Below are 115343 nucleotides of genomic sequence, written 5' to 3' on the forward strand. Positions count from 1 at the left end.
TACAGAAGGGGAGTCTCGGGTACGGATAATTGGAGTAGAATTGATTGCGGATGGTAAGCCTATTTATAGTAATTCAGAAGTTCGTTTTATTGAAAGGGAGGGTAGTTCGGCGGTATACCCCTTGGTATTAGCAAATGACGTTAGGGCAAATAACGGTGCCTCATTAAAAGTGACTTTAGATAATAACAATGGTGAAATACCAACGAATGGAAAAGTAGTTTTAATGCTACAGGATTAATAGAAATATGAAGGAGGTGCGCATAGAAATGCAGCACAAGGTTTTTAATGTTCACTAGGGTGTAGCATAAGCCTTCCTTAAGAAGAAGATTCTAGTTTAAATGGTAAAGCAACAGGAAACCCATAACGACAGTTGTGGGTTTCCTGTTGCTGAGAAAGAGAGATTTGCTTCCTTTCGTGATTTCAGATCAAAATCCTGAGCAAGCATAAAAACCATTCCAAATGGAGGAACACTGTATTGTGAAACGGAAACTAATAAAGCGTAACGCATTGCGCTCCTCCAATGTGGTGTACATTTTATAATGGATGTACCTCCGGGGAATTGCATTGAAACTCAGTACAGGGCATTGATCTTTAATTTTAGACCCAAAGCGATGATAGCTTATGAAAGAGAGCAAGGTATAGATTAAACAAGGGAAAGAAAACAAAGGAATTAATAGGTCAAGTCCCTTAAAATTATAAAATACATCTTAGCGTACATTTAAGCAACAAATTTTATTTAGTTATATCAAGCTTATTGCTTTTCCTTAAAACTGTAATGCTTTATAGCCCAAAACAATTTGGGTTAATGAAATGATTATAACAGTTAATATAAGGTGAATCATCATTGTATTTTACATAAATTAAAAACTCACTTAATGGTGTAACTTATAATATACTATATATGAATTCAGAATACACTACATTTTTATTCAAAATAGGAATAGCAGCTCTGGCCGGACTTTTTATAGGACTAGAACGAGAGTTTAAAGGGAAAGAAGCCGGTCTTAAAACAAACGCTTTGGTCGCTATAGGGTCTGCTGTTTTTGTCATTATTTCGCTTCAATTTAGAGGGGAAGACAATACTGATTTAACGCGTGTATTAAGCCAAGTTGTTACTGGGATTGGATTTTTAGGAGCTGGCGTAATAATTAAAAAAGAGGGTGGTGTTAGTGGATTAACTACGGCGGCAACAGTTTGGTGTAGTGCCTCTGTTGGATGTTTATCAGCTGTTGGTATGTATGTTGAACTCGGTTTTTTAACAGTTTTAATTGTTCTTATTAATTTGATTTTTGGCTATATCGATTCAAAATTTAAAATTTCAACAAAGAAATAGATTATTTTAAAGGGTTTATACCTTGTAATTTCGATAATTAGTCGTTCTCATTACCCTTTAATTCTATAGAGGGTTGTATCCCAAAACCATATTTTTCTGCATACACTTTTGTAAATGTGGCTCCAAAAAATAAAATTAAACAAGAGTAAGATACCCAGAGCAAAATTAAAACCATAGTGCCAGCAGCACCATAGGTGGAATCAAAATCTGCTCTTCCAAAATATAATCCTAATAAGAATTTCCCCAATACAAATAACATAGCTGTTATGAACGCACCAATCCAAACCGATTTCCATTTTATTTTCGCGTTTGGTAAATACCTATACATCAGGGCAAAGAGCACGGTAATCATACCTATTGAAAGTAGGATGTCTAAAGAATAGGTAAAATACACAATAACCTCTGGAAAACTACTACTTAAATACTTCGAGAAGGCAGAGATTCCGGCGGTTACGATAAAACTAATTAGTAATAAAAATCCAAGGATTAATATAAACGTAAAGCTTCTTGCTCTGTTTATTAGCATACGCCAAAATGTTTGTTGTGGTACTAAATCTATCTTCCAAATTTGATTTATGGAGATTTGCAGATGGTAAAACACACCCGTAGCACCAAACAATAAGGTGCCGATACCAATAATTGTCGAGATTACATTTTTTTCTCCATCTCGAGTTTCAGAAATCATAGTCTCAATAGCAGTTGCGGCATCTCTCCCCAATGCGCTCGATATCTCGTTTGTTAATTCTCCTTGAACAATTTCTTCTCCCCAAATGGAGCCAATTAGATTCACTATGATTACTAGTAAACCAGGCATAGACAATATCGCGTAATACGCAACCACAGCACTTAGTCTAAAAGGGTTTTCTGCATCCCAAGCTTTATAGGTTTTCACTAATAAAGAAGGCAAGTCTCTTATTTTAAATTTTTGTGATGTTGTTGTTTCTGTCAATTTAAAACGGTTTAAATTATACTAGCAATTTAAGATTATTCAATTTAATTGTTCAATATTTAGGTTTTTTTTAGCAGAATACATGTTGTGGTGAAAAAGAGATTACCTGGGTATCACAGATCAAAATCCTGAAAAAACATAAAAACCTCCAATGCGCAAGGCGCATTTAGTTTTTTTGTTTCCTTTCAGAAACCCAAGCAAACTTGGCTTGTTCTAGAAAACAAAAAACCCATAACTTCCGTTATGGGTTTTCTTTTGCGGAGAAAGAGGGATTCGAACCCCCGGAGGTGTGACCCTCAACAGTTTTCAAGACTGCCGCATTCGACCACTCTGCCATTTCTCCAAGTGTCTCATCAGGTATTCCCTGAATGCGGCTGCAAATATAAGAAGCTTTTTTATTTGGTAAAAGCTTTTTATTGTTTTTATTTTTTTTGATCCAAAAAACAGCATTCTTTCTTCCTTAAACTGCCCATATGGCCCAAAAATAGGAGGGTAGTAGCCTTCCTAAAAAGAGTGGTTAAAAAGAATCACGTTTAAAAAGGATATCCAATTGCAAAATTAAGTAGAGGTTCGTCAAATTTAAAGTCGTAACGTTCTCCTTTTGGTAAGGACGGATCGTGAAATGGTGCTGCCAAATCGAACCGAATAACAAATCCTTGAACGTCAATGCGGAGTCCAAACCCTGTACCCATACCCAATTCATTTATAAAATTGGAAGTAAATTCATCCTTTCCCGAAAAAGTAGGATTGGGTTTTGTATTCCAGACATTGCCTGCATCAACAAACAAGGCCCCTTTAAAAAAAGAATAAATAGGAAAACGGTACTCCAAATTTGCTTCGATACTTACGTTTCCGGTTTGGTCAAAATAGGTGCCTGTTGAAGTACCATCTACGGCCTCGTTATACGTACCTGGCCCTATTGAACGAGTTCTAAAGGCTCGAATACTATACGGACCGCCAGAGGAATATTGTTTAACAAAGGGAACTACTACAGAATTTCCATAGGCCAATCCATAACCTCCAAAAATGCGGGTGGCTAGTGTTTGTTCTCTATTTTTCCCAAAATTATAATGATATCGGAAGTCGGCACTAGCTCTTCCATATTGTGCATATTCTAAGCCTAGGAATTCCTTGGACGCCCCAACCGTTTTCTCGCTATCAAAAAGACTTATAAGGTTTCCTGAAGTATCAAAGGATGTATTGAAATAAAACTGACTTTCCTTAGCTGTATCTACCATTTCATTATAGGTAAATGAAAACGTTAAGCCCGAAATAAACTCTTGATCAAAGGTTCGTTGTAAAAATGGATTGTCATTTAATATGGTCTGGAATTCATCGGTAACATTTGTTAATTTATTATAACTAACCGCAATGGGGTTAAGTTCATACGTAATAAACTCATTGGCTTCCCAGGTATATCCATAGGTTGCATTTCCAGAAAGTAAGGTAAAAAGCTGACTTCGTTTTAAGAAGTTAATTCCCAGACCTGTTTTTGTTTTTGGAATGGCGTACTTAAAAAATTGCTGACCCATACCAAATGGAGCTATAACCCGAGGGAAAATCAACTCGGTTTTTAAGCCTACTTCTAAACTACTTAAACCCGCTTGGTCCCCACTTGAAAACTGCGATTCATAACCAAAATTTATACTCGTATTTAAAGTTTCTCCACCTCTAAATAAATTTCTATTACTGTAGGTTAGCGCTAGATTAGGACCTATAAAATTATTAGATTTAGAGACGGCTTGCAACTCTGTTCTTACAGCTCTTTTGGTTAATGGTGATAAATAAATATTGGCCTCTAAAACCCCTAAACTATCGGTTAACGCACTATCGATCTCCTTGTACTGTATGTTCACAAACTTATAAGCACCAATGGTAGAAAGTCTTCTTGCCGTATTTTTTGATGTATTTGAATTGTAGAAATCACCTTCTTGTAAGGTGATGTATTTGTCCAACCGACTCGATTTAAAAAACTCCTCTTCCTGAATGTAATTCTTGGCCTGGTATCGTTCTATTTTTGTCGCTGAGGAATCTTGCAAATTATAATTAGAATAAACATTTATTGTTTTAATTTTATAGGGGACAATTGCAGGTGTTGGGGTTCCTGGTTTTAATTTTAGATACAGATCAAATCGCTTCTTTTTATACCTGTTGGTGTCCGCTTCAAAAACCAAAAAGTCCGAATTAAAATTATAATATCCTTTTGTTTTTAATTCTTTATCTATTCGCTGTCTTTCTAATTTTAAATGAGAAAGATTAAAACGCATCCCTTTTTCTAAAGGGGTGGTCGCTATGCTTTTTTTAATAGCGCTATAAATTGGTACTCCTAAACTATCCAAATGAAAACCTTCCACAACATAAGGTTCCTTTACTTTAAGCTTGTAATTTACGGATGCCTTACGCTTTGTTTCTTTAAAAGTAGATACTATAGCACTGTAAAAGAAACCATTGTTTTCTAATCTATTTCTTAAAAGATCTTCTATTTCATAGATTTTTACGTTCGATTGATATACCGGTTTTTCACCAATTTTTTTGTAGAACCAACGGTTTAGGAACCCGGGTTTTTCCTGTTGATTTTTATAGAAAAAGTAAAGACCGGGACGCATTCCTAAAAATTTAGAATTTGGTTCTGGTCGTATAACCGCTGCTAATTCTGTTTTTAATTGATCTAGGTTTGTAATCATACTATCCGTTTCAATATCCAGTTGAGCTCCCGTATACAAGCGGTCGTCTTCAGGGATATATTTGTTGATACTACAGGAGTAAAAACAAAATAAGAAGAAGCAGAAGTACATATAATATGGAACTGTTTTATTCACTCTTAGTTGTTGTTTTTGGTTTCTTTGATTTCTTTAGTTTCTTTTTGTTTGCGAAAAATAGCATCCCAGAGTTCGCTAAATTGGTTGAATTCTTGTGTAAATATTAAGGCAATTCCACTTACAATGGTTTGCCCATCGATCACATTTTCAAATTCATTTTTCCGAAAGCCCTTAAGTCGGTACCTACCGTCCTTTGTTAAAATATACTCTAGGGCTACGTTACCAATAATGGGCGCAGTTTCACTTGTAGTATTGCTTTCACCTTGGATATCTACTTCACTTCCTACGCGAACGATAAGTCTATCATCAAATAACTTTTTTTGAGCTGCAATTTCCAATTGGGTCCTATCGGTTGGTGTATCGCCTTGATAATCGGTATAGCTATCAATTCCAAGATCGAGTTGAATCCCGGTTTTACCTAAAGCCTTGTTAGAAATAGAATTAAGTTGGTCAGAAATAGCATCGTTTAAATTGTTTCTTGCCAGTGTTTCAAAACCTCCAGAGCTGCCATCACTACTGGTGTTAGAATAAAATCGATTTAATACTAATAAAGAAAAAACTTGTTGGTTTAGTTCTCCTTCTTGTTGATTCACTTCCTGCATTCTACTGTACACTTGTCCGCCAATAGCCCCTTGTTTATCTTCTGGCATATCTAAGCTAAAAGAAATATTGGGTTGTAATAATTCGCCATTTACATTGAGATACACCAAAAAGGGTAAAACCTCTTCATATTTATTTTGTACGGACGTATCCGTTCCCGAAATTTGCGATGCCATTAAGGAGGAAGCTGAAGTTTCCACATTATAAATGGCACGCACTTCTAGCTTTGCATCAAAGGGATCGCCTGCCCAGCTAATGTTACTTCCTTTGGCTAAACTAAATTTTCTATTCACTAAATTGTAAAGATTTAGTTCATAATGTCCGCTTGCAATTTCGTAGTTTCCTACAAGGTTTATAATGCCGTTTGGCGCCATAGTAAAAATTAAATCTCCCTGGCCTGAGGCTGAAAAATTATCACCCGTAGCTTCGTCAATAATAACGGTAACTATTGCATCCTTAGGGATCTTAATTGCGGTAGAAATATCGAAGCCTTTTATAAGAGCCGATTTTTCTTCTGTTTGGGTAAGAATAGCATCCGGATTTTCTCTATTTACAAAATAGACAACGCCATCTCTATTTTCTATGTTTGCTACATCTGTAGGTAGTACATAGGTAATATTAGTTTTAGAGCCTAGCGCTAATTTAGCATCTAACTTGGGTAGGTTTAAGTCGCCCGTAAGTTTTCCATTGGCATCAAAAGTGGCTTTGCCATACATTAAATTATTCTCTTCCTTAGAGGCATTAAGAACTTGAAAATTATTCGCTTTTAGGGTTAGGTTAAAGGAGGGGTTTGAAAAACTTTCTGTACCTATATTTCCCGAAAATACCAATGGATTTTTAGCCTCATCATGAATGGTAAAATCAGACATTGTTAAACCAGAATTGTCTATCTCTAGTGTTTCTTGAACCAAAGTAAAACCAGTATTTAATTTTGCAATATTAAAACTAGCTTCATTAAAGTTTAATTGCCCTTTGTATTGTGGGTTTGCAGTACTTCCCTTCACATTAAATTGCCCGGACAAAGTTCCTTTTCCTTCCTTGAGTTCACCAAAGGAAAAATTGTTTAAAGCTTCCATTTTAAAGGCATGTAAAGCGACATCAAGATTAAGGTTGGATTCGGTGCCTGATGCCCTATAATCTCCACTTACATCCAGATTAATGGCACCACCTTTTAAGCTTGCATTTAAATCATAGGTGTTATTGGCACCTAATTTGGTTGTAAAATCTAAGGTACCTAGTTTCGTTTTTAAAACCTCGAATTGTTCAATTTTTAAATTGGCAGTAATCCTAGGATCTTCAAAAGGTTCTTCAAGGACAAATGCTGTATTTAGGATACCGGAAGCTAGCTTTATTTTAGGATTTAAATAATAAAAAAGCTCATTAATATTGTAGTTTTTAAATACTAAGGCAGCATGTTCTTTAGTGTTATTTGCTAGTTTATTTGTCAGTTCAACCGATTGATTTTGTTTTGAAAATACAAAGTTGTTAAATTCAATATTGCCTTCCGTAATAACAACTTCATTGGTTGGTGGTACATGCCAGCTGCTCTTATTAAAAATTATATCGTCCGGAAGTACTTTAAATACAAGTCGCTCGCGATTGCCCGTAATGTCGGCCTTAACATTAAGTATTTTGTCTCCATCCAAATTGCCTACAAAACTGAGTGAAAGCTCGTTATTGGTTTGGATTCCTATGATTTTAGTGCTTGGGATGTTGATAGGGCCTGCGGTAAAGTTTTTAAAACCAAAATTAAAATTAAAGTTGGTCGTATCTGTATCCATTTTAAATGTTAAACTATCCAATTCATTCCCTGCATAATTTATATGAGGTGCTGTAATATAGGCGTTTAGTTTTCTCGCTCTTTCATGAAAATCGATAGCAATATTTATAGTGTCTAGATCGTTTACATTGGCTAAAAACACATCATTTAGAAGGGGAGACTGAGAAATTTTCCCTTTTAATACGAGGTTCACGGGATTGGTTAGGGTATCCGGAACGGTTTTATCTCTATAAAAATAACTCACTATATGTCGCTGTAAAGAAGTGCTAAAGGATTGTGGGTTGGCGTTAGAATTTAATTGAAGCTCAATCATTTTATTCTTTAGAGAAAAGGCTGTAGTGTCTTTTGTAACATGTGCCAAGGCATTAAAATCCCCCAATAAATAAGTTCTATTTTCATAAACTAAAACACCATCATCAATTGTGGCATCCGCATCAAAAGCTTCGGTATTTCCCTTAAAATTAGCAGAAATTTTCATCCCAGTTTTTACTGCTTTAGTAAGGAGCCCAAGCCCTTGCAGGTTAGCACCTACAATATCCAGTTCCGTATTTATTTCAGTAGCAATAGAGTCTAAAAGTACAGATCCATTTAAGTTTAGGTTTATATTTTCGTCTTTGTATTTTGAAAATAGCTTCCCTTTACCATTTGTTATGGCTCCAGAAACGTTAAGGTTCCTTAGGTCGTAATTATTTAATTTAAATTGAGAAACAGTGGCTTCCAAAGTTGCGTTTAAGGCATTCAAATTTTTCCCGCTGCCCTTTGATTCTAACTCCATACTTAAAGCTCCTAATTGTGGATTGTTTAGAAGTTCGTTTAGCTTGTAGTTTTCTATGGCTAGATTGGCCTCATAAATTACTTTTTTTCCATTTCTTATATGGGCATCGAGTGTTGCAAGGCCCTGGGTTGTTGTTAGTTTTACTTGGGTAGTTACCGCTGCAGTACCCCCTTTTCCGTTTCCTGCAAGCAAAACCTGTTCTGGCAATTGAATTCCTAAATCTTTTTCATTTACAAACTGAACTAAATCTGTTCTAGTGGTTTTTACAGAAAATGCGGGCAAATCAACATACAACTCATTTGGTTTTATGGGGTTTGTTAGAATTCCGTTGGCTGAAATTTGGGTAGATTTCCCCCAGTTTATTTCGGCTTGTGATACCGAAATGGAGTCTAAAGTCCCTAAAGCTTGTATACGTCCAGTTAGGTTGTTTTTACTTAATGTTTTTAGATATTTATTGTTTTTTAAGGCTGATTGAAACTTAAAAGCATCTGAAGTACTAATGTTAAACGAAGGTATGTTTAAAGTGAATTTAGTGGATTCAGGAGTTTTTAAGAATTGCGAAATACCGGAATAATTTAGCCTAGCATTACCGGTAATGGTATTGTCATTTAATTGCAAGTCTAAGACTGAAAGGGCTAATTCTTTGTTTGTAATCTTAAAGTTAAAAGATAATTTTTTTAAATCTATTCCTGAGATTTCCTGAAAACTAAACTGATTTAATGTAAAACCTGCACTCTCTTGTTCAAGGTATAGGTCAGATACTTTTAAAATGCTATTTTCAATAGAAATAGCTTTGGGATTAAAAATATTTTTTTGTGAGTGGGCATTTCCAACCTTGTATTGTATAGTATTATTTTCTAAATTTAAACTTGCGATCCTAGCATGTATCTCAGGCCATTGAAAATTTGAAGCAACGCTATCAGCTGTATTTATTTTTGTTTCAGATGGTTTACTCAAATTGTTTCCATCAGCCTCGGTATGTATAAGAATTTCGGAATTCTTAAGATGTAAAACATCCAGGTCTAGATTGTTTTTTTCAAGGTCAATTTGCGGAATTTCAGAATAAAAATCCTTGATATTGACCTTGGCTATGGTATGAGTAGCTTCTATTTTAATATAGGCTGTAACATTTTTAAGTGCAAATTCTTCAATAGAAAATTTTGGTAGCGGCGAATCTGAATTGGTAGTGTCAATTACTTTTGTAGGTTTTTGAATCAATTTGATATCTGTGTCAGAAATTTCAATTTCTGAGGCATTAAAAATAAGGTTTTCAATATTTATGGTGTCTAAATTCGCTTTTAACTGTCCAATTTTAAACTTAGAATCAATGCCAGCTACTTCATCATTAAAATCGATCGTAAAATCGTTTAGTTTTAGGTTCTTTAAAAAAATATGTAAAGGTTTAGTTATACTGTCTTTTGGAAGAGTTTCAGTTGAATCTGTGCTGGCAAAAGCATCTATTAAAAACTGAAAATTATAACCTGAAATACTATCTTTTCTAATAATATTTGCTCGTAAACCGCTCCAATCTAAATCATCAATCCCAAGTGCATCTCCTTTGATTATTTTTAGCAGTGGAATATTAGCTTCTAAGGATTTGGAATACAATAAAGTATCTTTGTTTTTATCTGCTAAAAAGAGTCCGTTTAGTTTTAAATTTCCATCAAAAGTTATAAATAACTTATCAATATTAACTTTGGTATTTGTTTTGTTAGAAACATAAGAAACCGCTTTGTTAACGATGATTCTTTGTCCCCAAGGACTTCGTAAAAAAGCGATGAGCAATATCAGAAAAAATAAAAAACCAAAAAGCACACGCACTAGTCGACGCATAAAGCGAAACTTTCGTTTTTTTATTGTTTTATCTTGTATGTTTCTGTTTGTATTCAAATCTAAATATGAAGTAGTAAATTTATTACAATTGGATATATTTATATCAGTATACTACTTTAAATTTTAAAGCTATGACATTGGAGAAATAATTTTTAACTCGTTTGCTTTTTTAACTTAATTTTTCAATTTTCAGTAGTAATGGAGTAGCCGTTTAAATACCTTTCTTTATATTTTATTGAGTATTTTTGCAACCACTAGCCGTATTGCAGGTTTAAATAAGCAGTTGAGCGCTTCGAAAAGAATACTTATTTTAATAAAGCTGATGAATTAGATGGATATTGTAAAAAAATTAGAATGGCGGTATGCGGTAAAAAAGTTTAATCCAGAGCGTACGCTATCAAAACAAAAAATAGAAGTTTTAAAACAGGCTTTTAATTTAACGGCGACCTCATACGGTTTACAACCTATTAAGTTAATTGTATTGAAAAATAAATCGCTACAAGAAAAATTAACCGCCCATTCATACCAGCAGCAACAAGTGACACAGGCATCGCATCTATTAATTTTGTGCAGAGAAAAAGAAATTAATGCCACCTATATCTTTAATTATTTTAAAAGAATACAAGAGGTAAGAGGTACAAGTTCAGAAATACTGGATCCGTTTAAAGCGGAAATGGTCCGTAATTTTGAAATGAAAACTACAGAGGAAATCGCGCAATGGGCCATTAATCAAGCGTATTTGATTCTCGGTAATTTACTGACGGTTTGTGCAATTGAAGAAATAGATGCTTGCCCAATGGAAGGTTTTGATCCCTTTGGATACGACAAACTTTTGGATTTGGATTCGAAAGGATTGGCGTCTGTTTTAGTCTTGCCCATAGGGTATAGGGCAGTAGACGACTTATTTTCTGGTTTTAAAAAAGTGCGAAAAGACACCGAAGATTGCATTGTAGAAATAGAGTAAAAGTTACTAACTTTACAAGCTGAAAATTGTTAGCTAGGAATACCTTGCGTATTGCCAAACAGATTTAAGAACAAGTAAACTAAAATATATGCCAGGATTTGAATTTTTTGGAGAAAAGGAAAGAGCAGAGGTACAAGATGTACTAGACTCAGGTGTTTTAATGCGTTACGGATTTGATGGCGTACGGAACAACAACTGGAAAGCGTTAGAATTAGAAGAGGCCTTGACCAAGAGAATGGGGGTAAACCACGCCCAATTGGTAAGTAGTGGTACGGCTGCATTAACTGTGGCTTTGGCCAGCGCCGGAATTGGTGCAGGGGATGAAGTTATCATGCCAACTTTTACTTTTGTAGCCAGCTTTGAAGCTATTTTATCTGTGGGAGCAGTTCCCGTTTTAGTCGATGTAGATGATACCCTTACCTTGGACCCGGTTGCAGTTGCAAATGCGGTTAACGCAAAAACAAAGGCGGTAATGCCCGTTCATATGTGTGGTTCTATGGCTAATTTAAGAGCTTTAAAGACTATTTGCGATAAGAATAACCTTATTCTATTAGAAGATGCTTGTCAGGCTATAGGAGGCACTTATGAAGGGAAACCACTAGGGAGCTATGGTGATTTGGGTTGTTTTTCCTTTGATTATGTAAAAACAATTACTTGTGGTGAAGGTGGTGCTGTAATTACCAATAATGAGACCTTTTATAAAAATGCAGATCATTATTCTGACCACGGTCACGATCATATAGGAAAAGATAGGGGAGCGGAAGATCATCCATTTTTAGGGTATAATTATAGAATATCTGAATTACATGCGGCGGTTGGTCTAGCGCAAATAGGGCGTTTGGATGAATTTATTGCCATTCAGAAAAAAACGTATACCGTATTGCGTACGGCTTTAGAGGCTATTCCAGAGGTTACTTATAGAACCGTTCCAGAGGGAGGGGAAGAGAATTATTCATTCCTTACTATTTTCTTACCTACGGAAGAGTTAACTAGAAAAGCCCATAAAGCATTAGGAGAAGCAGGTGTTGATGCTTGTTTTTACTGGTATGATAACAATTGGCATTATTACAGAAAATGGTCACACCTAACAAATTTGACGTCTTTGGGTAAAGTGCCTAATGAAGTAAAAGAACAAATGCCAGATTATAGCAAAGCTGATTTTTCTAAATCCGATCAATGGGTAGGACGTACCATCTCTTGTTTGATCAAGTTAGGATGGACGGACGAGGAAGTAAAGAATAGAGCTGTAAAAATGGCGGAAGCAATTAAGTCTATTTTATAGTTGCATAGGTTAAATAAAAAAAGCCCTTAAAACTTAGTTTTAAGGGCTTTTTTTTAGGTCTTAATCGCTGTTTTAGTACTTAATATACTCAACAATTTCTAAACCATACCCAACAATACCAACGCGTCTTGCCTGGGTTGTATTGGTTAATAATTTTATCTTACTAATATTTAGATCGTGCAATATTTGTGCTCCTACACCAAAATCTTTGGTGTCCATATCTATTTTTGGGGCTTTAAAAATACCTTCTCTTTGCAACTCTTTAAGCTGAGATAACCTGTTAAGTAAGTTTAAAGATTGTGATTCCTGATTGATAAATACAAAGGCACCTTTGCCTTCGTCGTTTATCGCGGCGAACATATCTTCTAATTTTTTATCTGGATTATTGGTTAATGTACCTAGAATATCATTGTTGATTAAAGTGGAGTTAATCCGAGTAAGGATTTTTTCGTCAGAATTCCAGTTCCCTTTGGTCAGTGCAATATGTACTTGGTTATTGGTAGTTTGTTGGTAGGCGTGTAACCTAAACTCTCCAAAACGGGTTTTAATAGGGAAGTCCTCTTTTTTTACAATAAGACTGTCGTGATCCATTCTATAGGCAATGAGCGATTCTATAGAAACTATTTTAAGGTCAAATTTCTCAGCAACCTTCATCAGTTGTGGTAAACGTGCCATAGAACCGTCATCATTCATGATTTCTACAATCACTCCTGCAGGTTGGAACCCCGCCAAGCGTGCAAAATCTATGGCAGCTTCTGTATGGCCAGTTCGTCTTAAAACACCACCTTCTTTAGCTACTAAAGGGAAAATATGTCCGGGACGAGCCAAATCTTGGGGTTTAATATCAGTTTGTGTAAAGGCACGTACCGTTTTTGCACGGTCTGATGCCGAAATACCAGTGGTTACACCATTTCCTCGTAAATCTACAGAAACAGTAAAAGCCGTCTCTAAGGGATCTGTATTGTTGGATACCATCATGTGCAATCCTAGCTCTTTACATCGCCCTTCTGTGAGGGGTGCGCAAATAAGCCCTTTGCCATAGGTTGCCATAAAATTGATCATTTCTGGTGTAACGGCTTCTGCGGCAGCTAAAAAGTCACCTTCATTTTCCCTATCTTCATCATCAACTACAATAATAACTTTTCCTTTGCGGATGTCTTCTATTGCTTCTTCTATTGAATTAAGGTGTATTTTACTTTCCATTAATCAGTCTTCTTGGGTTTCTTTTTAAACTTATTTACATAAACATCTATGATACTGCCAAAAGTAACCAATCCTTTATCATTTGTTGCCCGTAAGGTTAAAAATATACCTAGCGGAAGCATAACTAAGGTTGGGAGCCAAGCGCCAATTACGGGTGATATTTTACCCACTTTAGCTGAATTGTTTACAAAAACACCTAAAAAGTAATAGGTTAAGAATAAAAGTATGGCAATGACCATTGGTAAACCCAACCCACCCTTTCTAATTATAGCACCAAGTGGTGCACCTACAAAAAAGAGAACAATACAGGAGAAAGCTAAGGCATATTTGTTATGTAAAGATAAAATATGAATGTTGTAGCGTTGGTACTTGATTTCTATTTCTTTTTTTCGAGCACCTATAGAGTTTAGCACATTGGTAGTGGCACTGTGCGCATTATTTAAGATTTGTTCTTGTGATTGCTCATCATAGTATGCTAAGATGTTGTTGGCGAGCGTAGTGGAGTCCTTTGTTTTTTCTGGAGTAACCAACTCTTCAGTCTGGTGCACGTTGGTTGTTCTCTTTACCTTTTCAATAACCTTTAATACTGCTTTTGATGCGTTAATTTCTGGTTTAAAAGCACCGGCACGCAATGATATATTTTTTGAAAAAGCCTTTATGTTTTTTAAATTGTCTTTTCTTATAGAATCAATATCCTTTACAAGCCGAGATACATTTTTCATTTTATCTGTATCTATTTTTCGGTCTTCTTCCAAATCCTGATCCTCCAAAGTAGATAGGGCTATATTTATAATATATTCATCAAAATTAGCCTTAGCAAAGGGGTGTAACTTTTTTTTAAGGGCACTTTTGGGTTGTACATCTTTATAATAATTGCCATCCTTTAAAACCAGTTGTACAATAGGGGATTCCTTGCTGCTAATTAACTCCCCGGTTTTTGCCTTAATAACAACATTGCTAATGGCGCCAGTTTCTTTTTGGTGTATGATAACTTTTTCCAGAAAACGATCATTTTCACCAAACTTTTTGTCCACCTTAATATTCATTCCTTCAAAATCACTAAACACACCTTCCGTAATTACAGCTGCCGGCTTTACTCTTCCTATATTCTGTTTTAGATTGTAAACCTTAAAGGCAGCGGCAGGTGCCACGTTATTCGCAAAAAAGAAGGCAACCAAACCCAAGAACAATACAAAAACGATAAGGGTACGCATAGCCCGTTGTAAGGAGATTCCAGAGGCTTTCATGGCTGCAAATTCATAATTCTCTGCAAGCGTACCAAAAGTTAAAATAGAGGAGAGTACAACGGTAAGTGGCAATACTTTATCGATTAGGCTTGGCATAAAGTAAAAAATAAACTTGCCAATAATCACAAGGTCTAAACCTTTGCCTGCTAAATCACCAATATAAAGCCAAATGGTTTGGAATATAAATATTACCATCAAGATGGCAAACGAACTTAAAAAGTTAGAGAGAAATTTGCCTAAAATGTAGCGATCTAGTAGTTTCAATGGCTTAGTTTCTTATGATGTAGTACCCACTATCTTCGTACTTTTTAACGTCAAAAGTAAATAAGCTTTTTGATAAAGTTTGATTTGTTTTAAAAGAATTAACAGTAATAGTGGTTTTCGTCCCATTTTTACCGGTTTCTATAAGGTTGTAAATGTGCTTTGTTTCAATATCAATTCCTAAAAGTCTGGATTTTATTTCAGAATTAGAGTCAATTGGTGTTAAACGTACATACTGGATTTTTCTACCATTCATATTTTGAAGAATATCCCAATCATAAGAATGTCCATGTTTGTAAAAGGTCAACATTTTAGACGGTGTTATAGCATTGTCATCGTCCGACTTTTCTTCTATGGTTACTTCTTCATTGTCTGGTACAATAGTATATACTTTTTTACCGTCAAACAATTGCTTGGAGCCTAAATAATTAAAAAGATACTTTTCTCCTTGTAAGGTTACATCACCTCTTGTTTCTCTATTGATATTAGCATCGCTGTTGTTCAAAGAGTGTTTAAAGTCAACAAAAATATTATCGTAGCTATTTACTTTTTGATACACCTCATCTAATAAGGCCTTAGCCTTAGCGGAATTTTGTCCTAACGTCACGTTTGCCATCAAAATAAATAATAAAACCCCTAATTTTTTCATTGGTATGGTATTAATTGTTGTTTTTTTCATTTTCAAAAAATTGGTCTAATGCAATCATATCTGGGAGAAGTACTTGTCTTGCTTTACTTCCCTCAAACTGTCCTACAATTCCGGCGGCTTCTAATTGGTCTATGATTCTACCAGCCCTATTATAGCCTAATTTTAATTTTCGTTGTATTAGGGAGGCAGATCCTTGCTGTGCAATGACAATCACTTCGGCAGCATCTCTAAACAAAGCATCCCTATCCGAAATATTATAATCAATACTTGTGCCAGACTCGTCTCCACCTACATATTCCGGTAGTAAATAGGCATCTGCATAGGCGCGTTGTCCTCCTATATAGCCTGTGATGCGTTCTACTTCTGGTGTGTCTACAAAGGCACATTGTACGCGGGTAACATCATTGCCCTGGGTATAGAGCATATCTCCACGTCCAATGAGCTGATCTGCACCTTGTGCATCAAGAATTGTTCTTGAATCTATCTTGGAGGTTACTCTAAAAGCAATTCTTGCAGGGAAGTTCGCCTTTATGATACCCGTAATTACGTTTACAGACGGTCTTTGTGTTGCAATAATTAAATGGATGCCAATAGCTCTAGCCAACTGTGCTAAACGTGCTATCGGTGTTTCTACCTCTTTCCCAGCCGTCATAATAAGATCTGCAAACTCATCGATAACCAAAACAATATAGGGTAAAAACATATGCCCATCGTTAGGGTTTAATTTACGAGTTTTAAATTTAACATTGTACTCTTTAATATTGCGTACCATTGCTAATTTGAGCAATTCATACCGATTATCCATTTCAATACAAAGCGAATTCAACGTATTTATAACCTTAGCATTATCGGTTATAATGGCATCTTCTGAATCTGGCAATTTGGCTAAAAAGTGACGTTCTATCTTATTAAATAAAGTAAGTTCTACTTTTTTAGGATCTACCAAAACGAACTTAACTTCAGCTGGATGCTTTTTATACAGTAAAGAGGTTAATACGGCATTGAGCCCCACAGACTTACCTTGTCCTGTAGCACCGGCCATTAGTAAATGAGGCATTTTGGCTAAATCTACCACCAAGGTTTCATTGCTTATGGTTTTTCCAAAGGCTATGGGGAGCTCCATTTCTGCTTTCTGAAATCTAGTACTAGCAATTACCGAACGCATGGAAACTATAGATGGGTTTTTATTAGGCACTTCTATACCGATGGTTCCTTTACCGGGAATTGGAGCAATGATTCGGATGCCCAAGGCAGCTAATGACAAAGCAATATCATCTTCTAAGTTTTTAATTTTAGAAATTCGGACCCCTGCCTCTGGTACAATTTCATACAAAGTTACAGTAGGACCAATCGTTGCTTTTATTTGTGCAATACCAATTTTGTAGTTTTTTAAAGTCTCAACAATCTTATTCTTGTTTTCCTCTAATTCTTCTTGATTTATAGTAATACCACCACCAGAACCGTGTTGGTCAAGAAGGTCAATATGGGGAAATTTGTAATTAGACAGTTCTAAGGTGGGATCAAACTCACCAAAATCATCAACTAACTTATCTGCTAGATTGTCTTTTTCTTCTTTTTCTTCAACAACCTTTTCTACCTCCATAGCAAGTTTGTCTTCGGCGTCCTCATCTTCTTCCTGAGCAACGGTAACCTCAAAATTATCTGTAGGTGTTTCTTTTTCTTTTTGAATGGGAGGGATATGCTCTTTATGGGTGTAGGTATCAATAATAACGGGGGCTTCCTCTTTTTCAGGAGCAAGCGAATCATTTACCGAATTTGCAGTAGCCGTTGATTTAAATTCTTCCGATAGTGCCGCTTTTTTTTGTTTAAAGTAATGTAAGGTTTTATCTGGTGTAAATTTAAACAAGCGCACAAGGATAAAGATTAATCCAAACAATAACAACAGAAATACGCCAATTTTCCCAGCAAAATCCTGAAGAAAATCGTTCATTTCATATCCGACTAGTCCACCTAACAAAGGCCACTTTCCAGCAAAAAATCCTAGCGCAATAGAGAGCCAAAGAACAAATATAAGGCCCCATATCCATTTTCGAACTAAACCTTGCCTGCCCAAACTAAAAAATAAAGACAGCCCTGTTAAAAACAATAATACAGGGAAAATAAAGGAGGCTAAACCAAATCCTTTATATAAAAACCAGTGCCCAATAGTGGCCCCAAATTTATTCAATAGATTTTTGGCTTGTTCATTTCTATTGGCAAACTCAGACAAAAGGCTTTGGTCATCTTGCCATGTAAAATAAAAGGAAATAAATGAAAAAAATAAAGCAACAGAAAAGAGCATTATAAGACTACCAAACAAGATTTTATTCTGCTTGGATGGAACTAATGTGCGTTTCTTTTTAGAGGGTGCTGTTTTTGGTTTCTTTGTTCGTTTAGCCATTAAAAATTGTATTCCTTGAGAATAATTAGTCCACCTGGAAATAATTATAAATTAAATATTTTAGGGATGTAAATAATAAATCCAATAATAGTCGCTGCAATAGATACGATCATAACTGCTCCAGCGGATATGTCTTTAATGAATCCAATTTTTAGATCAAACTCCGGTTGTATGTAATCTGCAATTTTTTCAACCGCAGTATTTAAGCCTTCAATGCCCATAACCAAACCAATGGCAATGATTTGCAAAATCCATTCTATGGATGAAATCTCATAATAAAAACCTAGAGCCGTCATTAAAATACCAATAAAAAATTGAACTTTAATGCTTGCTTCTGTTTTTAAAAGTAGCAATGCACCCTTTAGGGCAAAACCAATACTGCGCATTCTGTTTTTTGCAAAACTTTCTTTGGCCATTTTATAATACTTCTAATGCAGCCTTGTAATTTGGTTCATCAACAGTTTCTGCAACTTGCTCCGCATGTAAAACGGTTCCGTTTTCATCTAATACAACAATAGATCTAGACAAAAGCGCTTCTAATGGTCCGTCTGTAAAAGATACTTCATAGGTTTTTCCAAAATTACCATCTTTATAATCAGATAGCATTTCAACGTTTTCTATCCCTTCTGCGCCACAAAAACGAGCTTGTGCAAATGGTAAATCCTTAGAGATGCATAAAACTACAGTATTGTCTAAAGTAGCAGCGTCTTTGTTAAACTGTCTAACAGATTGTGCGCAAGTACCCGTATCTATACTTGGGAATATGTTTAAAACTACTTTTTTTCCTTTGTAGTTTGCCAAGGTAGCGGTTGATAAATCGTTCTTGGTTAAATTAAATTCAGGCGCAGAACTCCCTATTTTAGGTAGTGTACCTATTGTATTTAATGTATTTCCTTTTAATGTTACTATTGCCATAACTGTGTCGTTTTAAATTTGGTGTGAAATTAAAAAATATATGAGTGATATGTAACTATTTTGGTTAAAAAAGTATTTCAGCTGTTTTTAAAGGTAATAAGAATTAATTATTAGTATCGACAAAGATATTGTTAAACCTTATACTTTGGAATAGCTGCCCTTTTTTTTAACAGTTCTTGAGTGTTAGAAGCCAACCGATGCTGGGGTGGTATGCATGACAAATAAAAAGCCGCAATTCTACATGTAGAATTGCGGCTTTATTTTACTTCGTTAAGTTTTCTATTTATCTATGGAGCCTAAAACCCGTTGCATAAATTGGTTTAAAGCTTCTTTTTCAGGAACACCTTCTTTTATAGATTTCTGCACCTCTAAAGCACCATACATATTAGAAATTAACTCTCCAATCACATCCAATTCTTCATCTTTTAAGGAAGAAACTTCTGTAAGCGCCTCTAAGGTTTCAATAGTTTCAAGAACATAATCTTCATCGTTCTCTTTTATAAAACCTGTAAGGTGTTTAATTATTGGTAATTTCATGTACTAGATCTTTTAAAACGTCATATTTATTAGTCTGAACCTGATTTTTTATGGTTCCATTTTCAAAAGAAGCAAAAGTTGGTAAATTATCCACGTTTGCTAATTTTCTAGATTCTGGAAACTTTTCAGCATCAGCCAAAACAAATGTAACTGATTCATTTTCAGAAGCCTCTTTTTTAAATTTAGGCTTCATTATTCTACAATTACCACACCAAGTGGCAGAAAATTGAACAACAACTTTATTATTTTTAGCTATGATTTCAGCTAAATTATCTTTTTCTAATTCTAATAACATAATCGTTTCAGTTTTTAGTTTACGTGTGCAGATAGGTATTCTGCTGTACCCTTAGAATTTGCTTGCATAGCATCTTTACCTTCTTCCCAGTTCGCCGGACAAACCTCTCCTTTTTCTTGAACGTGTGTATAGGCGTCTACCAAACGAATAAACTCATTTACATTTCTACCCAATGGCATGTGGTTTATTCCTTCATGGAAAACGGTTCCTTCTTCATCAATTAAATACGTTGCTCTGTACGTTACATTATCTCCTTCAACAGTAATTACTCCTGTTTCGTCGTTATAGGTTTCGTCAGTAATGTCTAAGATGCCTAAAGTTGAAGCCAGGTTTCTATTGCTATCTGCTAAAATTGGATAGGTAACACCTTCAATTCCACCATTATCCTTTGGTGTGTTTAACCAGGCAAAGTGAACTTCAGCAGTATCACAAGAAGCACCAATTACAATAGTATTTCTTTTTTCAAATTCTCCCAAGGCAGCTTGAAAAGCGTGTAATTCTGTTGGACACACAAAAGTAAAATCTTTAGGGTACCAGAATAATAGAACTTTTTTATTGTTGTTTTGAGCTTCTTCTAAAACATTAAGTTTAAAAGTGTCGCCCATTGCATTCATTGCATTTACATTTAAATCTGGGAATTTTTTTCCTACAAAAGCCATTTTTTATATATTTAAGGTTATTATTTTCTACCTACAAATATAAGCCGCATCACTGCCTAAAACTCCGGAATAAAATTTTAATTATTTATAACACAATAAGCTTTGCTTATGTGTGGTTAAAAAGGAATATTAATTGGATTTTAACTGTCTAATTTTTATTGAAAAAGCAGCGAAAATCAATGTCATAAAGGGGCTTAGCCAGTTAAATATGGCGTATATAAAATATTCACCAACCCCAACCCCTAAAACACCAGACTGATAGGCTCCACAGGTGTTCCATGGAATTAATACGGAGGTTACTGTACCAGAATCTTCTAAGGTTCTACTTAAGTTTTCGGGAGCCAAACCTCTGTCTTCATAGGCTTTTTTAAACATTTTTCCTGGAATAACAAGTGCCAAATATTGATCGCTGGCAATAGCATTTAACCCCAAACAACTAACAACAGTACTAGCAAACAAGCCAAAAGTTGTGGTTGCAACAGCGAGCAGTGCCTTTGTAATGCGTGCAAGCGCTCCAATTCCGTCCATTATCCCACCAAATACCATAGCACATATAATGAGAAGTATGGTCCAGATCATGCCTTCCATACCGCCAGCGCTAAACAATTCATTTAGCGTTTCATTATCTGTAATGATGGCTGTATCTGTTAGTACGGAGTGCATAACAGCAGTGGTATTTGAGTCTGCTAATTGGGCCAAAACATCCGGTTGAAAAATAAAGGCAAATACACCGGCTAAAACAACTCCGGCTCCTAAGGCAATAAGGGGCTTTGTCTTAAATAAGATAAGGATGATGACTACAATAGGAACTATAAATAAATAAGGAGTTATATTAAAGGTTTCTTTAATAGCAACCAATAGGCCACTAATATCTGCTGTACCTGTTGTATCAATATTTAGACTAATAATTGAAAAAACTAACAATGTAATTACAATAGTAGGTACTGTGGTATAGGTCATGTATCTAATATGCGTAAACAAATCTGTACCCGCCATTGCAGGAGCAAGATTTGTGGTGTCGCTCAAAGGCGACATTTTATCTCCAAAATAGGCGCCAGATATAACAGCGCCAGCAATCATTCCTGTTGGAATGCCTAGTGCTGTACCAATACCTATTAATGCAATACCTACAGTTGCAGAGGTTGTCCAGCTGCTTCCCGTGGCAATTGAAATAATAGCGGCTATCACAACAGAGGCCGGTAAAAATATGGTTGGATTTAAAACCTGTAGCCCATAATACACCATAGCGGGGATAATACCACTTACGAGCCATGTGCCAGATAACGCACCAACCAATACCAAGATGAAAATAGGTACAAGTACACTTTTTAAATTTTCAAAAATTTCTTTCCCCATTGTAAATAGGGTTGTTTTATTGAAAAAACCAACAATTGCAGCCACACCACCACCCATCAATAAAATAATCTGATTGGAGTATTCCCCCATCATTTCACCAGCTGCAAAAAAAATATTATAAGCCAAGAGACTCATTAAGATGAATACCGGTATTAAGGCTTCAAAAAAATTTAATTCTTTATTTTCTACAATATGTTCATTTTTAGGGTCTGAAGTGCTTAAGTTCTGGTTGCTCATTAAATGCCTTAGTTAGTTACCTCGTAATATTACGATTTTGACATGTTTCCTGCAAATTTTCAATTTTAGAAAGCTATTTTATACCGTTTTTATAATGTTTAAACTTTCCATACAGTTTTTCATGACGCGGTAGGTTCGCTCAATATCGTTATCTAGTCCTATTGAAAACCGAATTAAACCATTAGAAAGTCCCATTTCTTTTTGTTCTTCCAGGGGTATTTCAGAAGAAGTTGATGTCCCTGGGGCACTGAATAGGGTTTTGTAAAATCCTAGACTTACTGCTAAATAGCCAAGATTGCGTTCCTGCATTAACTCCATAAGTGCATTCGCATTTTCCAGGGTGCCAACATCTATGGTTAGAATACCGCCATAGCCATATTCTTGGTCCATTTGTTTATTCATTTGAGCGTGACTTGGATGAGAGCCTAAGCCAGGATATACCACGCGCAAACCATCTTTTTCAAAATGTTGGGCCAAATACATTGCATTTTCACTGTGTTTTTTAATGCGAATATGCAGTGTTCTTAAATTTTTAAGGATTGAAGCTGCCCGCAAGCTATCTAAGGTACTTCCTAATAACATTCCAGCACCATTGTTTACATCTTTTAAGCTTAAGCAGAATTCTGTGGTACCACAGACGGCACCAGCAACACAATCACTTGTACCGTTGATGAATTTAGTAAGACTATGGATAACGATGTCTGCCCCAAGTTTTCCAGGTGTAATGTTTAGTGGTGAAAAGGTGTTGTCTACCACCAAAGGTAGTTTGTGCTTTTTTGCTAGGATTGAAAGCGCTTTAATATCTGCAATTTCTAGAAGCGGATTACTTACGGCTTCGCAATAAATCATTTTGGTTTGGGGTGTAATTGCTTTTTCTACGGCTTCAATAGAAGTAATATCAACAAAGGAAGAATTTACATTAAACTTTTTTACAAAGTTTTTTAAAAAGGCGTAGGTACCTCCATAAATAGTCCTGCTACTTACAATATGGTCGCCTGCATCACACAATTGCATAATAACAGAGGTTATGGCGCCCATGCCGCTGGCGTATACATTGGCCGATTCTGTTCCTTCTAATGCAGCTAATGCTTCCCCTAAATAAAGGTTAGAAGGGGAAGAGTGTCTGGTGTATAAATAACAACCTTCTGTATTGCCTTCAAAAGTATCAAACATTGTTTTTGCTGATATAAAGGTGTAGGTGGAGGAATCAGAAATTGAAGGGTTAACACCTCCAAATTCTCCAAAATATTGTAAATCTAGTATGTTGTCTGATGCTTTAGAATCCATTTTTGTAGTTTTTATACGTTAAATGTACTTTTTAATAGTTATATTGTCAATTAAAATTAAAATTAGATTAATATAAAACTATTATTACTCAAAATGATAGATTTTAAATCTATAATTTTGAATTATAGTTCCATCCAAAGAAAATAGACTATGACAAAGTTTGATGAAACCGACAGGAAGCTTTTGGAGTTATTGCAAGAGGATTGCAAGAAAACAACAAAAGAATATGCCTATCAATTAAATTTATCCGTTACTGCTGTCTATGAGCGTATTAAGCGGTTAGAACGTGTTGGTGCAATCACCAAATATGTGGCATTGGTAGATAAAAAGGTGGTAAAGCGATCATTTGTAGTGTTGTGTCATATTAAACTCATACAGCATGCCAAGGAATTTGTTTTGAAGTTTGAGCGGGAAGTTCAAAAATTACCAGAAGTAGTAGAATGTTATCATGTAAGTGGTGATTACGATTATATTTTAAAGGTTTTGGTTTCAGATATGGATGCTTACAGAGACTTTATGGTGACAAAACTTACGGTATTAAAGCATATCGGTAGCACCCAAAGTACTTTTGTAATAAATGAAGTAAAACATACTACGTCCATAGCTGTTGGGTGTGATGTTGTGTAAAAAGGAAAAATTTTTGAGGGAAAAAGGCAGCAGTTAAAAGTGAAGTGCTTAGAGAATAATGATTAGGGGTTAATTATACCTGCATTATATTGGTTTAATTTTATAACCACAGAAAATAATGCTAATTTTACGACTTTAATTAAAGAGAAATATATGAATTCATATGATGTTGCCATTATTGGCTCAGGTCCTGGAGGATATGTTGCAGCGATACGTTGTGCACAATTAGGAATGAAAACTGCAATAATAGAAAAATATTCAACTTTGGGGGGTACATGTCTTAATGTTGGCTGTATACCATCTAAGGCTTTGTTAGATTCTTCGCATCATTATGAAGACGCTGTAAAGCATTTTGAGGAACATGGGATTGATATTCCAGGTGAAATTAAAGTCAATCTTGAAAAAATGATTGCTCGTAAACAAGCCGTCGTAGATCAAACTACAGGGGGAATAGACTTTTTAATGAAAAAGAATAAAATAGACGTTTATGAAGGTTTAGGAGCTTTTAAAGATGCTACTCATATTACCATAACAGGGAAAGAAACAATAGAGATAGAAGCTAAAAATACCATTATTGCAACAGGTAGTAAACCATCTTCATTGCCTTTTATCAAATTAGATAAAGAGCGTGTAATCACTTCTACGGAAGCGTTAAAATTGAAAGAAATACCGAAACATTTAATTGTTATTGGGGGTGGTGTTATTGGTTTAGAGCTAGGACAAGTATACAAAAGATTAGGGGCAGAGGTTTCTGTGGTTGAGTATATGGATCGAATTATTCCTACAATGGATGCCGGTTTGTCTAAAGAACTAAATAAGGTTTTAAAGAAGCAAAAATTTAAAATAAATACATCGCACAAAGTAAAATCTGTGGAGCGTAAAGGAGATGAAGTTATTGTTAAGGCCGATAATAAAAAAGGTGAAGAAGTAACGTTTATAGGCGATTATTGCTTGGTATCTGTTGGAAGACAGGCTTATACAGAAGGCTTAAATGCTGAAGCTGCAGGGGTGAAATTAACGGATAGAGGCATGGTAGATGTCAATGAACATTTACAGACCTCAACAGCTAATATTTATGCCATTGGTGATGTCATTAAAGGGGCTATGCTAGCTCATAAAGCTGAAGAAGAGGGTGTTTTTGTTGCAGAAACTATAGCGGGACAAAAACCACATATAGATTATAATCTAATACCGGGTGTAGTTTATACTTGGCCAGAAGTTGCTGCTGTTGGGAAGACTGAGGAGCAGCTTAAAGAGGCTGGAGTAGCTTACAAAACTGGGCAATTTCCAATGCGTGCTTTAGGAAGGTCTAGAGCTAGTATGGATTTAGACGGATTTGTAAAAATATTGGCAGATGAAAAAACCGATGAAATTTTAGGAGTTCATATGGTAGGGGCACGTGCTGCAGATATGATTGCGGAAGCTGTTGTTGCTATGGAGTATAGAGCAAGTGCAGAAGATGTGTCTAGAATGTCACATGCACACCCAACATTTACTGAAGCTATCAAGGAAGCTGCTTTGGCGGCAACTGGAGATAGAGCATTACATGTATAAAACTAATTTTTAATATTAAAAAAGGCTGTCTATAAATTAGACAGCCTTTTTTTGTTTTACAAGTATTTAAGGTGTTTAGTTTTTATGAGAACCATCGCAATAAGGAGGGTTGTTCGTTAACTTACACCTACATAAATGACAAGTTTTGTTTTCTTCAACAGCAAACCCTAAAGAAGGTGTTGCGTAGTGTTTACGGTGAGAGCCATCGAAAAATGGCTGATTTTCACTATGGCTGCAGGTATACCAAGCATACCGCTTGTCTTTTTCTAAATCGACCTTTATGGGAGTATATTGTTTATTATCGCTCATTGTTTTCAGTTAATTAACAATAAGCATAAACCAAAAGTCAATTGTCAAAAATTTAGCCCCTCAATTTTTAGTCAATCTAAATAGAATATAGCAATTGTATGGGGTTCACTTCAGCTATTCGTTCACAGATACTCCTAAGGTTTACATAAATAATGAATTCACTTTTCATACTAAAAGACACAACACTTCTGCGCGGTATATACTACATGGGTTCTGTGTCTTAAATTTTGGCCGAGTCTACTTGAAATTGAGGTTTGGCCTGTTTGAGGCTCCTTACTGATTTTCACCAAAGAAAGGCGTAATACCTATTAATTCGATTATTAAAGATTAATAAATACTCCTAGAGTTTGCATAAATAATGAAACCCATTCTCGGGTATCAGTTCTAATTTTGTAATACCCCCCACAGTACCTTAGTGCATTTTAGAGTACATGTGATTATGAAAGATGAAACGAGATACCTTATTCGGAAATTGGTGATTCAAATTACCAAATGCTGTAGTCTAATGCTACTGATTAGTGTAGTTACCCTATTGTTTTATTTTGATGTATTTTCTAAAGCTCCACAGCAGCGACTAAAAATATCACTTGCTCCGATAGCTACAGACTTTGATATTTCCTTATTGGACAATTCCAAAGAAAATACGGTTGTAAAATATGGTTATGAGCTGTTTAAAAATACACCCAAGTACATTGGCCCAGAAAACAGCAACCTCAATATAAGGACTACCGGCAATGCATTGGCCTGTACCAATTGTCATTTACAGGCAGGTACCAAGCCTTTTTCGGCGCCGCTGATTGGTATTACCAATAGGTTCCCGCAATTTAGAGGTAGAGAGAATAAAATAGGCACTATTGAAGAACGTATTAATGGATGTATGGAGCGAAGTATGAATGGGAAGACATTAGCTGTAGATGGAAAGGAAATGCAGGCATTTGTAGCGTATGTATCTTGGTTAAGTAGATTGGCACCCAAAGACGGAAAAGTATTTGGTCAAGGGTTTGTGAAAATAGAAATTCCAAATAGGAAGGTTGATCTACAAAAAGGCAAAAAGGTATTTAAAAAAGTATGTGTTGCCTGTCACGGTACTAATGGCGAAGGTAAAAAAGCGATAGAAGATTTTGTCTATGAATACCCTCCTTTATGGGGTTCTGATTCTTATAATAATGGCGCCGGAATGAATCGGGTTATTACAGCAGCACAGTTTATTAAGGCGAATATGCCTTATGGAACTACCTATGAGAACCCGGTATTAAGTGATGAGGAGGCTTATGATGTTGCTGGGTACATCAACCAACAAACAAGGCCTTTAAAGCCTCAGCGAGAAAAAGATTTTCCAGATTTAAAGAAAAAGCCAGTGTCTACACCTTATCCGCCTTATGCGGATACGTTTTCGGTAGAGCAACATCAGCTGGGACCTTTTCAACCTATTATGACGTTTTATAAGCAAGAATACAATATTGTTAAATCTAAATAAATCAATACATATGAAAACTACAGAAAGTAATCCAAGAAGAAAATTTATGGGAGCTATGATGCTTGGCGCTACAGCGAGCACGCTATCCCTATTAGGCAACCCTGTGTATGCTAATTTACCAGAGTTCGATGATGAAAAAATGGGAGCAATAGACAACTGGTTCGATAAAATTAAAGGCAAACACAGAATTGTGTATGATGGTTCTACCCCACATGATGGGTTTCCAGTTATTTGGAACTGGGCATTTTATTTATCGAACAATGAAACAGGATCTGCCGACAGTGATATTACAGCAATGACAGTGTTGCGACACAATGCAATACCCTTTGCCTTAACATCTGAACTATGGAAGAAATACAAGCTTGGCGAAGTTTTTGGTGTTACCGATAACACAACTAAGGAGCCATCCTTGAGAAATCCGTATTACGAACCTCAGGAAGGCGATTTTCCAATGCCGGTTATTCAGGGAATTAAAGATATGCAGCAACGCGGCGCTCTTTTTTGTGTGTGTAATTTGGCGATATCGGTTTACAGTGGCGCTGTAGCACAAAAAATGGGCTTGGACGCAAAAATGGTATACCAAGAATGGATAGATGCCATTCATCCAGGAATAGAACTTGTGCCATCCGGTGTGTGGGCCTTAGGTAGGGCTCAAGAACACGGCTGTGGCTATATTTTTGCAGGAGGATAAATCAGGATTAACTATATAAAGAAACTTATGAAAACGTATATAAATTTAGTATTGGCGTGCTTATTTGCAACAATAGCATTGTCGCAGGAAAAACCAGTGAAAATAGTATTTGATGTCACCAGCAGTAATATTGGGGTACAAAAATCGGCCATCAGGCATGTGCAAATGATGTCGAAATCCTATCCAGATTCCAAATTTGAAATGGTAATTTACAGTAAAGCCTATGAAATGGTTATAGCCGATAAATCGGCCGTTGCCAAAGAAATGGCAGCACTGGCTAAAAACAAAAATGTAGATTTTGTGGTCTGTCAGGCATCCTTGAATCGGCACAAGATTGAAGCGTCACAATTAATTAAAGGTGTGAGAGCTGTTCCTGATGGTATCCTAGAGATTGTTGAAAAGCAGGCGCAAGGCTGGGGGTATATAAAGGAAGGGTTATAGAAGTATAAGTGCGTTATCAGACTTAAGCTAGTATTTTTATTAGGGGCTGTTGACGCTAATTATAGCATATGGAAGCGGTGTATTTTTTTGGTTATTTAGGCGCATTGTTGGTGGGAATAATTTTAGGAATTATGGGAAGTGGGGGTTCAATAATCGCAATCCCCATTTTTACTTACGTATTTCATATTAGCCCTATGGCAACTACCGCCTATTCTCTTTTTGTTGTAGGGGCCTCGGCTTCAATAGGAGTTGTAAGAAATTGGAGAAAAGGATTGGTAGATTTAAGAGTGGCAGTTGTTTTTGCGATTCCTGCCTTTCTCATGGTCTTTGCTGTTCGGAAATATATTTTGCCTATCATTCCAGAAGAATTATTTGTCATCAACCATCTTATGGTTACTAAAGATTTGATGGTGATGGTTCTCTTAGCCTTTACCATGGTATTGTGTTCACTATCAATGCTAAGAAAAAAGAATTCTCAGGTGGTAGCTCATAGTCAACATAGTTACAATTATCCTTTAATTGTATTACAAGGGTTGCTTATAGGCTTGTTTACGGGTGTTCTGGGGATTGGTGGTGGATTTTTAATTATTCCTACTTTGGTGCTATTGATAAAACTTCCAATGAAGAAGGCTGTTGCTACGTCCTTGTTTATTGTCGCTATAAAATCATTGATTGGCTTTGCGGGAGACTTAGGGAATTTTGAAATAGATTGGGCCTTTCTTTTTACATTTACGATAGTATCTGTATTTGGTATTTTCTTGGGAATTTACCTTTCTGCTTTTATAAATGGAGATAAGCTTAAAAAACTCTTTGGTTGGATGTTGTTGTTTATAGCAGTAGGTGTTTTTTATTTTGAGTTAATTTATTAATTCTGTACGAATTTTTTATAGTTTCCAAAACTTAGTTTTTATTTGGGTTCAATAATTTCCAGACACTTTGCTTTAACCTATTTAAGGTAGTTTTTACATTTAGTTCGTGTTTGTCATACCCTAACGCAAAAAGGGTACAGATCAGTACAAAAAATGCCGCTCCAACAATAGCAGCGGTAGGAGAGAGTGAATATTTAAAAAATTGGTAGAGCCCTAAGCCAGTAAAACTGCCGTAGAGAATAATAAAGTGAATAACATAGATGGATAGGGTGTTTTGCCCAATTTTTAAAATAATCTTATGGGTGATATACGTTCTAAAAAGCATGAATACAGCGAATATCAAGAGGACATCGCCCAAGTGAATAAACAGATAATTATTAGAATATACGGCAACGAGAAATTCGGTATTCGTTCCAGCGGAAATCTCATAGAATATTCTAGATGAATTTAACAGTACAAGGCCAAGGATAGTGCAGGTAATAATGGCAGTAGGGTATAAGTTTTTATGTTCTTTGTACTTGTAAAATAGCGAAGACATAAAGCCGCCAAATGTGGCGTACCCAAACCAAGGAATAATAGTAAAGACAGATCCGTTTGCTCTGGTGAGGTAATTGGCCAAGGCATTGGGTAGATTAGAGTAGGTCCATAATTTATAAGTGGGTTCAAATAAAAATAAAACCAAAGTTATAAGTAACAAAGTAAGAGTAAAAACCATAGGTTTTGTTTTGCTTGATAATATATACATACCTATAATACCTAATATAGAAAGCCCAATACAGTGTAAAACATCCACCAAATAAAAAGAATTGTAGATGTTTCCGGTTAAAATACCCAGTATATTGGTTCGGAGTAAGTACCCTATGATTATCAATTGTATACCGCGACGAACCCCTTTTTGAACACGGGGGTTTTTAATTCCAAACTGTTTGCTTCTGATTAATAAATAGGTGAAAATAAATCCAGAAACCGTAAAGAAAACAGGGGCCGTCATACCTCTAAAATAACGCCAAAGACTATAACTCCACAACGTTTTATCCTTATAAACAGGATCTAACAATCCGTCTATAAAATGCCCTTGAAGCATCATTAAAATAGCCCAAGCACGCATAGCGTCAATAAAATACAATCTATAATTAATATCTTTCATGGGAAGGAAGCAGCTACCTGCCTGCAATACTGGTTTTTCAATGGCTTTAATTTGCAAAACTAGCTAAAATGCTCGCAAATGATTCTTATTTGAAGTATTTTCGTTAAAAATAGTATGGTATGAGTAGAATTTTAGCATTCGCAGGAAGTAATTCTAGTACTTCTATAAATTATAAATTGGTAAAGCACACCGTTAGCAATTTAAATGGGCATTCGGTAGAATTGCTAGATGCAGCTACAATGGCAATCCCTATGTTTAGTGAAGATGTAGAAAAAACAGCAGGATATCCACAGGTATTAAAAGAATTAAAGGAGACTATTGCTAATGTAGATTCCCTTGTTATTTCGGTAAATGAACACAATAGTAGTTTGTCTGGTTTTTTTAAGAACTTAATAGATTGGTTGTCGCGAATTGATCGTAATTTTTTAGGAGATAAAAAGATTTTATTACTTTCTACGTCTCCTGGTAAAAGAGGAGGGATCGGGGCTCAAGATACAGCCAAGGCTATTCTTCCAAGATTTGGGGCAGAAATTGTCGCTACCTTTTCACTGCCTTCTTTTTATGATAATTTTTCTGTAGACTCAGGAATTTTGGATGCAGAATTAAAGGAAAAACACCAGGCAGCAGTATATCAATTTTTAGCTAAAATCTAAACTACTTTGCGAAAATCGGTTTCTTTTAAGGTTGATGACCTTTTTGAGTTTAAGGCGAAGCTATTGCAGTGGAGTCAGCAATTTAACGAGGTGGTATGGCTAGATAGCAATAAACATACAGGCAAATACAGCTCCTTTGATGCGGTATTGGCAGCTGATGCTTTAACGGCCATTGCAACCGATTCCTTCAATGCTTTTGAAGATTTAAAGGTGTATCAAGCGGAAACTAAAGATTGGATTTTTGGGTATTTATCCTATGATTTAAAGAACAATATAGAGCGCTTAAAATCTGAAAATTTTGACGGACTACATTTTCCAGACCTTTACTTTTTTCAGCCCAAGAAGATTATTCAAATCATTGCCGGAGAGGTGCATTTCCTGTATTTAAATATGGTGGATGATGAAATTGATTTAGATTATAAGGAAATTTCTGCTGTACCGTTAGAAACTGATAAAATACAAGGGGAGGCAGTACCCATTCCTATTAAAATGAGAATCTTTAAGGATGAGTATTTTAAGGGGCTTGGTAAAATGTTGCAGCGCATTCATAGGGGTGATATTTACGAGGCTAATTTTTGTCAAGAATTTTATGCAGAAGGTGTAACTATAAACCCCCTGCGAACCTATTTAGAATTGAATAGTATATCGGAACCGCCCTTTGCCGTTTTTCTAAAACTTAACGATAAGTACTTATTGTCTGCTTCGCCTGAGCGATATATTAAAAAAGAAGGTTTTAAAATTATTTCTCAACCCATTAAGGGAACAGCAAAACGTTCCTTAAACGTGGAGGAAGACGAGGCATTACGGTTGTCTTTAGAAAAGGATGAGAAGGAAAGAGCCGAAAATATAATGATCGTAGATCTTGTGCGTAACGATCTTTCTAAAAGTGCAGAAAAAAGTAGTGTCGTTGTGGAAGAATTATGCAAGTCATATACATTCAAACAAGTACATCAGATGGTTTCAACCATAACTTCAATAGTATCCGCGGATAAAAACCCGGTTGATATTATACAACAAACCTTTCCTATGGGAAGTATGACGGGCGCCCCAAAGGTTTCTGCTATGCGTATTATTGAAGAATTAGAAGCGACAAAAAGAGGCTTGTATAGTGGTGCTGTTGGGTACTTTACCCCAGATCAAAATTTCGATTTTAATGTGGTCATACGTAGTATTTTATACAATGCCACCGAAAAATATGTTTCCTTTTCTGTGGGTGGGGCTATCACAGCCCGATCAGTACCTGAAAGGGAGTATGAAGAGTGTTTGTTAAAAGCAAAAGCAATGCGACAAGTATTAGAAGGTAAAGTGTCTTAGTTTATTTACATTTGTATGGTGCTACAAGAATTTAAAAATCATATTAAAACCAATTTTCCTGCCTTGTTGCAAGGTCCATTGCTATTGGCGTGTAGTGGTGGTATTGACAGTGTTGTTTTAGCCCATTTATGCGCTTTGAGTGAGCTGGATTTTGCATTGGCTCATTGCAATTTTAAATTAAGAGGAGCCGCCAGTGATGCTGATGAAGAGTTTGTTAGAGAATTGGCTGTAAAATTAGATAAAAAAGTATACGTAACTACTTTTGATACAAATGCCTATATAGCATCAAATAAAGTATCACTTCAGATTGCAGCAAGAGAGCTCAGGTATCAATGGTTTAACAATATTAGGGATCAGGATGGTTTTTTAACAGTGCTTACTGCGCATCAGGCAGATGATAATCTAGAGACTTTTTTAATAAATCTTTCTCGAGGAACGGGAGTTGATGGGTTAACTGGTATTCCGGCTGAAACCAACAGTGCTACAAGACCAATGTTGCCCTTTACTAGAGCTCAAATTTTAACCTATGCCACTACAGGAAAAATAGTATGGAGGGAAGATGGCACCAATGCAGAAACTAAATATTTAAGAAATAGTATACGACACAATATTGTGCCGCTTTTAAAGGAGTTACATCCCACTTTTTTAAAGAATTTTGAGAATACCCAAAAGTACCTGCAGCAAACTGCTGTATTGGCCGATAATCACATCAAACAAGTACAAAAAGAACTGTTTGTTCATAAAGGAGATCTTGTAGAAATTTCAATACCTAGGTTGCAACAATACCTACCCACCAAAAGTTATATCTATGCTTTGCTTAAGGACTTCGGTTTTACGGAATGGGAAGATGTTTTGGGCTTGTTAACTGCAGTAAGTGGTAAGGAAATACACTCTAAAACGCATCGTTTGCTAAAAGATAGGGATGTTTTACTACTGCAGACACGGAAAGAAACCCCAATGGATTCCTATGATATAGCCCTAGAAGGGGAGTCGTCTAAATTGCCTATTCGGTTACAGCTGACAGAGGTTACTGCAATGGAAGAAATTTCATCGGATGCTATTTATGTTGACAAAGACAAGTTGGTTTTTCCCTTACAGCTACGAAAGAAGCGGGAAGGGGATGTTTTTTATCCCTTTGGACTGAAAGGAAAGAAAAAACTTAGTAAGTTTTTTAAGGATGAAAAAATAGACGTTATCTCTAAAGAAGCACAGTGGCTGCTTTGTTCTGGTGATAAAATTGTATGGGTTGTTGGGAGACGAGCAGACAATAGGTTTAAAATAGAACGTACGACAGCCAACATATTAAAAATCAAATTACTACATTAATGCTGTCAAATTCACTATTTTAAAGTGAATGCTATTTGGTCTTACTTTTTAAACTTTAAATCTAACTTTATAAAATATTAGCAGCATATATGCGACGATTAAAATTAATTTTAAAAATAGGAGTGCCAATTTTAGGGTTGTTCATATTGGGCGTTAGTATTTTCTTATACACCCTTACACCCAATTATGAAGGAGAAAGGTTTTTAAGTCACTTATCAGATAATGTGCAAGTGTATTATGATAATTACGGTATTCCCCATATCTATGCGCTTAGTGAAAAGGATGCCTTGCGTACTTTAGGCTATGTACAAGCGCAAGATAGGCTATGGCAAATGGAGTTACTAAGGCGTATAAGTGCAGGTGAATTATCTGAGGTTTTTGGCGAAGAGTTGTTAGCAACCGATAAGCTGTTTTTAGCCTTAGGGATCGATGATTATTCTAAGAAAACAATTGAAAATTTAGATTTAAATAGTGATTATGTACAGTTGGCAGAAGCCTATTTAGACGGTATTAATCAGTTTGTAGAAGAAGGTCCAACGCCTTTAGAATTTTACCTTACGGGAATAGAAAAGCGACCTTTTGTATTAAAAGATGTATATAATACCATTGGGTATATGGCTTTTAGTTTTGCTATGGCCCATAAGACAGATCCTTTACTTACTAGTATTAAAGATAAATTGGGAACGGCCTATCTTCAGGATTTAGGGATAGAAACCATGGCTAATTCTACCTTGATAAAAAATTACAACCCACTTACAGATTCTACTCAGATAAATTTGTCGGCTTCCCTATATAAAACATTGGCAAAATTGCCATTACCGCAGTTTGAAGGGAGTAATAGTTGGGTGCTAGCCCCTGATAAGACAAAGAACGGCAGTGTTATTTTAGCCAATGATCCGCATATTGGTTTTGCACAACCTTCGGTTTGGTACGAAGCCCATATTAGTACCCCTACCTATAAAAAATATGGCTACCACTTGGCCGGAATGCCCTATCCTTTGTTGGCGCATAACAGACAGTTAGCCTATGGGATTACGATGTTTGAAAATGATGATGTTGATTTTTATTGCGAAGAGACAAATCCAGACAATCCTGTTACTTACAAAACAGAGAATGGTTGGGAAGGGTATTCTTATCATGAAAAAACAATCAAAGTAAAAGGGGAGGACGATGTAAAATTCACGATTAAATCTACCCGGCATGGCGCTATATTAAACGAAGTTCTTCCTGGAATAACGAATGATAAACCAGTTGCTATTTCTTGGATATATACCCAACTAGAAAATAAACTGCTAAGTGCTTTATACGGCATGTCTCATTCAGAAACCCAACGTACTTTTAAAAGTCATTTGGTTGATATTCATGCGCCTGGTTTAAATATAATGTATGGAGATGCAGAAGGAAATATAGCGTGGTGGGCCACTGCTAAACTATATGAAATGCCAGATAGTACCCATACAAAGTTTATTTTGAACGGTAGTGATGGTAAGCAAGACCGTATTGGCTATTTGGATTTTTCACAAAACCCACAGTCTGAAAACCCTCCTTCAGATTATGTGTATTCTGCCAATAATCAACCCGATTCTGTAGCCGGTAAGTTTTATCCTGGATATTATTTGCCAGAAAATAGAGCCAAACGTATTGTTAGTTTGCTGGAACCCAAATCTGATTGGGATTTAGAGGCTACAAGTAAGATGATTACAGACGTGACCTCTTCTGTAAACCCTACTATGGCTGTAAATATGTCTAAAGAAATAGATATAACTAATTTAGAAGATGCTCATATTAAATTATTAGATGCTTTGGGAAAATGGGAGGGGGAGGCAGAAGTAAATAGTGTAGAACCTACAATCTTTCATCGTTGGGTCTATTATATGTTGGAGTATACCTTTAAAGACGAATTGGGGGATGATCTTTTTAATCAATTATTAAGCACCCACTTTCACAAACGGTTATTGGTGCCTCTGGTAGCTAATGAAAATTCTATTTGGTGGGATAATATAGAGACTACAGAGGTTGTGGAAACCCAAAAAAGTATACTTCAGAAATCCTTTGAAAAAGCAATTCAATCCTTAACCAATGAATTTGGAAGTAATGTATCAAAATGGACTTGGGGAAAGGTACATACCTTAGAACACAAACACCCCTTAGGGGAAGTAAAGGCACTGCGTAAGTATTTTAATGTAGGCCCTTTTCCGGTAAATGGAACACAAGAAGTTATTAATAATATGGGCTTTACCTATGATGAGACGGGAGCGTATAAGGTTACTTCGGGACCATCAACCCGAAGAGTCATAGATTTTTCTGATATTGAAAATAGTATTAGCATTCTTCCTACAGGTCAGTCTGGAAACCCATTTAGTTCGCATTATAACGATCAGGCTAAGATGTTTGTCAATGGAGAATTCCGTAAAATGATGATGAACAAAGAAGAAATTATAAAGACCAAAAAATCTTTGCTTACTTTTAGGGTTAAGTCAGTGAATTAGTAATAAAAATGAATCCTTATGCTTACAAAAATTTACGGTAGTGCAGTTTTTGGAGTGGAAGCTACCACAATTACAGTGGAAGTCAATATCGATAAAGGCATCGGGTACCATCTGGTAGGTTTGCCTGATAATGCTATTAAAGAAAGCAATTACCGTATTGCGGCAGCACTCCAAAATAACGGTTATAAAATTCCAGGAAAAAAGATTACTATTAATATGGCGCCAGCCGATATGCGGAAAGAAGGTTCTGCCTATGACTTAACACTGGCTTTGGGTATTTTAAGCGCCTCCAGTCAAATTAAGTCGACCGAGATAGAGAAGTATATCATTATGGGTGAAATCTCCTTAGACGGAAGCTTACAACCTATAAAAGGGGCATTGCCCATAGCTATAAAAGCCAAAGAAGAAGGTTTTGTTGGCTTTATCTTACCCAAGGAGAATGCACGGGAGGCGGCTATTGTTAGTGGTTTAAAGGTGTATGGCGTAGCGAATATTACGGAGGTGATCAATTTTTTCGACAAAGGCACCCCTTTAGAAGAAACGATAATTGATACTCGAGCAGAATTTTATAAAAGTTTGGATTTTCCGGAATTCGATTTTTCTGATGTCAAGGGCCAGGAAAGTATAAAACGTTGTATGGAAATTGCAGCTGCAGGTGGACACAATATCATTTTAATAGGCCCACCCGGTGCAGGAAAGACAATGTTGGCCAAAAGATTGCCTTCCATTTTACCCCCTATGACCTTGCATGAGGCTTTGGAGACCACTAAAATACACAGTGTGGTGGGTAAAATTAAGAACATGGGGCTCATGAATCAACGGCCGTTTCGCAGTCCACATCACACCATTTCAGATGTAGCTTTAGTTGGCGGCGGGGCCTATCCACAGCCGGGTGAAATATCATTATCGCACAACGGGGTTTTGTTTTTAGATGAGTTGCCAGAGTTTAAACGAGGCGTTTTAGAAGTGATGCGTCAGCCTTTGGAAGACAGGGAGGTAACTATTTCTAGAGCACGCTTTACGGTGACCTATCCCAGTAGTTTTATGTTGGTTGCCAGTATGAATCCTAGTCCCTCTGGTTATTTTAACGATCCGGATGCTCCGGTAACCTCTTCTCCAGCCGAAATGCAACGGTATTTAAGTAAGGTTTCCGGTCCTTTGTTAGATCGGATTGATATTCATATAGAGGTAACCCCTGTTCCTTTTGAAAAGTTATCAGACGAGCGCAAAGGGGAGGGCAGTGTTGCAATTCGAAAGCGAGTAACGGCAGCACGGGAGTTACAAACTATCCGATTTACGGAATTGGAGAATATTCATTACAATGCCCAGATGAATACCAAACAAATTCGCTTGTACTGTAAATTAGACGACGCTTCTAAGGCCTTGTTAAAAAATGCGATGGAACGACTAAACCTTTCGGCTAGGGCCTACGACCGGATTTTAAAGGTAGCACGGACCATTGCAGATTTAGATGCAGCAGATCATATTGTTGGGGATCATATTTCAGAAGCCATACAATACAGGAGCTTGGATAGAGAAGGCTGGTTGGGGTAATTGGCGTTTTAAAAGAACACTATTTGTTACTGTATTTTTAAAATGATCGTAGTGCTTTCGGTATTTAATGAAAATAATGATCATTCAATCGCATTGAGGAGGTCTTCAATTTATTTAATTTTTAACTTCAGCCTGATATTTGGAAAAGTACATTTTCAAGTCTCCATAAAACGTTTAATTACAAGAGATTTTAGATTTAACACACTGCGATTGTTCCAGGGATCAATCTGCAAGGCAATTGATTTCAGGGGCCCTAAGTTTGATTTTTATAAATTGATACTATAATCAGAAGGAATAAAAGAGAACGTTAAGGTTTAGCTTTTTGCCAACCGCCAATAAGTTGTTCTGATAATCCTTTTACAACTTTGATAAGTGTTTGTTCTGCTACTATATTAACCATCTCATTCGGATCATTTTCCCGATCAAACAATTCTCTATTTTTCAATTCACCTCTCGTTCCAGTTTTAGGATCCCAAGTATACCATTCTATGTAGTGATATTTTTTGGTGTTAATGGAATACCCCATATATCTATTGCCATCAGCGGATTGTCTTGGTCTGCGGTGAAACTGACTAAATGCGGCTTCCTTCCATACGCGTTTAGGGTCTTTGATTAAGGGCACAAAACTTGTTCCCTGCAGGTAATCAGGTACTTCTATTCCTGCCAATTCACAAAGCGAAGGAAACATGTCTATCAATTCGGTAATTTCAAATGTTTGAGCCCCTCGATTTTCTTGGTTTGGATAACGAATGATCATCGGTACTTGTAAATCAATATTGTAGTTGGTCATTTTCCCCCAGCTATTATGGTCTCCTAATTTCCAACCATGATCTCCCCATATAATAATAATAGTATTTTCGTAAATCCCTATCTCTTTCATGTGAGATATGAGATTGCCTAGCAAAGCATCCACATAACTGACACTTGCATAATATCCGTGCTTTAATATCCGTGAGGTGTCTTCACTCATTCGGTATGAAGATTGAGGGTGGCCAATTTGGTTGAAACCGTCATAGTGCCGTAATTCATACATAGAATTCATAGTATGGCTCGGTGCGTTTTCTGGTACGTTTTTATTTGCAGCCAACGGAATTTTTTCTGGGTCGTAAAGATCCCAATATTTTTTAGGGGCAGTAAACGGAAGGTGCGGCCGAAAATAACCAAGCCCCATATAAAAAGGTTTGTCATTTTTAGCCAGACGCGTAAGTGTCCTTTTAGCTAGTTCGGTTTGTGCTCCGTCATAGTACAATGTATCGTGAACTGCAGCAGCTTCCCAAGCAGGTCCTGTATTCCATCCATCTGCGTACCTCACAGGTCTAAGGGCTAATAAGGAGTCTCTTTTAAGTGCTTGTGAGTGATTGACTTCTTCGCTGATGTAAAATGTTTCTCCGTCTCTTTTTAACCAATCGGGTCGTAAATATTGAGCAGGACGCAAATCTGGCTCATCCCAAGAGATGGAATCGGGCATATAATTATGAAAAATCTTACCAATATTAACGGTGTGATATCCAAATTTTGAGAAGTATTGCGGCATAGTCACTGTATTTGGATTGATGTCGCGGAACTTATCCCCAAGATGCCAAACACGGGTAGAATCAGGTCTTAAACCAGTCATTAAACTTGCTCGTGAAGGAGCACAAACTGCTACTTGCGTGAAGGTTTGTCTAAAGGTCATACCTTCAGCAGCGAGTTGGTCAATATTTGGGGTGATTGCTGTGGCGTCGCCATAAGCCCCCAGGGTAGGACGAAGATCATCAATAGATACAAACAGAATGTTGGGCTTTACAACGTCTTTCTTGTCGGTGTTACAACCAAATAGTGTAAGTAATGAAAGGAGGAGTAGGTAATATAGAGCGTAATTTTTATTCATTGCTTTTAATAATTTATGTACACTAGAACTTAATATGAACGCCTGTTATATGGTTAGAACGCATATTAAAAGTAGCAAATTTTTGGTTTATAAGTTAGCGAACGCTTTTTTTGTTTTAAAAACAAATCTAAGTATTTTGGAGACTTGCCTACGGTAGCTAAGCCTAAAATGCTGCATTGCGTTTTGTTTGTGCACTTATTTTTTAGGCTGTAACTGCTTTTTTCCATTTGTGAGTTTCCGTAAATTCCTTGATAATTCTATTCGGTGTTCTTTTAACGATAAATGTTGGCTTCACTAAAAAAGTAAAGCCAACATTTAGTCATAAGCAATCTATTTGTTATAGATTTTATAATCCCTATTTAAGCTATTTATTTTTAAAATGCTTTTTTACAAAAGCAATCTGTTCATTATCAGTAATATTGTCTGATGCTTCTATATCAATTTTTATATTTTTAAAATGTGAATCTTTTTTCAAGTAATTGTGTAATTCTACTTTTGCATTTGTTGGTCCAAATAATAGTACATGATTGTGTTTTAAAATTTGAGCTCCAATTTTGTCATAAAATTCTTTATGCATTTGCTGTCTTTTGTTATGCATAAGACTTTCGCTTCTATTGGAGGCTTCTTCTTGGGTTTCTGACGTAAATTCAGAAACAATTGAATACGATTCTTTTTTTGAATTTATATCAATCAAATTAGCGATGGAATGATCCATCCAGATACCTAAGTTGTTATTTGTTGTCATATTGTAAATTTTTAGTTTTTTTGAATTTTTCCAAGAACACTTTCTATGGCAGTTTTTATTTTATCAATAGCGCTAGTTACGGCAATATCCATAGTGTTTGCTTGACTAGTAACAGCGATGGGTTTTCTGCCTTCAATTCTAGCTTCTAACAAACAGGATATATTATTAAATCCGTCTTTACTTCCGTTTTCATCTTTCAAGTGTACCTCAATTCTAGTGACGTGAGATTCAAATCTTTGTAGCGCTTCTGAAATTTGAGAAGAAAAAAAATCGGATCTTCTTTTTTCTCCTTTAAGTGTTTTGTCTGTATTTATTTGGATTGTCATATTTATTGGTTTTTATGTTTTAGTGTATACGATTCTAATAAATTATTTAGGGAATCTAAATAATCTTTTAACGCTTGGCTTCCTATTCCTTTTTCCGCCTTGGATTGAGAGCTTCTAGGGATTTCAATCAAGTATTTTATCAGTTCAGGGTATTCCTCTTGAATTTTTAAGGTAGTTAATCGGATCTTGTCATTAAGGTCTTTTTGAGATTCCATTTTCTATAAGTTTTTAAAATTAAAAGCACCTTCAAATTTAAAGCTGCCTTGAAGAAGGGTGCTATTGATTTAACCAACTATTTAAAGTTGTTTGATTCCTGCTTTTTGAGCTTTATGGAAACGGTTTATCTGACTATAGACGGCAATTGTACAATATTCCGCTTTTTGTTGATTTACTTCTTCATGCTTAGTATACAGCTTTAATTCTTAGACCTTGCCAATACTGTCTTAAAACTAAAGAACTATATTAATTGGTTGATCCAAACCCATAGGGTTTGCTCTTTTTTTCTATTGAAAAAGTTTTGGTGTAAAGACTCATTGTTCTGTGTGTATTGAACATACAAAACTTTATTTTTTTGATCTACGCTAATTTTTGGTAGGTGCTGTTTGTATCTAGCAAGTGGGGAAGAGCCGAATGTAATCCTTCTGGAATTTTGTTTGAGAATTTTGCTAAATTATTTTTTTTAGGGAAAGTAATTAATATCACACTGCTTTTTAAAAAGTTTGTTGTTTATTGTTGCCTCCTATTTTGAACTCTAAAAATAATCGATGCATGGCGAATCTTGATGTGGTATATGAAAACAAGGATTTTATAGTCGTAAACAAGAATGCAGGACGCATCAGTGAAAAGAGCCCCTTCGAGGATAATACAGTCGAAGATCAGGTTTTTAATCACCTTTTAAAAGTCAAGCCGAAGCCGTATGTTGGGGTGATACACAGATTAGATCGGGTAACCAGTGGGGTGTTGCTTTTTGCAAAGAAAAAAAGCATACTGGTAAAATTCAATGCGTTGTTTAGCAGTCGGCAAGTGCAAAAAACCTATTTGGCTATTGTTGCCAACAAGCCGCCAAAGGATAAAGGACACTTGGATCATTTTCTCATAAAAAATAAGCTCGAAAAAAAGGCCGAAATAGTGCAGTCTAAATCCAAAGACTCCTTAGCTTGTAATTTATCCTATGAACTTATAGGTGAAAATGATTTTGGGTATCTTTTAAAGGTACAACCAAAAACAGGGCGTTTTCACCAAATTAGAGCCCAATTGGCTCATATAGGGCTCCCGATAGTTGGGGATGAAAAATATGGTTCCAATAAAAAATACCTCCCATTGTCTGTTTGCTTGCATGCATGGAAAATAACGTATCTGGACTCGGTTTCTAAGGAGAAAATCAGCTTTGAGGCAACACTACCAAAAAATGATTTTTGGACTTTTAAATCAATCTAAGCATTGTGACTAACCAGGATTGAGTTTTACACTGAACAATTATACCTCTAAATTTTGAGTTGAGCATAGGGGTACTATAGCTTGTTATCTTCCTGTATACCACAATTGCAATCTCTTTGAGAAGAAAGGATATAAAAAGGTGACTTAAAACTAGAATTTGAGTACTTGGTGGTATTTATATAATTTATTACATGTATGTTCCTATATTTAGTTTTTAATAAATCAGCCAAATTATGCATAAATTTAACTCTGTCTTTGTTTTCTTTTTTTTAGTGATTTTTTATGCTTGTACAGAGGAAGAAAGTATTCCCTTGGTGCCAGACACAACTGCACCTACTGTAAATTTATCTATTGCAGGTTTACCTAATGTTGTTGCAGGTGAGGCTATTGTGGTTAGTAATAAAATAGAAATTAATATTGATGCCAACGATGAGGGAGGAGTTGCAAAGATAGAAGCGTTTATTAATGACGTAAAGGTAGGTGAAGATACTATGCCACCTTATGCTATTACAATAGATGTGTCGTCTTATGCATCTAAGGCAGGAAAAACAGGAAATTATAAAAACTATACTTTAAAGATAGTAGCAACTGATAAAGTTGGAAACTCCTCATCTAGTGAGATTCCAATAAATATAGACAATGAAATTCCTTCAATCACCGAAGTTTCTTTAGGGGGTGACGAAGTAATAAATGGGGATTTAAACACGGTGTTATTTGCAGTTGTAGACAATCAGGAAGTGTCTTCAGTTTTGGTATATCTAAACGAGGAATTGCTTTATGATATCAAAGACGAAGTGTATGAGGTAAATATTGATACTTCTGCCTTAACGGATGGGGAAAATACACTAAAGATTGAAGCCAAAGACAATGCGCAAAATATAGCTAGTCATGAAGTGCAATTTATTGTAGATAATACGGGGCCAATTATTTTGTTGGAATCCATTATAGAGGGACAAGAAATTGATGAGTCAATCCGTTTAGAACCCCAAGTTTCAGATGTTTATTCTGCAATTGCATCCCTAGAAATTTTTTATAAAGAAACAAGTTTAATGCTTTTTGATAGTACGGCTACCAATTTTGAAACAGATTTTGATCCTAATGCTTATGAGGTAGGGGATGGTAAATTGACAATTGAAGCTAAAGATAATTTAGGAAATACAAGTCAGTTAGAAGTTAGTATCAATATTTTAAGGTTAATCCTTAAAATTACAATTCCTGAAGGTTATTTTAGTCCAGCAATACAATCATTTCATAAACATTATGTGTTTGCCTCAAAAATGGATGGCACTTTAATAGATGTAGAAGAAATACGATTCCCTACTAGGGAGGTGAAGTTGCATTCCGTAGAAGAATTTGAAAATAGTGAGCAATTTACATTAACATACGCCTCAATGGGCAATAATGGGGAGAGTTCCTACTTGTACAGTCTCTCCAATTTTAATCGTGAATTTCCTAAAAATATAAATTTAGAAGCATCTAAAAGATTTAAAGTGGCCAATAGTAACCTTTATCCAATTTCGGGGTTTGATGCATCAACAGAGGTATATGCCTTTGGAAAGGATTATCATTTTACATCCTCAGCGGAGGGTGATAAATTATTGCAGTTGTTTGACCCTGTAGATCATCAATACAAGACGAATGACGTATATGTATATAGTTACAATCCCTTGGTTGATTTTTATAACTATCAATTTGTTGAGAAACCAATTCCAGCCGATTTTGAAATTAATTTCGAAGATTTCAGTGATGAAAATTTAGAACAGAAACAATTTACAACAGTTTCTAGCACTTTTTATACAAATAATAGCAAATCATTTTCTATTTACGGGTATCAAAGTCAAGAAGATATGGAGAACGATATATTTCATAAAATATGGGAATATGGTTATGGCGTTGATATTCCTTTTACCAGTTATGAATATCAATTAAATACCCAATTTTATGCCTATGCGCACGAGCTAATCATTGGAAATTATTATTCTCGTGGTTTAGGTTTGCCTAATGATGTAATTGATATTCCAAATTGGACGGTAGATTATTCTTTTCAAAATAATACTTTAAACCTTGTGACATCAGAAAACAGCCATACTAATATTGAAATATATGCAGAAGGGGGTTATGATGTTGGTAGTCCTTATGTTTGGAATTTAGTTTATGATAGTGCTACAAACGATGAAATTGTCTTGCCAGAAATTCCGAGTGAACTACAAAACTTTGGATTTTACAATCAATTTCAAAACGCCGAACTAGAAATTCAGCGAGTCGGACTTTTAAAGTATAAAGAGGTGGATAGCTATGCTGATTATATAGAAAATATAGTGCTAAAAAATAATTCTTTTGGTAAGGCAGCCCCTCAATTTGAAAGTATTTTTTCTGGGGATTATTATCCTATTTTCAATGCCGATAGTTATTTGTATAATAAGTAGTAAAAGTTAGTAAATTATCGGATTTTATATTTTAATGTATTAATTAGTAAAAAGATATTAAAATTATATACTACTAAAGGAACTAGTTTTGTAGGAGCCTATATCTGTACTTTGTGTTATATGATAAAGAGTTGTCACTGCGAGTGATTTTTTTTAGTAGCAGTAGCGGAAAAAGAATTAGTATCGAGAAGCTTTTAATTCAGAAAAAATTCTCTATACCTAATTCCTTATAGGAGCAACACTTAGTCTGAAGACTGCCACTGGATACGGAACACTGTCAAACAACAAATAACAACCGTCAATCAAAACCTAACATCAAAACCCTTCAAAAACGCCCAAACCAAAAAGGGCAAAGTCGTATTTAGCGGGATCGTTAGCGTCTAACTTGCGCAGACTTTTGTCTAATTCGGCCAAAGCCTTGGCATCATTTTGTTTTCGTTTTAGCAAGCCTAATTTACGGGCCACATTGCCTGAGTGTACATCTAAGGGGCATGAAAGTAGAGCAGTAGGTATGGTTTTCCAAATACCAAAATCAACTCCGGTAGCAGCATCACGTACCATCCAGCGTAAAAACATATTGATGCGTTTGGCAGCAGATCCCTTTAATGGGTCAGATACATGCTTGGTAGTACGTTTGGGGTGTGGAATTTCAAAGAACACGGCCTTAAATTTAGAAATGGCCGTTTGTAAATTATCAGTTGCGGTATATTTTGCAAATACTGCTTCTAATCCGTTATGATGGGTATAGATATTTTGGAGACTTTTGACAAAAAAAGACAAATCGGTTTCATTAAAGGTTCGGTGTACAAATCCTTGAAACCTGTCCAAATCGTCATCGGAATGGTGCAGTATAAAGTCGTGAGGCGCATGATCCATCAGTTCCATCATCCGGGAGGCATTCGTAATAATGCTTTTGCGATTTCCCCAAGCTATAGTTGCTGTTAGAAAGGCTGCAATTTCAATATCTTCCTTTTTCGTAAATGCATGCGGAATTTGGATGGGGTCTGTTGTAATAAACTCCGGGTTGTTGTATTGTATTACTTTTATATCTAAAAACTCTTTCAATTCTGTCTTTGTCATTCTAAAGGGATGTCTAGTAGTTTAGCGGCTAAGAGCGGCATAAATAAAATTAAGCTGTGACAAGCATGCAGTAGGATAGACCAACCCAATCCAAATTTTATACGAATAAAGGAGGCGAAAGCGCCTAAAACTAGTTGTGGAGCTACTAAAAACGGTGCTAAAATTAGGATGGTGGGTGTAATTTCAAAATTGGATATATGTACAGCACCAAATAGGACAATGGAGGTGTATAAGGCTAATTTAAAGTATTTCGAATTTTTAAAGAACACTAAAGGGCCTCTAAAAATAAACTCTTCAAACAGGGGAGCGGCAATTATTGCCATTAACCCCAACAAGGGTAATCCCATTTCATCCATGGCTTTGTTTAATGCGTGCTCATTGGGGTCTACTATTCCAAACGACTCCCAAATGGTGTTAAAAACTACAATGCCAATACCAAAGGCTAGGCCTAAGAAAAGTAATTTGGCAAAAACTGTAAGTCGGTAGTGAATAGCTGTGTTTTCATCTTTTTGATACACAGGATTTTTTAAAAAATAATAAACTTCTTTTAGCATCCCTAGCTTGTAATTTGTCCGTCTACCATAACTAATTTACGATCTGCCATATCAGCAAGTTCTTGGTTATGGGTTACAATAACAAATGTTTGTCCAAATTCATCCCGAAGCTTAAAAAATAATTGATGCAGATTGTCTGCACTTTCAGAATCTAGATTTCCACTAGGTTCATCAGCAAAAATTATAGAGGGATTGTTAATTAAGGCACGTGCCACGGCAACACGTTGTTGTTCCCCTCCAGAAAGTTCATTGGGTTTGTGCTGGTGCCTTTTTTCAAGGCCTAAGAAATTTAAAAGTTCCTTGGCTCTTTTTTCAGCCTCGGCTCTTGGCGTCTTTTTTATAAATGCTGGAATGCAAACATTTTCTAATGCCGTAAATTCTGGCAGTAATTGATGAAACTGAAAAATAAAACCAATGTGATTGTTTCTAAATCTAGCTAATTCTTTGTCCTTTAACTTGGTAATGTCTGTGTTGTTAATTAATAGTTCACTATTAGATGTTGCGGAAACAGCATCTAAAGTACCTAGAATTTGTAATAAAGTTGTCTTGCCAGCGCCAGAAGATCCTACAATAGAAACAATTTCTTTTTCTTGAATATGGACATCTACGCCCTTAAGAACTTGCAGATCCCCGTAGAATTTTTGTATGTTTTTGGCTTTAATCATCTATCTTATTTTTTCACGGTTGAAAGTAATCATTAGCAATGATACTGCAAAAATAAATAAAAGAAAGGCCACTTCTTTATTCTATTTTATTCCTATTTTTGAAAGAGAAGATACCAATTGGAGGTGCTAATTTTTAATCAATTGTTAATAATCTGTGTTGTAGTCTGTTATAGATTGCTAGAATAAACTAAAAAGCAAATATGTCATTTTATAAAAACTTTGAAGAATATAATTTAAAAGCTACGGACGACGTAAAAGAAAAATATTCCAAAATAATAGAAGGTGTAGGTGAGGATGTTCAAAGGGAAGGATTGGTAAAAACGCCTGAAAGAGCAGCAAAAGCAATGATGTTTCTAACACAAGGGTACAAGCAAGACCCTGTGGAAATATTAAAAGGAGCCATGTTTAAGGAAGATTATGACGATATGGTCATTATAAAAGATATTGAGTTGTATTCCTTATGTGAACACCATATGCTTCCCTTTTTTGGCAAAGCACATGTTGCCTATATTCCAAACGGACATATTGTAGGGCTTAGTAAAATACCTAGGGTGGTCGACGTTTTTGCGAGGAGACTGCAAGTGCAAGAGCGACTAACTCATGATATTCTAGAATGCTTAAACAATACCTTAAAACCAAAAGGGGTTGCAGTTGTAATTGAGGCATCGCACATGTGTATGATGATGCGAGGTGTTCAAAAACAGAATTCTGTTACCACAACCTCAGGATTTAGAGGACAGTTTGAAAAACAAGAAACAAGGAATGAGTTTTTAAAGCTTATAAGTTCTAATTTGTCATAGATGTGGCATTCAATTTGCAGATTGGTTGAAGAATATTAATTTTAAACCGTATGACAACTAAAAAAAATACAAAAATAAGAGATTTATTTCTTGGGCTTCTTTTTGATGCCGTGGGAATGCTCTCCTATACTGTCCTGGGATTGGGAGAGTTCTCAGACCTTGTTTGGGCTCCCTTATCTGCTTGGTTAATGACTAGAATGTATAAGGGTAGAATAGGGCAGGCTGCAGCAATGGTTTCCTTTGCTGAAGAACTAATTCCAGGGACAGATTTTATACCCTCCTTTACCATCATGTGGCTGTATACCTATGTGTTTAGTGGTTCAAAAACTGATAAAATAATAAGTAAAAAATAAATGAAGAAAAAACACATCCCGTATATAGTGCTCGTTTGCTGTGTATTGTTGATTGGTATGCATTTGGTAATGGCTAATTTTAACGATCTAACTCTTGGGTTTTATGTAGGAATAATTTCTGCTGTGTTGGTTGCCATTGCAATGCTACTCAACATACGAGATCGCAGAAGAGGAAATATTAAATAACGATTAAATATTGATTTAGTTTGAAAAGAAGAAATTTTGTTAAGAAGGCCACCTTAACTACAATGGCTGGAATTATTGGAGCCGATATTGTATTTGGAGCCAACATGCCGCTAAATTACAACCCAATGGCGTTGCAAGATGCAGACCCCTTTCAGTTGTTTGGATTGGATAAGGAGATGGTTGTTTTAAATGATAAGCCATGGAATATTGAAGCGAAAGCGCATTTATTGGATGAAAAAATAACCTCCAATAAAAATATGTTCATTCGTAATAACGGGTTAATTCCAGAAAATATTGATGTTGATAATTGGGTGCTCACCATAGATGGAGAATCTGTAAGTGAATCAAAAACATATTCCTTAAAAGACTTAAAATCAAAATTTAAGCAGTATACCTATCAACTAACCGTTGAATGTGGAGGTAATGGTAGAAGTGAGTTTAATCCACCAGCCAAAGGCAATCAATGGACCATAGGTGCGGTATCTTGTGCAAACTGGACCGGAGTACGCCTACAAGATGTTTTAAATGATATAGGGATTAAAAGTGATGCGGTGTACATTGGATATCACGCCGCAGATACACATATTAGTAGGGATCCAAATAAAGAGCCAATTTCAAGAGGGGTCCCCATAGCTAAAGCAATGCAAGAAGAGACTTTATTGGCTTTTAAAATGAATGGAGAAGATATACCCGTGTCTCACGGATATCCGTTGCGTTTGGTTTGTGGGGGATGGCCTGCGTCTACCTCTGGGAAGTGGGTGAATAGAATAAGCATTCGTAATATTGTACATGATGGTACTAAAATGATGGGCACCGCATATAGAGTACCTTGCAATGCCGTGGCTCCAGGTGATGTTGTGAAGGATGAAGATATGTGTATAATAGAATCTATGCCCGTAAAATCACTGCTTACCTATCCAAAATCGGGGGCTATGATAAAGGACGGGAATACATTAAATATTAGAGGACACGCTTGGGCTGGTGAGTTAGCCGTTGAAAAAATGGAGTATTCCATAGATTTTGGTGCTACCTGGAAGGTGTGTACATTGGATAAACCCGTAAATCGATTGGCATGGCAGCATTTTTCTGCTTCGGTGTCTTTCCCTAAAAAAGGATATTATGAAATATGGGCAAAGGCTACGGATGCTAATGGGGTAGGTCAACCTATGTTAGTTCCGGGTTGGAATCCTAAAGGTTATTTAAATAATGCGTGTCATAGAATAGCAGTAAAAGTTAATTAAATGGCAGGAGATAATGAATTTAAAGCCCAAGCAAAGCAAGTGTACCGTATGCTAGTTGTGGTTTGGTGTATTGTGCTCTTGGGAGCTGTTTTTGCAGCATATGTGCTTGTAGATCCTAGTTTATCCGCTTTTAAGGATAAAAGTGAAACAGAGCTATCTGTGGTGCGTGATGAAGTTACCGAAGATGATTGGGATAAAGTTGAAAACGGTATACACTTACGAACAGGTTTTGTTGAAGGCGAAGGCTTGTTGACGGTTGTAAATAATTGCACCAGTTGTCATTCAGCGAAATTAGTGACTCAAAATAGAATGTCCAAAGAGCGATGGGTGGCGACAATTCGTTGGATGCAAGAGACCCAAAACTTGTGGGATTTGGGGGAAAATGAGGAGGTAATAGTAAATTATTTAGCAAAAAATTACGCTCCAACAACCGTTGGTAGGCGTGAAAATTTACAAACTACAGCATGGTATGATTTACAGGTAAACGCGAATTAATTACTTAAGAAATCTACCTAAGCCAAGTCTAACTAACATCTTTTTTTCAAAATCCCAGAAAAATTTAAACTGACCAAAAAGCCAACCATATGCCACTAAAAGAAATTGGTATATTGGAAAGATAATGGCTATTCTAAGCGTGGTGTATACAATTCCACCCCACCAAATTCCTTCAGGGAAAGCGGTGCGGGCTATTCCTAAAAAAGAAAGGACGGGTTTTGCAACATAAATTGATGAAGAACCTGTAATACCAAAAACAATAAAAATAATAACTACTTGAAAATTGCTTTGGATGCCCCAACGCTCTTTTAATTTCTGCATGTAACTTAAGAATAAGCTGCAAATATAAAATCTTATATGCGAGGAACAAAATGTCCTAGACGTTGATTGTACTTTCTTTGAAAATAAATAAAGTAATTGTATAGTTTATAGTTTACTTCGTAACCGTAATCTGTGCCAGGAGCGTAATCTATTTGCATTTCATACAAGCTTGTATTGTGTCTAAATGGCTGGGAAACCCTGCTATTCCATTCCGCTACATAAAAAATGTTCTTGCTTTCTAAGTAAGACTGCGAGTAAAACTGGTAGGGTTTTGCATGGCTAGCTAGCCAGAAATCAAAACCAGGATCTATAATTGTTATTTCATATTCCGTTTTTTCATCTGCGATTACCACCGGATCGCCTTCGGTTTTGTTGAATATTTCCTTTTCAGACTCTGAAATGTCTAATTGCTTTTTGGTACTTGCGCAACTAGTTAATAAAAGTATGCTGCAAAATACTATTCCCGATATAAAGTGTAATTTTCTCATAACATGATTGTTTACTATAATATACGAAAAAAAAGCCATTAGGGTTTCCTAATGGCTTTTTGAATTTGCACATACGGTTGTTATTTACCAAATAAGCCTCCTAATAGACCGCCAAGTCCAGAGCTACTTTTTTTGTCATTTCCGCCCAAAATCATACCTGCTACATCGTCTAAGATGCTGCCGTCACCATCAGAATCTAGAAAAGATTCTATTAAAGATTGTTGGTTGTTGTTGTCGCCTCCTAGCAAGCCACCTAGTAGGTTGCCAATACCGTTAGGTTCAACTACTTGTTCGTTCCTCGCTTGCTTTCCTAAAACGCCCATTAAAATAGGGGCTGCTACTTTTAGTATAGTTGCTACGGTGTCTGCACTTACGCCAGATTTTTGGCTCAACGCATTTTGTACTTGAGGTTGTTTTGCTCCTAATACGTGGTTTAAGATGCCTTGACCGTCATTCATAACAGATGAATCTATTCCGCCACCAAACAAACTACCAAGGTTATCTAGGATGCTGCCATCGTGTTTGTTAGATAGGGCATTCATAAGTCCTTGAGCCCCTTCCGGAGAAGCTGTGTTTTTTTTCATAGCTCCCATTAATAACGGTAGTGCCATGCTTAATACACCTGCTGTTTTTTGCTCAGATTCTCCTGCTTGACCTGCAACACCTTTAATAATTTGTGTGCCCATTGGGCTGTTTAATAAATCTAGTAATCCTGACATTTCTTTTATAGTTAATGTTTAATAATGTTCTAAAATACAAAAAAATTGGCTACAATTTACTTGTGAATATTGTTAAGGTTATTTTAGTAATGTGATGATTTTAGTCGCTAATTCTTTGCCAATTCTGTCTTGTGCTTCCATTGTTGCCGCACCAATATGAGGGGTTAATGATATTTTGGGGTGCATTAGAATTCTGATTTCAGGTGAAGGTTCAGATTCGTACACGTCTAATCCCGCAAAAGATACTTTGTTGTTTTCTAAAGCGTCTACCAATGCAACCTCATCTAAAACCCCGCCACGTGCCGTGTTAATGATTCCAACCCCATCTTTCATCATATCGATCTCATTCTTTCCTATGATATATGCTTTTTGTGCTGGGGCATGAATAGTAATAAAATCGGATGTTTTTAAAACTTCTTCTTTGGCTGTGTTTTTTAGTGTAAAGGAAACAGTTTGTCCGTCGTAAAATTCAATAGCGATGCTTGCTGCCTCTACCTGTGGATCGTAATACAGTACATGCATTCCTAGGCCTAGGGCTGCCTTAGCTGTAGCCTGACCAATTTTTCCGAAACCTATGATGCCTATTGTTTTTCCCTTAAGCTCAACACCCTTGGCGTAGGCTTTTTTTAGTTGCTTAAAGTGGCTATCTCCCTCTAAGGGCATTACCCTGTTGGAATCATATAAAAATCGAATTCCACCTAATAAGTGCGCAAAAACTAACTCGGCTACGGCTTCTGATGATGCAGCAGGAGTGTTGATAACATGTATCCCTTTTGTTTTGGCATAATCCACATCAATATTGTCCATACCAACGCCACCGCGACCAATTAATTCTAAGGAAGGACAGAGGTCTATAAGATCTTTTTTTACTTTAGTGGCGCTGCGCACCAATAAAGCAGAAATCTTATTCTCATTGATGTAATTGATGAGTTGTTCTTGTGCTACTGTTGTTGTGCTTACAGAGAATCCGGCTTTTTCCAAGGCGTCCTTACCGCTTTGTGCTATGCCGTCATTTGCTAATATTTTTTTCATAATTCTTAGGTGATTATGCGTTTCGTTCTAAATCACTCATTACATCTACAAGTACGCCAACGCTATCTAGAGAAAGTGCGTTATACATAGAAGCTCTATAACCACCAACCGATCTATGACCATTAATTCCGTTAATGCCTGCTTCTTTACACATCGCTTCAAAAGAATTCTTGAGGCTTTCATCGGTCAAAGTAAAAGTTGCATTCATTAAAGAGCGATCTGCTTTTTCTGCATACCCTTTAAATAATGGGTTTAGGTCTATTTCAGAATACAACAACTGAGCCTTTTTATTGTTTATTTCTTCAATGGCTTTAACGCCGCCTAAATTCTTTAACCATTGTAAGGTGAGCATAGAAACGTAAACAGCAAAAACAGGAGGAGTATTAAACATACTCTCTTTGCTTATGTGTACTTTATAATCTAACATGGATGGTATTTGTCTTGATACTTTTCCTAATATGTCTTCTTTTACGACAACTAGGGTAGCTCCAGCAGGACCCATATTTTTTTGGGCACCAGCGTAGATTAAATCAAATTGAGAGAAGTCCAATACCCGTGAAAAGATATCAGAACTCATATCGCAAACCATAGGAATTTTAGTTTTTGGAAATTCCTTTACCTGGGTTCCAAAAATGGTATTATTAGATGTTAGGTGAAAATAATCCAAATCGGAAGGAACCATATAATTTTTTGGTATATAGTTAAAATCTTTATCTTTAGATGATCTTACTTCAACTACTTCTCCAAAAAATTTAGCTTCTTTTATTGCCTTATCGCTCCATGTGCCTGTATTTAAATAACCCGCTTTTGACTCCAATAGGTTGTAGGCTGTCATTAAAAATTGCATACTAGCACCTCCTTGTAAAAACAACGCCTTATATCCTTTGTCCTTTAATCCTAAAAGTTCTAAAGCAAGGGATTGAGCAGTGTCCATAACATCTACAAAATCTTTACTTCTGTGAGATATTTCTATTAGGGATAAGCCAGAGTCGTTAAAATTGATTACGGCCTCTGATGCTTTTTGCAATACCTCTTTGGGTAATATACAAGGTCCTGCACTAAAATTATGTTTTTTCATTTGTAAAAATTTGTTTGTCTAAAATTGGATTATTAGAACGATAATTTGTTTTCGAATAGACCAGCTATACTATTTTATAGTAGAAGTCTATGCAATTTATAACTAGGGTAAAGGTCTAACTTTTATCACAATGCGCCTTTTTAAATTTTAATTAATTTTGGGATGTTTTCAACAAGAATTCAACAGTGTCTATATTGTCTGCGTAATCAGTTAGACTAGGGTGTTGGGTGTTTCCAAATTTAATCTCGTTCTTAAACAGACCTTCAGCGACAATACACTGTATCTTATCCTCATCAGCTGCTAGCTTTTTGTTTAAGCTATCTAAAGAATCGTAATACTCATAGAAAACAGTTGAAATGGGAGAGCCATAGCTTTCATCCTCCTTAATCATTAAAAAACCATTTTCTAGGATATTAAATTCGCTCATGAGATAAACCGCCTTGTTATAATCGTAGTTGTTGGCGTATTTATGGTGATTTATAATGTCTTGCTGTGGGTACATTGCCTTGAAAAATGCTTCAAAATCATATCCTTGGGGAACAAATAATTTAGAGACGCTTCTACAGCCTAATCCGTAATACCTAAAGATATCCTCGCTTAAGGCTTCTAACTGATCTTTACTTTCCTCACCCGTTAAAATGGCAACAGAATTTCTGTTTTTGCGTATAATATTAGGTTTCTTTCCAAAATAATGTTGAAAATAACGGGCGGTATTGTTACTGCCCGTGGCAATTACAGCGTCAAAATTTTCAAGTTTTCCGTCTACAAAAACAATATGATTTTTAAGCTCAGGAAGGCAATCAATAAGGTAGGAAGCAATAAAGGGTAGTAAAATCTTATCATTGGAAGACAGTTTTATTACGGCTGTATGTCCTGTTATTAGAGTGGCGAGAAAATCGTGAAAACCAACAAGGGGTATATTCCCAGCCATTATTATGGCTATATTCTTGTTATTAAGAGGGGTTGAGTTGTATAACCTAAACCAATTGATTAATTCTTTTTCGGTTAATAATTGGCTCCAGCTATCCAGGCAAAAATGGATGTTTTCTTTGGTGAACCAGCCATTGTGTATGTTGGCTGATATACTAGCTTCGTTAATCCTGGAGATCCATGGGTCTGTGCTTTCTATTGGCTCTTTAGTATTTGCAAATTCACAAAAATTGGCAAATAAAGTTCCTAATTTGGAAAAAGCAGCTATTCTATCCTCAAGTTTAGTCATTTTATTTGTATAGTGATTTAATAGGGTTTACCTTTGTGCAAAAGTAGATATACTGATGAAATATCAGTCTAAAAATTGATATAAATTATGGCAATAATAATTACAGACGAATGTATTAATTGTGGAGCTTGTGAGCCAGAATGCCCAAATACCGCAATTTATGAAGGTGCAGATGATTGGAGATACGCTGATGGAACGTCATTAGAAGGTAATGTTGTTTTACCAAATGGTAAGGAAGTGGATGCAAATGAGTCTCAAGAGCCTATTAGTGATGAGATTTATTATATATCACCAGATAAATGTACAGAGTGTAAAGGTTTTCACGAAGAACCACAGTGTGCTGCTGTATGTCCAGTAGATTGTTGTATTCCTGATGAAGACGTTGTAGAGACGGAAGAAGAGCTTATGGGAAAACAGCGATTTATGCACCCTGAATAATTAGTTTTATATAAAAGTATATTAAAAACGAGGACATATGTCCTCGTTTTTTTTGTTTCTGTTGTAAGGTAAAACTTTTAAAAGCTAAAACTAATTCTGCTAAAAACATAGGTTCCATCAGAACCCATTTGTACAGAATCGGCTAAACCACCTTGGTCTGTCCAACCGTCAAACTGAGGTGTTGGGTAGTTGTTAAACAAATTATTTGCTCCAACCGTAAGTTTAAGGTTATCACATAGCTCATAACCAGCGCTTAAATCGACTACCAAGGCTGCCTTATAGATGTCGGTAGCAACTGGGAATAACGCATCGGCTTCTCCTTGTGTTGTTGCAGGAGTGTCTACCCATTGGAAATCTTGTAATTGAACCTCGCTGAATTGAGTTAAGGTTGCTTGTGCGTTAAATTTAGGTTTGGAATACCCTAAGTTAAGTCCAAATTTATAATCGGGTGCAGCAGCTTCTAAATAGGCTTGTGAAAAAGGACCAAAAAAGGTAAATTCATTCAAATTGCCATTGTGGATTTCTTTTACTTCTAAATCGTTAAAGTTACCAATTAGGCCAATTGTAGCCTTTCCGTTACTCCCTACGGCAGTGCTGTAATTTAGAACAATGTCTAATCCGGTTGTTTTGGTGTCCACACCATTTGCAAAAAACTGTGCAGCATCTACTCCTAAGGGACCTAATACAGTTTGATCTGTGAAGTTGTCTGTTAAAATAATTCTGTCATCCACAGCAATGGAATAAGCATCTATGGTTGCAGAGAATCCTCCATTAGTATAGGAGAAACCAAAGCTGGCATTAAATGCTTTTTCTTCATTTAGTTGTCCTATTCCAAAGGCTTTGGTAATTGTACTATTGTTGGCAGATAGTAAGGAGGGTACCGATTCTCCTGCCACAATATTGGTGAATATTAGGTTGTAGTACAGTTGTGCAAGTGAGGGAGCTCTAAAGCCAGAAGAAATGGAGCCTCTAAATGCTAAATGATCACTGACTTTGTATCTACTGGCAAGTTTAAAATTAAAAGTACTACCAAAATCACTGTAGTTTTCATAGCGGAGGGCGGCGGCAAGCATTAGCGCTTCGGTTGCATTTAATTCAGAATCCACATAGACGCCATAATTAGTTCTTCCGCGATCTACCTCGTTGGCGGGACTATAGCCTGGGAAGCCCTGTGAACTTCCTGGTAAATCATCACCATTGCTATCCTGGGCTACCGTTTGAGTGGCTGGGTTGGTAATGGGTACTCCATTTTCATCATACAAAGAATACGATGATTCTTCCCCAGAAAAGATTCCAAAATTTTCTGTTCTGAATTCAAAACCGTAGGCCACATTTAAACCGGCCGCAATATCTTCAAAATACTTGCTAAAATCTAAGCCAGTTGTGTTCATAGAAAGGTAGTGACCACCAGCATCAAAATCGGTAGGTGAGGCATCTTGCATAGAAGCATTGTTGGAATTTTTAATGTAGTAGTGAAAATTATTTTTCCCGTATGAGTTGTTAAAATCTACATTCCAACCATTATCCATAGTGTGTCTAACTCCAGCAGATATAGAAGCGTCATTAATGATGGATGTTATTTGTGGTGTAAAGCCGTTGGGGTAAAGGCTAGGAACAGCTCTATTGTCACCGTCTGCAAAGCCATCTCTAGAAAATGCGTTGGCATTTGTGTCTCTGTAATTTCTGCCTCCAAAGGCATAAACCTCTGTGTTTTCGTCAACAGGAATAGCTGTGTTTAGCATAAAGTTAAATCCGTCTATGGCCGCACCTCCGTATCCTTTTCTCCAAGAGAAACCAGGTCTTAAGGTTTTTTCTTTCGATAAAAATTCGGTTGTAATATTAAAAAAACCACCATTATCGCCTAGTGGTAAGCCGTAGTTAACGTCAATTTTGGTTGAAGTACCATCAAATTTTTTGTCTTTGCCGTCTAGTCTGTTTTCGCCTTCTACATTGTAAAGCGTTTCTCCAGTTTCTTCGGCCCAACCTTTTCCAATTGCAGTACTATAGGCACCGTAGGTAATGCCCCCCGTGAAACCATCGGTATTGTTTTTAAGTACAATGTTGATTACACCGGCGATAGCATCAGAACCATATTGAGCGGATGCTCCATCTCTTAATACTTCAATTCTCTTGATGGCAGAGGCGGGAATGGCATTTAAATCCGTTCCAGAATTACCACGACCTCTAGTGCCAAAAATATTTACCAACGAAGATTGGTGTCTTCTTTTTCCATTAACTAGAACTAGTGTTTGGTCTGGTCCTAGCCCTCTTAAGGAGGCCGGTACAATATGATCTGCACCATCAGAGCCTGATTGTTTTGTAGCGTTAAAGGAAGGGGCTGCGTATTGTAAAATATCGTTTACTTCTACTTTCCCTGTGTTTGATGCTATTTCAGCAACATCCAAAACATCTATTGGTACCGCAGTATCTGTGGCGGTTCTATTGGGACTTCTAGAGCCAACCAACTGTATCTCGTCTAAAAGCATTCCTTCAGATAAGGTAATGTTTAGAGTTGCTTTGCCAGCAGCATTAACTTCCTGGGTATTGTAACCAATATAACTAAATACTAGTGTAGGATTTGCACTTGTGCCAATAGTGTAGTTTCCATCAAAATCTGTCGATGTTCCGTTTGTGGTTCCTTTTTCCAGGATATTTACTCCGGCAAGTGGAGTGCCTTCGCTGTCTGTTACTGTGCCTGTTATTGTGCCTTGGCTAAAAGCGAAGGAAAAGAATAACAGGCTAAATAAAAGTGAAATTTTGTTTTTCATAAGGGTTGCTTTTTAGGTTTTACTTTCTTAAAGGTAATGAAATTTGTAGTTAGTTTATAGTATCTTTAAACAGAAGTATACTACACACTATGAGGAATCTATCTATTAAACTGTTTGTATTTCTATTTTGTTTTTACTACTCGCTGGTATAAACAGCGCTCATGGTTAAAGCTTTCAGTATTTATGCTCCTTATGTCGATAACCTAGATGCTCTTGTTAATTTTATTGCTGATGAGCTAGTTCCAATGGTATTAATTCCCTTGTGCTGCAAATTAATTACCGTTACATCTTTACATCCAAGCCGGAATTAAGAGAAAAGAATCCTTTGCATAAGGCTGATATTGAAAAATTATAAAAGTGTGTAATGCAAACTGTTTGGTCTGATGCGGTTGTTTTTTTAGAAGAATTTGATAGCTATAAGTGTTGAAAAAACTAGCTTTTAAAAAGCCAAGTGGCTAGTTTTAAAGCCGTGGTAAAGCCAATTGATGATATTAAAAATTAGGAGTCGGTTCTCATTTTGTATTAGAAATTTATGGACCTGTAAATTGTAAAAACTTAATCTTATATTTGCACCTCAATTTTTAGAAAAACTCATAGATGAAAGCAGGTATTGTTGGATTGCCAAACGTAGGAAAGTCTACTCTTTTTAATTGTTTGTCTAACGCAAAGGCACAAAGTGCAAATTTTCCGTTTTGTACCATAGAACCTAATATTGGTGTGGTTAATGTACCGGATTCCAGATTGGAGAAATTAGAGGAGTTGGTAGATCCCGAAAGAGTGTTACCGGCAACTGTAGAGATAGTCGATATTGCAGGCCTTGTTAAGGGTGCAAGTAAGGGGGAAGGACTGGGAAATCAGTTTTTGGGAAATATACGAGAGACAGATGCTATTTTGCATGTTTTGCGTTGCTTTGATGATGACAATATTGTCCATGTTGATGGGTCGGTAAACCCTATGCGAGATAAGGAAACTATTGATATAGAGCTGCAATTAAAAGATTTAGAGACCGTTGATAAGAAACTTGAAAAAGTAAAGCGAACCGCAAAGACGGGTAATAAAGAGGCTCAAAAGGAAGAGGTTGTTTTGTTGAAAATAAAACAAAATTTAGAGGCAGGTATCTCGGTAAGAGCTATTGATATAGAGAAAGACGATCGACTGGAGTTTGTAAAACCTTTGCAGTTTATTACAGATAAACCAGTGATGTATGTTTGTAATGTAGGTGAAGATGCTGCTGCCACAGGGAATGCTTATGTAGAAACGGTTAAGGAAGCGGTAGCTATTGAAAATGCCGAAGTTATCTTCCTAGCGGTAGGTACAGAAGCTGATATCACAGAATTAGAAACCTACGAAGAAAGACAAATGTTTCTAGAAGATCTAGGTTTGGAAGAGCCGGGTTCGGCCAAGTTAATTCGAGGTGCCTATAAATTATTAGATTTGGAAACTTATTTTACAGCGGGTGTTAAGGAGGTTCGTGCTTGGACAATTCCAGTAGGAGCAACTGCGCCTCAGGCAGCTGGTGTAATTCATACCGATTTTGAAAAAGGCTTTATACGTGCAGAGGTAATTGCATACAATGATTATGTTGCCTACGGGAGCGAGGCTAAAGTTAAAGAGGCTGGAAAAATGCGAGTAGAAGGCAAGGAATACGTTGTTAAAGACGGTGATGTTATGCATTTTAGGTTTAATGTGTAAATTGCTTTGAACATTGTATTTGCGTTTGTAGTAGAGTGCATTTTTTTTACAGTTTAAATTAATTTTAGAGGATGGTTAGTAAATCGTCCGCTTCATTGGGTGTTCTTTATGCAGTGCTTGGTGTAGTTTTGTTTTCGGCAAAGGCAGTACTTGTAAAATTAGCGTATCAGTATCATATCGATACGGTTACGCTTTTGCTTTTTAGAATGTTGTTTTCTTTGCCATTTTACATCACCATAGCGCTTTTAGTAAAACCTTTAAAACCAGCTGAAATCAAAAAAACGGATTATCTATGGATTGTCTTTTTTGGATGTATTGGATATCATTTAGCGAGTTATTTTGATTTTGTTGGGTTGCAATATATCAAAGCCGGATTGGAACGTATTATTCTGTTTGTGTACCCTACAATAGTTGTTTTGCTGTCATGGTTGGTATTTAGACATAAAATTTCAAAAACACAGTTCCGCGCAATTTTAATTGCTTATTTCGGGATTTTGATTATTTTTTGGAATGAAGTTGGCTGGTCTGGAAATGATGCGCTATGGGGTGGCTTTATGGTTTTGCTTAGTGCAATTGCTTATGCTTCTTATTTGGTAGGAAGTGGATGGTTACTTCCTAAATTTGGAGTGTTAACATTTACGGCCTATGCCATGCTTGTATCTACTGCAGCTGTGCTTGTGCATTACCTTTTTGTAGGGAATTATCAGCTGTTGGATTACCCAATGGAAGTTTATATTCTAGCCGTAGTGATGGCAATTTTTTCAACCTTAATACCTTCTTTTTTGGTGTCAGCTGCAATTAAGCAAATTGGAGCGGCTACTTTTTCTGTCTATGGGAGTTTGGGGCCTGTGGCTACTATAGTTTTGGCGTATTTTTTTCTCGATGAAAAAATATCATATATTCAGGGGTTGGGAATGTTGGTTGTGATTTATGGTATTGTTTTGATCTCTATAAAAAAGAAAGAAATTAATTAGGAAAAACTAAGTTCTAGGCTGTTGCATAATACTATCAACAAAATAACTGCTGTATTGTTAATTACTTTACTGCATTGGGGTTTTATCTTTTTCTAACACTTCCTATATTAGCGTGCAAACTGAAATTTGCATAAAATTAATGTCAGACAACACTAAATATACAGAAGATAATATACGTTCGCTAGACTGGAAAGAGCATATTCGTATGCGACCAGGAATGTATATTGGTAAATTAGGTGACGGTTCTTCGGCAGATGATGGTATTTATATTCTTCTCAAAGAAGTTTTAGATAACTGTATTGATGAATTTGTGATGGGTGCTGGGAAAACCATTGAAATTGGAATTAAGGACAATGTTGTAAGTGTTCGTGATTATGGTCGTGGTATTCCTTTAGGAAAAGTGGTAGATGTAGTTTCGAAAATGAATACCGGGGGAAAATATGATTCCCGAGCTTTTAAAAAATCTGTTGGTTTAAATGGAGTAGGCACCAAGGCAGTTAACGCACTGTCAAATTTCTTTAAGGTTGAATCTTCTCGAGATGGGCAGTCTAAATGGGCTGAGTTTAGTCAGGGTAATTTAGTAGCAGAAGAAGGGCCTTTGGATTCATCAAAACGAAAAGGAACCAAAGTTTCTTTTACGCCAGACGAGGCCATCTTTAAAAAATATACCTATAGAAATGAGTATATAGAACGAATGATTAAAAACTATGTATACCTAAATCCAGGGCTTACTATAGTTTTTAACGGGGAAAAGTTCTTTTCGGAAAATGGACTGCGCGATTTGTTGGAAGACAACAACAGTGCAGATGATATGTTGTATCCTATTATTCATTTAAAAGGAGCAGATATCGAAATAGCTATAACACATAGTAAAAGTCAGTATAGTGAGGAATATCATTCGTTTGTAAACGGACAACACACTACGCAGGGTGGAACACATTTGACAGCTTTTAGAGAGGCAATTGTTAAAACCATTCGTGATTTTTACGGTAAAAATTATGAAGCTTCGGATATTCGTAAGTCTATAATTTCTGCCATTTCAATTAAGGTGATGGAGCCTGTTTTTGAGAGTCAAACCAAAACAAAGCTAGGTTCTACAGATATGGGCGGGGAATTCCCTACCGTACGGACCTATATTAATGATTTTGTTGGAAAATATTTAGACAACTACCTTCATAAAAATCAAGCTACGGCTGAAAGCCTACAACGTAAAATAGTACAAGCGGAGCGGGAGCGTAAAGATTTGTCAGGAATTCGAAAATTAGCGCGCGATCGGGCTAAAAAAGCGAGTTTGCACAATAAGAAATTACGAGATTGCCGGGTGCATTTGGGGGATTTAAAAAAAGATAGACGTTTAGAGTCAACCTTATTTATTACTGAGGGAGATTCGGCTTCTGGATCCATTACAAAGTCTAGAGATGTAAATACCCAAGCGGTGTTTAGCTTGCGAGGGAAGCCCTTAAATTCATACGGAATGTCTAAAAAGATCGTGTATGAAAACGAAGAGTTTAATCTGTTACAAGCAGCGTTAAGTATTGAGGAGTCAATGGAGGACTTGCGCTACAATAATATTGTAATTGCAACGGATGCCGATGTGGATGGTATGCATATTCGATTGTTGTTAATCACCTTCTTTTTGCAGTTTTTTCCTGAATTGATCAAAGAAAACCATCTGTATATCTTACAGACCCCTTTGTTTAGGGTGCGTAATAAAAAAGAAACTTTTTATTGCTACAGTCCTGAAGAAAAGGCTGAAGCGATGGGAAAATTAAGCGGGAAACCAGAAATTACCCGATTTAAAGGATTGGGAGAGATTTCTCCAGATGAGTTTCAACACTTTATAGGTGATGATATCCGCTTAGAGCCAGTAATGCTAGATAAGGCAATGTCTATTGAGCAATTACTGAGTTTTTATATGGGGAAAAACACCCCGGACCGACAAAAATTTATTATAGAAAATCTTAAAGTAGAACTTGATATAATTGAGGAAAACTAATTATAAACCAATAAACACGAATCTTTCTTTATGGAAGAGAATGAAGAAGTAAACGAAAACCTTACAAATGACACTGAAAATCCTCAAGAAGCCTTAACCAAGGTAACTGGGATGTATAAGGATTGGTTTTTAGATTACGCCTCTTATGTTATTTTAGAACGTGCCGTGCCTGCCATCGAAGATGGTTTTAAGCCTGTGCAACGTAGAATTATGCATTCGCTTAAGGAGTTGGATGACGGAAGGTATAACAAAGTCGCTAATGTTGTAGGGCACACTATGCAGTATCACCCCCATGGTGATGCGAGTATTGCGGATGCAATGGTGCAAATTGGCCAAAAAGAGTTGTTGATAGATACCCAAGGGAACTGGGGTAATATATTAACAGGGGATAGGGCTGCAGCATCGAGGTATATTGAAGCTCGACTGTCTAAATTTGCCTTGGAAGTTATTTTTAGTCCAAAAATTACGGAATGGCAGCAATCTTATGATGGTCGTAAGAAAGAGCCTGTAAATCTTCCCGTTAAATTTCCTCTACTTCTAGCTCAGGGTGCCGAAGGGATCGCTGTTGGTTTGTCTACTAAAATTTTACCACATAACTTTATAGAGCTTATTGATGCGTCTGTTAAGCATCTTAAAGGTCAGAAATTTAAATTGTATCCAGACTTTCCAACCTCAGGAATTATAGATATTAGTGGGTATAATGACGGCTTGCGCGGCGGTAAAATTCGCGTAAGGGCAAAAATAGCACAATTAGACAAGAGTACCTTGGTTATTAATGAGATACCCTATGGTACTAACACCTCTTCTTTAATAGATTCGATCCTTAAAGCAAACGAAAAAGGAAAGATAAAAGTTAAGAAAATTGAGGATAATACAGCTGCCGATGTGGAGATTCTTGTGCATTTGCCTTCTGGTATTTCGCCAGACAAAACAATAGATGCGCTGTATGCCTTTACGGCTTGTGAATCTTCCATATCTCCTTTAGGTTGTATTATAGAAGATAATAAGCCGCTATTTATTGGGGTCACCGAAATGCTAGAGCGTTCAACAGATTACACTGTAGAATTATTAAAAGCGGAACTAGAAATTCAACTTGGAGAGCTAGAAGAGCAATGGCATTTTTCTTCCTTAGAACGAATTTTTATAGAAAACAGGATTTATCGCGACATTGAAGAAGAGGAAACTTGGGCAGGTGTTATTACGGCAATTGATAAGGGTTTGATGCCGTATACCAAACATTTAAAGCGCGCAGTAACAGAGGCAGATATTTTGCGACTAACAGAAATACGTATCAAGCGGATCTCTAAGTTTGATTTAGATAAAGCCCAGCAATTACTGGATAGTTTAGAGGAAAGGATTGCTGAGGTTAAGCATCATTTGGAGCATCTTATTGAGTTTGCTATTGATTACTTTAAAAACTTAAAATCCACTTACGGAAAAGGAAGGGAGCGCAAGTCTGAAATTAGAATTTTTGATGATATCGAAGCGACTAAGGTAGCTATTCGGAACACTAAACTATATGTTAATAGGGAAGAAGGTTTTGTAGGTACCTCGCTTAAAAAAGACGAATACGTTACGGATTGTAGTGATATTGATGATATAATTGTTTTTACACAAGATGGAAATATGATGGTTTCTAAAGTGGATTCAAAAATATTTGTAGGTAAAAATATCATTCATGTAGCCGTTTTTAAGAAGAAGGATAAGCGCACCATCTACAATTTAATATACAAAGACGGGAAAGGTGGAGCTAGTTATATTAAGCGTTTTAATGTTACGTCTATCACTAGGGATAAATTATATCCTCTAACCAATGGAAAGCCTAACTCTGATGTGTTGTATTTTTCCGCCAACCCTAATGGAGAGGCTGAGATTGTGACCGTACATTTAAGGCAGGTTGGTAGCGTTAAGAAACTAAAATGGGATATTGATTTCTCAGACGTTTTAATAAAAGGGAGAGCGTCTAAAGGGAATGTAGTGAGTAAATATGCTGTAAAACGGATTGACTTAAAAGAAAAAGGAGTGTCTACCTTAAAGCCACGTAAAATTTGGTTTGATGAGATAGTGGGCCGACTTAATTTGGATGGGCGAGGAGAGTTGCTAGGGGAATTTAAAGGAGATAATTTATTGTTGGTTGTAACTCAAAAAGGTGTTGTTAAAACCATTAAGCCAGATGTCTCTACCCATTTTGATGATGACATGATTGTGTTGGAAAAATGGAACCCTAAAAAGCCTATTTCTGCCATTTATTTTGATGGTGTAAAGGAGCGATATTATATAAAACGCTTTCTGATAGAACATGAAAACAAAGAAGAATTGTTTATTTCTGAACACCCAAAATCTGTTTTGGAATTGGTTTCTACAGATTGGAGACCGGTAGTAGAATTGGAATTTGTGAAAGCGAAAGGCAAGGATGTTAAACCGAATCAAGAAATTGATATTGAAGATTTTATAGCGATTAAAGGAATTAAAGCTTTAGGTAATCAGTTAACCACTGATAGGTTAAAGTCTACCAATGTTTTGGAGTCATTACCTTATGAAGAAGAGGAGGAGTTGGCTCCTGAGGAAATGGAAGTGAATGAAGAAGAGGATTTGTCATCTTCTTCTGATGGAAATAAGAGTGATGATGAGGCTGATAGTGATTCTGAACAAACCACTTTATTTTAGAATTATTACCTTTTAATATTGCTATATTTGCAACTTAAAAATATTTTATATGGATTTTACTAACCCACTAGTTTATGGTGGTCCTGCTTTTATAATTTTTATTTTATTAGAATTAGCATATAGTAAAAATCATGAAGAACACCATGATTTATACGACTGGAAAGACCTCTTTGCAAGTGGATTTATGGGGCTTGGTTCTGCGGTATTAGCAGCTGGATTGAAAGTAGTATCGGCAATCGTAATATTCACCTATGTTTTTGAGCTTTTTAACCCTCTTGTTAATGGTGTTCATACCAATATACTGGGGTATCAATCCTTTGGATATGCTTGGTATGTTTGGATTTTGTGTCAATTAGCTGATGATTTTACGTATTATTGGTTTCACAGAGCCAATCATGAAATAAGAATTCTCTGGGCGGCTCATATTGTGCATCATTCATCAGATAATTTTAATTTAGGTACTGCTGTTAGAAACGGTTGGTTTACGCTAGTGTATAAGCCTTTCTTTTATATGTGGATGCCTGCTCTTGGGTTTGAGCCAGAAATGGTAGTTTTTTGCCTGGGAATAGAAGCTTTATGGCAGTTTCAGTTGCATACTGTATTGCTTCCTAAGCTCGGTATTTTTGAGAAGTTTATGAATACACATACCATGCATCAGGTACATCATGCACAAAATGTAGAATATTTGGATAAAAACCATGGTGGGTTTTTAAATATTTTTGATCGAATTTTTGGTACTTGGCTAGAGTTAGATGATAAAATTGATGTAAAGTATGGGGTTATACATGCTCCAAACTCTAACAACCCCATTGTGATTTTAACGCATGAGTTTAAAGATATTTGGATAGATTTAAAAAAATCAAAGAAATTATCACATAGGTTTATGTATATCTTTGGGCCTCCAGGCTGGAGTCACGACGGTAGTACAATGACTGTAAAGCAACAACAGAAGCAGTTTAATGAATATAAAAAGAATAGTCCTGAAGCTACCTTTGAAAGGCCTAATTAAGTAATTAAAAGGTTCTAGCTTGGTTTATTTTAAGTTCAGGCGTATGTTTAACTACTTGTTAAACTTTATTTTTAAGATGCTGTTGGTTAGTTCTATGACTTCAAATTCATAAACAGTGTTAGTTGTATTTGAAGTGACTGTAATTGTCTTTGTTAATTGGTTGACAAGCCATTTTCCTTCATCCATATAGTGTGCATCTACAGGTGATAAAACACTATAATTACATTGGTAATTTTTCTTAAACTCAAACACTTGTCGGTACCTGCTTTCAGGAAAAACGAAAACCGTAGCGGGTCTGTAAATTTTATAATCGCTAGTATTCTCTTCTTCGTAAGAATTCATCCAAACTTGTTCTAATTCAGGAAGGTAATAATTCTGATCTTCATTGTCGCAACCTGTATTTAATAAGCTAAAGGTAAGGCATATAATGGCGTAGAGCGTCTTCATTGCGGGGTGTTTAATGGTAAGATGTGTTCTAGCGGTTAAGGTTGCGTAGGCATCGTAAAATTATTGAAATCGCCTCTCGCGAGGTATACAACGATTTTGAGCTTTTGTTCTACAGTTTGCACGTTATAGGAGTGTAATAGTTATAATGCCTTACAAAGGGTTCTTGAGTCTTATGCGAGGCTTAGGGCGTAGGTATGGTTAGGTATGGTTATCTAGTTTATTGCTGCAGTAGAAGTGATCCTATTTAGCTTAGTTCGAATTTTTTGCTTAGCTAAGGGAGGTTATGAGCTTATAGGTCATTCCTAGTTGCTACTCCTTTCTTAATTATTAATTTCTTTTTTGTGTCTCTAGAGGCGTTGGTGTATTCAAACGTATAATTAGTTGCAGTTGTTTCAAGTATTTTAAAATGTATAGAAGATTGATTGTTTAATGATTTCAGGATAAACTCACAATCATTAATCCACCGTACGGTAGAGCTGTCAATCTTATTTTCGTAGTACTCTACACTGTATTTTTCATCACGTGTAAAATGTCCTGTGTTTTTAACACCATCAATTTCATACTCAAAAGTAAAGCTTCCTGTTTTGTAGTCTTTACAGTTTCTTGTAGGGGTGTAACAAGAAACTAAAACAAGGGCAAGTGCTAGGTAAACGTATCTTATATTCATAGCTGCAAAATACTTAAATAAGAATGATATAACGAAGTATATATTGTAAAAAATTAATTTGTTTTTCTAATTTTTATCAAAAGTTTCAAAAGTCCCATCTGCATAGAAAATAATTACTTTACTAATGGTTTTTTGGGAAATTGAATTCACTGGTTTGGGCGCAACTTGTTGGGTTGGGGGAGTTAGATTTTCTTTTTTTCTAAGCTGAGGGAAGCTGCCTTTTCCGTTGAGAAGCCAATACAAATTTACATCAGGAAAGGCTTCAATTACCTTTAAAACAAATTCTAAGCTAGGCTTGTTTCTTCCGGATAAAAGGTGTGAAATACTAGAGCGCTGAACAGCAACTTTATCGGCAAAAGCAGCCGCAGTTAAGCTGTAGTATTGTATGATTTTTTCTAACCTTTTGATGAACTCTTCAGAATTTACCATTGTAATTAATTTTTGCGCTATTTGTATTGATGATTACTTATGTATTTCTAGTATAAGCTGCTTTTTTATTTAACCCAATATCTAGATGTGTTGTTTTAAGCTATTGAATTGTAAATAGTTAACACCAATGTATAGATATTTGTGATTCTAAGCTATTCTTTTGATTACAAATGTAATCATTTGCGGTCAAATCAAGCTTTTGGTATGTTACAAATGTAAATAATTAAGTTACAAATGTAATTTATAATGCAGTTATATTTGCAGTATATTTAGATGGATAGTAATGATGAATTTTGAGAAAATATTTAGAAGTTGTAAGGTTAAAAGTACAACAGGTCGCTATGTAACAATAGCTACCGTTTATCCTTTTTTAGAGGGTACAATTTTTAGTGATAAGTTGAAAACTATTGGAAGTTCTGTTTTGGGTGCTCCAATAAAAATGCTAACCCTTGGCCAGGGAAAAACAAAAATTTTAATGTGGTCACAAATGCATGGGAATGAATCTACAACTACCAAAGCTGTTTTAGATTTCATCAACTTTTTATCGCAGCCAGGTACCGAATCGAAATTAATTTTGGAGCATTGTACTATTTGTATACTTCCTATTTTAAATCCAGATGGTGCTGAAGCTTACACAAGGGTAAATGCAAATACTGTTGATTTAAATAGAGATGCTCAAGACAGGAGTCAGCCCGAGAGTAAAGTACTGCGGCAAGTTTATGATGCGTTTGCACCAGATTATTGTTTTAACCTACATGATCAGCGTACTATTTTTAATGTAGGGACAACTAATAAGCCTGCAACAGTTTCATTTTTAGCGCCTGCCTTTAATAAGGAACGTACTGTATCATTGACTAGAGCAAAAAGCATGCAGCTTATTGTTGCAATGAACACCGTTTTACAGCAATTTATTCCAGGTCAAGTTGGTAGATATGACGACGGATTTAATAGTAACTGTGTTGGAGATGCGTTTCAAATGTTAGACACCCCAACGGTTTTGTTTGAATCTGGACATTACCCAGAAGATTATGATCGAGAAAAAACTAGAGAGTATATATTTTATGCCTTGCTTACCGCGGTAACTACTATTGCAGAAAATTTAATTGAAAACTTTAAGGTGTCGGCCTATTTGGGGATTCCTGAAAATGGAAAACAATTTCTGGATATTATAATCACTAATGCCCACCTAGTGCATTCTAAATATAAGGAAGGGGAATCTTTAGGAATTCTTTATAAGGAAGTACTGCGAGGGGATACATTGAATTTTGTTCCGGATATCACGGAAAAAGGCAACTTGGATCATTTTTTCGCACACAAAGAATACAACTGTTTGATTGATAGTGATTTAATTGAGTTAAAAAATAATTCTGAATTGTACATTTATTTGTTTTAAAATTGAAATATTGATTTTTAATTGTAATATTATTACGTTATTGATAAAAAAAACACATATTTTATAAGTATATTTCTATATTTTATTATTTTTGCCTAAAATATAATTACACATAATGACTAAAGTTAAACTAGACGAAATTGACCATCAGATTCTGGATATGTTAATAGACAATACCAGAACTCCTTTTACAGATATTGCAAAGAAATTATTAATTTCTGCAGGAACCGTTCATGTTAGGGTTAAAAAAATGGAGGAGGCCGGAATTATTCAGGGTTCTTCATTAACGCTAGATTATGTTAAATTGGGGTATTCCTTCATTGCTTATGTAGGGATCTTTTTAGAGAAAACCCATCAAACCAAATTTGTTTTAGAGAGGTTGGCAGGTATTCCTTATGTTACAGTTGCACATATTACAACGGGTAAGTTTAATATATTTTGTAAAATTAGGGCTAGAGATACACATCATGCTAAAAACATAATTTTTAAGATTGATGATATTGATGGGATTAGTAGAACGGAAACAATGATTTCTTTAGAGGAAAGTATCAATGATAAGAAAAGATTAATGCATACCATTTTTAATGAGTTGTAGGTCTTAAAAAACACAATATATAAGGCCCAATGTTGTTGCATTGGGTTTTTTTATTTCAATTTATGAAAGCAATTGCCTTATCAGAACAAGAGTACAATATATATTATAAGCGTTATATTGACCTAGTAGCTTCGGTAGATTTACTAGATGCTTTGCATCAAACTAAGAGTGAGTTTGAATCCCTTATGCTTCGTATTCCAGAGGATAAGGTTTATGTGGCTTATGCGGTAAACAAATGGACTATTGCAGAGGTGCTAGTACATATTATTGATACAGAAAGAGTTTTTCAATACAGAGCCTTGTGTTTTTCTCGTTTTGACGGCACTCCATTGCCAGGCTATGAGCAAGATGATTATGTGAATAACTCTAGGGCAGAGGCAAGAAGTAAAAATGAGTTGCTGGATGAATTTATAGCAGTTAGAGCATCTACAATTAAGTTGTTTGAAACCTTTAATGAAACACAGTTAAGGTTTATTGGAAATGCGAATAATTCCCCTTTGAGCGCTGCTGCTGCCGGATTTATTATATGTGGACATCAAATACATCACGCGCAGATTATTACAGAAAAATACAGTATCGGATAATTAAAGTGTACATAGGTTAATCTTCCATTTCGTCTTCATAAATTGCATCAGAAGTTTCCAGTTCAGAAGTGTTGTTGACTTCAAGGGATGATAATTCCAATTCTTTTTCAATTTTATCATCAAAAGTGGCTATAAAATTTGAAAGACTTTTGCTTATTTTTACCAAATAAATAGTATTTTCTGTCCTTATTTCAACAGCTTCTACTGTTTCTCCGTTCGCATTTTTAAAAGTAATGATGTCGCTATCTCCATAACCATGTGGATAAGATTCAATTAATTTTGCAGCAACAACATGATCTAACTTTTTGTAATCAACAAGTTTTCGTAACATAATTTTAAAAGGTTGGTTTGTATGATCTAAACTAAAACTTTTTTCTGTCGGAAAACGTAAAGAGTTGTAAAACAGCTATTTTATGTAGGTCAGCTTCTTAAACTTTGTAGTAAGCAAAAGATTCTCTTAATAAATCTTCAGAAACGATTACATCTATTTGGCATTCACCAATTGTTTTTAGCAGCACAAAATTAATATTGCCATGTGAATTTTTTTTGTCAAACTTTAAAAGACTTAGAATATTAGTTATGTCTTCATCGTTAAAAGAGACTTTCCCGTATCTATTAATAAAGGTGGTTTTTATGTTTTCTAGCTGTGTGTCTGCTAGTCCCGTTAGCTTGTTGCTTAAAAAACCTTCCAATACCATTCCTACGGCAATAGCTTCCCCATGCAATAGTGTATTGTGGGTTTTGCTTTCTAAAAAATAGGACTCTATGGCATGACCTAGAGTATGACCGAAATTTAATATTTTTCGGAGGTTTTGTTCTGTTGGATCTTGAATTACAACTTCGTTTTTTAGCAATACTGAATCATAGATGAAGGCATCTAAGTTGGTGAGGTCTGAAACTAAGTTGAGTTCATTCCAGTATTTTTTATCACGGATTAAACCGTGTTTCAACATTTCGGCAAAGCCACTTTGCATTTGCCGTGATTCAAGGGTTTGTAAAAAAGAGCTTATGATGAGTACCATTTCTGGCTGGTTGATAACCCCAACTTGATTTTTTATACTACCCAAGTCAACCCCTGTTTTTCCGCCTACAGAAGCATCGACCATAGAGAGTAGGGTGGTAGGGACATTTATGAATGCAATACCTCTTTTATAGGTAGAAGCAACAAAGCCGCCTAGGTCTGTAACAACACCACCTCCTAAATTAATAATCAAGCTTTTTCTATCCGCATCTAATTCAGACAAAGCATACCAGACTTGCGTGCAGGTTTCTATGTTTTTGTTTATTTCGCCTTCTTCAATTTCAATAATTTCAAAATCATAATCCCCAGAAATCTGTGCCATAAAACTAGGCAAACAGTTTTGGTGTGTATTTTCATCAACCAGGATAAATACTTTAGAGTAATTCGATTTTTCTAAGTGGATGTTAAGTTCTGAATATGCTTTTTCGTTAAAATGAATCGCATAGGTATCAGATAAAATGGACTGCATAAATATTATTTTAGTTCACACAAAATAAAGACATATTTTAGTGATTAGAATACAAAATCTGTAATTATATTTGCCGCTTTACGAAATTAATAAAAATGAAACAAATTTTTGAAAATACAGCAACTGCTTTTGCATTAAAATCGGATTCGGAATTAGAGCGAGCGTATTTTTTGTTCAAATTAATTGCTAACGAACCCTTGGTTCGCATTGGGACTGCAGTTACAAATTTTGCAATTAAAGCGCATTTGCCAGTGGAACGCTTAATAAGAGCTACTGTTTTTGATCACTTTTGTGGTGGAGTGAGTGAGGAAGATTGTTTGGGGGTTATTGAACGAATGTATGAGAAGAAGGTGAGTACCATTCTTGATTATTCGGTAGAAGGTAAGGAAGTGGAAAAGCAGTTTGACCTAGCACTTGAAAAAATTCTAAATGTATTAAATTTTGTAAAGGAGAAAGAATCAATTCCTTTAGCGGTGTTTAAGCCAACTGGTTTTGGACGGTTTGCACTTTTTGTAAAAGTAGGAGAGGGTAAAGAGCTTACAGAAGAAGAGCAATTAGAATGGGATAGAGTAGTAGCTAGGTTTGATAAGGTTTGTAAAAAAGCATTTGATTTAGATGTGGCATTATTGGTTGATGGTGAGGAGAGTTGGATGCAAGACGCTGCAGATAATTTGTGTGCAGAAATGATGAGCAAATACAATAAGAAAAAAGTTATAGTTTGTAATACTTTACAGATGTATCGGTGGGATCGGATGGACTATCTAAAAAAACTACATCAACAAGCCAAGGAGGAAGGATTTAAAATTGGGATGAAAGTGGTGCGTGGTGCTTATATGGAAAAAGAGAATGAAAGGGCCGAAGAAAAAGGGTACCCTACGCCAATATGTGAGTCTAAGTCGGCTACAGACCAAAATTTTGATGCTGCTATTGGGTATATCGTTGCTCATTTAGATGATTTTTTACTTTTTATGGGTACCCATAATGAGAACAGCTGCTATGGGTTAATGGCCTTAATGGAGGAGACCAATATAGATAGAACTGATGATCGTATCTGGTTTGGGCAGTTGTTTGGAATGAGTGATCATATTTCTTTTAATCTTGCAGATCAAGGCTATAACGTTGCAAAATATTTGCCTTTTGGACCTGTGAGAGATGTTATGCCGTATTTAATCCGTAGGGCTGAGGAGAATACCTCTGTAGCCGGACAAACCACAAGAGAGTTGTCGTTATTGAAAGCGGAGCGAATTCGAAGAAAAATTAATTAAATTAAAAGGTGATTCCTTATAATCACCTTTTTTTATTCTCTTTGGCCTTTATTGGGGTATGCTGATATTTTTTACAACCACCTTGGCGTTGCAGTTGGTAACTGTTAAAACAGCCTCTTTTTCTTTGAGATAACCTTCAATTTTATATGTTTTACAAGGGGTAGACTTGGTGTCACTATTTTTAAAATCGATATCTCCTTCAGTTAAAAAATAGGCAATTGCCGTAGAATCTAATGATTTGTTGGCGAAAAGTACTTTTATCTCATCAGAATAGGACAGTGGCTTGGAGCGCAAATCTTTTAAAACTCGGCAATTGGGGAAGTAACAGAATTCTGATCCAGTTTCTTCGGATTTCTTTTTTAGGAAAAAAGTTAAAAATACAATTCCGATAGATAGTCCAATCATGTACCATCCTAATCGTTTGATAAACGCCATAAATTAAAAAATTAAAAAATTGATATCACTGTACTGCAGGTCGTACCATTCGCCTACAGATTTGTTGGTTAAAATTCCGTGGTACATGTATAGGCCGTTGCGCAAGCCTTTGTCAAATCGCAAAGCGTTTTCCATTCCGCCATCCTCACCAATCTTTAATAAATACGGAGTAAAGATATTGCTAATAGAAATGGATGAAGTTTTAGGGTAGCGCGAAGGGATGTTAGGAACCCCGTAGTGCACTACGCCGTGTTTTGTAATGGTTGGTTTTTTATGTGTTGTAAGTTCAGATGTTTCAAAACATCCGCCAGTGTCTATACTTACATCTATGATTACAGCATCTTTTTTCATATTCTCTACCATTGTCTCCGTAACAATAATGGGTGCTCTATCCTTACCGCGAACCGCGCCAATAGCGACATCACATCTTTTTAGCGACTTTAGAAGGTTTTTAGGTTGCAAGGTAGAGGTATAGACCGTTTGTTTTAAGAGGGTCTGTATTTGACGTAGTTTTGTGATAGAATTATCAAATATTTTTACGTTTGCACCAAGGCCAATAGCAGATCTTGCTGCAAATTCTCCAACCGTTCCGGCACCTATAATAACAACTTCTACTGGAGGAACGCCACTTATATTGCCAAACATTAAGCCATTGCCATTATTTGTAGTTGCCATTATTTCTGCTGCAATTAAAACTGAGGATATGCCGGCAATTTCACTAAGCGACCGTACTGCAGGATATTTTCCGTCTTCATCCTGTATGTATTCAAAAGCAATAGCTGTAATTCTCTTTTTTGCTAATCCTTCAAAATACTTTTTTGATTGTGTTTTTATCTGCAAAGCAGAGATTATCGTGGTTTGTGGGTTCAGCAGTTGCACCTCAGAAAGCGTGGGTGGTTCTACCTTTAAAATTATGGGGCACGAAAATACTTTTTTTGTGTCTTTGGTTACTTCGCCTCCAGCATTGGTATAATCAAGGTCTGAAAAATTTGCTCCCTCTCCAGCGCCAGATTCAATAAGAACTCTATGGCCATTGCAAGTTAGTGCGTTAACGGCATCGGGTGTTAGACATACTCTTTTTTCGAGAGATTGGTTTTCTTTTAAGATTCCAATAAATAGTTCTCCCTTCTTTCTTAGAATCTCTAGCTTTTCTTCTTGGGGTAATAATTGGTATTTGCTAAAAGGTGAAGAAGGCTGATTCATTAGTGTTTTAATTTGTTGGTATAACGACCAAAATTACAATTTTATTTTTAAAACTAAAGGCTGTTTTATTTTTAGAAATATTCTAGTTTGTTGAAATTACAAGATGTTGATTTTTCGCTCTTTATCACTGACAACTTCAAGTTTAATATTGGTTCTGTTGTCTGGCAGAAAAGAACTAATTTTTTCTGGCCATTCTATAAACACCCATTTGCCTGCATAAAAATAATCTTCCACACCTATGTCTAGCGCTTCCATCTCATCTTCTAATCGGTAAAAATCAAAATGATAGGCAATGGTTTTGTTGGTTTTATCTTGATATTCATTTACAATTCCAAAACTGGGACTAGAGGTGTCTCCTATAGCACCTAGTTCTGCTACAATCGCTTTTATAAGTGTTGTTTTTCCTGCACCCATACCCCCGTAAAAACAAAGGGTTTTTGTCGGGGCATTTTGTATAATTTCTTTAGCTAGATCCTTTAGTTCGCGGTACGTAAAAGTTTTATTCATTGGGTAAATGACGGATTGAAATGAATTTTTTACAAAGATAAAAATTACAGCTTTCTTTTGGTGTTTTTTTAGGTGGGAATTAAAGTAAATAATTCAATAAGAATAGGCTACCTAGGTTCTAAAACGACAAAGGGTATTATCATTTCTTCCAAGGAAACCCCTCCGTGTTGATAGGTATTTCTGTAGTAGGTAACATAGTGATTGTAGTTGTTTGGATAAGCGAAAAACAAATCGTTCTTAGCAAAGATAAAAGAGCTACTCATATTTATTGTTGGCAATTGTAAATCTGACGGTTTCTTTGCAGCCAACACATCTTTGTCGTCATAAGAAAGACTTCTTCCAGTCTTGTATCTTAAATTTAAGCTAGTGTCTTTATCTCCCATTACCTTAGAGGGTTGCTTTACATTTATTGTTCCGTGATCTGTGGTTATTATTAGTTTTTGACCCATAGCCTGTGCCTGTTGTATAATCTCTAGTAAGGGAGAGTTTTTAAACCAACTTACGGTTAAGGAGCGGTATGCTTTATCGTTACTTGCCAGCTCTTTTATAACTTCCATTTCTGTTTTAGAATGAGAGAGCATATCTACAAAATTATAAACAATCACCGTAAGGTCATTGTCTTTTTGGGATTTGTAATTTTGTGATAGGTGTTTGCCTTGTTTAAGGCTGCTTATCTTGTGGTATTCCCATTTTAAATTGAGCCCAAGTCTTTTTAGTTGTGCACCAAGAAATTTGTCCTCAAACAGATTTTTACCGCCTTCTTCGGTGTCATTTTTCCACCATTCCGGATGTTTCTTCTCCATTTCAAGCGGAGTTAAGCCAGAGAAAATAGAATTACGTGCATATTGGGTTGCTGTAGGTAAAATGCTAAAATAAGGGACTTCCTTTGTTTTTTTGTAGAATGAATTAACAGTACTTTCAAAAGCCAACCATTGATCGTATCGTAAATTGTCTACAACAACTAATAGGGTTGCTTTGTTTTTTAACTCTGGTTGAATTAAGTTTTTAAAAAGGTTATGCGATAATACGGGAGCATCATCTCCAGAAAACCAATTTGGATAATTCTTGTCTATAAATTTACCAAATTGGTTGTTTGCTTCTGTTTTTTGAGATTCTAGTATTTCAAACATACCAGAATCTTCTATTTCTTCCAATTGGAGTTCCCAGTGGATTAGTTTTTTATACAGATCCGTCCATTCTTCAAAAGAATTTACCATGGATAAATCCATCGCAATTTTACGAAATTCTTGTTGGTAGTTGGAGGTTGTTTTTTCAGAAATTAACCGCGAATGGTCTAAGCTTTTCTTTAAGCTGAGTAATATCTGGTGTGGATTAACGGGTTTTATAAGGTAATCCGCAATCTTAGAGCCTATAGCTTCCTCCATTATAAGTTCCTCTTCACTTTTTGTAATCATTACAACCGGCAGGGTTGTATGTGTTTTTTTAATTTCAGAAAGTGTTTCCAAACCACTAATACCGGGCATATTTTCATCCAAAAAAACAATATCTACTTTGGTGTTTTCTAGCTCTTCCAATGCTTCTCTTCCGCTTTTGCAGGTGACCACTTGGTAATTTTTCTTTTCTAGAAAAATAATATGAGGTTTTAGTAAATCTATTTCATCATCTACCCAAAGTATTGTTATTTTATTCATTTAGTACCTATATTTGTGATTGTAAAGAAAGAAGATTTTGGTGAAATCTAATAAACTTAAAATATTCAATGATCCAATTTACGGATTTATTGGCATTCCTAGTACTCTAATTTTTGATATTATTGCGCATCCTTATTTCCAGAGATTGCGAAGGATTTCTCAAATGGGGCTCTCTTATTTGGTGTACCCTGGGGCGCATCACACAAGGTTTCAGCATGCTTTGGGTAGTATGCATTTAATGACGCAAGCGGTTCAAATACTTCGTTTCAAGGGAGTTGTAATTTCTGAAGAGGAAGAGCAGGGACTTTTATGTGCTATTTTATTGCATGATATTGGACACGGACCTTTTTCACATGCTATGGAGCGTACCATTGTAGAAGGGGTAGATCATGAGGCGATTTCGCTGGTTTTTATGGAGGAGTTAAATAAGAAATTTAACGGAAGTTTAACTATTGCGATTTCTATTTTTAAAAGGGAACACCCTAAGAAATTTCTAAATGAACTGGTATCTAGTCAGTTAGATATGGATCGGTTAGACTACCTAAAGCGTGATAGTTTTTATACCGGTGTTGCAGAGGGGAATATTAACGCCGAACGTCTCATAACGATGTTGAATGTTGTGGATGGTTGTTTGGTCATTGAAGAGAAGGGAATTTATTCTGTTGAAAAATTTCTAATGGCGCGTCGCTTTATGTATTGGCAGGTGTACCTGCATAAAACGGGCTTGGTTGCGGAACAATTACTAATAAAAACCCTACAGCGGGCAAAACTTCTAATAAGTCAAGGGGAGTCTGTTTACTGTAGTTCCACCTTAAGCTATTTTGTAAACACCAAAGTTTCATTGAAAGATTTTACGGGAGATGTGATCCAAAAATTTGCATTGTTAGACGATGTAGATATTATGTCTGCCGTTAAGGAATGGCAAAATCATCCTGATTTTGTATTGTCTTCCTTGAGTAAAATGATATTGAATAGAGAATTGCTACATATTAAATTGAAGAAAAAACCTGTAGCCAGTACTAAGTTTAACAAAGAATTTAAAAGATGCAAAGAAAAATATAGACTAACAGATGCTGAAACTGAATATTTTGTTTTTACAGGAGAAATAGAAAATACAGCATACAATCAACTAAAACAACCAATTAAAGTATTGCGAGACAACGGAAAAATTTCAGATGTTTCTAGAATTTCAGATCAATTAAATAGTAAAACCTTAGGGAAGACTGTGACAAAGTACTATGTATGTTATCCAAAAGATACTAATTTCTAGTCTATTTTGTGTGTGGATGTATAGCTTAGCGGTGAAGTTTAGCTGATGTTGGATAAAAAATGTACATTTAATGATGTTATTGTGTTTAACTAAACTCAAAAATATTTCACTATTTTTCTTACTTTTGTCGGCATGAAGAGTAAAACCATTTAAACTTTCGGTTTTTAAAAAAAATTGTTAGAGATAAAATTCCCTAAAAATAAATTAATAAAACGTGAAGTTTACAGCTAGTCAGATTGCAGGTATTTTAGAAGGAGAAGTTCAGGGTGATCCTGAAATTGCTGTAGATACACTTGCAAAAATTGAAGAGGGCAAGGCAGGGTCACTAACATTCTTGTCAAATCCAAAGTACACCCCTTATTTATATACAACAGAAGCTTCTATAACAATAGTTAACAAGGACTTTGTTCCTGAAAAAGAGTATTCTACCACCTTGATCAAGGTGATAGACGCGTACCAATCTTTCTCAAAATTACTAACCTACTATGATCGGGCAAAGAGTAATAAAATTGGTATAGAGCAACCGGCACATATTGATGAGACCGTAAAATACGGTTCCGACTTGTATTTGGGAGCATTTTCATATCTTGGAAAAAATGTAATTTTAGGGAACAATGTTAAGATATATCCAAATGTCTACGTTGCCGAAAATGTAATTATTGGGGACAATGTAATCTTGTATTCTGGAGCAAAAATAGGTTCTGATTCGGTAATTGGTAACAATTGTGTGATTCATTACGGGGTTGTTGTAGGTTCGGATGGTTTTGGTTTTTCGCCAACAGAAAAAGGGACATTTACTAAAATTCCCCAAATCGGTAATGTAATTTTGGAAGAAGATGTAGATGTGGGAGCAGGTACTACAATAGATAGAGCAACTATGGGTTCTACTATCATTAGAAAAGGAGTTAAATTAGACAACCAAATACAAATTGCTCACAATGTGGAAATTGGTGAAAATACGGTCATTGCTGCTCAGACAGGAATTGCGGGTTCTTCCAAAATCGGAAAAAATTGCATGATAGGAGGACAAGTAGGTATTGTTGGTCATATAATAATTGGTGATAATGTACGAATCCAAGCGCAAGCGGGTATAGGTAGAAATGTTAAAGATGGAGAAGTACTACAAGGATCGCCAGCTTTTAACTATGGTGATTTTAATAAATCCTATGTGCATTTTAAAAATTTACCTAAAATAGTGAACGGAATAAATAACATTGAAAAGAAATTTGATGGAGAATAAATCCAATAATAAGCAAAGAACCATTGCAAAAGAAATAACCCTAACTGGGGTTGGTTTGCATACAGGTGAAAAAGTAACTATGAAATTCTTGCCAGCAGCTGAAAACTTTGGTTATGCATTTAAACGCATTGATTTAGAGGGAGAGCCAGTGATAGAGGCTGATGTGAATTATGTAGAAAATACACAGCGCGGTACGAATTTAGAAAAGAATGGCGTTAAAATTCAAACTCCAGAACACGTATTGGCTGCCTTGGTGGGACTAGAGATAGACAACGTTTTAATAGAGTTGAATTCACCAGAACTTCCTATTATGGATGGTTCGTCTAAATTTTTTGTAGAAGCTTTGGAAAAAGCTGGAATCGTTACACAAGAAGTTGAGCGTGAAGACTATATTATAAAGGATGTTATTTCATATAGAGATGAAGAAACAGGAAGTGAAATTACAATTATTCCATCCGAAGAATACCAAGTAACCACAATGGTAGATTTTGGCACCAAAGTTTTGGGAACCCAAAATGCGACATTATTAACCCTTGCAGATTTTAAGGATGAGATTTCTAAGGCCAGAACTTTTAGTTTTTTACACGAACTAGAAGCATTGTTGGAACATGGTTTAATAAAAGGCGGAGACCTTAATAATGCTATTGTTTACGTAGATAAGGAAATTTCAGAAAGCACTATGAAGAAGCTTGAAAAGGCTTTTAATAAAGAGAAATTATCTGTAAAACCAAACGGCATATTAGATAATTTAACCTTACATCAACCCAATGAAGCCGCACGGCACAAGCTATTGGATGTCATTGGTGATTTATCTTTAATTGGCACAAGAATTCGTGGTAAAGTTATCGCGAATAAGCCAGGGCATTACGTGAATACGCAATTTGCCAAAAAATTAGCCAAAATAATAAAGGCAGAGAAAAGAAATAGTGTTCCAAAATACGATCTGAGTTTACCTCCATTGATGGATATTCATCAAATTATGGATATGCTGCCTCATAGACCCCCTTTTTTATTAATAGATAGGGTGTTAGAGCTTTCAAAGAATCATGTGGTGGGTATGAAAAATGTAACCATGAATGAACCCTTCTTTGTTGGGCATTTTCCAGGAGCACCTGTTATGCCAGGTGTTTTACAAGTGGAGGCAATGGCACAAACCGGAGGAGTTTTGGTCCTTAGTACCGTTCCAGATCCAGAAAATTACCTCACTTTTTTTATGAAAATAGATAAAGTGAAGTTTAAGCAAAAGGTTTTACCGGGAGATACGTTAATCTTTCACTGTAGCCTTATTACACCAATACGCAGAGGAATATGTCATATGCAAGCCTACGCTTATGCTAATGATAAATTAGTTTGTGAAGCCGAAATGATGGCGCAAATAGCAAAAAAACAATAGGATGAATCAACCTTTAGCGTATATACACCCAGGAGCTAAAATCGCAAAAAATGTAGTTGTAGAACCGTTTACAACCATACATAACAATGTTATAATAGGGGAAGGAACCTGGATAGGTTCTAATGTAACTATTATGGAAGGTGCTAGAATCGGAAAAAATTGCAATATTTTTCCCGGAGCAATTATTTCAGCTACACCTCAAGATTTAAAATATGCGGGTGAAGAAACTATTGTAGAAATAGGGGATAATACTACTATTCGAGAATGTGCTACTATAAATAGAGGTACCTCGGACAGACAAAAAACAAAAATCGGAAAAAACTGCCTAATTATGGCGTATTGCCATATTGCACACGATTGTTTTGTTGGTGATAATTGTATTTTTTCAAACAATTCTACCTTGGCAGGCCATGTAACTGTAGGTGACAATGTTGTATTGGCAGGATTGGTTGCTGTGCATCAATTTGTATCTATAGGGAATCATGCCTTTGTAACAGGAGGTTCTTTAGTGCGTAAAGATGTACCGCCCTTTGTAAAAGCAGCAAGAGAACCTTTATCTTATGTAGGGATCAATTCTGTTGGTTTGCGTAGAAGAGGAATATCTTCTGAAAAAATAAGAGAAGTTCAGAATATTTACCGAATATTATATCAAAAAAATTATAACAATAGCCAGGCTGTTGAGATCATTGAAGCAGAAATGGAAGCAACTCCAGAACGCGATGAAATTTTACAGTTTATCAGGGATTCTCAAAGAGGAATAATGAAAGGCTACGTTAGTACAAATTAAATAAAAGTATGGCATCAACATCAGACATTAGAAAAGGATTGTGTATAAAATACAATCATGATATTTTTAAAATCATTGAATTTTTACACGTAAAACCGGGTAAAGGTCCAGCTTTTGTAAGAACCAAATTAAAGAGTGTAACCACAGGTAAGGTAATTGATAATACCTTTTCTGCCGGTCATAAAATTGAAGACGTTCGTGTAGAAACACGGTCCTATCAGTTTTTGTATGCAGATGGGGAAACCTATCATTTTATGAATACAGACGATTACAATCAAATTACGTTGCAAGAGAGTAGTTTGGATGCACCAGGTTTATTAAAAGAAGGGGAGGTTGTAACTATTTTGTTTAATACAGAAGATAGTATGCCACTTTCAGTAGATATGCCTGCAAGTGTAGTTTTAGAAATTACGTATACAGAACCAGGAGTTAAAGGGAATACAGCAACAAATGCTACCAAACCTGCAAAAGTAGAAACAGGAGCAGAGGTTAACGTTCCACTTTTTATTAACGAAGGGGATAAAATAAAAGTAGATACGGAAAAAGGTTCTTATATGGAACGTGTGAAGGAGTAGTAGAAGGGTGTATCTTTCCTTTTTTATACAACCCCTTATGCTAGATGCAATGGGGTTACTACTGAATTTTGATAGCTCAATACTATAAACCATGAAATTTCCCATTCCACATACGTTAAAACAAATTGCTTCCATAATTGATTCTAGTTATGTAGGTGAAGATGATTTTTTGGTTTTGGGGATGAACGAGATTCATGTGGTTACCATTGGCGATATTGTTTTTGTAGATCATCCTAAATATTACGATAAAGCCTTAGCATCTAAAGCAACCATTGTTTTAATCAATAAGGAAGTAGCGTGTCCGGAGGGGAAGGCTTTGTTAATTTCAGACGATCCATTCCGTGATTTCAATAAGCTAACCGCTTATTTTAAGCCATTTCAAAAATCAGTCTCCATACAATCTAAAACTGCAAAAATCGGTAAAAACACTATCATTCAGCCCAATGTATTTATTGGGAATAATGTTATTATTGGCGCCAATTGTGTGCTACATCCAAATGTTACAATTTATGACAACTGTGTAATTGGGGATAATGTTACCATACATGCAGGTTCTGTTTTAGGTGCAGATGCATTCTATTATAAGAATAGACCAACAGGTTTTGATAAACTATTATCGGGAGGAAGGGTAGTTATTGAAAATAATGTAGATATTGGGGCTTTGTGCACTATAGATAAGGGTGTTACGGGAGATACAACTATTGGGGAAGGCACAAAGTTAGACAATCAGGTTCATGTAGGTCATGATACTGTAATTGGAAAAAAATGTTTGATTGCTTCCCAAACCGGTATCGCTGGTTGTGTAATTATAGAGGATGAAGTTACGCTATGGGGGCAGGTGGGTACCACGAGTGGAATTACAATTGGTAAAAAAGCTGTTGTCATGGGGCAAACAGGAGTAACAAAATCCATTTCAGGAGGTAAAAGTTATTTTGGGACACCCATAGAAGAATCTAGGGAAAAATTGAGGCAATTGGCCAATGTGAAAAAAATCCCGGCTATTTTGCAAAAGATTGAAAATAAATAAACAAAGATTACTTTAATAATCGCTGGTAAAGCTATATTTTTGTACAGCGAAAAAATAACAAACGATATAATGAGTGTTTTAGTAAATAAAGATTCCAAAATAATTGTACAAGGTTTTACAGGTAGTGAAGGTACTTTTCACGCTGAACAAATGATTGAATATGGTACCAACGTAGTTGGTGGTGTAACTCCAGGAAAAGGAGGACAAGAACATTTAGGTAGACCTGTTTTTAATACAGTTTTAGAAGCTGTTGAAAAAGTAGGAGCAGATACTACAATTATTTTTGTTCCGCCAGCATTTGCTGCAGATGCAATTATGGAAGCTGCTAATGCAGGTATCAAAGTTATAATTACAATTACGGAAGGAATTCCAGTAGCAGACATGGTTAAGGCTGCTGATTATATAAAAGATAAAGATTGTCGCTTGGTAGGTCCTAACTGCCCTGGTGTTATTACGCCCGGAGAGGCTAAAGTAGGTATTATGCCTGGTTTTGTCTTTAAAAAGGGAACGGTAGGTATTGTATCTAAATCGGGTACTTTAACCTATGAAGCTGCTGATCAGGTTGTGCGTCAAGGCTTAGGTATTACTACAGCTATTGGTATTGGGGGTGACCCAATTATTGGAACGACAACAAAAGAAGCTGTTGAATTGTTAATCAATGACCCCGAAACGGAATGTGTGGTTATGATTGGTGAAATTGGAGGTCAATTAGAAGCTGATGCTGCCCAATGGTATAAAAACAGTGGAAGTAAAAAACCAATTGTAGGTTTTATAGCTGGTGAAACTGCTCCTGCTGGTAGAACAATGGGACATGCAGGTGCTATTGTAGGAGGTAGTGATGATACGGCGCAAGCCAAAAAACGTATCATGAGAGAATGTGGAATTCACGTTGTAGATTCTCCTGCTGAGATAGGGTTAAAGGTAAAAGAAGTTATGAGTAAATAAAATGACTCTACTATTTCTTCACAATATAAGAGTGTCTGTTTTACAGGCACTTTTTTTATACCTGAATTTTAGCGTAAATTAGACTTCTCAATCAAAAAAAAATTATAGGCAATGAAGAACCTCTTTACTAAAAATGATGTCAATGAAACTATTGTAAGAATAAATAGTCTTACCGCAGATACTCCTGGCTTGTGGGGAAAAATGACTGTAGATCAAATGTTGGCGCATTGTAATGTAGCTTATGATATGGTGTATACAGACAATTATCCAAAAATAGGAGGTTTTCAAAAATTTATGATTAAGCTCTTTGCAAAATCTACTGTTATCGGATTAAAACCCTATACTAAAAATGGGAGGACAGCACCTGAGTTTATTATAAAAGAAAGAAAAGATTTTGAAGCCGAGAAAACCAAATTGATTCAGAATATAGAGAAAACATTAGCATTGGGCACAGCTCATTTTAACAACAAAGAAAATAGAGCCTTTGGAAAATTAAGTGGTGCAGAATGGAATACCTTATTTTCTAAACATTTAGATCACCATTTAAGGCAATTTGGGGTTTAAATATGATAAATTATTGAAAGTGACTTTTCATTTATTTTTTAACCATCATTTTTAAAAATTGAAGACATATCTTTTAAAGGTCTAAAACAAAACCTATATTTGAATAGCAAGAACACAAAATTTTAATACATGAGACTGTTAGAAGGAAAAAACGTAATTATAACTGGTGCCAGTAGAGGTATTGGAATGGGAATTGCAAAAGTATTTGCCGAAAATGGTGCAAATATAGCGTTTACTTATAGTTCTAGTGAAACACCTGCTTTGGAGTTAGAAAAAGAGTTAATAGCTAGTGGAGTTAAGGCAAAAGCTTATAAGAGTAATGCGGCAAGTTTTACGCAGGCAGAAGAGTTGGTTGCCAAAGTATTGGAAGATTTTGGAGGTATAGATGTGTTGATTAACAATGCAGGAATTACCAAAGATAATCTACTAATGCGTATGGGAGAGGCTGATTTTGATACTGTGATAGAAATTAATTTGAAGTCTGTTTTTAACATGACCAAAGCAGTGCAGCGCACTATGCTAAAACAGCGTAAAGGATCTATTATCAATATGAGTAGTGTAGTGGGTGTTAAAGGGAACGCCGGTCAGACAAACTATGCGGCATCCAAGGCTGGAATGATTGGTTTTACCAAATCTGTGGCCTTAGAATTAGGGTCTAGAAACATTCGCTGTAATGCAATTGCTCCAGGGTTTATAGAGACAGAAATGACAGATAAATTAGATGCTAAAGTTGTACAAGGTTGGAGAGATGGAATTCCATTGAAAAGGGGAGGTTCTCCTGATGATGTTGCCAATGCTTGTCTGTTTTTTGCGTCAGATTTGTCGGGGTATATTACAGGGCAAGTGCTTAATGTAGATGGCGGAATGTTAACCTAATTGATAATTAAAGATGGTAAGAGGTAAGTAAAATGTTTATAAAGTAACTATTGCTTTTTTAAACACGAATGCCTTGAAGCTTCTTAACACTTAAATGGAATACTAATGATATATGTTTCAACAAAAGATATAGCAGGTAAAGAAATAGAAGCACACTTAGGCATTGTACGTGGTAGTACGGTAAGAGCCAGAAGTGTGGGTCGCGATATTTTTGCAGGTTTAAAAAACCTAGTAGGCGGAGAGATTTCTGAGTACACTAAGTTATTGGCAGATGCCAGAGAGCAGGCTATTAAAAGAATGTTGGATGATGCACAACGTCATGGTGCCGATGCGGTAGTAAATGTCAGGTTTACGACCTCTCAGGTTATGCAAGGCGCAGCAGAAATGTTAGCCTATGGAACTGCTGTTAAACTAAAATAGATGTCTACTCTTATTCCTATTTTTATTATGATATTGATATATGGTTCTGTTTTTATGATCTTAATATACCTTATTGTGAAACGAATAGCGGATAAGAAAAAGGAGAATTTTGAGAAAAGAGATAACTAATACATGCAGATTGAAACCGTACTGTGGATTATTTTAGCAGCGATTTTTGCGTTGTCATTAGCCCTTTTTCAATATTATTACAAAACTAAGAGGAGAGATAAACTTATTGTTTTACTCTCCTTTTTTCGTTTTTTAGGTGTTTTTGGAATACTCTTATTAGTGATTAACCTCAAGTTTGTTAAGAAAGAATACAGTGTGGTAAAGCCCAAACTTGTGCTTTTGGTGGATAATTCTAGTTCTATAAAAAATGCGGATGCTGGGGCAAGCGCAACAAGGGTTTTAAAAGAATTTAATAAAAACACGAGTCTAAAGGACCGATTTACCATTTCTCAATATAATTTTGGGGAAGGACTTAGCGAGTTTAATGATTCTTTAACTTTTTCTGATAAGAATACAAATATCGGGGCAGCCTTAAAGTCTGTAAAAGATATCTATAGAGGTGGCAATACAGCTATTGTATTGCTTACCGATGGAAATCAAACCTTGGGCGAGGACTATGAGTTTTTTGGAAACACTTCAAAGTTCCCTGTATTTCCAGTTGTATTGGGGGACACTACTAGGTATGAAGATCTAAAAATAACCCAAATTAATAGAAATAAATACGCCTTTTTAAAGAATAAATACCCCTTGGAGGTACATGTTTCATATGAAGGGAAAAAAACGGTTCAAGCTGTTCTTACGGTTTCTGAGAACGGTAAAACCATATATCGAAAAAATTTAAATTTCACAGCGACTGATAATAGTAAAGTAATTGAAACAAACATAACTGCTACATCTGTTGGAATTAAAAAATTAAAAGCTACAATTAGTGTTTTAGAAAACGAAAAAAATACCGTTAATAATAGTAAAACTGTAGCACTAGAAGTAATTGATGAAAAAACCAATATAGCCATAGTTTCTGCAATTGCGCATCCCGATATTGGCGCCCTTAAAAAAGCTATTGAAAGTAATGAACAGCGTTCTGTACATGTTCTAAAGCCAACGAGTAATGCTAAAGCATGGGAAGATATTGATTTGTTTATTCTGTATCAGCCCATATTATCTTTTCAGAATATTTTTAAATATTGCAACATGGCTAGGAAGAATTCACTTGTAATCACCGGAACCAAAACAGATTGGAGGTTTTTAAATACAGTGCAATCTGAATATGTATTTGAGGAAGGATATCCTGTGCAAGAAGTAATTCCATTATTAAATGCTACTTTTTCTAAGTTTGATTTGTCAGACTTTGAGGTAACAGATTTTCCTCCGCTTCAGAGTAATTTAAGTCCGCTTATTACTATTAAAGCCGATGAAGTTATCTTAAATACGAGTATCAGAGGCATTCAAATTGAAACTCCTTTGTTAACTGTCTCTGAAAGTGAAAATAGCAAAGCGGGGTTTTTATTTGGAGAGGATTTATGGAAATGGAGAATGCAAAGCTTTCGAAATCAACAAAACTTTAAAAAGTTTGATGCATTTATTGGGAAATTGATGTTGTATTTGGTGTCTACCAAGCAAAAAAATCGATTTATCCTAGATTATGAGCAAATCTATCTTGGCCAAAATGAAGCCATTATTAAAGCTTCTGTTTTTGATGAAGCATTTGTTTTTGATGGGAATGCAACGATCGACTTAAAAATTAAAGGAAAAGACAATTCAGTGAATAAGGAAGTGTCTATGTTGATGAATGCATTAAGTTATGAGGCAGATTTAAGTGATTTGCCGGCTGGGGATTATAATTTTACAGCAAGGGTAAAAAATACCAATAATGTTAAATCTGGAGCCTTTTCAATTCTTGAATATGATGTGGAGCAACAGTTTCTATTTAGTAATGAACTTAAATTAAATAGGTTGGCAACTTCTACAAATGGAGAATTGTATTACCCCAATGAAATCAATAAGTTAAATAAGGTTTTATTAGAAGAAAACAGGTTCACCCCAGTACAGCAGAGCAAAGAAAATGTTGTATCTTTGGTGGAATTTAAAATTTTACTTGCGCTCATTTTATTAGCTTTTGCGATAGAGTGGTTTTTAAGAAAATTTAACGGACTAACATAAAAATAAAGATAAAAATGGATAAATTACCCAAGATTGCATTGCCCGTAATATTTGTAGCAGTACTCGTTATTGTTTTAATTTCTAAATCTGCTGTGACAATCGACTCAGGTAAAGCTGGAGTTTTGTATAAAACATTTTCAGATGGTGTTGTTACTGATGAGCCTCCTATGGGAGAAGGTTTTCATATTGTTGCGCCATGGAACAGAGTATTTATATACGAAGTTAGACAGCAAGAAGTAATGGAAAAAATGAGTGCACTATCTAGCAACGGATTGGATATAAAATTAGAAGCTTCAGCTTGGTTTCAGCCTGTTCGTAGTGAGTTAGGAAAATTACACCAAGAAAAAGGAGAAGATTATATTCAACGTGTTTTATTGCCAACCATAAGATCAGCTGCACGTTCAGTTGTAGGTCGTTATACACCAGAACAATTGTATTCTAGTAAAAGAGATGCTATTCAACAAGAAATTTTTGACGAAACTCAAAAAATAGTAAAAGGGGAGTATATTCAATTAAACGAAATACTTGTTCGTGATGTTACTTTACCACCAACTATAAAAGACGCTATTGAACGTAAATTAAAGCAAGAGCAAGAGTCTTTAGAGTATGAATTCCGTTTGGTAACAGCTAAGAAAGAAGCTGAAAAAGTAACCATTGAAGCCCAGGGTAAAGCAGATGCTAACCGTATTTTAAGTGCTTCCTTAAACGATCAGATCCTTAAAGATAAAGGGATAGATGCTACATTAAAATTAGCTGAATCTCCAAACTCTAAAGTAATTGTTGTTGGAGGAGGAGAAGGTGGTTTGCCATTGATTTTAGGGAATAACTAATTTTAATATCAAAATGTAAGAAACTAGCAATAGTTTGTGAAATTTGAAATTTATATTTTTTTTAATAAAAATTAATTTTACTTTTACACCATCATGAGAAACAATAACACACATCATCATTTTTTAACTTGCTATCAAGCGAGCTAGAAATGTTTTGCAGTGTTTAAACATAAATCTAACCCGTTTGAGAAATCAAACGGGTTTTGTATTTAATCACGTTTGGGTTTCTTAAACCATCAAAGTGAAAACAAAATGACAAAAATTAGAATTGCAATTCAAAAAAGTGGACGCCTTAATGAGGACTCCATCGCCATATTAAAAGATTGTGGCATATCAATAGATAATGGTAAAGATCAATTAAAAGCTTCTTCTAGAAATTTCCCAATGGAAGTTTTTTACCTTCGAAATGGTGACATCCCTCAGTATTTAAGAGACGGAGTTGTTGATATTGCTATAATTGGTGAAAATGTATTGTTGGAAAAGGGTGGGGATATCACCTTTTCAGAGCGCTTGGGTTTTTCTAAGTGTAAAGTCTCTTTGGCAGTACCGAAATCGGTTAAATACAATTCAGTACAGGATTTTGAAGGAAAGCGTATAGCCACCTCTTATCCAAATACGGTAAAGAACTATCTGGACAGTAAAGGTGTAACTGCAGACTTGCATATTATTAATGGTTCTGTAGAAATTGCTCCCAATATTGGTTTGGCAGATGCTATCTGTGATATAGTCTCTAGTGGTAGTACTCTTTTTAAGAATAACCTTAAGGAGGTGGAGGTTATGTTAACCAGCGAGGCTGTTTTGGCAGTTTCACCTAAAATAACAGAAGAGCGTAAGGAGATTTTAGCACAACTAGAGTTTAGGATTCAATCTGTTTTAAGAGCTAGACAGTCTAAGTATGTATTGCTAAATGCTCCCAATGAAAAATTAGATTCAATTATTTCCTTGCTGCCAGGAATGCGAAGTCCCACAGTATTGCCATTGGCAGACGAAGGTTGGAGCTCTGTGCATACGGTAATAAATAAAGATAAATTTTGGGAAGTAATTCAAGAATTGAAAAAAGCAGGTGCCGAAGGTATTTTGGTTTGTCCAATTGAAAAAATGGTGCTCTAATTTTTGTTTTGTTATGAATAAGAATTTTAAAATAGCCTTAATTCCTTATGCGGAAATGGAGACTATTCTTCCTTTGGTAATTCAGCTTAATAAAGGCAAGTATCCCGTAGCTGTTTTAAGAAGTCGCTTAAAAGATATGTTAGCTATGGGCGGTTACCAATGTATTGGGGTTTATGACAATCATAAACTAATTGCCTGCTGTGGATTTTGGGTATTAAATAAATTATATGCGGGTAAACATGTGGAAGCAGACAATGTATTTGTTGAAGAAGAATATCGCAGTAATAAAATTGGAGAGCTAATGATGAATTGGCTTTTTGAGTATGCAAAAAGTATAGATTGTATAGGTGCAGAAGTAAATTGTTATAAGCATAATGAGCAAGGTAAAAAGTTTTGGGAGCGTCATGGGTTTGTTGCTTTAGGGTATCACATGATTAAAAAAATTTGATGAACACAGAAATGAATAAAATATATAATCCTAAAAAGGAAAACTGGAAGGCTATTTTAGAAAGACCAACCCAAACTGTAGCAGATATAGAAGATACGGTGGTTTCTGTTTTTAATGAGGTAAAGCAAAACGGTGATCGTGCGATTAAAAAGTATACGAGTAAGTTTGATAAGGTTTCTTTGGATTCTAGCATCGTTTCTTTAGAAGAATTAAGCCAAGCAGAAGAATTAGTTTCAGCTGAGCTTAAAGAAGCTATTCAATTAGCGAAAAAAAACATTGAAACTTTCCACAAAGCACAGCGAACAGAAAGAGTAAGTGTGCAAACGGCAAATGGGGTAAATTGTTGGCAAGAAAAAAGACCAATTCAGAAGGTGGGTTTGTATATTCCAGGAGGTACAGCGCCATTATTTTCAACAATTTTAATGTTAGCAACTCCAGCAAATTTAGCAGGATGTACAGAAATAGTACTGTGTTCACCTCCTAATATAGAAGGAAAAATAAACCCGGCTATCTTGTATGCTGCGAATTTATGTGGGGTTACTAAAATATATAAAGTTGGTGGTATACAGGCTATTGCGGCGATGACCTTTGGTACAGAAACAATACCACAAGTATATAAAATATTTGGACCAGGAAATCAATTTGTTACTGTAGCTAAGCAAATTGCAACAAAGTACGGTGTAGCTATAGACATGCCAGCAGGGCCAAGTGAATTGTTGGTTTTAGCAGATGATACCGCCAATGCGGCTTTTGTGGCATCAGATTTATTAAGTCAGTCAGAGCACGGAACAGATAGTCAGGTTGTTTTAGTTACAACTTCCAAAGAAATGATTGAAGCTGTGGAAACCGAAGTTGAAAAACAGTTAGTGGTTTTACCTCGGGTTGCAATTGCTACAAAAGCAATTGCAAATAGCAAGCTTATCTACATAGAAGAGATAGAGACGGCAATGCAGTTGATCAATGAATACGCTCCGGAACACTTTATAGTTTGTGTTAAAGAGGAAGATTATGTCTTAGGAGCCATTGAAAATGCTGGCTCGGTTTTTATAGGTAATTATACGCCTGAAAGCGCTGGAGATTATGCTTCTGGAACAAATCATACGTTGCCAACTAATGGGTATGCTAAACAATATAGTGGTGTAAACTTAGATAGTTTTATGAAGAGTATTACATTTCAGAAAATATCGGAACAAGGAATACAAGAAATAGGAGTAGCCATAGAGTTAATGGCAGCTGCCGAAGGTTTACAGGCCCACAAAAATGCCGTAACATTACGATTAAAGAGTTTAGAATAATGAAAGATTTTAACTTAGATGCGTTAACGCGAGAGAATGTAAAAGGGCTTCAGCCGTATTCTTCAGCAAGAGACGAATATGTTTCTGATGGTACAGAAATGGTGTTTTTAGACGCTAATGAAAACCCGTATCAAAATGGTGTTAATAGGTATCCAGATCCACAACAACGTACTTTAAAAGCTATTTTAGCGGAACAAAAAGGTGTTGGGGTAGAAAATTTATTGCTGGGAAATGGTAGTGATGAAGTTTTAGACTTACTCTACAGAGCATTTTGTGAACCAAAGGTAGATAATGTCATCACCCTACCGCCAACCTACGGAATGTATAAGGTGCTCTCGGCTATTAATAATGTAGAAAATAGAGAAGTTTTACTAACAGCAGATTTTGAACCTAATGTGTCGGCTATAGCGGCTATTACAGATGCAAAAAGTAAGATTTTATTTTTGTGCTCCCCGAACAACCCAACGGGTAATAGTTTTGCGACTGAAACAATGCACCAATTGTTAGAAAATTTCAAAGGTTTGGTGGTTGTAGATGAGGCCTATATCGATTTTTCTTCTACCCAAAGTTGGGTTTCTCAATTGAAAAAATACCCGAATTTAATTGTAACACAAACACTTTCTAAGGCTTATGGTTTGGCAGGTATCCGATTAGGAATTTGTATTGCATCAAAGGAAATCATTTCGGTTTTAAATAAAATAAAACCTCCTTACAATGTAAATGAATTAACACAGCAAAGAGCCAAAGAACGAGTCTTAGATATAAATTCTGTAAAACAGGAAGTATCTAATATAATGGAAGAAAAGAAGACTTTATCTAAAGTATTGCTTGAGGTAGAGTATGTGTCTAAAGTTTATACTTCTGATGCTAATTTTATCCTTGCTAAAGTGGATGACGCAACAAAAAGATACAATCAACTCCTTAAAAAAGGCATTGTAATACGGAATAGAACAACACAGCCATTGTGTGAAAATACATTGCGATTTACAGTAGGTACGCCAAATGAAAATACCCAACTAATAAACGCACTAAATCAAATGAATACTGAATTGTAATGGGAGCAGCCCCCTTACACTGAATTTTATAAAATTTTTAGGCAGTATAACGCATATTACAATTTTGCAGTAGAACACTAACGAACTTGAAAAATGAAAAAAGTATTATTTATAGATAGAGACGGTACCATTATCAAAGAAACCATTGATGAGCAAATAGATGCATTTGAAAAAATGATCTTTTATCCAAAGGCATTTACATTTTTAGGTAAAATAGCGAAGGAATTGGATTATGAATTGGTTATGATTACCAATCAAGATGGCTTAGGTACCGATGTTTTTCCAGAAGATACCTTTTGGCCAGTGCAAAATTTTATTCTAAAATCCTTTGAGAACGAAGGTGTAGTTTTTAATAAAGTATTTTTAGATCGAACATTTCCACATGAGAATGCCAATACGCGTAAACCAGGGATAGGCTTATTGACAGAATATTTTTCGGGAGAATATGACCTGGCAAATTCGTTTGTAATTGGGGATCGACTAACAGATATTGAACTCGCAAAAAACTTGGGTTCTAAAGGAATTTTTATTAATGATGATACGAACTTAGGTACCGGTGAAATCACTGTAAAAAGGGAAGAATTGGATGATGTTATTGCTTTAGAAAGTAGTGATTGGGAAAAAATATATGAATTTTTAAAGTTAAAAGATAGAGTTTCTGAAATTACTCGTAAAACCAACGAAACCGATATTTACATCAATGTAAATTTAGATGGTACCGGTAAAAGCGATATAAAAACAGGCTTGTCTTTCTTTGATCATATGCTAGACCAATTGGCACGTCACGGTCAAATGGACTTGGAAATTAAAGTAAATGGTGATTTAGAGGTAGATGAGCACCATACCATTGAAGATACAGCGATTGCTTTAGGAGAAGTGTTCGGAAAGGCTTTGGGAACTAAATTGGGTATTGAACGTTATGGTTTTTGTTTGCCTATGGACGACTGTTTAGCTCAGGTTGCTATTGATTTTGGAGGTCGTAATTGGTTGGTTTGGGAAGCCGATTTTAAACGTGAAATGGTTGGTGATATGCCAACGGAAATGTTTTTACACTTCTTTAAATCATTTTCTGATGGTGCAAAAGCCAATTTAAATGTAAAGGCCCAAGGTGTAAACGAACATCATAAAATAGAAGCCATTTTTAAGGCATTCGCCAAAGCAATTAAAATGGCGGTAAAAAGAGATGTAGAAAAAATGGTTTTACCTAGTACTAAAGGAATGCTGTAATCTGAAATAGCAATAAATAAGTTGAATAACTTTTTACTTTGCCCTTATTACTTAATACTAAAATTGAAATGAAAATAGTAATTATAAATTACGGAGCAGGAAACATACAGAGTATAAAATTCGCCATAAAACGCCTTGGTTTTGAGGCTGTTCTAACCGATGATGTAAATGAAATTATAGCTGCAGATAAAGTGATCTTCCCAGGGGTTGGTGAAGCTAGCAGTGCCATGAATAAACTACGAGCAAGTGGTTTAGATACTTTAATTCCGACTTTAAAGCAACCGGTTTTAGGGATTTGTTTGGGTATGCAACTCATGTGCAATTCATCAGAAGAAGGGGGTACAAAAGGATTGGGCATTTTTAATGTTGATGTAGTAAAATTTACAAATAAGGTAAAAGTACCACAGATTGGCTGGAATGAAATATCAAACTTAAAAACGAATCTGTTTACTAGTGTAAAAGAAAATTCACATATTTATATGGTACATAGTTTTTATGCGCCACTGTCCAATGAGACTATTGCAACGTCCAATTACGATGTTGACTATAGTGCTGCTTTACAGAAAAATAATTTTTATGGGACACAATTTCACCCAGAAAAAAGTAGTGTAGTAGGAGAACAGATTTTGAGAAACTTTTTAACTTCAAACTTTTAATTTTACAAATGAGAATAATACCAGCAATAGATATTATAGACGGCAAATGTGTTAGGTTGTCTAAGGGTGATTACAATACTAAAAAAATATACAATGAGAACCCTTTAGAAGTTGCTAAAGAATTTGAAGCACACGGCATAGAGTATTTACATTTAGTGGACTTAGACGGCGCCAAATCCAAGCACATAGTAAATCATAAGGTATTGGAGCAAATAGCTTCTAAAACAAACTTAAAAATAGATTTTGGAGGCGGATTAAAGTCGGATGACGATTTGCGAATTGCATTTGAGAACGGTGCTCGGCAAATTACAGGAGGAAGTGTTGCAGTGAAGGATAGGGCTATGTTTTCCTCCTGGTTGGAAAAATTTGGAGCAGATAAGATTATATTAGGGGCAGATGCTTTGGATGAAAAAGTAGCTGTTTCTGGCTGGTTAGAAGAATCTAAAGAAGAGTTGGTTCCCTTTATTCAAGAATACCAAAAGCAAGGAGTTAGCTACGTGATTTGCACGGATATTAGTAAAGATGGGATGTTAGAAGGCCCGTCGTTTGATTTGTATGCAAAAATAATAGCAGAAACAACAAGTGGATTAAAATTGATTGCCAGCGGCGGAATTTCTACTTTTGATGAATTACCCAAGCTTGCAGAAATTGGTTGTGAGGGAACTATTATTGGGAAAGCAATCTATGAGAATAGAATTTCAATGAAACAGTTGGAAGAATTTATATTAAACAGTAAATAGTATAAAGCAAGACGTACAAAGTTTCTTATTAGAGCTTAAATAGTACTTATTACTTAATACTAATTACTCAATACTTTGATTAATGTTAACAAAAAGAATAATACCCTGCTTAGACATTAAAGATGGCCGTACCGTTAAGGGCGTAAATTTTGTGGATTTGCGCGACGCCGGTGATCCTGTGGAATTAGCAGAAATTTATGCTAAAACTGGAGCAGATGAACTTGTTTTCTTGGATATTTCTGCTACCGAAGAACGCAGAAAAACATTGGCAGATCTGGTGTTACGGGTTGCAGAAAAAGTTAATATTCCATTTACTGTTGGAGGAGGTATATCTTCAGTAGAAGATGTAGATGTCTTATTGCAAAACGGTGCAGATAAGGTGTCTATAAATTCCTCAGCCGTTAAAAATCCGCAACTAATAAATGATTTGGCAGCTAAATTTGGATCGCAATGTGTGGTTGTGGCCATTGATGCGAAAAACATAGACGGTAAATGGATTGTTCATTTGGTAGGAGGAAAAGTACCAACCGAATTAAATTTATTTGATTGGGCGAAGGAAGTAGAAGAAAGAGGGGCAGGAGAAATTCTATTCACTTCTATGGATAATGATGGTACCAAAGACGGTTTTGCAAATGAAGCCTTGGCGCGATTATCGACGGAATTGAATATTCCAATTATTGCTTCTGGAGGAGCAGGAACTATGCAACATTTTACAGATACCTTTAAAGATGGTAAGGCCGATGCTGCTTTGGCGGCCAGTGTTTTTCACTTTAAAGAAATAGAAATAAAAGACTTGAAAAAAGAATTGAAAAATAACGGTATTCCTGTTAGATTATAATAGTAAAACGCACAAAAATGACAATAAATTTCACAAAAAGTACGGACGGATTAGTCCCTGCAATTATACAAGATGCAACTACCAAAACGGTTTTAATGCTAGGGTATATGAACCAAGAAGCTGTTGATAAAACGAAGGAAACGAAAAAAGTTACGTTTTATAGCAGAAGTAAAAATAGGTTGTGGACTAAAGGAGAAGAGAGTGGTAACTTTTTAAACTTGGTTAGTATGATGGTCGACTGCGATAACGATTCTTTATTAATTACTGCCAATCCAGTTGGGCCAACTTGTCATACAGGTACAGATACATGTTGGAAAGAAGAGAATATATCTAGCTATGGATTTTTGTCGGAACTAGAAAATATAATTACAGATCGCAAGGATAATCCCGAAAACAAGAACAGCTATGTTGCATCGCTATTTAGAGACGGAATTAACAAAGTGGCTCAAAAAGTAGGAGAAGAAGCTGTTGAAGTAGTAATTGAGGCAAAGGATGATAATGACCACTTATTCAAGGACGAAAGTGCAGACTTATTGTTTCATTACCTAATTTTATTACAGGCAAAAGGTTTTAAATTAAACGATATTGTAACGGTTTTAAAAAGTAGACATTAGTGAACAGGTAATGTAAAAGTAAAGGTGCTACCTTCTTTTGGTTTGCTAAGTACAGTAATGGTGGTATTGTGTAGTTCCATTATTTTCTTAACGATAGCTAAGCCTAAACCAGCACCCCTTTTCTTTTCGGATTTGTCTAGTTGTTTGTATCTATCAAAAATATAGGGTTGTTCATTGATGGGTATCCCAGCTCCGGTATCTGTAATATTAATTTCTACGTTTTTAGATTGTTTTTTAATGGCAAGTGTAACTTTACCATTGGGTTCTGTATATTTTATGGCATTTTCTAAAATGTTTTGCAAAGCACGTTCTACCATACTCACATCTGCAAATACAAAGTTATTTTCATTTGAAGCATCCATGACCAGCGTAATCTGTTTTTTTTCAGCAATGACTTTAAACTTCTCAATTAAATCAAACGATAACTCTGTAATAGAAAATGGTTCCTTTGTTGGCGTAATTTGCTCTGATTCTAATTTAGAATACTCAAATAATTGGTTTATTAATTTTGATAATCGATCTATATTATTGTGGGTAATGTGTAAATACTCTTCTTTTTGACGCTCAGTTAGGGTATCCTTTTTTATTTGAAGGGTTTCTACATATCCCTTTAAAATGGCAAGGGGAGTTCTTAAATCGTGTGATACATTGGCAATAAGCTCTCTGCGTAACATGTCTACAGATTGTATTTTATCCATATTACTAACTATAGTATCTGCCATATCATTAAAAGAATTAGCAAAAACTTCAATATCAGATCCTTTTGGATTTTTAATACGCGCTGTACGGTCTCCTTCTTGAAATTTGTTAATGGTACTGATCATTACACGTAGGTTTTTTGTTAAAAACCAAATGCTTAATAGTCCAAGTAAAGCCGCAAATACCATAGTAAGTAAGGTAGCACCAATACCAAGTTTCATAAAGTATTGAGATAATAGTCCGCTACTTATAGTTTGAAATTCCTTACCAGCGAGAATTATATAAATATAACCTTCTTTGTCACCACTTTTAAACGGAGCTGCAGAGAATATCTTTTGTTGCCCCGGATTTCTTGGGTCGTCACCTAGAATATAGTTCTCACCATCTGCCTTAATAAATTCATTTATTGGACCAAGAGAAACATGCTTAATGGGTTCATTTGCACCATGTTTTAAAACGACCGAATACAGAACAGAACCAGCTTTATCCAACAAATAAACCTCTATGCTTCTGTTAACTGCCATCATATCATGCATTAAATCACCAAAAAGGGGTTTGTTAACATTACCATCTTCTAAAAACGGAGAAGCATTTTGGAATTTTTCTTCAATAAGATGGCTTGCTACTTTCGCATTTACTTTTTGAATGGTAGCTTCATTGTATTTGTTGGCAAAATATCCTGTGATAAGAATATAGCAAGCCCCCATTAGTAAAATAATTAAGATAAAGGCAAGCCATAATTTCTTTATTAGATTATTTCCTACTATTTTTTTTGAGGTTCCCATGATCAAATATCTTCATTAAATTTATAGCCAACTCCCCAAGTGGTAAGTATATACCTGGGTTGTGCCATATTAGTTTCTATTTTTGCACGTAATCTGTTTATATGAGAATTAACGGTATGCTCATATCCTTCAAAGTTATACCCCCAAATAATGTTAAGAAGTTCTGTTCTAGAGTAATTTCTCCCTGGATTAGAGGCCATCAAAATTAGGAGTTCAAATTCTTTTGGAGACAAATCAATTTTTTGCGTATCAAGAAGTACTTTTCGTTTATCAATATCTATAAATAGACCTTCAAAATTTAAAGAAGTAGAGTTGATTTCCTCTATTTTAGGTGTAGTAGATCTTCTTAATACTGCTTTTATTCGCGCTAATAATTCACGGATGCTAAATGGTTTTGTTAAATAGTCATCTGCCCCAATTTCTAAGCCGAGTACACGATCTATCTCTTCTGATTTAGCAGTAAGCATTATAATAGGTGTGTTTTTTTTAGCTCTTAGTTTTTTGCAAACTTCTAAACCATCCATAATGGGCAAGGTAAGGTCCAGTAAAATAAGACTATAGTCGTTCTCAAGAGCTAAATTAAGGCCAGTTTCACCATCCATCGCTTTAGATGTGTTATAGACCATATCTGTTAAATGGATTTCCAGTAATTGTATAATCTCTGGATCGTCTTCTATGATTAATATCTGTTTCATAATATAAGGTGCAAAGAAGTTAATAGATATCACAAAGCTATCACAAACTGAGAAAGTTTGTTAAGTCAATGAAATTAAGCTTTTAACAACGATATGACTATTAGGAGGTAGTAAATATCACAAATACCTTACAAAAGTAGCTGTAAAGTTTACTTTTCTGTGATTTTAGCGTTACAAACAAGCAGTTTATTTGTAGTCTAATCTTAAAAACTCTAAAAATATGAAAAAGTTACTTTTATTAATTATGGCTACAACACTTGCAGTTGGCTGTAATTCAGATGATGAAAACAACGAACCACTAACCAAAAATTTAATTATTGACATTGATGGTTTAGAAGACTTGGGGTCAGATTTTGTTTATGAAGGATGGATTATAGTGAACGGAGCTCCAATATCTACAGGTGTTTTTAATGTAAATTTGAATGGCATGCTATCTCAAACTTCTTTTTCTGTAGAAACAGAAATGCTAGATCTAGCCACAGCTTATGTGTTATCTATAGAGCCTTCTGTAGATACTGACCCTGCACCAGCAGCAACCAAGCTATTATCTGGTGTTTTTTCGGGTGAAGTTGCCACTATTAGTAGTACAGATCTCCTAGGTGACTTTACAAATGCTAATGGAACTTTCTTTTTAAGAACCCCAACAGACGAGGCAGACGGTATGAATAATGGAAATGATGAATTTGGAATTTGGTTTGGTACCCCAGGAGCACCACCAACTCCTAATTTTAACCTACCAATATTACCAGATGGATGGGTTTACGAAGGTTGGGTTGTAGGAACTGAGGGGCCTTTAACTACAGGAACGTTTACAGATCCAACGGTACAGACAGCAGATTTAAATGACCCTTTTAGTGGTGAAAACCCAGGTCCTCCAATTCCTGGAGAAGATTTTTTTAACAATGCTCCAACAGGATTTATATTTCCTTTAGATTTAAGAGGAAGAACTGTAGTTATTTCTATAGAACCATCCCCTGATAATAGTCCATCTCCATTTTTGTTAAAACCTTTGGTAGGCATGTCAGGACAAGATACGGCACCAACAACCTATGAATTAAGCTTAAATAGTGATTCGTTTCCTACAGGACAGGTAAAACGAAACTAAAATCATTACAATTAAAAAGAGCTGTTAGAAATTCTAACAGCTCTTTTTAATTGATTGTTGTCCTAGGTTCAAGACCAAATATCTAATTCTTCTTCACGAATAGAATCAATAGAATAAGAACCAAGCTTATTTTTTCGAATAGTAAATAGTTGAAGTGTAAGTAGGCATAACAAAAGATAACTCAATACAATTCCTATTCCTACAGCTAAAAAAGTTTCTGGTAAAATTAAATCCTTATAAGTAGCATACCCAAATAGTAAACTGGCGGTATCTATAATTTTATACAAGTATACTCCAAATACGACATAAAAGGAGTATTCTAAATTTCTTAAATCTGTATCTGGATATTCATTTTCCTTCAATTTAAACCAAATGGCATATAAGTACACAAAGTGCACAAGGGTGAGAATTGCAAATAAATAACTGTCAATTTTATTAAAGTAAAACTTATCTATTAACAATCCATAAAAATTGGATACAATAACAACAGCCAATAAGAGAACTGACATTATAATTACTGCTTTCCAGCTAAATATAGGTGTAGGCTTTTTCATTGTTCTTTTTAGAATTAAGATTTGGATACTGTATTCTAATTTGAAAAAACAAAGTAAGTATCTTACTACAAATACTAAAAAAATACTCGCTTAAAGCCTTAAATAACAGTGATAATGTAGGGATGTAAGATAAAAGGTATTCTAGATCCGTTGACCGGAAAACCCCACAAATCTAGAATTTGTACATTTTTACGACAACCAACCTTTTTTAAGTGCCGTTTGAGCAAAAATGACCAAGGCTATGGCAACTAAAATCACCAGAATAGGAAAATATAAGGCCTGATTGCCCATAACTTCTAAGGTATTACTCATAAAGAAAGCATATATATTTTGAGCCAATACCCCCAATAGTGATACTAGAAATACGGTTTTGGCTAGCTTTTTCCGTAAAAGCAATAGTATACAACCCAAAACTCCTGCAAAAACAGCGATGGCAAATGCGGCTGTTACCCAGGGAGGTCTAGCGGCATAAAGTTCTTGTTGGGTTGCAGGAAGTGCGGTTAAAACCTCTTGGGGCATATAGGCATCTGCCAAATAGGCCATAACCCCCATAATATTCCAGAGTAATGCAACAATAGACAGTATCCAAAACCATACGGGTATTTTGTTTGTTGAAATTTGAGTCATTGTATTTTAAGTTTGGTTAATAGTATAGTAAAGTACAAAAAAATCAGATATCACTTATATTCTTATTATTGGTGTATTTTTGATGCAGTGAAAAAACAAAAACAATATTACTTAATTAGATTGCAATTTTTGGGCTATCGCTTTAGTGGGTGGCAAAAGCAGCCAGGACAAAAAACCATTGAGAGTATGCTTTTAAAAACTTTAAAGTTTGTCCTTCCAGACCGACAGTATAAAATACTAGGGGCAGGCCGTACAGATGCTAAAGTGTCTGCACTGGATGCTGCTTTTGAGTTGTTTTTAGACGGAGAACCTATAGCTTTAATTGAAGATTTTAAAGTTCATTTTAATAAAAATTTACCTTCAGATATTCGAATTATAAGTATTGAACACATCAAGGAAAAGTTCAATATAATTCAGCATAGTAAGGAGAAGGAGTATGTGTATTTGTTTTCTTTTGGTAAAAAAAACCATCCGTATGCAGCGCCTTTTATGGCAAACATTCAAGAAGCTTTAAATGTAGAAGAAATGGAGAAGGCTGCTCAACTGTTCCAAGGAACACATAATTTTAAAAGTTACACCGCTAAACCAAAAGAAAACGGAAAATTTATTAGGACTATATCTCTATCGGAAATACGGGAGAATACCATTTTAAAAGCCAACTTTTTTCCAAAAAAATCCTATGCTTATCATATTAGAGGAGAGGGTTTTATGCGCTATCAGGTCCGTATGATTATGGGGGTTCTAATACAGATAGGTAAAGGAGAATTACAACTTTCTGATATCGAAAAATCCCTAAAAGAAACGTCTGAAATTAAGTTTAAATCTGTAGCTCCAGGTTCTGGTTTAATGCTGCATTCACTGGCTTTTAATTTTGATGAGGACTAAATACTTCGCATATTTTTTGTAATTTGTTTAGAAACGAGTCAAATGCAATATTGGATATCCTTTTTGTTGATTATTCTTTCTATGTATATTGTCATTAGTGTTTTACTCTATTTTCTTCAAGACCTCTTATTGTTTAAACCAGAAAAGCTAGCCAAGGATTTTCAATTTCACTATGAAAACCAAGAAATAGACGAATATAACATTACTACCAGAGATGGGGCCATTATTAATGGGCTACACTTTAAGGCCAAGAATTCCAAGGGTGTTGTTTTTTATTTAAAAGGCAATTCAAAAAGTATTAAAGGGTGGGGAAAATTTGCTGTAGACTTTACCAGACTTAATTATGATGTTATTATGGTAGATTATCGGGGTTTTGGAAAAAGCACAGGTAGACGAACCCAAAAGAGCATCAAGAGAGACTTACAGGTTGTATACAACAAGATTAAGGAGAATATCAAGGAAAAGCACATCATTCTCTATGGTCGTTCATTAGGCTCTGGTTTTGCTGCTAAATTAGCTTCTATGAATAATCCGAAAATGTTAATTTTAGATGCACCCTACTATAGTTTAAGCAAGGTGGCGAAACGTTATATTCCTTTTATGCCCTTGTCATTATTAATTAAATTTCCAATGCCCACCTATAAATGGTTAAAATATGTGAATTGCCCCATTCATATTATTCACGGCACCGACGATAAGTTGATTCCCTACAAAACCAGTATAAAATTATCTAAGATTAAACCAAAGTCCACGACACTTTATACCGTAATAGGAGGCGGACATAAGAATTTAAATACCTTTGAATCGTATCATAAAATGCTGATTGAAATTATTACAACGTTTCCAAAACCCAATAATTTGGAAAACACGAGCATAAAGGTGATGCGCAACGCAAAACAAAGGAATGAAAAAATTTAAGAAGCTTGTTAAAATCCTAGTCGCGCTATTTATTACAATTGTACTAATGTTATATTTTTTACAGGAGAAACTCATTTTTATGCCCACTACATTGGCGCATGATTATGAATATACTTTTTCAAAACCCTTTCAAGAATTTAACCTATTCGCAGAGGATGGTGCCCAGCTAAACGGATTACATTTTAAAGCAGAACGGCCCAAAGGGGTTATCTTGTATTTTCATGGTAATGCTGGTGATTTGTCGCGTTGGGGAGAAATAGCGTCATTTTTTGTAGATAAGCAGTATGATGTTATTGTTATGGATTATCGTAAATATGGAAAAAGTACCGGTAAACTAAGTGAAAAGGTGTTGTATACAGATGCGCAACTTTTTTACGACTACAGTTTACAACATTATGAGGAACATGAAATTACAGTCTACGGTAGATCCTTGGGAACAGGAATAGCAACCCAAATTGCCTCGGTAAACAAGCCAAACAAACTAATTTTAGAAACCCCTTACTACAGCTTAGTATCCCTAGCTAAAAATAGGTTTTCCTTTTTACCCATTGAAAGCTTGCTAAAATATAAAATACCATCCCATAAGTTTATACAGCAGGTAGCTTGTGCTATTGTTATTTTTCATGGAACTGATGACCGTATTGTGCCTTATTCCTCGGGAAAACGATTGTATGAGTCAATTCCTCATTCTAAAAAACAAATGATTACTATTAATGGGGGGGCACATAATAATTTGATACAGTTTGATGCTTATTTACAAAACAGCACAAAAGTTTTGGAGTAAATACGGCTATTGCTTCCTGATTGTCACATTTTACATTCCAAACCATTTGGAGAACAACCTATTATTGCCATGAATTAGATTCAAAACTAACTTTTGCTGTATTTCTAAAGTGGGTATCTTTTTTATTGGCTGTTGCCGTGTTGGAGTGAACCAATCCGTCTAAAATATTGGCTAACCGGATACCTATATCACCATTGTTGGTACAGATATTGTGGGCTATCTCTATTTGGTTAATTCGGTAACCTCGTTCCCCCTCAACCCTGAGTCCACGAAAGAAATTACCATAGCATTCATTGTTTGTTAAAGTGATTTCCTCCGATTGAGAAATATTAATTCCATTGCCGGTAGGGGAGTTGTACATTTTGGAATCGGAAATAAGACACTTAAAAACGCGTCTAAAATAAAGATTGTGATAGTAGCTTTCTATCATTCCATTGGTATGCAGGTTCATATTCGTTAAAGTAACATCTCTTGCTCCTTTGATATGAATTCCCATTGCACAATTAGAAACTTCTATATTTTTCATTGTAATATGTGCACTTTTGGCATTGGCATAGCTACTGCCGTCTGCCGTAAGCAATATTCCTAATAAGGAATTCCGAATGCCTGGAATATTTTTAGCTTTTCCTTTAGAATGATAGGTAGGATCTAAATGTTGCTCCGCGTCTTTTAGATTTCCTTGCACCTTAAAATTTTCGAAATGGAGGTTATGTATTCCCTTCTTACTATGGATAATAGGTTTGTTAAAAGAGAGGTCCTCAACGGTTATAACAACCCCTGAAGGGTCTTTGTCAGAATAACCTTTTATGGTTATATTGGAATAAACAGTTAGAGATTTATTGACTACATAGGTCCCTTTTCCCAAAACAATAGTGCCTCCATTTTGGCTATTTAATTGATGAATTGCGGCTTGAATATTATCCCCTGGAACCAACTGTAGTGTTACTAGAGTGTCTATAACATCACCTTTAAATGCATGAGGTTGTGTTTTGACATTTTGAGTGCTAAAATTGGCAAATAAAAAAACACAAACTACCCCAGTTATGACAGTTAACAGTAACCTATTAGTTTGCATTATCATATTCAGTAGTATTTAATTTTAGCCTTCAAAAGTTATTTGTCAAACAAACCCGAGGACAAATACCTGTCGCCTCTATCACAGATGATAGAAACAATGGTGCCGCTTTCTAGACTATTTGCCAATTGAATGGCAGCATAAGCAGCGCCACCACTACTAATACCAGAAAAAACACCTTCCTCTGTAGCCAGTCGCACAGCGGTTTCTTCTGCTTGTTTTTGGCTCACCTCCATAATTTTATCAATCTTACTGGCGTTAAATATTTTTGGTAAATACGCTTCTGGCCATTTGCGTATCCCTGGTATTTTTGCACCATCCTTGGGTTGTACGCCTACAATTTGAATGTCGCTATTTTTTTCTTTGAGATAGGTTGATGTCCCCATTATGGTACCCGTTGTACCCATAGCCGATACAAAATGTGTTATTTCTTTATGGGTATCTCTCCATATCTCTGGACCCGTAGTTTTATAGTGAGCTTTCCAGTTATCATCATTTGCAAATTGGTTTAATAAGAAGGCACCGTTTGCAACCTGCTTTTCTGCATAGTCTCTAGCCCCTTCAATACCTACGGCTTCAGAAGTTAAGGTCACTTTAGCGCCATAGGCTCGCATGGTCTGTATGCGTTCTATTGTAGAATTTTCTGGCATCACCAATTCAATATCTAATCCGTAAATACCCGCAATCATAGCCAAAGCAATTCCTGTATTACCACTCGTTGCTTCTATTAACTTGGTTTTTTTTGTAATATCACCACGTTCTAAGGCACTTTTAATCATATTATAGGCGGCTCTATCTTTAACACTGCCTCCAGGGTTATTGCCTTCTAATTTAAAAAGTAAGGTAACCTTAGGGTTGGTGTTTAAAACCTTTGAGACGACTAAGGGTGTATTTCCTATTAGGTCTAAAATATTAGGATACATTATGTGTTGTTTTTATTTTGATTTCTGTTTGATGAAATACCTTAGAGTTGGGAGGGATGGAAGTAGTTACCCACGCATTACCTCCAATGATGCTGTTTTCACCAATTATGGTTTCTCCCCCAAGAATAGTAGCATTGGCGTATATAGTGACATTGTTTTTAATTGTGGGATGCCTTTTTGTTTTTTTGAGATCCTTGGCAACAAACAAGGCCCCTAAGGTTACCCCTTGATATATTTTTACATGGTCTTCTATGATAGCAGTTTCTCCAATTACAACCCCAGTTGCATGATCTATAAAGAAAGAGTTTCCAATTTTTGCACCAGGATTAATATCTACACCGGTTAATCTATGTGCATATTCTGTCATTAAGCGTGGTACCATAGGAAAACCAATGGTATTTAATTCATGGGCTAATCTGTATATGGCTATGGCGTAAAAACCAGGATAGGCCATATAAACTTCTTCAATAGATATGGATGCAGGATCACAATTTACAAAAGCTTCGGCATCTAAATTTAGTTTTTTTAAAATATCGGGTAGTTGAACAACATATAATTCCCATATTTTTTTACAGGGTTTATTTACTTCCCAACAGGCAAGATTTACCAATTCGTCAAATAGGGACTCTAAAAGTAAAAGATTTTCTTCTACAGGAGTTTGGGTGTCAAACAAGGTATAAAAAAGTTTTTGGGTAAAAACTTCTGTTTTCTCCTTAAGACTAAAGTTTAAATTTGGCTGCTTTTTATACAACTCAATTTCTTTAATTACAGATTTTAGCATCATAAATCATAAATTCTACTCTCAAAATTAACCATAAATTCTAGATGAAGAATTTTAAAACAGTTAACTTTCGCATAAAATAGTTGATTAGTGATTTTTTTATGGAAAATGTAGGTATATCCAAAAATACGCTTGATTTTTTAAATAAATTAAAGCGAAATAATACGCGAGAATGGTTTTTAGAGCATAAAACCGAATTTAAAATACATGAAACTAAGTTTAAAGAGTTTGTAGCCGTATTGAATGAAGCATTAAATGCACACGATGAAATTGAGAAATCTAAAGTTTTTAGAATTTACAGAGATGTGCGTTTTTCAAAAGATAAAACCCCGTATAAAACCCATTTGGCGGCTTCGTATACTAGGTCTGGCACAAAGTTAAGAGGTGGTTACTACCTACAGATAAAAGAGGGGGAGAGTTTTATTGCTACGGGATTTTGGGAACCGAATAAAGAAGATTTATTTCGAATTCGTAAAGAATTCGAAGTAGATGCATCTGAATTTCGGGAGATAATAGAAGCGAAAGACTTTGTAAATGTTTGGGGCAGCTTGGTAGGGGATGAGTTAAAAAAAGCCCCCAAAGGCTTTGATGCAACCCATCCAAATATTGATTTGATTAAGAAAAAACAATACATCTTTGTACGTAAATTCACTGACAAGGAAGTGTTGTCTCCCAATTTCTTAGCGATAGTAAATGAATCTTTTAAAGCCATTAGGCCCTATTTTGATATCATGAGCGATATTTTAACGACAAACCTCAACGGAGAGTCTTTGTTAGACTAAAACATCTTCTTCAAAAAATTGCAGCTGATTTTTTAATCGGGCAATGACTATAGACATCATTCTTTTATTAAGGGCGGAAGAGTCTTGAATATAAATTTCATATTCCTCAATAGTAAACTGACCGATGATCATTCCCTTAAGGGAGTTTCTAAATTTTATGTCTCTTTGAAGTGCGTTTTCTATATACTCCATCCTTTTTTCAAGGGAGAGTGTATAAAATTTGTTTTTGTGCTTTTTTGTGTAATTTTTAAAGGCAAATAGGAGTAATTCATTTTGCAACTTCACTATGGGCCGTATTGTTTTGTTTTGAAAAAGTTCATTGGTACTTATCCCGTCAGCTATTTTTGTAGCCTTCATCTCTGGTCTTAGTCGCAAGAGATCTATTGATCTTTGGTTCATACGAATCGTTTTACTAAAGATACAATATGTAATAAAGTAGACTTTTAAAGCTTCAATTAGTTTTTAACGGTCTTATGAACATTTGGCCTAGTGAATATCTAAACCTATGGCTAAATAAACTTTTTCAATCTTTATACTATGGACTTAATTCCCCAGCGATGATTATTTATTATACACCAAACCCCAACAACCCATCTATAGTATTTGCAGTTACAGCATGATAATTTGGGCGTGCTTTTTTATAGATTAGTAATGCTTCATTAAGGCGGTCTGCTCTTTTAAATGCCTTAAATAACGTGGTAACATACCAACGTCTACCTACTGTATTTAAGAACTCTGAAATTTTAGAATCTACCTGGTTGCCATGATAGTTATTTAAAATGGACTGCTCATACCAAACCATACTGATATAAGAATTGGTAGACCCTGTAAAATTAAAGGTGTCGTCTAACTGTTGCAGCTGTTCAATTTTGATGTCTTCTTGGAAATTTCGGATAAAATGCACCCATTCCTGGGGTGTCCATTGTTTGGTTATGTTCGTATCTATGCCGTTGGTGTCTACAAATGATTGTAGCGTCTTTTCTACAGTTGAAAAAGCATTCGATTGAATGATAGCGGCATTACTAGGAACCCCCGGTTGGTATATCCATTCGTCTGTATTAAAAGTAATCGAATTCTTTTCTAGTAAATTGGTGTTTAGATAGGTGATGAAATCTTCAGTATTTGTAGTAGAAAAGGCGTTCTTCTTAAAATATGATTTTAAAAAGGCATCCATTTTTTCACGACCTACTTTTTCTTCCAGCGTTCTTAAGAATAAATAACCTTTATCATAAGCAATACTGTTCATGCCATCATCAGGACTTCTACCTTTTAAATCTAATTTTAGTTTGGTGTCGTTAGGAGTTTCTTTTAAGGATTCCAACTCTTCATCTAAATCCTGACGTCCAATAAGTGCCAGCATATTGGCCCGTTCTTTTCCATAAAGTGCTTCCATAATCCTAATTTCAAAATAAACAGTAAAACCTTCATTCAGCCAAAAGTCGTTCCAAGTGGCATTGGTTACTAAATTTCCGGACCATGAATGCGCCAATTCATGGGCTACCAGCGAGGTTAAACTTTTATCACCTGCAATAACCGTAGGTGTGGCAAAGGTTAATCTTGGGTTTTCCATACCTCCAAATGGGAAACTCGGCGGCAATACAATAACATCAAATTGTTCCCAGGAATAAGCTCCGTATAAATTCTCGGCGGCAACGACCATTTTTTCCATATCTGAAAATTCAGCCTGTACCTTATCAATCATTGATTTTTCAGCATACACACCAGTTCTACTGCTTATGGCCTTATATTCAATATCTCCTATGGCAAGCGCAATAAGGTAAGCTGGTATGGGTTGGGCCATTTTAAAATGATACATACCATCTGCTGTTTTTTCCTGTGGATTTTGGGCACTCATTACGGCCATTAGGTTTTTAGGTACTTTAACCGTTGCATTGTAAGTGATCCGAATCTGGGGACTATCTTGAATTGGAATCCAAGTGCGTGTTAAAATTGCCTGACCTTGGGTAAAGAGAAATGGATTTGTTTTATCTGCCGTTTGTTGGGCATTTAACCATTGCAAGGCTTCGGTTTTTGCTGTAGTCCTATACTTGATTGCAATTTTTTGGGTGGTTTCCTTAATACTAATAGCCAGAGGTTGACCAAGGTTCTCATCGAAAGAACCTAAAGTAAAGGTTGTTTTTTTACCATCAGCTGTTATGGCTTCAATATCTAAATATTTGCTATCTAAAATGATTTCCGAGGCACCGTTGTTTGCAATGTTATAGGTTGCTGTTCCACTAATAATATGGGTATCAAAATTAACATCGATATTTAAATCCAAATGAGTGATAACTGCCTTATTGGGTTGCGCGAAGGAATGTAGTTCTTCCTCATAAGTCTTTAGCGTCATAGGTGTTTTGGGTTGTTTACAATTGGTAAGAATACACAAGCAGCTCACTGCTAAAATAATTGCTTTTTTCATTTGGAATCGTATAAGTACTGCTAAAGTAAGGAAAAGCGTATCGTATAAAAAGTAATATTCTTTAGAGAATAGGACTAGGGCTTTTCATAGGAGACAATGTTGTGCTGTCGTTAATTATTTTTCTTCTGTCTTTTTATAAATCCATTCAATTGTAAAGCAAAATACAATAATTATAAGAGCAATAATAACACCAATCCTATTTGAGCTGTATTGTTGATTAATTAAGATTACTGTAGCAATTATACATAAAACAAAACCTATTAAAGGAATTAGTGTGTTACTAGCTGTTTCTTTTGATAATCGATATCCAACAAGATTAACCACAGCAAAAATGAGTAAAAAGCCAACACTACCTGCAGTTGATATACTTTCTAGTTTAAGTACGTTTACTAAAATTAAAGTAGCTACTGCTGTAATCATTAAGCCAATGGGCTTCTTCCAAAGTTTTGCTAAAAAGTGATGTGGCAGTTCATCGTCTTCCGCAATTTCATAATTAACTTTACTTCCTCCATAAAGGGATGCGTTAATTGCTGAAAACGTAGAAATTAAGGCAGCAATAGTAATAATAGAAAAACCAACTTTTCCTAACATTGGTTTTGCTGCTTCAGCCAAAACATAATCTTGTGCATTTGCAATTTTCGCAAATGGTAGTGAGCCTACAGTTACAAAAGCAATAATGACATATAATACAATCACGAAAATTACGGAATAATAATACGCTTTTGGTATGTTCTTTTCTGGATTAATAATATCAGGTGTTGCGTTTGCTATCAGTTCAAATCCTTCATAGGCAACAAAAATAACCATTCCTCCGGCAAATAATTGAATAGGTGCTTCCCACTGTGAAACTGCAAGTTGAGCAACATTTGGGTTTCCAATTAAACCATAAGCCCCAATAAAAATAAAGGAAATTAGAATGACCAATTTGATAATAACCGCGTAGGATTCTATTTTGCCAACTACAGCAATACTATAATAATTAATGGCGGTAGCCAAAATAATTATGGCACTTGCATAAATGTGTGAATCCGTTATTTTGTCATGCGTTAACTCTAATAGGTTTGGTGCATAAGACCCAAATGCTGAAGCATAAAGGGAAAGCATAATAATATAGCTTATCCACAAAAGATTATTGATTCCGCCACTAAAAATGGTTTTCCCAAAACCTTGGTTGATAAATTTGACAGTTCCGCCTCTGTCAGGATACTTTTTTGATAACTTTACATAGCTGTAAGAAGTGATTAACGCCAAAATACCAGCCAATAAAAAGGCGATTGGTGTTCCGCCTTTGGCTAATGAAACGGCAAGTCCGAGGACTGCAAAAATTCCTCCACCAACCATTCCTCCAATTCCGATAGCAATAGCTTCTTTTAAACCTATTTTTTTATTCATATTGTAGGGTTGTTTTATAATACCCAAGGGTGCCGGCTGTGCAGAATTGAGTGGTATTGTATTTCACTATGCATAGTACGGAACATAAGTAGTAAACTTTTGATAAAGCCCTGAGCCACCGGCTGATGACTTAATTGCGGTATAACTTTAATGCCTTGTTGGTAACTGTCTTGCTTATAGTTGTTTGGTCATTTTTCCAAGGTTAATTTTTTCTGCTTTTGTAAATTCAATATCCCGAACAAATTCCATCGTTTTCCACAAATACGTATTTCCTTTTAGTCCGTTAGTGGCTTTCATTCGTCTGTTTAATCGGCTAATTTCTTTTTCTGTTGCCTTTCTCTTTTCCCCTAACTTTCCATAAAGTTTAATTGCTGGGTACTTGGAAAAAGTTCCTGTAAACAACGCTTTAATCCAAAAAAAGCGTCCGCTATTCACAGCTAAAAGACAAACATTTGGATTTTCTGTGGCGTGTTTTGGTAATTTCGATGGAAATTTCTCAAAATAAAATCCAGTTTGGTTGTCATTCAGAAATAAGGAGCCAATTGGTGTCACTGTGGGATTATTTTCAGCATCTACTGAAGCTACAGCTACATGAAAATTAGAGCTAAAACTTGTATTAAAATGCTTGCGGATTTCATTCCAATCATTTTCTATATCCATACGTTTTCTTAATAATACTCAGATTTTAATTGCTTGTGTTGCCTACTGTTATTTATTTTTAGCGTCGTTTTTAAACACCTTTAGCTTTAGTGCTTTTTCAGGATCTTCCAAAATCAAAATTTCATAATCTTTCCAGGCTAGCGATAGTTCCTTTCCAACTTGTATATCTAGAGATACGAATGTCATGGTTTCTTGCTCCTTTTCTTCTGATACCAAAATAGTATAGGTGTTAAAGGCATCGGTCTGATTTCCATCAATATCCTCGGACCATTCTCCAATATAACCTTCAAACTGTATGCTGAGATTTTCGATAACCGCGGTCTGCCCTAAATCAATAAATATTGCTTTTCCAAAGTCTAATTTTTCAACAACTAGCGCAACGGCTGCTTGATTAATTTTTAAATCAAAAGCATAGTTTTGATATGCCTTGGGAAAGTTGTTTTTTTGACGATCACCCGACCCATCATAATTTCTGAGAAACGTAGTATAGCTACTATTGTTTTCAATGATTTTTAATTCCAGTTGAATAGGGGTAAAGGCCTTGGTTGTTGGATTTGATTGAATAAATAAATTGGCAGGTTCTATGAAAAATGTCTCAAATTGAGTGCTAGGGTTTTTTCCAATTTTTAGAGGTATTGTAATAGAATGGTTTCTCATCTTTTTTTCTGATTGCCCATAGCCCGAGACTTGTATACAAACAAGGAATAGCATTAACGGGATATTAAATTCAAAAACCTTCATTTCACTATGTATTTTATGGCAGTGTTGCTACTTAAAATCGTTATGGATTCAACGGGATAATTCATAGTTAAAAGAGTTTGTCCAGTTTAAATGTGGTTAGGAAATACAGCATTCCTGATGTAGCCAATACATGCATCCCAAAGCCAATATAATTGATTGCTTTTATATAGGTTTTTGTATGCCTACTAAAGATGGTGTACAAGGCAAATAGTATAATACAAACTTCCAAACCGAGTACAACCAATTCACTAACCTCTAAAGTATGTGGCTTTACGGTAAGACCATCAATAGCCCAAAAAACAATTAAACCGACGCCCATTACCGCATTTAAATACGAAATGAATACGGATGTTCTTTGCTTTTTGTACCCGACAATAAGGGTTGCCAAATGACAAATTAAGACAACAATCAGTATTGTACTTACGGTTAGATCATTTAGAACCATTCATTAGTGTTTTTTGAGCGTATGTACCGTTAAATATAACAAATGTTACCGACCTAGAGTATAACTTTGTTTGGTCTCTACTATTGTGGTTTATTTTTAATTCGATATACTAAGCATCGAGAATCAAATTTTATATTGTTTTTTACCCTAAATTAAGGATTAGTAGACCATAAAGCGGCACTTTTAAGCATTGCTCTTCTGGGTAGTTTTAATCCGGCTACTATTAATTCTGCAAAATCTTCAGGCTGTAACACACTGTCTTCAGAATCTTTAGATGCAATTCCTAATTCAATAGACATATCAGATGCAATGGTGCTTGGTGTTAATGTACACACCCTAATATTGTTTTTACGCACTTCTTTCATTAAAGATTCAGACATTCCAATAACTGCAAATTTTGACGCAGAATAGGCAGAGGTGCTTGCATTTCCACTTAATCCAGCGGTAGAGGAAACATTAATAATGTCACCCTCATTTTTATTTATTAGGTAAGGTAAAACTTCTTTGGTCACATAATACATTCCCATAACGTTGGTTTGAATTATTTGACTCCATTGGTCAACTTTCATTTCATTAAAAGTGCCAAAGGCTGCAATTCCGGCGTTATTTACTAAAATATCTACAGTACCTAGTTCGTTTATGATATTTTTAATTCCTTTTTTAACGGCTTCATAATCACCTATATCAAATACGGAATAAATAGCCTTTATGCCCAATGCCTCTAATTCTGAGACTGTTTCTTTTAGAACGGCTTCATTTCTACCGGTTATAGCAATGTCTATTCCTTCTTTTGCAAATGCCACAGCAGTCGCTTTTCCAAGGCCTCTTCCGCCGCCAGTAATTATTGCTTTTTTATTTTTCAAGTTTGTCATAGTAGTTTATAGTATTCGTGATTTTTTAATTTGTGTACTGTTTTTAACAAGGTGTAGTTAAGAATTTCAAGCGTTAGCGAGAACAAGCAATTGCGTATAGCCCTTGTTAAGCTTACGTTGTTTCTAGAGTTCTTGTTCAATTTCCATTATAATAGTCTCTATTTCAGCCTTTATGCGTCCTAAAAATCGTGGTCCATTTGTTGCTTTAGCCACTAAATAGTAAGACAGCAGATAATTTTCTAATTCAGCTGATGTAAACATTAACTTATTATCAATCTTTTTGGATATGGACTCGTGTTCAAAATCCATAAAATTAATATCCAATACAATGTTTCGGATACTTCCTTTTTTAAAAAAGATACTGCGTAATTTTTCGTCTGTGAATTTTGCTCCATTTAACTGAATGTTTAAAAAATTCAATGAACTTTCAAAAGAGGCCAGGTTTTGCCTTAAATTTCTATTTAAAATGATATTGAGCTTACCTGAACTAATGATGTCATTTAAAACTCCTGTTGATGGAAAATAGCTTATTTCAGCGCCGAAAATAGGGGCTAACAATTGAGAAATTCTCTGATTACTTATGGTATCAAGGACATTGCTGTCAAAAAGGGTCAATAGTTGTTTAAGGGCCTGTTCCCGTCCCTCATTTTCTTCAATAGAGGCATTTACCTTCGTTAAATTAATTTTAAATTCTTCTTGCAGTGACAATAAATATTCCTTTTCTATGCTTCTTTGTTCGTTATAATTATTGTTATTATTAATCTGTAAAGCAATTAAGATCCCAATAACCACAAGCACAATTTCTCCAATTGCATAAAGCAGATATTTGCTGAACTTGTTTTCGAATAGCTTTTTTTGGCGGATTTTACGAAAGAATTTTATCATTTCCTTAGTGGTTGGTTATAATGAAGCACAACGGTTTCCTGAATAAAAAGTGATGTGTTTACGCACCTAATGTAGTAAATAATAACCGAATAGAATTCTGAAGTCTCGGAACGCTAGTCCATATGCCTATGGGTTCCTAAGTAGGCTTGCAATAG

113 protein-coding genes and 1 tRNA gene are annotated in these 115343 nt (G+C 35.6%); 59 read left to right on the top strand and 55 right to left on the bottom strand.

Annotation, left to right across the window (positions count from 1 at the left end; translation table 11 throughout):
• Positions 1-238: hypothetical protein (locus MWU65_RS11415; RefSeq protein WP_247078073.1), on the top strand; the 238-nt coding region annotated here is incomplete at its 5' end.
• 663 nt (positions 239-901) lie between these two features.
• On the top strand, positions 902-1333 hold the full coding sequence (locus MWU65_RS11420) for an MgtC/SapB family protein (protein WP_247078074.1): 432 nt from the start codon (positions 902-904) through the stop codon (positions 1331-1333).
• A gap of 37 nt (positions 1334-1370) precedes the next feature.
• Here the strand turns inward: MWU65_RS11420 and MWU65_RS11425 are convergent, their stop codons facing one another.
• The 4 genes from MWU65_RS11425 to MWU65_RS11440 all read right to left on the bottom strand — a co-directional run bounded on the left by MWU65_RS11425 (position 1371) and on the right by MWU65_RS11440 (position 10089).
• On the bottom strand, positions 1371-2282 hold the full coding sequence (locus MWU65_RS11425) for a YihY/virulence factor BrkB family protein (protein WP_247078076.1): 912 nt from the start codon (positions 2280-2282) through the stop codon (positions 1371-1373).
• Positions 2283-2540: 258 nt separating this feature from the next.
• Positions 2541-2625: transfer RNA gene (locus MWU65_RS11430), tRNA-Ser, on the bottom strand.
• 190 nt (positions 2626-2815) lie between these two features.
• A complete protein-coding gene (locus MWU65_RS11435; RefSeq protein WP_348646035.1) occupies positions 2816-5101 on the bottom strand; it encodes a BamA/TamA family outer membrane protein in 2286 nt (761 codons plus the stop codon).
• 2 nt (positions 5102-5103) lie between these two features.
• On the bottom strand, positions 5104-10089 hold the full coding sequence (locus tag MWU65_RS11440) for a translocation/assembly module TamB domain-containing protein (protein ID WP_247078078.1): 4986 nt from the start codon (positions 10087-10089) through the stop codon (positions 5104-5106).
• A gap of 331 nt (positions 10090-10420) precedes the next feature.
• Between MWU65_RS11440 and MWU65_RS11445 the strand changes: the two genes are divergently transcribed.
• Together MWU65_RS11445 and MWU65_RS11450 are read left to right on the top strand one after the other, a co-directional pair.
• Entirely contained in the window at positions 10421-11053 is a 633-nt protein-coding gene (locus MWU65_RS11445; protein WP_247078080.1) for a nitroreductase family protein, read from the top strand.
• A gap of 88 nt (positions 11054-11141) precedes the next feature.
• A complete protein-coding gene (locus tag MWU65_RS11450; RefSeq protein WP_247078081.1) occupies positions 11142-12335 on the top strand; it encodes a DegT/DnrJ/EryC1/StrS family aminotransferase in 1194 nt (397 codons plus the stop codon).
• A 72-nt stretch (positions 12336-12407) separates the two neighbouring features.
• On the opposite strand, the gene ribB is transcribed toward MWU65_RS11450, so the two are convergent.
• From ribB to MWU65_RS11505, 11 genes are all read right to left on the bottom strand, one after another.
• Positions 12408-13538, bottom strand: a complete 1131-nt coding sequence (gene ribB / locus MWU65_RS11455) for a 3,4-dihydroxy-2-butanone-4-phosphate synthase (RefSeq protein ID WP_247078083.1) — start codon at positions 13536-13538, stop codon at positions 12408-12410.
• Positions 13538-15049: an LptF/LptG family permease gene (locus MWU65_RS11460; RefSeq protein WP_281501033.1), complete on the bottom strand. Its 1512-nt coding sequence runs from the start codon at positions 15047-15049 to the stop codon at positions 13538-13540. The genes ribB and MWU65_RS11460 overlap by 1 nt, the downstream gene beginning before the upstream one ends.
• Positions 15050-15053: 4 nt before the next feature.
• Complete coding sequence (locus MWU65_RS11465) at positions 15054-15695, bottom strand: outer membrane lipoprotein carrier protein LolA (RefSeq protein ID WP_247078264.1); 642 nt, start codon at positions 15693-15695, stop codon at positions 15054-15056.
• A 10-nt stretch (positions 15696-15705) separates the two neighbouring features.
• On the bottom strand, positions 15706-18096 hold the full coding sequence (locus MWU65_RS11470) for a DNA translocase FtsK (RefSeq protein ID WP_247078085.1): 2391 nt from the start codon (positions 18094-18096) through the stop codon (positions 15706-15708).
• A gap of 44 nt (positions 18097-18140) precedes the next feature.
• A complete protein-coding gene (locus tag MWU65_RS11475; protein ID WP_247078087.1) occupies positions 18141-18512 on the bottom strand; it encodes a diacylglycerol kinase family protein in 372 nt (123 codons plus the stop codon).
• 1 nt (position 18513) lies between these two features.
• Positions 18514-19011 (bottom strand): thiol peroxidase, encoded by a 498-nt coding sequence (gene tpx, locus MWU65_RS11480; RefSeq protein WP_247078088.1) that lies wholly within the window; start codon positions 19009-19011, stop codon positions 18514-18516.
• A gap of 279 nt (positions 19012-19290) precedes the next feature.
• The gene (locus MWU65_RS11485; RefSeq protein WP_247078089.1) at positions 19291-19548 is read right to left on the bottom strand and encodes a hypothetical protein; all 258 of its coding nucleotides are present in this window, start codon (positions 19546-19548) and stop codon (positions 19291-19293) included.
• Entirely contained in the window at positions 19529-19843 is a 315-nt protein-coding gene (locus MWU65_RS11490) for a thioredoxin family protein (protein ID WP_247078090.1), read from the bottom strand. Before MWU65_RS11490 ends, MWU65_RS11485 begins: the two co-directional genes overlap by 20 nt.
• A 14-nt stretch (positions 19844-19857) precedes the next feature.
• On the bottom strand, positions 19858-20502 hold the full coding sequence (locus MWU65_RS11495) for a peroxiredoxin (protein ID WP_247078091.1): 645 nt from the start codon (positions 20500-20502) through the stop codon (positions 19858-19860).
• A 129-nt stretch (positions 20503-20631) separates the two neighbouring features.
• Positions 20632-22095: a Na+/H+ antiporter NhaC gene (gene nhaC / locus MWU65_RS11500; protein WP_247078092.1), complete on the bottom strand. Its 1464-nt coding sequence runs from the start codon at positions 22093-22095 to the stop codon at positions 20632-20634.
• A 78-nt stretch (positions 22096-22173) separates the two neighbouring features.
• Positions 22174-23382: an aminotransferase class I/II-fold pyridoxal phosphate-dependent enzyme gene (locus MWU65_RS11505; RefSeq protein WP_247078093.1), complete on the bottom strand. Its 1209-nt coding sequence runs from the start codon at positions 23380-23382 to the stop codon at positions 22174-22176.
• Between the two features lie 150 nt (positions 23383-23532).
• Between MWU65_RS11505 and MWU65_RS11510 the strand changes: the two genes are divergently transcribed.
• Both MWU65_RS11510 and lpdA read left to right on the top strand, forming a co-directional pair.
• On the top strand, positions 23533-24009 hold the full coding sequence (locus MWU65_RS11510) for an Lrp/AsnC family transcriptional regulator (RefSeq protein WP_247078095.1): 477 nt from the start codon (positions 23533-23535) through the stop codon (positions 24007-24009).
• Between the two features lie 153 nt (positions 24010-24162).
• On the top strand, positions 24163-25563 hold the full coding sequence (lpdA, locus tag MWU65_RS11515) for a dihydrolipoyl dehydrogenase (protein WP_247078097.1): 1401 nt from the start codon (positions 24163-24165) through the stop codon (positions 25561-25563).
• A gap of 75 nt (positions 25564-25638) precedes the next feature.
• Here the strand turns inward: lpdA and MWU65_RS11520 are convergent, their stop codons facing one another.
• The gene (locus MWU65_RS11520; protein WP_247078099.1) at positions 25639-25872 is read right to left on the bottom strand and encodes a CDGSH iron-sulfur domain-containing protein; all 234 of its coding nucleotides are present in this window, start codon (positions 25870-25872) and stop codon (positions 25639-25641) included.
• 439 nt (positions 25873-26311) lie between these two features.
• Between MWU65_RS11520 and MWU65_RS11525 the strand changes: the two genes are divergently transcribed.
• From MWU65_RS11525 to MWU65_RS11540, 4 genes are all read left to right on the top strand, one after another.
• Complete coding sequence (locus MWU65_RS11525) at positions 26312-27349, top strand: c-type cytochrome (RefSeq protein ID WP_247078101.1); 1038 nt, start codon at positions 26312-26314, stop codon at positions 27347-27349.
• Positions 27350-27359: 10 nt separating this feature from the next.
• Positions 27360-28040: a Tat (twin-arginine translocation) pathway signal sequence containing protein gene (locus tag MWU65_RS11530; protein ID WP_247078102.1), complete on the top strand. Its 681-nt coding sequence runs from the start codon at positions 27360-27362 to the stop codon at positions 28038-28040.
• A 27-nt stretch (positions 28041-28067) separates the two neighbouring features.
• The gene (locus tag MWU65_RS11535) at positions 28068-28481 is read left to right on the top strand and encodes a DsrE family protein (RefSeq protein WP_247078104.1); all 414 of its coding nucleotides are present in this window, start codon (positions 28068-28070) and stop codon (positions 28479-28481) included.
• 68 nt (positions 28482-28549) lie between these two features.
• Entirely contained in the window at positions 28550-29350 is an 801-nt protein-coding gene (locus MWU65_RS11540; RefSeq protein WP_247078106.1) for a sulfite exporter TauE/SafE family protein, read from the top strand.
• Positions 29351-29381: 31 nt separating this feature from the next.
• Here MWU65_RS11540 and MWU65_RS11545 read toward each other — a convergent pair whose 3' ends face one another.
• Positions 29382-30497, bottom strand: coding sequence for a heparan-alpha-glucosaminide N-acetyltransferase domain-containing protein (locus MWU65_RS11545; RefSeq protein WP_247078109.1), 1116 nt, complete (start codon positions 30495-30497; stop codon positions 29382-29384).
• 119 nt (positions 30498-30616) lie between these two features.
• Here MWU65_RS11545 and MWU65_RS11550 point away from each other — a divergent pair, with 119 nt between their 5' ends.
• The 5 genes from MWU65_RS11550 to MWU65_RS11570 all read left to right on the top strand — a co-directional run bounded on the left by MWU65_RS11550 (position 30617) and on the right by MWU65_RS11570 (position 37833).
• Positions 30617-31150 carry an NADPH-dependent FMN reductase gene (locus MWU65_RS11550; RefSeq protein WP_247078110.1) on the top strand — a complete coding sequence of 178 codons (534 nt, stop codon included), beginning with the start codon at positions 30617-30619 and terminating at the stop codon, positions 31148-31150.
• Positions 31151-31156: 6 nt separating this feature from the next.
• Positions 31157-32464, top strand: a complete 1308-nt coding sequence (locus MWU65_RS11555) for an anthranilate synthase component I family protein (protein WP_247078111.1) — start codon at positions 31157-31159, stop codon at positions 32462-32464.
• A gap of 15 nt (positions 32465-32479) precedes the next feature.
• A complete protein-coding gene (gene tilS / locus MWU65_RS11560) occupies positions 32480-33790 on the top strand; it encodes a tRNA lysidine(34) synthetase TilS (protein WP_281501034.1) in 1311 nt (436 codons plus the stop codon).
• Positions 33791-33879: 89 nt separating this feature from the next.
• The gene (locus MWU65_RS11565) at positions 33880-36279 is read left to right on the top strand and encodes a penicillin acylase family protein (protein WP_247078112.1); all 2400 of its coding nucleotides are present in this window, start codon (positions 33880-33882) and stop codon (positions 36277-36279) included.
• Between the two features lie 18 nt (positions 36280-36297).
• The gene (locus MWU65_RS11570) at positions 36298-37833 is read left to right on the top strand and encodes a YifB family Mg chelatase-like AAA ATPase (RefSeq protein WP_247078113.1); all 1536 of its coding nucleotides are present in this window, start codon (positions 36298-36300) and stop codon (positions 37831-37833) included.
• Between the two features lie 307 nt (positions 37834-38140).
• Here MWU65_RS11570 and MWU65_RS11575 read toward each other — a convergent pair whose 3' ends face one another.
• From MWU65_RS11575 to MWU65_RS11590, 4 genes are all read right to left on the bottom strand, one after another.
• Positions 38141-39703 carry a sulfatase gene (locus MWU65_RS11575; protein ID WP_247078114.1) on the bottom strand — a complete coding sequence of 521 codons (1563 nt, stop codon included), beginning with the start codon at positions 39701-39703 and terminating at the stop codon, positions 38141-38143.
• Between the two features lie 364 nt (positions 39704-40067).
• Positions 40068-40448, bottom strand: coding sequence for a hypothetical protein (locus MWU65_RS11580; protein ID WP_247078115.1), 381 nt, complete (start codon positions 40446-40448; stop codon positions 40068-40070).
• Between the two features lie 11 nt (positions 40449-40459).
• On the bottom strand, positions 40460-40774 hold the full coding sequence (locus MWU65_RS11585; protein WP_247078116.1) for an HPF/RaiA family ribosome-associated protein: 315 nt from the start codon (positions 40772-40774) through the stop codon (positions 40460-40462).
• A gap of 2 nt (positions 40775-40776) precedes the next feature.
• Positions 40777-40989 (bottom strand): hypothetical protein, encoded by a 213-nt coding sequence (locus MWU65_RS11590; protein WP_247078117.1) that lies wholly within the window; start codon positions 40987-40989, stop codon positions 40777-40779.
• A 553-nt stretch (positions 40990-41542) separates the two neighbouring features.
• Between MWU65_RS11590 and MWU65_RS11595 the strand changes: the two genes are divergently transcribed.
• Positions 41543-42211, top strand: coding sequence for an RluA family pseudouridine synthase (locus MWU65_RS11595; protein WP_247078119.1), 669 nt, complete (start codon positions 41543-41545; stop codon positions 42209-42211).
• Between the two features lie 233 nt (positions 42212-42444).
• Positions 42445-44637, top strand: a complete 2193-nt coding sequence (locus tag MWU65_RS11600; protein ID WP_247078121.1) for an Ig-like domain-containing protein — start codon at positions 42445-42447, stop codon at positions 44635-44637.
• Between the two features lie 315 nt (positions 44638-44952).
• Here the strand turns inward: MWU65_RS11600 and MWU65_RS11605 are convergent, their stop codons facing one another.
• Genes MWU65_RS11605 through MWU65_RS11615 form a run of 3 tightly spaced genes read right to left on the bottom strand, consistent with a single transcriptional unit; the run spans position 44953 to position 46936 of the window.
• A complete protein-coding gene (locus MWU65_RS11605) occupies positions 44953-45717 on the bottom strand; it encodes a TIGR02757 family protein (protein WP_247078123.1) in 765 nt (254 codons plus the stop codon).
• The gene (locus MWU65_RS11610) at positions 45714-46271 is read right to left on the bottom strand and encodes a CPBP family intramembrane glutamic endopeptidase (protein ID WP_247078125.1); all 558 of its coding nucleotides are present in this window, start codon (positions 46269-46271) and stop codon (positions 45714-45716) included. Before MWU65_RS11610 ends, MWU65_RS11605 begins: the two co-directional genes overlap by 4 nt.
• Positions 46272-46273: 2 nt before the next feature.
• Positions 46274-46936: an ABC transporter ATP-binding protein gene (locus MWU65_RS11615; RefSeq protein ID WP_247078127.1), complete on the bottom strand. Its 663-nt coding sequence runs from the start codon at positions 46934-46936 to the stop codon at positions 46274-46276.
• A gap of 200 nt (positions 46937-47136) precedes the next feature.
• Here MWU65_RS11615 and folE point away from each other — a divergent pair, with 200 nt between their 5' ends.
• From folE to MWU65_RS11640, 5 genes are read left to right on the top strand one after another with little or no spacing between them, the layout of a single operon-like run.
• Positions 47137-47736, top strand: coding sequence for a GTP cyclohydrolase I FolE (gene folE, locus MWU65_RS11620; RefSeq protein ID WP_247078129.1), 600 nt, complete (start codon positions 47137-47139; stop codon positions 47734-47736).
• Positions 47737-47786: 50 nt separating this feature from the next.
• Complete coding sequence (locus MWU65_RS11625) at positions 47787-48089, top strand: hypothetical protein (protein ID WP_247078131.1); 303 nt, start codon at positions 47787-47789, stop codon at positions 48087-48089.
• Positions 48090-48275: a hypothetical protein gene (locus tag MWU65_RS11630; protein ID WP_247078133.1), complete on the top strand. Its 186-nt coding sequence runs from the start codon at positions 48090-48092 to the stop codon at positions 48273-48275. It abuts the gene before it with no gap.
• A 20-nt stretch (positions 48276-48295) separates the two neighbouring features.
• Positions 48296-49516 (top strand): sulfite oxidase, encoded by a 1221-nt coding sequence (locus tag MWU65_RS11635; protein WP_247078134.1) that lies wholly within the window; start codon positions 48296-48298, stop codon positions 49514-49516.
• Positions 49517-50011, top strand: coding sequence for a monoheme cytochrome C (locus MWU65_RS11640; RefSeq protein ID WP_247078135.1), 495 nt, complete (start codon positions 49517-49519; stop codon positions 50009-50011).
• On the opposite strand, the gene MWU65_RS11645 is transcribed toward MWU65_RS11640, so the two are convergent.
• The 6 genes from MWU65_RS11645 to MWU65_RS11670 form a co-directional block, all read right to left on the bottom strand.
• Positions 50012-50332, bottom strand: coding sequence for a DUF6787 family protein (locus tag MWU65_RS11645; RefSeq protein WP_247078136.1), 321 nt, complete (start codon positions 50330-50332; stop codon positions 50012-50014).
• A gap of 32 nt (positions 50333-50364) precedes the next feature.
• Positions 50365-50820, bottom strand: coding sequence for a DUF6146 family protein (locus MWU65_RS11650; protein WP_247078137.1), 456 nt, complete (start codon positions 50818-50820; stop codon positions 50365-50367).
• Between the two features lie 80 nt (positions 50821-50900).
• Positions 50901-51539 (bottom strand): DUF937 domain-containing protein, encoded by a 639-nt coding sequence (locus MWU65_RS11655; RefSeq protein ID WP_247078138.1) that lies wholly within the window; start codon positions 51537-51539, stop codon positions 50901-50903.
• Between the two features lie 78 nt (positions 51540-51617).
• Positions 51618-52571, bottom strand: a complete 954-nt coding sequence (locus tag MWU65_RS11660) for an NAD(P)-dependent oxidoreductase (RefSeq protein ID WP_247078139.1) — start codon at positions 52569-52571, stop codon at positions 51618-51620.
• Between the two features lie 13 nt (positions 52572-52584).
• Positions 52585-53649: a 3-phosphoserine/phosphohydroxythreonine transaminase gene (gene serC, locus MWU65_RS11665; RefSeq protein ID WP_247078140.1), complete on the bottom strand. Its 1065-nt coding sequence runs from the start codon at positions 53647-53649 to the stop codon at positions 52585-52587.
• A 151-nt stretch (positions 53650-53800) separates the two neighbouring features.
• Positions 53801-54868: an acyl-CoA reductase gene (locus MWU65_RS11670; RefSeq protein WP_247078142.1), complete on the bottom strand. Its 1068-nt coding sequence runs from the start codon at positions 54866-54868 to the stop codon at positions 53801-53803.
• Positions 54869-54955: 87 nt separating this feature from the next.
• On the opposite strand from MWU65_RS11670, the gene MWU65_RS11675 reads away from it, so the two are divergent.
• A complete protein-coding gene (locus tag MWU65_RS11675) occupies positions 54956-55306 on the top strand; it encodes a 4Fe-4S dicluster domain-containing protein (RefSeq protein WP_247078144.1) in 351 nt (116 codons plus the stop codon).
• 77 nt (positions 55307-55383) lie between these two features.
• On the opposite strand, the gene MWU65_RS11680 is transcribed toward MWU65_RS11675, so the two are convergent.
• A complete protein-coding gene (locus tag MWU65_RS11680) occupies positions 55384-58074 on the bottom strand; it encodes a TonB-dependent receptor (protein WP_247078146.1) in 2691 nt (896 codons plus the stop codon).
• Between the two features lie 597 nt (positions 58075-58671).
• Between MWU65_RS11680 and ychF the strand changes: the two genes are divergently transcribed.
• The 5 genes from ychF to MWU65_RS11705 all read left to right on the top strand — a co-directional run bounded on the left by ychF (position 58672) and on the right by MWU65_RS11705 (position 66412).
• Positions 58672-59766, top strand: a complete 1095-nt coding sequence (gene ychF / locus MWU65_RS11685) for a redox-regulated ATPase YchF (RefSeq protein ID WP_247078148.1) — start codon at positions 58672-58674, stop codon at positions 59764-59766.
• A 71-nt stretch (positions 59767-59837) separates the two neighbouring features.
• Positions 59838-60740, top strand: a complete 903-nt coding sequence (locus tag MWU65_RS11690; protein ID WP_247078150.1) for a DMT family transporter — start codon at positions 59838-59840, stop codon at positions 60738-60740.
• Between the two features lie 139 nt (positions 60741-60879).
• Positions 60880-62736: a DNA topoisomerase IV subunit B gene (locus MWU65_RS11695; protein ID WP_247078152.1), complete on the top strand. Its 1857-nt coding sequence runs from the start codon at positions 60880-60882 to the stop codon at positions 62734-62736.
• Positions 62737-62766: 30 nt separating this feature from the next.
• Positions 62767-65403 (top strand): DNA gyrase/topoisomerase IV subunit A, encoded by a 2637-nt coding sequence (locus MWU65_RS11700; protein WP_247078154.1) that lies wholly within the window; start codon positions 62767-62769, stop codon positions 65401-65403.
• A 49-nt stretch (positions 65404-65452) separates the two neighbouring features.
• Positions 65453-66412, top strand: a complete 960-nt coding sequence (locus tag MWU65_RS11705; RefSeq protein ID WP_247078156.1) for a sterol desaturase family protein — start codon at positions 65453-65455, stop codon at positions 66410-66412.
• Between the two features lie 51 nt (positions 66413-66463).
• Here MWU65_RS11705 and MWU65_RS11710 read toward each other — a convergent pair whose 3' ends face one another.
• The 3 genes from MWU65_RS11710 to MWU65_RS11720 form a co-directional block, all read right to left on the bottom strand.
• Complete coding sequence (locus MWU65_RS11710; protein ID WP_247078157.1) at positions 66464-66859, bottom strand: hypothetical protein; 396 nt, start codon at positions 66857-66859, stop codon at positions 66464-66466.
• A 289-nt stretch (positions 66860-67148) separates the two neighbouring features.
• A complete protein-coding gene (locus MWU65_RS11715; protein WP_247078158.1) occupies positions 67149-67526 on the bottom strand; it encodes a hypothetical protein in 378 nt (125 codons plus the stop codon).
• 66 nt (positions 67527-67592) lie between these two features.
• Positions 67593-67955, bottom strand: a complete 363-nt coding sequence (locus tag MWU65_RS11720; protein ID WP_247078159.1) for a helix-turn-helix transcriptional regulator — start codon at positions 67953-67955, stop codon at positions 67593-67595.
• Between the two features lie 283 nt (positions 67956-68238).
• On the opposite strand from MWU65_RS11720, the gene MWU65_RS11725 reads away from it, so the two are divergent.
• The 3 genes from MWU65_RS11725 (at position 68239) to MWU65_RS11735 (ending at position 70527) form a co-directional block, all read left to right on the top strand.
• On the top strand, positions 68239-69348 hold the full coding sequence (locus MWU65_RS11725; protein WP_247078160.1) for a M14 metallopeptidase family protein: 1110 nt from the start codon (positions 68239-68241) through the stop codon (positions 69346-69348).
• A 115-nt stretch (positions 69349-69463) separates the two neighbouring features.
• Complete coding sequence (locus tag MWU65_RS11730) at positions 69464-69943, top strand: winged helix-turn-helix transcriptional regulator (protein WP_247078161.1); 480 nt, start codon at positions 69464-69466, stop codon at positions 69941-69943.
• A gap of 62 nt (positions 69944-70005) precedes the next feature.
• The gene (locus tag MWU65_RS11735) at positions 70006-70527 is read left to right on the top strand and encodes a DinB family protein (protein ID WP_247078162.1); all 522 of its coding nucleotides are present in this window, start codon (positions 70006-70008) and stop codon (positions 70525-70527) included.
• A gap of 16 nt (positions 70528-70543) precedes the next feature.
• Here MWU65_RS11735 and MWU65_RS11740 read toward each other — a convergent pair whose 3' ends face one another.
• Together MWU65_RS11740 and aroB are read right to left on the bottom strand one after the other, a co-directional pair.
• A complete protein-coding gene (locus tag MWU65_RS11740) occupies positions 70544-70858 on the bottom strand; it encodes a hypothetical protein (protein ID WP_247078163.1) in 315 nt (104 codons plus the stop codon).
• 97 nt (positions 70859-70955) lie between these two features.
• Positions 70956-72017 carry a 3-dehydroquinate synthase gene (gene aroB / locus MWU65_RS11745; protein ID WP_247078164.1) on the bottom strand — a complete coding sequence of 354 codons (1062 nt, stop codon included), beginning with the start codon at positions 72015-72017 and terminating at the stop codon, positions 70956-70958.
• A 95-nt stretch (positions 72018-72112) separates the two neighbouring features.
• On the opposite strand from aroB, the gene MWU65_RS11750 reads away from it, so the two are divergent.
• Positions 72113-73282, top strand: coding sequence for a proline dehydrogenase family protein (locus MWU65_RS11750; protein WP_247078166.1), 1170 nt, complete (start codon positions 72113-72115; stop codon positions 73280-73282).
• 48 nt (positions 73283-73330) lie between these two features.
• Here MWU65_RS11750 and MWU65_RS11755 read toward each other — a convergent pair whose 3' ends face one another.
• The 4 genes from MWU65_RS11755 to MWU65_RS11770 form a co-directional block, all read right to left on the bottom strand.
• Positions 73331-73717 carry a DUF4258 domain-containing protein gene (locus tag MWU65_RS11755; RefSeq protein WP_247078168.1) on the bottom strand — a complete coding sequence of 129 codons (387 nt, stop codon included), beginning with the start codon at positions 73715-73717 and terminating at the stop codon, positions 73331-73333.
• Positions 73718-73720: 3 nt separating this feature from the next.
• Positions 73721-74920 (bottom strand): alanine dehydrogenase, encoded by a 1200-nt coding sequence (locus MWU65_RS11760; protein ID WP_247078170.1) that lies wholly within the window; start codon positions 74918-74920, stop codon positions 73721-73723.
• A gap of 96 nt (positions 74921-75016) precedes the next feature.
• Positions 75017-75427 (bottom strand): tRNA (adenosine(37)-N6)-threonylcarbamoyltransferase complex ATPase subunit type 1 TsaE, encoded by a 411-nt coding sequence (tsaE, locus tag MWU65_RS11765; RefSeq protein WP_247078172.1) that lies wholly within the window; start codon positions 75425-75427, stop codon positions 75017-75019.
• A 107-nt stretch (positions 75428-75534) separates the two neighbouring features.
• Positions 75535-77079 carry a bifunctional response regulator/alkaline phosphatase family protein gene (locus MWU65_RS11770; protein WP_247078173.1) on the bottom strand — a complete coding sequence of 515 codons (1545 nt, stop codon included), beginning with the start codon at positions 77077-77079 and terminating at the stop codon, positions 75535-75537.
• Between the two features lie 37 nt (positions 77080-77116).
• Here MWU65_RS11770 and MWU65_RS11775 point away from each other — a divergent pair, with 37 nt between their 5' ends.
• The 22 genes from MWU65_RS11775 to hisIE all read left to right on the top strand — a co-directional run bounded on the left by MWU65_RS11775 (position 77117) and on the right by hisIE (position 97158).
• Positions 77117-78349, top strand: coding sequence for an HD domain-containing protein (locus MWU65_RS11775; protein WP_247078174.1), 1233 nt, complete (start codon positions 77117-77119; stop codon positions 78347-78349).
• A 214-nt stretch (positions 78350-78563) separates the two neighbouring features.
• The gene (gene lpxD, locus MWU65_RS11780) at positions 78564-79589 is read left to right on the top strand and encodes a UDP-3-O-(3-hydroxymyristoyl)glucosamine N-acyltransferase (RefSeq protein WP_247078175.1); all 1026 of its coding nucleotides are present in this window, start codon (positions 78564-78566) and stop codon (positions 79587-79589) included.
• On the top strand, positions 79579-80982 hold the full coding sequence (locus MWU65_RS11785) for a bifunctional UDP-3-O-[3-hydroxymyristoyl] N-acetylglucosamine deacetylase/3-hydroxyacyl-ACP dehydratase (RefSeq protein WP_247078176.1): 1404 nt from the start codon (positions 79579-79581) through the stop codon (positions 80980-80982). The genes lpxD and MWU65_RS11785 overlap by 11 nt, the downstream gene beginning before the upstream one ends.
• Position 80983: 1 nt before the next feature.
• The gene (lpxA, locus tag MWU65_RS11790) at positions 80984-81769 is read left to right on the top strand and encodes an acyl-ACP--UDP-N-acetylglucosamine O-acyltransferase (RefSeq protein WP_247078177.1); all 786 of its coding nucleotides are present in this window, start codon (positions 80984-80986) and stop codon (positions 81767-81769) included.
• An 8-nt stretch (positions 81770-81777) separates the two neighbouring features.
• Positions 81778-82344, top strand: a complete 567-nt coding sequence (efp, locus tag MWU65_RS11795) for an elongation factor P (RefSeq protein WP_247078178.1) — start codon at positions 81778-81780, stop codon at positions 82342-82344.
• 91 nt (positions 82345-82435) lie between these two features.
• The gene (locus tag MWU65_RS11800) at positions 82436-83371 is read left to right on the top strand and encodes a UDP-3-O-(3-hydroxymyristoyl)glucosamine N-acyltransferase (RefSeq protein WP_247078179.1); all 936 of its coding nucleotides are present in this window, start codon (positions 82436-82438) and stop codon (positions 83369-83371) included.
• 69 nt (positions 83372-83440) lie between these two features.
• Positions 83441-84316, top strand: a complete 876-nt coding sequence (sucD, locus tag MWU65_RS11805; RefSeq protein ID WP_247078180.1) for a succinate--CoA ligase subunit alpha — start codon at positions 83441-83443, stop codon at positions 84314-84316.
• A gap of 111 nt (positions 84317-84427) precedes the next feature.
• A complete protein-coding gene (locus tag MWU65_RS11810) occupies positions 84428-84880 on the top strand; it encodes a DUF1569 domain-containing protein (protein WP_247078182.1) in 453 nt (150 codons plus the stop codon).
• Positions 84881-85009: 129 nt separating this feature from the next.
• Entirely contained in the window at positions 85010-85756 is a 747-nt protein-coding gene (gene fabG, locus MWU65_RS11815; RefSeq protein ID WP_247078184.1) for a 3-oxoacyl-[acyl-carrier-protein] reductase, read from the top strand.
• 105 nt (positions 85757-85861) lie between these two features.
• A complete protein-coding gene (locus MWU65_RS11820) occupies positions 85862-86176 on the top strand; it encodes a YbjQ family protein (RefSeq protein WP_247078186.1) in 315 nt (104 codons plus the stop codon).
• Complete coding sequence (locus MWU65_RS17700; RefSeq protein ID WP_281501036.1) at positions 86177-86305, top strand: hypothetical protein; 129 nt, start codon at positions 86177-86179, stop codon at positions 86303-86305. It abuts the gene before it with no gap.
• Positions 86306-86308: 3 nt separating this feature from the next.
• Positions 86309-88345: a vWA domain-containing protein gene (locus MWU65_RS11825; protein WP_247078188.1), complete on the top strand. Its 2037-nt coding sequence runs from the start codon at positions 86309-86311 to the stop codon at positions 88343-88345.
• Between the two features lie 14 nt (positions 88346-88359).
• Positions 88360-89175: a prohibitin family protein gene (locus MWU65_RS11830; protein WP_247078190.1), complete on the top strand. Its 816-nt coding sequence runs from the start codon at positions 88360-88362 to the stop codon at positions 89173-89175.
• Between the two features lie 252 nt (positions 89176-89427).
• The gene (gene hisG, locus MWU65_RS11835) at positions 89428-90285 is read left to right on the top strand and encodes an ATP phosphoribosyltransferase (protein ID WP_247078192.1); all 858 of its coding nucleotides are present in this window, start codon (positions 89428-89430) and stop codon (positions 90283-90285) included.
• Between the two features lie 13 nt (positions 90286-90298).
• The gene (locus tag MWU65_RS11840; RefSeq protein WP_247078194.1) at positions 90299-90733 is read left to right on the top strand and encodes a GNAT family N-acetyltransferase; all 435 of its coding nucleotides are present in this window, start codon (positions 90299-90301) and stop codon (positions 90731-90733) included.
• Positions 90734-90744: 11 nt separating this feature from the next.
• Positions 90745-92028 (top strand): histidinol dehydrogenase, encoded by a 1284-nt coding sequence (hisD, locus tag MWU65_RS11845; RefSeq protein WP_247078267.1) that lies wholly within the window; start codon positions 90745-90747, stop codon positions 92026-92028.
• On the top strand, positions 92028-93083 hold the full coding sequence (hisC, locus tag MWU65_RS11850) for a histidinol-phosphate transaminase (protein WP_247078195.1): 1056 nt from the start codon (positions 92028-92030) through the stop codon (positions 93081-93083). Before hisD ends, hisC begins: the two co-directional genes overlap by 1 nt.
• A gap of 93 nt (positions 93084-93176) precedes the next feature.
• A complete protein-coding gene (gene hisB, locus MWU65_RS11855) occupies positions 93177-94310 on the top strand; it encodes a bifunctional histidinol-phosphatase/imidazoleglycerol-phosphate dehydratase HisB (RefSeq protein WP_247078196.1) in 1134 nt (377 codons plus the stop codon).
• A gap of 68 nt (positions 94311-94378) precedes the next feature.
• A complete protein-coding gene (gene hisH / locus MWU65_RS11860; protein ID WP_247078197.1) occupies positions 94379-94966 on the top strand; it encodes an imidazole glycerol phosphate synthase subunit HisH in 588 nt (195 codons plus the stop codon).
• 8 nt (positions 94967-94974) lie between these two features.
• Positions 94975-95706: a 1-(5-phosphoribosyl)-5-[(5-phosphoribosylamino)methylideneamino]imidazole-4-carboxamide isomerase gene (hisA, locus tag MWU65_RS11865; protein WP_247078198.1), complete on the top strand. Its 732-nt coding sequence runs from the start codon at positions 94975-94977 to the stop codon at positions 95704-95706.
• A gap of 82 nt (positions 95707-95788) precedes the next feature.
• A complete protein-coding gene (gene hisF, locus MWU65_RS11870) occupies positions 95789-96544 on the top strand; it encodes an imidazole glycerol phosphate synthase subunit HisF (RefSeq protein WP_247078199.1) in 756 nt (251 codons plus the stop codon).
• 17 nt (positions 96545-96561) lie between these two features.
• On the top strand, positions 96562-97158 hold the full coding sequence (hisIE, locus tag MWU65_RS11875) for a bifunctional phosphoribosyl-AMP cyclohydrolase/phosphoribosyl-ATP diphosphatase HisIE (RefSeq protein ID WP_247078200.1): 597 nt from the start codon (positions 96562-96564) through the stop codon (positions 97156-97158).
• On the opposite strand, the gene MWU65_RS11880 is transcribed toward hisIE, so the two are convergent.
• The gene (locus MWU65_RS11880) at positions 97155-98642 is read right to left on the bottom strand and encodes a HAMP domain-containing sensor histidine kinase (RefSeq protein WP_247078202.1); all 1488 of its coding nucleotides are present in this window, start codon (positions 98640-98642) and stop codon (positions 97155-97157) included. The two genes, hisIE and MWU65_RS11880, sit on opposite strands and share 4 nt — an antisense overlap.
• Before the next feature lie 2 nt (positions 98643-98644).
• Positions 98645-99337, bottom strand: a complete 693-nt coding sequence (locus MWU65_RS11885; RefSeq protein WP_247078204.1) for a response regulator transcription factor — start codon at positions 99335-99337, stop codon at positions 98645-98647.
• A gap of 220 nt (positions 99338-99557) precedes the next feature.
• Between MWU65_RS11885 and MWU65_RS11890 the strand changes: the two genes are divergently transcribed.
• Positions 99558-100442: an anti-sigma factor gene (locus MWU65_RS11890; protein ID WP_247078205.1), complete on the top strand. Its 885-nt coding sequence runs from the start codon at positions 99558-99560 to the stop codon at positions 100440-100442.
• A 68-nt stretch (positions 100443-100510) separates the two neighbouring features.
• On the opposite strand, the gene MWU65_RS11895 is transcribed toward MWU65_RS11890, so the two are convergent.
• Positions 100511-100996: a hypothetical protein gene (locus tag MWU65_RS11895; RefSeq protein WP_247078206.1), complete on the bottom strand. Its 486-nt coding sequence runs from the start codon at positions 100994-100996 to the stop codon at positions 100511-100513.
• 189 nt (positions 100997-101185) lie between these two features.
• Positions 101186-101623 (bottom strand): hypothetical protein, encoded by a 438-nt coding sequence (locus MWU65_RS11900; protein ID WP_247078207.1) that lies wholly within the window; start codon positions 101621-101623, stop codon positions 101186-101188.
• A gap of 186 nt (positions 101624-101809) precedes the next feature.
• Here MWU65_RS11900 and MWU65_RS11905 point away from each other — a divergent pair, with 186 nt between their 5' ends.
• Genes MWU65_RS11905 through MWU65_RS11915 form a run of 3 tightly spaced genes read left to right on the top strand, consistent with a single transcriptional unit; the run spans position 101810 to position 104210 of the window.
• Positions 101810-102508, top strand: a complete 699-nt coding sequence (locus tag MWU65_RS11905; protein ID WP_281501038.1) for a tRNA pseudouridine(38-40) synthase TruA — start codon at positions 101810-101812, stop codon at positions 102506-102508.
• Positions 102509-102550: 42 nt separating this feature from the next.
• Positions 102551-103426: an alpha/beta fold hydrolase gene (locus MWU65_RS11910; protein ID WP_247078209.1), complete on the top strand. Its 876-nt coding sequence runs from the start codon at positions 102551-102553 to the stop codon at positions 103424-103426.
• A gap of 46 nt (positions 103427-103472) precedes the next feature.
• Positions 103473-104210, top strand: coding sequence for an alpha/beta hydrolase (locus MWU65_RS11915; RefSeq protein WP_247078210.1), 738 nt, complete (start codon positions 103473-103475; stop codon positions 104208-104210).
• A 61-nt stretch (positions 104211-104271) separates the two neighbouring features.
• Here the strand turns inward: MWU65_RS11915 and MWU65_RS11920 are convergent, their stop codons facing one another.
• Genes MWU65_RS11920 through MWU65_RS11930 form a run of 3 tightly spaced genes read right to left on the bottom strand, consistent with a single transcriptional unit; the run spans position 104272 to position 106992 of the window.
• Complete coding sequence (locus MWU65_RS11920) at positions 104272-105291, bottom strand: right-handed parallel beta-helix repeat-containing protein (RefSeq protein ID WP_247078211.1); 1020 nt, start codon at positions 105289-105291, stop codon at positions 104272-104274.
• Positions 105292-105323: 32 nt separating this feature from the next.
• A complete protein-coding gene (gene cysM / locus MWU65_RS11925; RefSeq protein WP_247078212.1) occupies positions 105324-106208 on the bottom strand; it encodes a cysteine synthase CysM in 885 nt (294 codons plus the stop codon).
• Positions 106198-106992 (bottom strand): serine O-acetyltransferase, encoded by a 795-nt coding sequence (locus MWU65_RS11930; protein WP_247078213.1) that lies wholly within the window; start codon positions 106990-106992, stop codon positions 106198-106200. Before MWU65_RS11930 ends, cysM begins: the two co-directional genes overlap by 11 nt.
• Positions 106993-107090: 98 nt before the next feature.
• On the opposite strand from MWU65_RS11930, the gene MWU65_RS11935 reads away from it, so the two are divergent.
• Positions 107091-107771 carry a DUF2461 domain-containing protein gene (locus tag MWU65_RS11935; RefSeq protein WP_247078214.1) on the top strand — a complete coding sequence of 227 codons (681 nt, stop codon included), beginning with the start codon at positions 107091-107093 and terminating at the stop codon, positions 107769-107771.
• Here MWU65_RS11935 and MWU65_RS11940 read toward each other — a convergent pair.
• The 8 genes from MWU65_RS11940 to MWU65_RS11975 form a co-directional block, all read right to left on the bottom strand.
• Positions 107763-108170: a glyoxalase gene (locus tag MWU65_RS11940; RefSeq protein WP_247078215.1), complete on the bottom strand. Its 408-nt coding sequence runs from the start codon at positions 108168-108170 to the stop codon at positions 107763-107765. The two genes, MWU65_RS11935 and MWU65_RS11940, sit on opposite strands and share 9 nt — an antisense overlap.
• Positions 108171-108339: 169 nt before the next feature.
• Complete coding sequence (locus MWU65_RS11945; RefSeq protein WP_247078216.1) at positions 108340-110193, bottom strand: M1 family metallopeptidase; 1854 nt, start codon at positions 110191-110193, stop codon at positions 108340-108342.
• 114 nt (positions 110194-110307) lie between these two features.
• Positions 110308-111585 carry an APC family permease gene (locus MWU65_RS11950; protein ID WP_247078217.1) on the bottom strand — a complete coding sequence of 426 codons (1278 nt, stop codon included), beginning with the start codon at positions 111583-111585 and terminating at the stop codon, positions 110308-110310.
• A gap of 174 nt (positions 111586-111759) precedes the next feature.
• Entirely contained in the window at positions 111760-112245 is a 486-nt protein-coding gene (locus MWU65_RS11955) for a pyridoxamine 5'-phosphate oxidase family protein (protein ID WP_247078218.1), read from the bottom strand.
• Between the two features lie 48 nt (positions 112246-112293).
• Positions 112294-112902: a hypothetical protein gene (locus MWU65_RS11960; RefSeq protein ID WP_247078219.1), complete on the bottom strand. Its 609-nt coding sequence runs from the start codon at positions 112900-112902 to the stop codon at positions 112294-112296.
• A 151-nt stretch (positions 112903-113053) separates the two neighbouring features.
• Entirely contained in the window at positions 113054-113431 is a 378-nt protein-coding gene (locus MWU65_RS11965; RefSeq protein ID WP_247078220.1) for a hypothetical protein, read from the bottom strand.
• Between the two features lie 152 nt (positions 113432-113583).
• Positions 113584-114303 (bottom strand): 3-ketoacyl-ACP reductase, encoded by a 720-nt coding sequence (locus tag MWU65_RS11970; protein WP_247078221.1) that lies wholly within the window; start codon positions 114301-114303, stop codon positions 113584-113586.
• A gap of 123 nt (positions 114304-114426) precedes the next feature.
• Positions 114427-115188 (bottom strand): DUF6090 family protein, encoded by a 762-nt coding sequence (locus MWU65_RS11975; protein WP_247078222.1) that lies wholly within the window; start codon positions 115186-115188, stop codon positions 114427-114429.
• Between the last annotated feature and the right edge of the window lie 155 nt (positions 115189-115343).

The sequence above is a fragment of the Cellulophaga sp. F20128 genome, from assembly GCF_023015805.1.
Classification (GTDB): domain Bacteria; phylum Bacteroidota; class Bacteroidia; order Flavobacteriales; family Flavobacteriaceae; genus Cellulophaga.

Excerpts from the sequence above, each read along its gene's own strand:
- MWU65_RS11420 (WP_247078074.1), top strand. The coding sequence starts at position 902 with ATGAATTCAGAATACACTACATTTTTATTCAAAATAGGAATAGCAGCT.
- MWU65_RS11440 (WP_247078078.1), bottom strand. The coding sequence starts at position 10,089 with ATGCGTCGACTAGTGCGTGTGCTTTTTGGTTTTTTATTTTTTCTGATA.
- MWU65_RS11445 (WP_247078080.1), top strand. The coding sequence starts at position 10,421 with ATGGATATTGTAAAAAAATTAGAATGGCGGTATGCGGTAAAAAAGTTT.
- MWU65_RS11450 (WP_247078081.1), top strand. The coding sequence starts at position 11,142 with ATGCCAGGATTTGAATTTTTTGGAGAAAAGGAAAGAGCAGAGGTACAA.
- ribB (WP_247078083.1), bottom strand. The coding sequence starts at position 13,538 with ATGGAAAGTAAAATACACCTTAATTCAATAGAAGAAGCAATAGAAGAC.
- MWU65_RS11465 (WP_247078264.1), bottom strand. The coding sequence starts at position 15,695 with ATGAAAAAATTAGGGGTTTTATTATTTATTTTGATGGCAAACGTGACG.
- MWU65_RS11470 (WP_247078085.1), bottom strand. The coding sequence starts at position 18,096 with ATGGCTAAACGAACAAAGAAACCAAAAACAGCACCCTCTAAAAAGAAA.
- MWU65_RS11475 (WP_247078087.1), bottom strand. The coding sequence starts at position 18,512 with ATGGCCAAAGAAAGTTTTGCAAAAAACAGAATGCGCAGTATTGGTTTT.
- tpx (WP_247078088.1), bottom strand. The coding sequence starts at position 19,011 with ATGGCAATAGTAACATTAAAAGGAAATACATTAAATACAATAGGTACA.
- MWU65_RS11485 (WP_247078089.1), bottom strand. The coding sequence starts at position 19,548 with ATGAAATTACCAATAATTAAACACCTTACAGGTTTTATAAAAGAGAAC.
- MWU65_RS11490 (WP_247078090.1), bottom strand. The coding sequence starts at position 19,843 with ATGTTATTAGAATTAGAAAAAGATAATTTAGCTGAAATCATAGCTAAA.
- MWU65_RS11495 (WP_247078091.1), bottom strand. The coding sequence starts at position 20,502 with ATGGCTTTTGTAGGAAAAAAATTCCCAGATTTAAATGTAAATGCAATG.
- nhaC (WP_247078092.1), bottom strand. The coding sequence starts at position 22,095 with ATGAGCAACCAGAACTTAAGCACTTCAGACCCTAAAAATGAACATATT.
- MWU65_RS11505 (WP_247078093.1), bottom strand. The coding sequence starts at position 23,382 with ATGGATTCTAAAGCATCAGACAACATACTAGATTTACAATATTTTGGA.
- MWU65_RS11510 (WP_247078095.1), top strand. The coding sequence starts at position 23,533 with ATGACAAAGTTTGATGAAACCGACAGGAAGCTTTTGGAGTTATTGCAA.
- lpdA (WP_247078097.1), top strand. The coding sequence starts at position 24,163 with ATGAATTCATATGATGTTGCCATTATTGGCTCAGGTCCTGGAGGATAT.
- MWU65_RS11520 (WP_247078099.1), bottom strand. The coding sequence starts at position 25,872 with ATGAGCGATAATAAACAATATACTCCCATAAAGGTCGATTTAGAAAAA.
- MWU65_RS11525 (WP_247078101.1), top strand. The coding sequence starts at position 26,312 with ATGAAAGATGAAACGAGATACCTTATTCGGAAATTGGTGATTCAAATT.
- MWU65_RS11530 (WP_247078102.1), top strand. The coding sequence starts at position 27,360 with ATGAAAACTACAGAAAGTAATCCAAGAAGAAAATTTATGGGAGCTATG.
- MWU65_RS11535 (WP_247078104.1), top strand. The coding sequence starts at position 28,068 with ATGAAAACGTATATAAATTTAGTATTGGCGTGCTTATTTGCAACAATA.
- MWU65_RS11540 (WP_247078106.1), top strand. The coding sequence starts at position 28,550 with ATGGAAGCGGTGTATTTTTTTGGTTATTTAGGCGCATTGTTGGTGGGA.
- MWU65_RS11545 (WP_247078109.1), bottom strand. The coding sequence starts at position 30,497 with ATGAAAGATATTAATTATAGATTGTATTTTATTGACGCTATGCGTGCT.
- MWU65_RS11550 (WP_247078110.1), top strand. The coding sequence starts at position 30,617 with ATGAGTAGAATTTTAGCATTCGCAGGAAGTAATTCTAGTACTTCTATA.
- tilS (WP_281501034.1), top strand. The coding sequence starts at position 32,480 with ATGGTGCTACAAGAATTTAAAAATCATATTAAAACCAATTTTCCTGCC.
- MWU65_RS11565 (WP_247078112.1), top strand. The coding sequence starts at position 33,880 with ATGCGACGATTAAAATTAATTTTAAAAATAGGAGTGCCAATTTTAGGG.
- MWU65_RS11570 (WP_247078113.1), top strand. The coding sequence starts at position 36,298 with ATGCTTACAAAAATTTACGGTAGTGCAGTTTTTGGAGTGGAAGCTACC.
- MWU65_RS11575 (WP_247078114.1), bottom strand. The coding sequence starts at position 39,703 with ATGAATAAAAATTACGCTCTATATTACCTACTCCTCCTTTCATTACTT.
- MWU65_RS11580 (WP_247078115.1), bottom strand. The coding sequence starts at position 40,448 with ATGACAACAAATAACAACTTAGGTATCTGGATGGATCATTCCATCGCT.
- MWU65_RS11585 (WP_247078116.1), bottom strand. The coding sequence starts at position 40,774 with ATGACAATCCAAATAAATACAGACAAAACACTTAAAGGAGAAAAAAGA.
- MWU65_RS11590 (WP_247078117.1), bottom strand. The coding sequence starts at position 40,989 with ATGGAATCTCAAAAAGACCTTAATGACAAGATCCGATTAACTACCTTA.
- MWU65_RS11595 (WP_247078119.1), top strand. The coding sequence starts at position 41,543 with ATGGCGAATCTTGATGTGGTATATGAAAACAAGGATTTTATAGTCGTA.
- MWU65_RS11600 (WP_247078121.1), top strand. The coding sequence starts at position 42,445 with ATGCATAAATTTAACTCTGTCTTTGTTTTCTTTTTTTTAGTGATTTTT.
- MWU65_RS11605 (WP_247078123.1), bottom strand. The coding sequence starts at position 45,717 with ATGACAAAGACAGAATTGAAAGAGTTTTTAGATATAAAAGTAATACAA.
- MWU65_RS11610 (WP_247078125.1), bottom strand. The coding sequence starts at position 46,271 with ATGCTAAAAGAAGTTTATTATTTTTTAAAAAATCCTGTGTATCAAAAA.
- MWU65_RS11615 (WP_247078127.1), bottom strand. The coding sequence starts at position 46,936 with ATGATTAAAGCCAAAAACATACAAAAATTCTACGGGGATCTGCAAGTT.
- folE (WP_247078129.1), top strand. The coding sequence starts at position 47,137 with ATGTCATTTTATAAAAACTTTGAAGAATATAATTTAAAAGCTACGGAC.
- MWU65_RS11625 (WP_247078131.1), top strand. The coding sequence starts at position 47,787 with ATGACAACTAAAAAAAATACAAAAATAAGAGATTTATTTCTTGGGCTT.
- MWU65_RS11630 (WP_247078133.1), top strand. The coding sequence starts at position 48,090 with ATGAAGAAAAAACACATCCCGTATATAGTGCTCGTTTGCTGTGTATTG.
- MWU65_RS11640 (WP_247078135.1), top strand. The coding sequence starts at position 49,517 with ATGGCAGGAGATAATGAATTTAAAGCCCAAGCAAAGCAAGTGTACCGT.
- MWU65_RS11645 (WP_247078136.1), bottom strand. The coding sequence starts at position 50,332 with ATGCAGAAATTAAAAGAGCGTTGGGGCATCCAAAGCAATTTTCAAGTA.
- MWU65_RS11650 (WP_247078137.1), bottom strand. The coding sequence starts at position 50,820 with ATGAGAAAATTACACTTTATATCGGGAATAGTATTTTGCAGCATACTT.
- MWU65_RS11655 (WP_247078138.1), bottom strand. The coding sequence starts at position 51,539 with ATGTCAGGATTACTAGATTTATTAAACAGCCCAATGGGCACACAAATT.
- MWU65_RS11660 (WP_247078139.1), bottom strand. The coding sequence starts at position 52,571 with ATGAAAAAAATATTAGCAAATGACGGCATAGCACAAAGCGGTAAGGAC.
- serC (WP_247078140.1), bottom strand. The coding sequence starts at position 53,649 with ATGAAAAAACATAATTTTAGTGCAGGACCTTGTATATTACCCAAAGAG.
- MWU65_RS11670 (WP_247078142.1), bottom strand. The coding sequence starts at position 54,868 with ATGACTAAACTTGAGGATAGAATAGCTGCTTTTTCCAAATTAGGAACT.
- MWU65_RS11675 (WP_247078144.1), top strand. The coding sequence starts at position 54,956 with ATGGCAATAATAATTACAGACGAATGTATTAATTGTGGAGCTTGTGAG.
- MWU65_RS11680 (WP_247078146.1), bottom strand. The coding sequence starts at position 58,074 with ATGAAAAACAAAATTTCACTTTTATTTAGCCTGTTATTCTTTTCCTTC.
- ychF (WP_247078148.1), top strand. The coding sequence starts at position 58,672 with ATGAAAGCAGGTATTGTTGGATTGCCAAACGTAGGAAAGTCTACTCTT.
- MWU65_RS11690 (WP_247078150.1), top strand. The coding sequence starts at position 59,838 with ATGGTTAGTAAATCGTCCGCTTCATTGGGTGTTCTTTATGCAGTGCTT.
- MWU65_RS11695 (WP_247078152.1), top strand. The coding sequence starts at position 60,880 with ATGTCAGACAACACTAAATATACAGAAGATAATATACGTTCGCTAGAC.
- MWU65_RS11700 (WP_247078154.1), top strand. The coding sequence starts at position 62,767 with ATGGAAGAGAATGAAGAAGTAAACGAAAACCTTACAAATGACACTGAA.
- MWU65_RS11705 (WP_247078156.1), top strand. The coding sequence starts at position 65,453 with ATGGATTTTACTAACCCACTAGTTTATGGTGGTCCTGCTTTTATAATT.
- MWU65_RS11710 (WP_247078157.1), bottom strand. The coding sequence starts at position 66,859 with ATGAAGACGCTCTACGCCATTATATGCCTTACCTTTAGCTTATTAAAT.
- MWU65_RS11715 (WP_247078158.1), bottom strand. The coding sequence starts at position 67,526 with ATGAATATAAGATACGTTTACCTAGCACTTGCCCTTGTTTTAGTTTCT.
- MWU65_RS11720 (WP_247078159.1), bottom strand. The coding sequence starts at position 67,955 with ATGGTAAATTCTGAAGAGTTCATCAAAAGGTTAGAAAAAATCATACAA.
- MWU65_RS11725 (WP_247078160.1), top strand. The coding sequence starts at position 68,239 with ATGATGAATTTTGAGAAAATATTTAGAAGTTGTAAGGTTAAAAGTACA.
- MWU65_RS11730 (WP_247078161.1), top strand. The coding sequence starts at position 69,464 with ATGACTAAAGTTAAACTAGACGAAATTGACCATCAGATTCTGGATATG.
- MWU65_RS11735 (WP_247078162.1), top strand. The coding sequence starts at position 70,006 with ATGAAAGCAATTGCCTTATCAGAACAAGAGTACAATATATATTATAAG.
- MWU65_RS11740 (WP_247078163.1), bottom strand. The coding sequence starts at position 70,858 with ATGTTACGAAAACTTGTTGATTACAAAAAGTTAGATCATGTTGTTGCT.
- aroB (WP_247078164.1), bottom strand. The coding sequence starts at position 72,017 with ATGCAGTCCATTTTATCTGATACCTATGCGATTCATTTTAACGAAAAA.
- MWU65_RS11750 (WP_247078166.1), top strand. The coding sequence starts at position 72,113 with ATGAAACAAATTTTTGAAAATACAGCAACTGCTTTTGCATTAAAATCG.
- MWU65_RS11755 (WP_247078168.1), bottom strand. The coding sequence starts at position 73,717 with ATGGCGTTTATCAAACGATTAGGATGGTACATGATTGGACTATCTATC.
- MWU65_RS11760 (WP_247078170.1), bottom strand. The coding sequence starts at position 74,920 with ATGAATCAGCCTTCTTCACCTTTTAGCAAATACCAATTATTACCCCAA.
- tsaE (WP_247078172.1), bottom strand. The coding sequence starts at position 75,427 with ATGAATAAAACTTTTACGTACCGCGAACTAAAGGATCTAGCTAAAGAA.
- MWU65_RS11770 (WP_247078173.1), bottom strand. The coding sequence starts at position 77,079 with ATGAATAAAATAACAATACTTTGGGTAGATGATGAAATAGATTTACTA.
- MWU65_RS11785 (WP_247078176.1), top strand. The coding sequence starts at position 79,579 with ATGGAGAATAAATCCAATAATAAGCAAAGAACCATTGCAAAAGAAATA.
- lpxA (WP_247078177.1), top strand. The coding sequence starts at position 80,984 with ATGAATCAACCTTTAGCGTATATACACCCAGGAGCTAAAATCGCAAAA.
- efp (WP_247078178.1), top strand. The coding sequence starts at position 81,778 with ATGGCATCAACATCAGACATTAGAAAAGGATTGTGTATAAAATACAAT.
- MWU65_RS11800 (WP_247078179.1), top strand. The coding sequence starts at position 82,436 with ATGAAATTTCCCATTCCACATACGTTAAAACAAATTGCTTCCATAATT.
- sucD (WP_247078180.1), top strand. The coding sequence starts at position 83,441 with ATGAGTGTTTTAGTAAATAAAGATTCCAAAATAATTGTACAAGGTTTT.
- MWU65_RS11810 (WP_247078182.1), top strand. The coding sequence starts at position 84,428 with ATGAAGAACCTCTTTACTAAAAATGATGTCAATGAAACTATTGTAAGA.
- fabG (WP_247078184.1), top strand. The coding sequence starts at position 85,010 with ATGAGACTGTTAGAAGGAAAAAACGTAATTATAACTGGTGCCAGTAGA.
- MWU65_RS11820 (WP_247078186.1), top strand. The coding sequence starts at position 85,862 with ATGATATATGTTTCAACAAAAGATATAGCAGGTAAAGAAATAGAAGCA.
- MWU65_RS17700 (WP_281501036.1), top strand. The coding sequence starts at position 86,177 with ATGTCTACTCTTATTCCTATTTTTATTATGATATTGATATATGGTTCT.
- MWU65_RS11825 (WP_247078188.1), top strand. The coding sequence starts at position 86,309 with ATGCAGATTGAAACCGTACTGTGGATTATTTTAGCAGCGATTTTTGCG.
- MWU65_RS11830 (WP_247078190.1), top strand. The coding sequence starts at position 88,360 with ATGGATAAATTACCCAAGATTGCATTGCCCGTAATATTTGTAGCAGTA.
- hisG (WP_247078192.1), top strand. The coding sequence starts at position 89,428 with ATGACAAAAATTAGAATTGCAATTCAAAAAAGTGGACGCCTTAATGAG.
- MWU65_RS11840 (WP_247078194.1), top strand. The coding sequence starts at position 90,299 with ATGAATAAGAATTTTAAAATAGCCTTAATTCCTTATGCGGAAATGGAG.
- hisD (WP_247078267.1), top strand. The coding sequence starts at position 90,745 with ATGAATAAAATATATAATCCTAAAAAGGAAAACTGGAAGGCTATTTTA.
- hisC (WP_247078195.1), top strand. The coding sequence starts at position 92,028 with ATGAAAGATTTTAACTTAGATGCGTTAACGCGAGAGAATGTAAAAGGG.
- hisB (WP_247078196.1), top strand. The coding sequence starts at position 93,177 with ATGAAAAAAGTATTATTTATAGATAGAGACGGTACCATTATCAAAGAA.
- hisH (WP_247078197.1), top strand. The coding sequence starts at position 94,379 with ATGAAAATAGTAATTATAAATTACGGAGCAGGAAACATACAGAGTATA.
- hisA (WP_247078198.1), top strand. The coding sequence starts at position 94,975 with ATGAGAATAATACCAGCAATAGATATTATAGACGGCAAATGTGTTAGG.
- hisF (WP_247078199.1), top strand. The coding sequence starts at position 95,789 with ATGTTAACAAAAAGAATAATACCCTGCTTAGACATTAAAGATGGCCGT.
- hisIE (WP_247078200.1), top strand. The coding sequence starts at position 96,562 with ATGACAATAAATTTCACAAAAAGTACGGACGGATTAGTCCCTGCAATT.
- MWU65_RS11880 (WP_247078202.1), bottom strand. The coding sequence starts at position 98,642 with ATGGGAACCTCAAAAAAAATAGTAGGAAATAATCTAATAAAGAAATTA.
- MWU65_RS11885 (WP_247078204.1), bottom strand. The coding sequence starts at position 99,337 with ATGAAACAGATATTAATCATAGAAGACGATCCAGAGATTATACAATTA.
- MWU65_RS11890 (WP_247078205.1), top strand. The coding sequence starts at position 99,558 with ATGAAAAAGTTACTTTTATTAATTATGGCTACAACACTTGCAGTTGGC.
- MWU65_RS11895 (WP_247078206.1), bottom strand. The coding sequence starts at position 100,996 with ATGAAAAAGCCTACACCTATATTTAGCTGGAAAGCAGTAATTATAATG.
- MWU65_RS11900 (WP_247078207.1), bottom strand. The coding sequence starts at position 101,623 with ATGACTCAAATTTCAACAAACAAAATACCCGTATGGTTTTGGATACTG.
- MWU65_RS11905 (WP_281501038.1), top strand. The coding sequence starts at position 101,810 with ATGCTTTTAAAAACTTTAAAGTTTGTCCTTCCAGACCGACAGTATAAA.
- MWU65_RS11910 (WP_247078209.1), top strand. The coding sequence starts at position 102,551 with ATGCAATATTGGATATCCTTTTTGTTGATTATTCTTTCTATGTATATT.
- MWU65_RS11915 (WP_247078210.1), top strand. The coding sequence starts at position 103,473 with ATGTTATATTTTTTACAGGAGAAACTCATTTTTATGCCCACTACATTG.
- MWU65_RS11920 (WP_247078211.1), bottom strand. The coding sequence starts at position 105,291 with ATGATAATGCAAACTAATAGGTTACTGTTAACTGTCATAACTGGGGTA.
- cysM (WP_247078212.1), bottom strand. The coding sequence starts at position 106,208 with ATGTATCCTAATATTTTAGACCTAATAGGAAATACACCCTTAGTCGTC.
- MWU65_RS11930 (WP_247078213.1), bottom strand. The coding sequence starts at position 106,992 with ATGATGCTAAAATCTGTAATTAAAGAAATTGAGTTGTATAAAAAGCAG.
- MWU65_RS11935 (WP_247078214.1), top strand. The coding sequence starts at position 107,091 with ATGGAAAATGTAGGTATATCCAAAAATACGCTTGATTTTTTAAATAAA.
- MWU65_RS11940 (WP_247078215.1), bottom strand. The coding sequence starts at position 108,170 with ATGAACCAAAGATCAATAGATCTCTTGCGACTAAGACCAGAGATGAAG.
- MWU65_RS11945 (WP_247078216.1), bottom strand. The coding sequence starts at position 110,193 with ATGAAAAAAGCAATTATTTTAGCAGTGAGCTGCTTGTGTATTCTTACC.
- MWU65_RS11950 (WP_247078217.1), bottom strand. The coding sequence starts at position 111,585 with ATGAATAAAAAAATAGGTTTAAAAGAAGCTATTGCTATCGGAATTGGA.
- MWU65_RS11955 (WP_247078218.1), bottom strand. The coding sequence starts at position 112,245 with ATGGATATAGAAAATGATTGGAATGAAATCCGCAAGCATTTTAATACA.
- MWU65_RS11960 (WP_247078219.1), bottom strand. The coding sequence starts at position 112,902 with ATGAGAAACCATTCTATTACAATACCTCTAAAAATTGGAAAAAACCCT.
- MWU65_RS11965 (WP_247078220.1), bottom strand. The coding sequence starts at position 113,431 with ATGGTTCTAAATGATCTAACCGTAAGTACAATACTGATTGTTGTCTTA.
- MWU65_RS11970 (WP_247078221.1), bottom strand. The coding sequence starts at position 114,303 with ATGACAAACTTGAAAAATAAAAAAGCAATAATTACTGGCGGCGGAAGA.
- MWU65_RS11975 (WP_247078222.1), bottom strand. The coding sequence starts at position 115,188 with ATGATAAAATTCTTTCGTAAAATCCGCCAAAAAAAGCTATTCGAAAAC.